Raw genomic sequence first — 111859 nt, forward strand, 5'->3', positions numbered from 1 at the left:
CGCCGGCGTGGCCTTGAAGCCGACCGCGCCGCTGCCGGCGCGCTGCACGGTCTGCGGGGCCTCCTGCACGGCGGCCTGGGCGCGCGCGAGCTCGCCGACCACGGTGCCGCTGTCGGCCTCGCTCGCCTCGAACTCGACCAGCGGGTCGTGGGTGTGGACGACGTCGCCGACCCCGCCGAACAGGTGGGTGATGCGCCCGGCGCGCGGCGAGGGCACCTCGACGATGGCCTTGGCGGTCTCCACCGAGACCAGCGGCTGGTCGGCCTTGACCGTCTCGCCGACGGCCACGTGCCACTGGACGATCTCGGCCTCCATCAGGCCCTCGCCGAGGTCGGGCAGGTGAAAGGTCGTGCTCATCAGGCGTACTCCAGCAGTTCGCGCACGGTCGCCGCGATGCGTGCGGCGTCGGGCAGGAAGGCGTGTTCGAGCCGGAACAGCGGCATCACGGTGTCGTAGCCGGCGACGCGGCGTACCGGCGCGAGCAGGTTCAGCAGGCCGTGCTCGGCGAGCTGCGCGGCGATCTCGGCGCCGACGCCGACGGCGAGCGGGGCTTCCTGCACGATCACGCAGCGCCCGGTCTTCGCCACCGAGTCGAGGATGCTCGCGATGTCGAGCGGCTTCAGCGTGGCGACGTCGATCACCTCGGCGCTGACGCCCTGCGCGGCCAGCGCCTCGGCCGCGGCGAGGCACTCGCGCACCATCGCGCCCCAGCCGACCAGGGTGACGTCGCGGCCCTCGCGCAGCACGTAGCAGACGTCGAGCGGGGCGGCCTCGCCGTCGTCGGCGACTTCCTCCTTGACCGCGCGGTAGAGCCGCGCCGGTTCGAGGAACACCACCGGGTCGGGGTCGCGGATCGCCGCGAGCAGCAGCCCGTAGGCGCGCGCCGGCGACGACGGCACCACCACGCGCAGCCCCGGGGTGTGCGCGAAGATCGCCTCGGGGCTCTCGGAGTGGTGCTCGGGGGCGTGGATGCCGCCGCCGTTCGGCGCACGGATCACCATCGGGCAGCTCAGGCGCCCGCGGGTGCGGTTGCGCAGGCGCCCGGCGTGGTTCACCAGCTGGTCGACGGTCGGGTAGATGAAGCCCGAGAACTGGATCTCGGCGACCGGGCGCAGGCCCTGCGCGGCGAGGCCGATGGCGATACCGGCGATCAGCGCCTCGTTGAGCGGGGTGTCGCGCACGCGCCGCTCGCCGAAGCGCGCTTGCAGGCCGAGGGTGGCGCGGAACACGCCGCCGTTGTGGCCGACGTCCTCGCCGAACACCAGCACGCGTTCGTCGTCGGCAAGCGCACGCGCCAGCGCCAGGTTGACCGCTTCCACCAGGGTGATTTCAGCCATGGCCGCCTCCCGCCGCCGCGGCGGCGCGCTGCGCGGCGAGCGCCGCCGGCAGCCGGGCATAGAGGTGATCGAACATCGCCGTCGGCGCCGGCGGCGGGGTGGCTTCGTAGCGGGCGACGGCGGCGTCGACCGTCGCCGCGCAGTCGGCCTTCAGCGCTTCCTCGACGCCGGCGTCCCACCAGCCCTGCGCGTGCAGGTAGCGGCGCAGCCGCACCACCGGCTCCTCCTGGCGGCGCGCCTCGACCTCGTCGGGGTCGCGGTAGCGGCTGGCGTCGTCGGCCGTGGTGTGGTCGCCGAGGCGGTAGCTGAGCGCCTCGACCAGCGTCGCGCCGCCGCCCTCGCGGGCGCGCGCGACCGCGGCTGCAAGGGTTTCGTGCAGCGCCAGCACGTCGTTGCCATCGCACTGCACGCCCGTGATGCCGGCGGCGAGCGCCTTCTGCGCCAGGGTCTCGGTGCCGCTCTGTGCGCTGCGCGGCACCGAGATCGCCCACTGGTTGTTGTTGACCACCACCACCAGCGGCAGCCGCCAGGCGCCGGCGAGGTTGAGCGCGGCGTAGAAGTCGCCCTGCGAGGTGGCGCCGTCGCCGCACACCGCGAGCGCCACGCGCGCCTCGCCGCGGTACTGGAAGGCCGCGGCGACGCCGGCGGCGTGGGTGAGCTGGGTGGCGATCGGCACGCAGATCGGGAAGTCCTCGCGCGGGCCGGCGAAATCCATGCCGCGCTCGTCGCCGCCCCAGTACAGCAGCAGCTCGTCCATGTGCACGCCGCGGCCGAGCATTGCCGCGGTCTCGCGGTAGGAGGGCAGCAGCACGTCCTCGGCGCGCAGCACGTCGGCGATGCACACGCCGATCGCCTCCTGGCCGAGCGCCGAGGCGTAGGTGCCGATGCGGCCGGTGCGCTGCAGCACCACCGCCTTGGCGTCGAAGCTGCGCGCCTGCACCATCGCCCGGTACAGCGCGACGAGGTGCTCGCGGTCGCGGCCGAGCGGCGGCAGCTCGGCGCAGGGGTGTCCGGCGGCATCGAGGTAGCGCACGCCGTGGATCTCGAAACGGGCGACGACGGTCATCGGATTCCTCCTCCACCGGGGCGGCGCCGTGCGCGCGACACGGGCCCCTCTCATGCTTGTCGTAGACCCGTGCGCGATTCCGTCAAGGGCGGCGATCCGCATCGGGTCAACCGTTTGAGAGCCGGGCGCGGGGCGTCGGTTCCACGCGGCGTGCCGTTCAGGTGCGCGCCAGGCGGGCCTGCCAGGCACCGAGCACCTCGCTGCCGAAGCACACGAACAGCACCCGTTCGGGGATGGCGCTCGCCGCGAGTTCGGCGGCGACGGTGCCGACGGCGACCTCGGCGGCCTGCTCGACCGGGTAGCCGTAGATGCCGCAGGCGATCGCCGGGAAGGCGATCGAGCGCGCGCCGAGCGCGGCGGCGAGGTGCAGGCTTTCGCGGTAGCAGCCGGCGAGCAGCGCGGCCTCGCCGTGGCCGCCGCCCTGCCACACCGGCCCGACGGCGTGGATCACCCAGCGCGCCGGCAGGTCGAAGCCGGGCGTGGCGCGCGCCTCGCCGGTGGGGCAGCCGCCGAGCGCCGCGCAGGCGGCGGCGAGGCGCGGCCCGGCGGCGCGGTGGATCGCGCCGCACACGCCGCCGCCGGGGGCGAGCGCGGAATTCGCGGCGTTGACGATGGCGTCGACGTCGAGCCGGGTGATGTCATCCTGCACGATGCGCATGCGCGCGTTCATCTGCCGCTCCTCCCGCTGCCGCACCGGGCGGCCGACCGCGCGGGGCCGCACCGCGGCAGGCCCGCGGCCGGCGTCACCGCCACCTTCAGCATGGTCGAGGATCGCGCGCCGCGCGAACCGGCGCCGCCGGGGGCGCCGCGGGGGTCACTCCCAGCGGAACAGCGCCGCGCCGAGGCCGAGCCCGACCAGCGAGAAGGCGGCGAGCACGCCGAGCTGCGGGGCGATCTGCGCGAGGCCGGCGCCGTCGATCATGATCGCGCGCGCGGCGTCGGTGACGTGGGTCAGCGGGAACAGCCTGGCGAGCGCGAGCACCCACGGGTGCATGCCTTCGAGCGAGAACCAGATCCCCGACAGGAACATCATCGGCCAGGAGATCAGGTTCAGCAGGCCGTCGGCCATCTCCTCGGTGGCGAGGCGCGAGGCGACGACCAGGCCGATGCCGATCAGGCTGGTCGCCCCCAGCGCGAACACCAGCAGCAGGTTCAGGTACGAGCCGAACATCGCGAAGCCGACCAGCGCGTCGGTGCCGGCGTACACCAGCGTGCTCACCGTCAGCACCAGCAGGAGCCGCGATGCCACCTGCGCGGCGAGGAACTCGACCGCGTTCAGCGGCGTCGCCCGCAGGCGCTTGAGCACGCCGTTCTTGCGGTAGCGCACCAGCACGTAGCCGACGCCGTAGAGCGCGCTCCACATCATGTTCATCGCCAGCAGGCCGGGGATCAGCCAGTCGACGTAGCGGATCACCCGCCCGCTGAGCGTCTCGCGCGTCCACGCCGCGCCGCCGTCGCTGCCGCGCAGCAGGCGCTCGGCGAGCGCGCCCCTGGGCGACTCGGTGTTGACCCAGTAGCGCCGCGCGGCGGGCTCGACCAGCAGGTCGATCTGGTGGCGCTCGACCTTGGTGCGCGCCGCCGCGGCATCGGTGAGCGGCACGAAGCCGATGTGCGGGGTGTCGAGGAAGACCGGGCGCGGCTCGGCGGGGCCGAGCACGCCGACCTTGTACTGCGGCGCCGGCTCGCCGGAGAGGCCGAAGCCGAAGCCGAGCACGATCAGCACCGGCATCACGAAGGCCCAGGAGAGCGCGCTGCGGTCGCGGACGAATTCGAGGTTGCGCGCGCGCAGCGCGGCGAGGAAGCGTTTCATGCGCGCAGCTCCCGGCCGGTGAGTTCGAGGAACAGGTCCTCGAGCGTGCGCGAGCGCACCGACAGCCGCGCCAGCGGCACGCCGGCGGCGAGCAACGCGGCGAGCGCGGCATCGACGTCGCGGGTGGAGATCTCCACCGACTCGCGCCGTTCGAACACCGCGAAGCCGGCGGGCAGCCCGCGGCCGGCGAGGTCCTCGCGCGGCAGTTGCAGGATGCGGTCGTCGAAGTGCGCGGCGAGCAGCGCGTCGGGCGTGCCGCGGGCGATGATGCGGCCGCGGTCCATGATCGCGATCGCGTCGCAGAGCTGGTAGGCCTCCTCCATGTAGTGGGTGGTCAGCACCACGGTCTTGCCGCGTGCCTTGATCGACTCGATCAGCGCCCAGAAATTGCGCCGCGCCTGCGGGTCGAGCCCGGTGGTGGGCTCGTCGAGGAAGACCAGCTCGGGGTCGTTGACCAGCGCGATGGCGAGCAGCAGGCGCTGGCGCTGGCCGCCGGAGAGCTTGCGGTTGTCGCGGTCGAGGAACTCGCCGAGCGCGCAGGTGTGCACCAGCTCGTCGAACGGCACCTGGCGCGGGTAGAGCGCGCCGAAGAAGCACAGGCATTCGCGCACGGTCAGGAAGTCCTGCAGCGCGGTGCTCTGGAACATGATCCCGGCCTCGCGGCGGAAGCGCGCGCCGAGCGGCTCGCCGCGGTAGAGGATGCGCCCGGCGCTCGGCGTCTTGATGCCTTCGAGCATCTCGATCGTCGTCGTCTTGCCGGCGCCGTTGGGGCCGAGCAGGCCGAAGCAGGTGCCCGGCGCGATGCTGAAGCTGACGCCGTCGACCGCGCGCAGGCCGGGGTACTCCTTGACCAGATCGTGCACTTCGAGGATGTCGCCCATGGCTCTCCACACCGTACGCGGCGGCTTACACGCGCCCGCCAGCGCCTTCGCGCCGCCGCGCGGGGCGCGCGCAGAATGCCGTCCCCCCGCCGCAGGACGACGATGATGACAGACCCGGCCGCCGTCGGCCGCGCCGACCGCCGCGCCCTCGCCGCGCTGCTGCTCGGCGCCTGCTGCATCGGCTTCTCGCCGATCTTCGTGCGCCTGAGCGAGATCGGCCCGGTGGCGACCGCCTTCCACCGCGTGCTGCTGGCGCTGCCGCTGTTCGGCCTGCTGCTCGCCGGCCAGCCGGCGCCGGCCGCGGCAGCGCTGCCGCGGCGCGTGTGGCTCGCGGTGGCGGCGTCGGGTGTGTGCCTCGCCGGCGACCTCGCACTCTGGCACCTCGCGCTCGCGCACATCAGCGTGGTCAACGCGACCCTGCTCGCCAACCTCGCGCCGGTGTTCGTCACCGTCGCGGCCTGGCTGTGGTTCGGCGAGCGCATCAGCACGCGCTTCCTCGGCGGGCTCGCGCTGGCGATCGCCGGCGTCGGCGCGCTGGTGCTCGGCGGCGCGGCGCGCCCGAGCGCGACCGACGGCCGCACCCTGCTCGGCGTGGTGCAGGCGCTCGCCGCCGCCGCGTTCTACGCCGGCTACATCCTGGCGATCAAGCGCGTGCGCCACAGTCTGCCGGTCGGCCGGGCGATGCTGGCGAGCGGCGCGGCGAGCGCGCTGGCGCTGCTGCCGCTGGTGTTCGCCTTCGGCGAGCCGCTGTTCGCCAGCAGCGTCTACGGCTGGTCGGTGCTGCTCGGGCTCGCCTGGGTGTCGCAGGGCGCCGGGCAGGGCTGCATCGCCTACGGCCTCGCCAGGCTGCCGGCGTCGTTCTCGTCGCTGACCCTGCTGGTGCAGCCGGTGGTGGCCGCACTGCTCGCCTGGTGGTTGTTCGCCGAGGCGCTCAGCGGCGTGCAGGCGCTCGGCGCGCTGGGCGTGCTCGCCGGCATCCGCCTCGCCGGCCGGCGCTGACGGCCTATGCCGTGCGCGGCGCGCCGGCTACAATGCCGGCCCTTTTGGGTTGCGCACCGGGCCGTTCCGCCATGCTCGAACTGAATCCCTACTACAACCGGATCAAAGACCTGCAGGAGCGCGGCGCCGCTCTCAGGGGGTATCTTTGACTTCGATGAAAAGTACGACCGGCTGACCGAGGTCAACCGCGAACTCGAACAGCCCAACATCTGGAACGACCCCGAACGCGCGCAGGCACTCGGGCGCGAACGCGCCGAGCTCGAACGCGTGGTGCTGACGCTGCAGGCGCTCGACGGCGGGCTCAGGGAGGCTGCGGAGCTGCTCGACCTCGCCGCCGAGGAGGAGGACGAGGCCACCGTGCTCGGCGTGGGCAAGGACCTCGAACGCCTGGAGAAGCAGATCGCCGACCTCGAATTCCGCCGCATGTTCTCGGGCGAGGCCGACCACTGCAACGCCTTCCTCGACATCCAGGCCGGCGCCGGCGGCACCGAGGCGCAGGACTGGGCCGAGATGCTGCTGCGCATGTACCTGCGCTGGGGCGAGCGGCGCGGCTTCAAGACCGAGCTGCTCGAAGCCTCCGAGGGCGAGGTCGCCGGCATCAAGTCGGCCACGGTCCGCTTCGAGGGCGAGTACGCCTACGGCTGGCTGCGCACCGAGACCGGCGTGCACCGGCTGGTGCGCAAGAGCCCGTTCGACTCCGACAACCGCCGCCACACCAGCTTCACCTCGGTGTTCGCCTCGCCGGAGATCGACGACAAGATCGAGATCGAGATCAACCCCGCCGACCTGCGCGTCGACACCTACCGCGCCTCGGGTGCCGGCGGCCAGCACGTCAACCGCACCGAGTCGGCGATCCGCATCACGCACATCCCCTCGGGCGTCGTCGTCGCCTGCCAGAGCGACCGCTCGCAGCACAAGAACCGCTCGACCGCGATGAAGCAGCTGCAGTCCAAGCTCTACGAGCTGGAGATGCAGAAGCGCCGCGCCGCCAGCCAGGCCCTCGAAGACACCAAGGCCGACATCGGCTGGGGCAGCCAGATCCGCAGCTACGTGCTCGACCAGTCGCGGATCAAGGACCTGCGCACCGGCTGGGAAACCGGCAACCCGCAGGCGGTGCTCGATGGCGACCTCGACCCGTTCATCGAAGCGAGCCTGAAGAGCGGGCTGTGACCCGGGTATTGCAGGGCATGGGTGATCCGCGGCGTCGCGGGGACACGCCGTGAATACATCCCTGTAGGCTCGACAGCGGCATCCGTGCCGCTGACGGTCCCCGCGACGCCGCGGACACCACCCCCGTTCTCCTGGCCGTCGCAGTGCGGGTGAGCGGCACGGGAGACGGCATGATCCGCCCGGCCACCGCTCGTTGCCGGCCGCCAACCCCCTGACTGGTTCTGAAACCGATGACCGAGCAATCCGACCTGCCCGCCGCCTCCACCGACGCTGCCGACGAGAACAAGCTCATCGCCGAGCGCCGCCGCAAGCTCGCCGAGATCCGCGCGGGCGGCAGCGCCTTTCCCAACGACTTCCGCCGTGACGGCCTCGCCGGCGAGCTGCAGGCGCGCTACCGTGACACCTCCGCCGAGGCGCTCGACGCCACGCCGGTGCGGGTGGCGGTGGCCGGGCGCATGATGGCCAAGCGCATCATGGGCAAGGCGAGCTTCACCGCGGCCCGGGATTCGAGCGGGCAGATCCAGCTCTTCGTGCAGCGCGACACGGTGGGCGAGGCGACCTACGCGGCCTTCAAGGGCTGGGACGTGGGCGACATCGTCGGCGCCGAAGGCGTGCTGATGCGCACCAAGACCGGCGAGCTGTCGGTCCGCGTCGAGACGCTGCGCCTGCTGACCAAGTCGCTGCGCCCGCTGCCGGAGAAGTTCCACGGCCTCACCGATCAGGAAGTGCGCCACCGCCAGCGCTACGTCGACCTGATCATGAACGACTCGACGCGGCAGACCTTCCGCACCCGCGTGCGCGCGATCCGCTACATCCGCGACTTCTTCGACGCGCGCGGCTTCCTCGAAGTGGAAACGCCGATGATGCACCCGATCCCGGGCGGCGCGGCGGCGCGGCCCTTCGTCACCCACCACAATGCGCTCGACATGGAACTGTTCCTGCGCATCGCCCCGGAGCTCTACCTCAAGCGCCTGGTGGTCGGCGGCTTCGAGCAGGTCTACGAGATCAACCGCAACTTCCGCAACGAAGGGGTGAGCACCCGCCACAACCCCGAGTTCACGATGCTGGAGTTCTACTGGGCCTACGCCGACTACCGCGACCTGATGGACCTGACCGAGGAGCTGCTGCGCGGCCTGGTGCAAGACATCCTCGGCACCACCGAGGTGCCCTACCAGGGCGAGGTCTACGACTTCGCGGCGCCGTTCGCGCGCATGACCGTGCCCGAGGCGATCGTGCGCCACGTGCCGGGCGTGACCGGCGCCGAACTCGCGACGCTCGACGGCGCGCGCGCGGTGGCCGCACGCCTCGGCATCGCCACCCGGGACGCCTGGGGGCTGGGGCGCGTGCAGATCGAGATCTTCGAGGAGAAGGTCGAGTCCGCGCTGCGCAACCCGACCTTCATCACCGCCTACCCGACCGAGGTCAGCCCGCTCGCGCGGCGCAACGACGCCGACCCCGAGGTCACCGACCGCTTTGAGTTCTTCATCGGCGGGCGCGAGATCGCCAACGGCTTCTCCGAGCTGAACGACGCCGAGGACCAGGCCGAGCGCTTCCGCGAACAGGTGCGGCAGAAGGACGCCGGCGACCACGAAGCCATGCACTACGACGCCGACTACGTGCGTGCGCTCGAGTACGGGCTGCCGCCCACCGCCGGCGAGGGCATCGGCATCGACCGCCTGGTGATGCTGCTCACCGACGCGCCGTCGATCCGCGAAGTGATCCTGTTCCCGCACATGCGCCCGGAGTGACGGTGGCGCGCGGACCGTCCGCGGTGCCGGCGGCGTGATGGACGCCGGGGCCTGGCGCGAGCACCTGCTCGCGCTGCTCGGCGACGCCGGGCTCGACGGCCCGGCGTGCGCCGCGCTCGCCACCCACCTCGCCGGCGGCCAGGCCGAGCCCGGGCCGGCCACGCTGTTCGCGACGCTCGCCGCAGCCGACATCCCCGCGGCCGGCCTGCTGCGGACCCTGGTCGCGGCGCAGGAGCTCGAACTCGAGCGGCGGTTGCCGGAACTCGAGGCGCTCGACCCGGCACGGCGCTGCGACGAACTGCGGCTGCTGGTCGCCCGCCACGGTGCGCTGCAGACGCAATGGGTCGTCGCCTGCGACCGCCACCATGCCGCGGTGCTCGCGGCGCAGCGGGCCGAACTCGATCACGTGCGCGACGAACTGCTGCGCGAGCAGACGCTCGGCGACTGGCAGCGCCGCGGCCAGCTCGACCTGCTCAACTACTTCCATGAACTGCAGGTGCCCGCCAGCGCGCGCGTGCTGGAACTCAGCCCCGGTTACGTGACCATCGCGCGCAGCCCGCGCGTGCTGACGACGCTCGCCGCCGGCGAGCGCGGGCGCACCGTCTACGCGCTGACGCGCGATCCGACCCGGGTCCTGCTGCTCGAGCGCCACGGTATCCGCGACGACATCGTGGTGCTGCGCATCGGCGGCGTGCACCCGCACCCGCAGGGGGCGCGGCGGCGGCTGCGGGTGAGCGCCGACGCCGAGGCGCATGTGACCCTGCAACTGCCGGACGGGGGCGCCTCCGGTGCACGGGTGACGGACTGCTCGGTGGGCGGGATGGGCATCGAGGTGCCGGGCCGGCTGGTGCTGCCCGCCGGCGCGCATCTGCGCGCCCAGGGCCGCATCGGCCGGCCACCGCGCCAGGTCGACCTGGACCTGCGGGTGCTGGTGCGCTGGGTGGCCGAGGAGGGCGGGCGTACGCGCCTCGGCCTGGAGCTGCTGCCCGGGCCGGGGCAGCAGGAGGCGCTCGACCGTCTCGTGCGCGACTACGAGCAGGAGGCGATCCGCGCGCTGAACCTGCTCGCCGACGACTAGGACGGCGCCGCGCCGCCTTCCGGCAGGGCGTAGGGGAGGGCGAGCGGCTGCAGCGGCGGACCGTCGGCGCTGCCGACGCGCAGCCCCCCGGCAGCGGCGAGCTCCACCGGCACCACCGCGCTCAGCACGTACCCGCCGGCCGGATGCGGCGCGGCCTCGACGACCGTGCCGGCCTCCTGGGCCTCGCCGGCCGCCGGCGACCACAGCCCGGTGCCCGCTGCCGGGACCTCGCCGGCGGTCACGCGCGCGATCAGCAGGCGGCGCTTGATGCGCCCGAGGTACTGCGCGCGCGCGATGATCTCCTGGCCGGTGTAGCAGCCCTTGGCGAAGCTCACGCCGTCGAGCGCATCGAGGTTCAGCATCTGCGGCACGAAGGCCTCGACGGTGGCCGGGTGGACCTGCGGCTCGCCGGCGAGGATCGCGGCGAGCCGCCAGGCGTCGGCGTCGAGCGTCGGCGCATGCGCCGCCAGCGCGGCGTGCAGCGCGTCGAGCGCCGGCGGCGCGCCGAGCACGCTGAAGCGTGGCCGCGGGCCGCGCTCGCGGATCACCGTGAGACCGGCGGCGCTGACGACGCCGTCGGCGGCGGCCGGCACCGCGCCGCAGTGCGCGGCGAGCGCCGCGGCGGCCCGTTCGCCGGCGACGCCGCTGCAGCGCAGTTCGTCGGGCGCCACCGCGGCGAGCGTCACGCGCGCGCGCAGCACGTACATCCGCAGGCGCTTCAGCGTGCCCTCGACCAGCGTCTCGGGCAGCAGCAGGAAGATCGCGCCGTCGCGCTCGAACAGCCGTGCCAGCGCCAGCACGCGGCCCTTCGGCGAGCACTGGGCGGCACGCAGCGCGCGGCCCGCGCCGAGCAGGCGCAGGTCGTGGGTGAGCTGGCCCTGCAGGAAGCCGCTGCGTTCGGGGCCGTCGACGCGGATCGCGGCGAGCGGCAGCACCGGGCAGTGGAAGTCGGCCGGCAGCGGATCGTCGGTCGGGGGGGACGAAAGCGGGTTTTCGGCGCAGTCCATGGGAGCGGTCGCAACTACAAAAAGGGTACAGGAAGGCCCGCGAAATCCGCGCCTGGCAGGTGGCGCGCGGGGTCCGGGTGTTTCCGTTGCGTTGCACCAGCCCCCGGCCCGCGAGCATAATGCCGCCGCTTCGCGGGCTCCGCGCCGTGCCGCAAGGCGTCGCGGCGCGGTCCCGAAGGCGATAATGAGAGCCTGTGCAGAGCACACCGATGGCCTGGGAGAGGACTATGACCGAAGCGAACGAGGCGCCGCAAGCGAGGCCGGGGGAGCCGGGGGACAGGCCTGCGGAGCATCGTGACGACGAACGGCCGGTTGAGATCGGCGGTCGTCAAGGCCTCGAACCCACGCGCTACGGCGACTGGGAGAAGGCTGGACGCTGCATCGATTTCTGAAGCGCACACGCCCGTTTACCCGCGGGGCTGCGCTGTCGTGCATCAGGGAAGCGCTTGCCGGACGCTTACCAAGCGCTCGACCGGCAAGGTATTCCGTTGCGCCGATCCGCGCGCGACGACACCGCTTCCCGGCCCAATCCCGCCTCCGGCCGCCACGGCCGGAAGGGCGGGGACGCCTCCCGCCTTTGCCTGAAGCGTGTTCACCGCATCACCGTCGCGCCCGCGGCGTGACAGAAATCTGCGTTCGGCCCCCTAACGATAACGAGGTGGAAGTTCATGGCAACGAACAAGCGGCCCTTGTCGCCGTTCATGATCGGCCCGTATTACAAGCCCCAGTTGACCTCCGTGATGTCGATCACGCACCGCCTCACCGGCGTCGCCCTGTCCATCGGCACCGTGCTCCTGGTGTACTGGCTGGCGGCGGCGGCCTCCGGCCCCGAAGCCTACGAGCACGCGCAGCACGTCCTCGGCTCGATGCTCGGCCAGTTGTTCCTGTTCTGCTGGACCTGGGCCCTGTTCTATCACCTGTGCAACGGCCTCCGGCACCTCTACTGGGATTCCGGTCGCGGCTTCGACATGGAATCCGTCTACAAGACCGGCAAGTGGGTACAGATCGCGTCCGTGGTGCTCACGGTGGTGGTCTGGATCATCGTGACCTGAGGGAGAGTCCGTCATGAGTCTGCGTTCCCCGCTCGGCCGCGTGCGCGGTCTTGGTTCCGCCAAAGAAGGTGTGTCGCACTGGTGGCACCAGCGCCTGACGGCGCTGTTCCTGATCCCCCTGGTGCTGTGGTTCGTGGTGTCGCTGCTGTCGGTGGTGCATGCCGACCACGAGGGCCTCAAGGCCTGGCTCGCGCGCCCGCTGAATGCCGGCCTGCTGGTCACCTTCCTCGGTACGACGTTCTTCCACGCCAAACTGGGCCTGCAGGTGGTGATCGAGGATTACGTCCACACCGAGCTGGTCAAGCTCGGCGCGCTGGTGGCCATGAACCTGGTGGTGCTGGTGCTCGCCGCCACGTCCGTCATCTCGGTCCTGCGCATCGCCTTCGGAGGCTAAGGGTTCATGTCTACCGCTGATTACAAGATCGTCGAACACACCTACGACGTGGTCGTCGTCGGCGCCGGCGGCGCGGGCCTGCGCGCCACGTTCGGCATGGCGCAGACCGGTCTGCGCACCGCCTGCATCACCAAGGTCTTCCCGACCCGCTCGCACACCGTGGCCGCGCAGGGCGGCATCTCGGCCGCCCTCGGCAACATGGGGCCCGACATGTGGCAGTGGCACATGTACGACACGGTCAAGGGCGCCGACTGGCTCGGCGACCAGGACGCGATCGAGTACATGTGCCGCGAGGCCATTCCCGCGATCATCGAGCTCGAACACCAGGGCGTGCCGTTCTCGCGCACCGAGGACGGCAAGATCTACCAGCGCCCGTTCGGCGGCATGACGATGAACTACGGCGAATCGCAGGCGCAGCGCACCTGCGCCGCCGCCGACCGCACCGGCCACGCGATCCTGCACACGCTCTACCAGCAGTCGCTGAAGCACGAGGCGGAGTTCTTCATCGAGTACTTCGCGCTCGACCTGATCATGGAGGACGGCGCCTGCCGCGGCGTGCTGGCCTGGAACCTCGCCGAAGGCACGCTGCACGTGTTCCGTGCGCAGATGGTGGTGCTGGCGACCGGTGGCTACGGGCGCGCCTACTTCTCGGCGACCTCGGCGCACACCTGCACCGGCGACGGCTACGGCATGGCGCTGCGCGCCGGCCTGCCGGTCCAGGACATGGAGTTCGTGCAGTTCCACCCGACCGGCATCTACGGCGCCGGCTGCCTGCTCACCGAGGGCTGTCGCGGCGAGGGCGGCTACCTGACCAACGCCAACGGTGAGCGCTTCATGGAGCGCTACGCGCCGAACGCCAAGGACCTCGCCTCGCGCGACGTCGTCTCGCGCTCGATGACCATCGAGATCCGCGAGGGCCGCGGCGTCGGCGAGCACCAGGACCACATCTACCTGCACCTCGAGCACCTCGGCCCCGAGGTGATCCACGAGCGCCTGCCGGGCATCGCCGAGACCGCGCGCATCTTCTCGGGCGTCGACGTCACCAAGGAGCCGATCCCGGTGCTGCCGACCGTGCACTACAACATGGGCGGTATCCCCACCAACTATCACGGCGAAGTCGTCGACCTGGTCGACGGCAACCCCGATGCGGTGGTGCCGGGGCTGATGGCGATCGGCGAGACGGCCTGCGTGTCGGTGCACGGCGCCAACCGCCTCGGTTCGAACTCGCTGCTCGACCTCGTCGTGTTCGGCCGCGCCGCGGCGCTGCGCTGCGGCGCGACGCTCACGCGCGGCGCCCCGCAGAAGCCGCTGCAGGCGGGCAGCGTCGACAAGCTGATCGAGCGCTTCGACCGCATCCGCAACGCCAGCGGCAGCAAGTCGACCGCGCAGATCCGCGCGGCGATGCAGCGCACCATGCAGAACGACGCGGCGGTGTTCCGCACCGATGCGACGCTCGCGCAGGGCCTCACGGCGATCACCGAGATCTACAACAGCTTCGCCGACGTCAAGGTCAGCGACCGCAGCCTGGTGTGGAACTCCGATCTGGTCGAAACGCTGGAGCTCGACAACCTGCTCGGCTGTGCGCTCACCACGATGGCCTCGGCCAACAACCGCAAGGAAAGCCGCGGTGCGCACGCGCACGAGGACTACCCCGAGCGCGATGACGTGACCTGGATGAAGCACACGCTGGCCTACGTGGAGGAGGGCGGCGCGGTGAAGATCGACTACCGCCCGGTGCACACCTACACGCTGACCAACGAGATCGAGTACATCGCGCCGAAGAAGCGCACTTACTGAGGGGGGGTGAGACGATGGCCGAATTCAAGCTTCCCGCGAACTCGATCGTCGGCAAGGGCAAGACCTACCATGCCCCCGCCGGCGCCAAGCGTGTCCGCAACTTCCAGATCTACCGCTGGAATCCGGACAACGGCGAGAACCCGCGCATCGACACCTACGAGATCGACCTCGACGCCTGCGGCCCGATGGTCCTGGACGCGCTGATCAAGATCAAGAACGAGGTCGACGCGACGCTGACCTTCCGCCGCTCGTGCCGCGAAGGCATCTGCGGCTCGTGCGCGATGAACATCGACGGCACCAACACGCTGGCCTGCACCAAGGCCATCGACGAGGTCGAGGGCGACGTCAAGATCAACCCGCTGCCGCACATGCCCGTCATCAAGGATCTGGTGCCGGACCTGACGCATTTCTACGCGCAGTACGCGTCGATCAAGCCCTGGCTGCAGACGGTGACCCCGGCCCCCGAGCGCGAGCGCCTGCAGTCCAAGGAGGACCGCGCCAAGCTCGACGGGCTCTACGAGTGCATCCTCTGCGCCAGTTGCTCGACCTCGTGCCCGAGCTACTGGTGGAACGGCGAGCGCTACCTCGGCCCGGCGATCCTGCTGCAGGCCTACCGCTGGATCATCGATTCGCGTGACGAGTTCACCGGCGAGCGCCTCGACGACCTCGAGGACCCGTTCCGCCTGTACCGCTGCCACACGATCATGAACTGCTCGCGCACCTGCCCGAAGGGGCTCAACCCCGCCAAGGCGATCGCCGAGATCAAGCGCCTGATGATCGAACGCCGCTGAGTGCGGCGGCCCTGCGGGCGGGCACCGGTGACGACCCCCGCGGTCGCCGCCGGTGCCCGCCCGCGTTTTCGGGCGAGCCTGCGAGGAGAGCGAGCCATGAGTGAACACGCGAAACTCTACTGGCGCTGCCGGCGCGGCATGAAGGAACTCGACTTCCTGATGCTGCGCTACCTGGAGCAGACCTACGGCGGCGCCAGCGCCGACGAGCAGCGCATCTTCCGCGAACTGCTGGAAATGCAGGATCCGGAGCTGTTCGCCTACCTGATCGGCCGCAGCGTCCCCGCGGATCCGGCGGTCGCCGATGTCGTCCGCAAGATCGCATCCGGAACTGCGGCTTGAACTGAAGCCGTCGCGCGCAATGCTGGCGCTGCTCGGGGCGATGCACCTGGCGGCGGCGCTGGTGGTCGCGTTCCTCACCGCTGCGCCCGGCCCGCTCAGGGGGGCGCTCGGTGCGGCCATCGCGGCATCGCTCGTGCGTGAGTGGCGGCGGTTCGTGCGTCCGGCGGTCCTGGCCCTGCGGATCGCGCCCGACGATGCCATCACGCTGACCCTGCGTGACGGGGCGGAATGGCCGGCGCGGCTGATCGCCCGCTACGTGCGCCAGCGTTTCGTGCTGCTGCGCCTGACCACCGCACGACGCTGGTGGCCCTACGCGGTGTGGGTGAGCGCCGATACCACCGATGCGCAGACCCTGCGGGCGCTGCGCGCGCGCCTGACGACGTGCTTCTGAGACGGCGCGCTCAGTGCTGATGCCAGGCGGGGCGTTCGGCCGCCTGCGCGAAGTTGGAGGGGACCAGCACGGTGTCGCGCGGCGGGCGCGCCTCGTCGGCGTGCGGGAAGTCGAGCGTGTAGTGCAGGCCGCGGCTTTCCTTGCGGGCCAGCGCGCAGCGGATGATCAGCTCGGCCACCTGGGCGAGGTTGCGCAGTTCGATCAGGTCGGCGCTGATGCGGAAGTTGCCGTAGTACTCGTCGATCTCGCGGAGCAGCAGCTCGACGCGGTTGCGGGCCCGCTGCAGGCGCTTGTCGGTGCGCACGATGCCGACGTAGTCCCACATGAAGCGCCGCAGCTCCTGCCAGTTGTGCGTCACCACGACCTCCTCGTCGGAGTCGGTCACGCGGCTTTCGTCCCACGACGGCAGGGCGGGCGGCGGCGGCACGTCGCGCAGGTGCCCGGCGATGTCCTTGCCGGCGGCGGTGGCGAACACCAGGCATTCGAGCAGCGAGTTGCTGGCCATGCGGTTGGCGCCGTGCAGGCCGGTGAAGGCGCATTCACCGATCGCATACAGCCCTTCCAGGTCGGTGCGGCCCATGAAGTCGGTCATCACGCCGCCGCAGGTGTAGTGGGCGGCGGGGACGATCGGCAGCGGCTCCTGCGTCATGTCGAAGCCGTACTCCAGGCACTTGGCGTGCACGTTGGGGAAGTGCGCGCGGACGAAGTCGGCGGGCTTGTGGCTGATGTCGAGGTACAGGCACTGCGCGCCGAGGCGCTTCATCTCGTGGTCGATGGCGCGGGCGACGATGTCGCGCGGCGCGAGTTCCAGCCGCGGGTCGAAGTTGTGCATGAAGCGCGTGCCGTCGGGCAGCAGCAGGTGGCCGCCCTCGCCGCGCACGGCCTCGGTGATCAGGAACGACTTGGCTTCCGGGTGGAACAGGCAGGTCGGGTGGAACTGCATGAACTCCATGTTGGCGATCCGGCACCCGGCGCGCCATGCCATCGCGATGCCGTCGCCGGTCGAGCCGTCGGGGTTGCTCGAGTACAGGTAGACGCGGCTCGCCCCGCCGCTCGCCAGGATCACGAAGCGGGCGCGGAACACCTGCACCCGGCCGGTCTGCCGGTTCAGCACGTAGGCGCCGAGGCAGCGGTTGCGCTGCAGGCCGAGCTTGCGCGCGGTGATCAGGTCCACCGCGACGGCATGCTCGTACACGTGGATGTTGGGGGCCGCGCGGGCATGCTCCTCGAGCGTGAGCTGGATCGCGCGCCCGGTGGCGTCGTCGGCGTGCACCACCCGGCGGTGGCTGTGGCCACCCTCGCGCGTCAGGTGGAACTCCTCGCTGCCGTCGGCCGCCGTCTGCTTGGTGAACGGCACTCCCTGCGCGCTCAGCCACTCGATCGATTCGCGGCCGTGCTCGACGGTGAAGCGCACGGCCTCGGGATCGCAGAGGCCGGCCCCGGCCACCAGCGTGTCGTGGATGTGCGATTCGATCGAATCGGCCTTGTCGAGCACCGCCGACACGCCGCCCTGGGCGTAGTAGGTGCTGCCCTCGGACACCGGGCCCTTGGCGAGGACCGCGACCGATGCGAACTCGCTCAGGCGCAGCGCCAGGCTCAGGCCGGCGGCGCCGCAGCCGATGATCAACACGTCGGTCGACACCTGGTCGTTCATCGCTTGTGACGGCCTCTGAATCTGGGGTACTTTCGTGCGTTGCCAGAACGCTCTCGATGGCACGCCTTGTGCTGATTTCGTGTTCCACGCGAACGATCTTGTCATCTAATCACATTCCCGGCGGTCATGCGAACCAAGACCCCAGGCCGTGGTCTACGGCTGGTGTTCGCATGGGCATGCCTTCGATCGGAGGTCTGCCCTGATGGGCGAATCGTTGGCTGACCACGAGTTGGTCCTGAGGGTACAGCAGGGCGACAAGCGGGCGTTCGATGTTCTGGTGCTGAAGTATCAGTTCAAGATCGTCAAGCTCATTTCGCGATACGTGCACGATCCCAGCGAGGCGATGGACGTGGCACAGGAAGCTTTCATCAAGGCCTACCGGGCGCTGCCCAGCTTCCGCGGCGAGAGCGCCTTCTACACGTGGCTGTACCGGATCGCGATCAACACGGCGAAGAACTACCTCGTGGCGCAGGGCCGCCGGCCGCCGGGTTCCGACATCGATGCGACGGAGGCCGAGCAGTTCGACGGCGCCACGCTGCTGAAGGAGCACGACACGCCCGAACGGCTGCTGCTGCGCGACGAGATCGAGGCGACGGTGTTCCGCGCCATCGAGAGTCTGCCCGACGATCTGCGGACCGCGATCACGCTGCGCGAGATCGAGGGGCTGAGCTACGAAGAGATCGCCCAGGCGATGGGCTGCCCCATCGGCACCGTGCGTTCGCGGATCTTCCGGGCGCGTGAATCGATCGACAACAAGTTACGTCCGTTGCTGGACTGAGCACAGGGTTAGCGCCATGGCTGAGAAACTCGATGAACAGGTATCCGCGCTGGTGGATGGCGAAGCCGGGCGCGAGGAACTCGACCTCCTGCTCAGACGGCTCGAACGCGACGGGGCGCTGCGCAGCACCTGGGAGCGTTACCACCTGATCGGCGACGCGATGCGCAGCGGCCTGCCCGAGCGCTTCGCGCTCGGCGTCGCCGAACGCGTATCGGCCGCGATCGCCGCCGAACCCGTCCCCGCCGCGCCGCTGCCGCAGGCGACGGTGCGGGTGCGGCGCAGCTGGACCCGGCCGGCGATCGGGCTCGCGCTCGCCGCGTCGGTGGCCGGCCTGGTGCTGGTGGGGGTACGCCCCGCCGCCATCGGCAACATGCCGCTGGCGGGCGGCGATACCCGCGCGGCGCTGTCGGCGCAGGGCACCGGCAAGGCCGTGACGACGGCCGCGGTGGCCCGCACGCTGCAGCGTGACCGCCTCAACGCCTATCTGGTGAGTCACAACGAGTCGGCGTCGCGCAACCAGATGAGTGGCGTGCTGCCCTACGTGCGCATGGTCGGTTACGAAAGCGGCAGGTGAGCATCCGCCATGTGGCGAGCGATCGGATGGTGTGTGGCGCTGTTGCCGTTCCTGCTGGCGCCGGCGGTGGCGGACGAGAACGAAGCCGGCGCGTGGCTGGCGGATACCGTCGGCCGCGAGAGCGGCATCAATTACGAGGGCACCTTCGTCTATTCGGAAGGCGGGCGCATCGAGGCCATGCATATCGTCCACGGCCAGGGTGAGCGCGGCGGCTGGCAGCGCCTGGTGTCGCTGTCCGGCCCGCACCGTGAGGTGCTGGTGGCGAACGACGACCTGACCTGCTCGATGCCGGGCGGCGACGTCGCGCTGCGCGGACGCAAGCTGTTCTCGGCGCTGCCGAGCGGGCTGGGGAAGGACCTGTCTCACCTCGACGCGCACTACCGCTTCACCTTCGCCGGCGAGGACCGGGTGGCGGGCTATTCGACCCGCGTCGTCTCCATCGAACCGCGTGACGAACTGCGCTTCGGTTACCGGTTGTGGATCGAACCGCGCAGCGGCATCGTCATGCGCAGCGTGCTGTTCGACAGCGCCGGCGTGCCGGTGGAGCAGCTGATGTTCACCGAGCTGCGCCTGCTCGACCAGGCACCGGCCGAGCCGGCGGCCGTCGCGACGACCAGCGACAGCCAGACTGCCGGGCAGCTGCGCGAACTGCCCGAGGCGCAGCGGCACTGGGTCGCCGGGCGCCTGCCGCCGGGCTTCGAGGAGGTCCGCAACAGCACCTTCACCCGCCGCGGCGAGAGCCACGGCACCGAGCACATGGTCTACACCGACGGGCTCGCCACGCTGTCGGTGTTCATCGAACCGCTCGAAGGCGAGCAGCCGCTGTTCGAGGGCCATTCGCGGTTCGGCGCGATGAACGCCTTCGGGCGTGCGCTCGACGGCCACCAGGTCGTGGCCGTCGGCGAAGTCCCGCGCTCGACCGTCGAGATGGTCGCGCAGTCGATCGCGCCGCTGCCCGGCAAGCCGTGATCGTCGAGCGCGGCACGGTGATCGGCCCCGCCGGCGCAGGGCGCGTGTGGGTCGAGACCCGCCGCCGCGGCGTGTGCGGCGCCTGCGAGGCGCGCAGCGGCTGCGGCATCCACCTGCTCGGCGAGGCGGGTGGCGGGCGGCGCAACCGCGTCGCCGTGCTCGCCGAGGCCGGGTGCGAGCCGGGCGAGGTCGTCGAACTCGGGCTGCGCGAACACGCCCTGCTGCTGGGGTCGGCGATGGTCTACCTGGTGCCGCTGTGCGGCCTGTTCGCCGGCGCCGTGCTGGCGCTCGCGGCGTTCGGCCCGGCGGCCGAGGGTGCCGCGCTGGTCGGCGGGCTGCTCGGCCTGGCGCTCGGCCTCGCACACACGCGGCGCTTCGCGCGGCGGATCGCACGCGATCCGCGTTTCCAGCCGGTGATCCTGCGGCACGCCGGCGTCGCCGCATCGCGTGATCGACGCGATTAGGCGGAACGCTATAATCCGCGCTCGATTTTCGTCACCCGGGGGTGAGGGCAACATGGCTTACAGAGGCGGCTGTGCCGCGTTCGCGCTGCTCGCCGCGTTCGCCTTCGATGCATTCGGCGCCCCACCGCCCGATTTCACCGACGTGGTGAAGCGCAGCACCTCCGTCGTCGTCAACATCAGTTCGACCGGTAAGGCGGGGCGGCTCGCGAGCGACGCGGCGTCGGGCGACGACGAGGAGGACGAGGAGCGCATCGACGAAGGCTCCGACTCGCTCGGCACCGGCATCATCATCGCCGCCGACGGCTACCTGCTGACCAACCAGCACGTGGTGGAGAACGCCGACGAGATCATCGTGCGGCTCGCCGACCGGCGCGAACTGCCGGCGCGGGTGGTCGGTTCCGATGCGCGCACCGACCTCGCCGTGCTCAAGGTCGAGGCCCAGGGCCTGCCGACCGCGGCCCTCGGCCAGTCCGACGCCCTCGACGTCGGCGAATGGGTGCTCGCGATCGGTTCGCCCTTCGGCTTCGAGCAGTCGGTGACCGCGGGCATCGTCAGCGCCAAGGGGCGCAGCCTGCCGACCGAACCCTACGTGGCCTACATCCAGACCGACGTGCCGATCAACCCGGGCAACTCGGGCGGCCCGCTGATCAACATGAAGGGCGAGGTGGTCGGCATCAACTCGCAGATCTTCAGCCAGACCGGCGGCTACATGGGGCTGTCGTTCGCCATCCCGATCGAGACGGCCGTGGACGTCGCGCAGCAGATCCGCGCGCACGGCAAGGTCAGCCGCGGCTGGGTGGGCGTGCTGGTGCAGCCGGTCAACCGCGATCTGGCCGAGTCCTTCGGCCTCGACGCCCCGCGCGGGGCGCTGGTCAGCAAGGTGTTCGACGGCGGTCCGGCCGCCGCGGCCGGGGTGCGCCCCGGCGACATCGTGACGAGCTTCGACGGGCGCCCGATCGTCGTGTCGAGCGCGCTGCCACCGCTGGTGGGGCAACTGTCGCCCGGGCGCCAGGTGCCGCTGGTGCTGCTGCGCGGCGGCCGGGAAGAACGCCTGAGCGTGCACATCGCCGAACTGCCCGAGGGCGACCCGCTCGCCGCCGCGACCCCGCATCCCGACGTCCCCGAGCGTGCGGCCAACCGGCTCGGCCTGCGCCTCGGCCCGGTGCCGCCCGACCTGGCACGGCTGCTCGGCCTCGGCAGCGGCGGTGCCCTGGTCGAAGCCGTCGACAACGACCGGGCCACCCGCGCCGGCCTGCGCCAGGGCGACGTGCTCAGCATGCTGAACGGCAATCCGCTCGAGGGGCCGGAGGCGTTCGATCGCGCCGTCGAAGGGCTGCCGACCGGGCGCGCGCTCGCGCTCCTGGTGCTGCGCCGCTCCGGTCCCGCCTATCTGGCCTTGCGCATCCCCTGAGCGTCGCGCGCGCCGTTACCGGCGCCGTCGCCAGCCTCGCAGATCCACCACCGATGCCCTCCATGGACCATATCCGTAACTTTTCGATCATCGCGCACATCGACCATGGCAAGTCCACGCTCGCCGACCGCTTCATCCAGATCTGCGGCGGCCTCTCCGAGCGCGAGATGGAGGCCCAGGTGCTCGACTCGATGGACCTCGAGCGCGAGCGCGGCATCACCATCAAGGCGCAGAGCGTGTCGCTCGATTACACGGCGCGCGACGGCGAGGTCTATCACCTCAACTTCATCGACACGCCGGGGCACGTCGACTTTTCCTACGAGGTCAGCCGCTCGCTCGCCGCCTGCGAGGGCGCCTTGCTGGTGGTCGATGCCGCGCAGGGCGTGGAGGCGCAGTCGGTCGCCAACTGCTACACCGCGATCGAGCAGGGGCTCGAAGTCCTGCCGGTGCTGAACAAGATCGACCTGCCCTCGGCCGATCCCGACCGCGTCGCCGACGAGATCGGCGACATCATCGGCATCGACGCCACCGACGCCGTGCACGTCAGCGCCAAGACCGGCTTCGGCGTCATCGACCTGCTCGAACAGCTCGTGCGCCGCATCCCGCCGCCGAAGGGCGATCCGAACGCGTCGCTGAAGGCGCTGATCATCGACTCCTGGTTCGACAGCTACGTCGGCGTGATCTCGCTGGTGCGCGTGGTCGACGGCGTCATCGCGCCGCGGCAGAAGATCACGATGATGTCGGTCGGGCGCGTGTGCCAGGTCGACAAGGTGGGGGTGTTCACCCCCAAGCGCAGCGAGCGCCCGCAGTTGTCGGCGGGCGAGGTCGGCTTCGTCATCGCCAGCATCAAGGAGATCGACGGCGCGCCGGTCGGCGATACCGTCACCGACGCCCTGAACCCGGCGAGCACGCCGCTGCCCGGCTTCCAGAAGGTGCAGCCGCGGGTGTTCGCGGGCCTGTTCCCGATCGAATCCGACGACTACGAGGACCTGCGCGAGGCCCTCGCCAAGCTGCGCCTGAACGACGCCTCGCTGCACTACGAGCCGGAGACCTCGCAGGCGCTCGGCTTCGGCTTCCGCTGCGGCTTCCTCGGCATGCTGCACATGGAGATCATCCAGGAGCGCCTGGAGCGCGAGTACGATCTGGAACTGATCACCACGGCGCCGACGGTGGTCTACGAGGTCCTGGCCACCTCGGGCGAGGTGCTCTACATCGACAACCCCGACAAGCTGCCGCCGCCGAACAAGATCGACGAGATCCGCGAGCCCATCATCCTCGCCAACATCCTGGTGCCGCAGGAGTACCTCGGCAACGTCATCACGCTGTGCATCGACAAGCGCGGCGTGCAGCGCAACATGCATTACGCCGGCGCCCAGGTGCAGCTGCAGTTCGAACTGCCGCTGTCCGAGGTCGTGCTCGACTTCTTCGACCGGCTGAAGTCGGTGAGCCGCGGCTTCGCCTCGTTCGATTACAGCTTCGAGCGCTTCCAGGCCGAACCGCTGGTCAAGCTCGACGTGCTGATCAACGGCGAGAAGGTCGACGCGCTGTCGGTGATCGTGCACCGCGAGGCCGCGCAGACGCGCGGCCGCGACCTCGTCGAGCGCATGAAGGACCTGATCCCGCGGCAGATGTTCGAGGTCGCGATCCAGGCGGCGATCGGCAGCCACGTCATCGCCCGTTCGACGGTGAAGGCGCTGCGCAAGAACGTGCTGGCGAAGTGCTACGGCGGCGACGTCTCGCGCAAGCGCAAGCTGCTCGAGAAGCAGAAGGAGGGCAAGAAGCGCATGAAGTCGGTGGGCAAGGTCGACATCCCGCAGGAGGCCTTCCTCGCCGTCCTGCAGGTCGAGAAGAAGTAAGGAGCCGCCATGCAGATCGATTTCGCGCTGGCGCTGGTGCTGGCGGCGCTGGTGACCGGGGTGGTGTATCTGCTCGACGTGGTCGTGCTCGGTCCGCGACGCTCCAGTGCCGCAACGGTGGGGCGGCCGGCGCCGATGCCCTGGTACGTCGACTGGTCGCGGTCGTTCTTCCCGGTGATCGTGATCGTGCTGCTGCTGCGCTCGTTCGTCGTCGAGCCCTTCCGCATCCCCTCCGGCTCGATGCTGCCGACGCTGCAGTCGGGCGACTTCATCCTCGTCAGCAAGTTCGCCTGGGGGCTGCGGCTGCCGGTGCTGAACAACAAGATCGTCGAGACCGGCAGCGTGCAGCGCGGCGACATCGCCGTGTTCCGCTATCCCGAGGACCCCTCGATCGCCTATATCAAGCGCATCGTCGGCCTGCCCGGCGATCACATCGTCTACCGCGACAAGACCCTCTACGTGAACGGCCAGGTCTACGCGCAGGGGCCGCTGGCGACGCCGGTCACCGGGATCGAGCCCGGCTTCGAGGCGCGCGCCGAGCACATCGGCGAACTCACGCACGCGATTCAGGTGTACCGCGGCCAGCCGGAAGCGTCGCGCGAGTTCGTCGTGCCGGCGGGGCATTACTGGGCGATGGGCGACAACCGCGACAACAGCCGCGACAGCCGCTTCTGGGGGCCGCTGCCCGAGGGCAACCTGATCGGCAAGGCGTTCCTGATCTGGATGAACTGGGACTGCGTGACCGGGAAGGGGCACTGCGGCCGCATCGGGACGCTGATCGAATGAGCGCGCCCGACGCCGGCAGGCAGCGGCAGCGCGGCATGACCGCCATCGGCACCCTGCTGATGGTGGGGTGCCTGGGGTTCGTGGTCTATCTGGCGATGCGCCTGGTGCCGATGTACCTGGACGGCTTCACGGTGCGCAGCGCGCTCGAAAGCCTGAAGCAGGAGCCGGCCGCGGCCCAGTGGGGCCCGAACGAGATCCGCGACCGGCTGCGGCGGCGCTTCGACGTCAACAACGTCGACAGCGTGAAGCCGAGTGACGTCAAGGTGGTCATGGACGACGGGCGCAAGACGGTGAGCGTGGCCTACGAGACCCGCGTGCACCTCATCGCCAACCTCGACGCCGTCGCCCGCTTCGATTTCAGCGTCGAGCTCGGCGCCGGCAGGACGCCGTGAGCGCCCCCCGCGCGCAGTTGCAGCGCACCCTCGGACACGGCTTCGCCGACCCGGCCCTGCTCGACGAGGCGCTGACCCACCGCAGCGCCAGCGGCCGCAACAACGAGCGGCTGGAGTTCCTCGGCGATGCGCTGCTGAACGCGGTGATCGGCGAGGCGCTGTACCGCCGCCTGCCGCGGGCGAACGAGGGCGACCTGTCGCGGCTGCGGGCGCTGCTGGTCAAGGAGGACACGCTCGCCGAGGTCGCCCGCGAGTTCGCGCTCGGCGAGCACCTGCGGCTCGGCGCCGGCGAGCTCAAGAGCGGCGGTCACCGCCGCGCGTCGATCCTCGCCGATGCGCTCGAGGCGCTGTTCGGCGCGATCTACCTCGACAGCGACTTTGCCACCTGCCGGGCGGTGATCCTCGCGCTGTTCGACGCGCGGCTGCGGTGCCTGCCCGAGCCCGCCGAACTCAAGGACCCCAAGACCCGGCTGCAGGAATTCCGCCAGGCGCGCGGCGAGAGCCTGCCCGTCTACCACGTGCTCGGCACCGCCGGCGAAGCCCATGCCCAGTCCTTCACCGTCGCCTGCGAGCTCGACGACCGGCGCAGCGTCGCCGTCGGCACGAGCCGCCGCAAGGCCGAGCAGGAGGCCGCACGCCGTCTCCTCGAGGAACTCGAATCGCCATGACCGACACCCCGAACACCCGCGCCGGCTACGTCGCCCTGCTGGGCCGCCCCAACGTCGGCAAGTCGACGCTGCTGAACCGCCTGCTCGAACAGAAGATCAGCATCACCTCGCCCAAGCCGCAGACCACGCGGCACACCATCCTCGGCATCAAGACGCTGCCCGGCGTGCAGCTGGTCTACGTCGACACCCCCGGCCTGCACCTCGGCGGCAAGACGGCGATGAACCGCTACATGAACCGCGCCGCCGGCCACGTGCTCGGCTACGTCGACGTCGTCGTGTTCGTGGTCGAGGCGCTGCGCTGGACCGAGGAGGACGAGGCGGTGCTCGGGCGCCTCGCCGACTACGCCGGGCCGGTGGTGCTCGCCGTGAACAAGGTCGATCGCGTCACCGACAAGCCGCGGCTGCTGCCGTTCATCCAGGATCTCGCCGGGCGGCGCCCCTTCACCGCCGTGGTGCCGCTGTCGGCGGCCAAGGGCGACAACACCGCCGCGCTCGAGGAGGAAGTCGCCCGGCTGCTGCCGTCCGGGCCGTTCTTCTTCTCGGAGGACCAGGTCACCACCGCGAGCAGCCGCTTCATCGCCGCGGAGCTGGTGCGCGAGAAGCTCACCCGCGTGCTCGATGCCGAACTGCCCTATGCGCTGACCGTCGAGATCGAGCAGTTCGAGACCGAGGGCCGGCTGCTGCGCATCGGCGCGGTGATCTGGGTCGAGCGCAAGGGGCAGAAGGCCATCGTCATCGGCGACAAGGGCACCGTCCTCAGGGAGGCCGGCCGCCTCGCCCGGCTCGACATGGAGCGGATCTTCGACGCCAAGGTGTTCCTGCAGACCTGGGTCAAGGTGCGCGAAGGCTGGTCCGACGACGAGCGCGCGCTGCGCAGCCTGGGCTTCCAGGACGAGACCTGAGCGCCGTGGCCGTCGCCGCGTGTCGTTCGCTGCCCGGCGCCGCGGCCGCGCCGCGGCCGCGCGCGGACGGCTGAGGCGCCGCGGTGCGCGTCGAGCTCGAAGCCGCCTACGTGCTGCATGCGCGGGCCTACCGTGAGACCAGCCTGCTGCTCGAGGCCTTCAGCCTGCAGCACGGGCGGGTGGGGCTGGTGGCGCGCGGCGTGCGCGGTGCGCGCTCGCGCACGCGCGCGCTGCTGCAGCCCTTCCAGCCCGTGCTGCTGTCGTGGCGCGGCGGCGGCGAACTCGCCACGCTGAGCGGCGTCGAGGCGGCCGGGCCGGCGCTGGCGCTGCAGGGCGAAAGGCTGCTCGGCGGGCTCTATGCCAACGAACTGCTGCTCACGCTGGTCGCCCGCGACGACGCGCAGCCGGCGCTGTTCGCACATTACCAGGCCCTGTGCGCGGCGCTCGCCGCCGGCACGCCGATCGAGGTCGCGCTGCGCGTGTTCGAGCGCGACCTGCTCGATGCCCTCGGCTACCGGCTGCTGCTCGCGCAGGCCGCCGACGGCAGCCCGCTGCAAGCGGCGCTGCGCTACCGTTACGTGGCCGACGAAGGCGCGCACCCGGCGAGCGGCGTCGATGACGGCGTGCCGGTCGCCGGCGCCAGCCTGCTCGCGCTCGGCCGCGGCGAACTCGCCGACGCCGCCGCGCGTGCCGACGCCAAGCGCCTGCTGCGGGCGCAGCTCGAGCGCCTGCTGAACGGCCGCCGCCTGCGCACCCGCGAACTCGCCCGCGCGCTGCTCGGTGGCGCCCGCGGCGAGCCTGCAACTTCCTCCATCCCCGAAGGAGCCCACCGCCGATGAACGAGCCGCTGCCGCGCGAGATCCTGCTCGGCGTGAACATCGACCACGTCGCGACGCTGCGCCAGGCGCGGGGCACGCGCTATCCCGACCCGGTGCAGGCGGCGATGGTCGCGGAGGAGGCCGGCGCCGACCTGATCACGCTGCACCTGCGCGAGGATCGCCGCCACGTCCAGGAGCGCGACGTGCGCCTGCTCGTCGACATCCTGCAGACGCGCATGAACCTCGAGACCGCGGTCACCGATGCGATGCTCGACTTCGCCGAGAGCGTGCGCCCGGCCGACGTCTGCCTGGTGCCCGAGCGGCGCGAGGAACTGACCACCGAGGGCGGGCTCGACGTCGTCGGGGGGTTCCGCCGGGTGAGCGCGGCCTGCGCGCGGCTCGCCGCCGCCGGCATCGAGGTGTCGCTGTTCATCGATCCCGAGCCGGCGCAGATCGAGGCGGCGGCGCGTGCCGGCGCACCGAAGATCGAGCTGCACACGGGCCGCTACGCCGATGCGCCGGATGCCGCCGTGCGCGCCGCCGAACTCGCGCGCCTGCGCATCGGCGCCGAGCACGGTGCCGCGCTCGGGCTGGTGGTCAACGCCGGGCACGGCCTGCACTACCACAACGTGCAGCCGGTGGCGGCGATCGCGGCGATCCGCGAACTCAACATCGGCCATGCGATCGTGGCGCGCGCGGTGTTCAGCGGCCTCGCCGAGGCGGTGCGCACGATGCGGGCGCTGATGCGCGAGGCGCGGGGGCTCGCCTGATGGGCGCCGGGGCGGTGGTCGGCATCGGCACCGACATCGTCAGCGTCGCGCGCATCGCCGAGGCCCTCGAACGCTTCGGCGAGCGCTTCGCGCAGCGCGTGCTCGCGCCCGAGGAGATCGACGTCTTCCGTGCCAGCCGCCGCCCGGCACGCCTGCTCGCCAAGCGCTTCGCCGCCAAGGAGGCGGCACTCAAGGCGCTCGGCACCGGCTTCAGCCAGGGCCTCGGTGCCAGCCAGATCGCCGTGGTGCACGATGCGCTCGGCAAGCCGGGGCTCGCGCTGAGCGGCGCCGCGCAGGCCCGCGCCCGCGCCCTCGGCGTCGGCGAGAGCCTGCTGACGCTGTCCGACGAGAAGGACTACGCGGTCGCCTTCGTCGTGCTGCTCGCCGCCGCCTGACCGCGCTTCAGGCCGCCGGCGCGGCCTGCTGGAAGCGCCCGATCTCCGCCAGCACCCGCTCGACGTCGGCATCGACCCCGGTACGGTCCGCGAGCAGGTGCGCTTCGAGGGTCTGACAGGCGTCGAACAGCGCGGGTGCGCCGCAGTAGCGCGCCGAGCCGGCGAGCCGGTGCACGCATTCGCGCAGTCCGCTCAGGTCGCCGGCCGCGTGCAGTGCGCGCAGGCGCGCGGCCTGCTGCGGCAGCTCGGCGTGGAACAGGCCGAGCAGTTGCCGGGCGATGGCCGCATTGCCCCCGGCGACCGCGAGCGCGGCGGCGGCGTCGTAGGCAGGCGGGGGCGTGCGCATGGGCAGAAAGCCTCGTCAGGGGCGGGCGCCGCTCAGGGCAGCGTTGCGGGGGGCGGGAGCTGCGGCGTGGTGGCGGGTGCGGCCTGCGGCCGCTGCTCGTCGGCCGCCGACGGCCGGCTCCAGCCGAGCACTTCGCGCAGCGCGTCGCCGGTGATCGGCTTGCGCAGGTGGCGATCGATGCCCGCCGCCCGCTGCGCGCGCGGGTCGACCGGTTCGGCGTCGCCGCTCAGCGCGACGATCGGCGTGTCGCGGTTGGGCCCGCCGTCGCGCAGCTGCCGCGCCGCGGCCAGGCCGTCGAGCACCGGCATGTGCAGGTCGAGCAGGATCAGATCGTAGCCCTGGCGCCCGCCGGCGGCGACCGCCTGCGCGCCGTCCGCGACCTCGTCGACGACGGCGCCGAGCTGCGTGAGGAAGATCCGCGCCAGCTGGCGGTTGATCAGGTTGTCGTCGGCGAGCAGCACGCGCATGCCGGTGCCGGGGGCGCCGGCCTCGTCGGCCTCGACCGGCACCGCGCTCGCGGCCGGCATGGCATCGACCAGGCTCAGCACCTCGCGTGACAGCGGCGGGCGCTCCAGACGCTCGACGCCGGGGGCGATGGCCGGGCGCAGCGTCGCGTCGGCATCGTCGTCGCCGATCAGGACCCAGCGGCGGGCGGCGGCGGGCGGCACGCTGCGGATGCGCTCGGCGAGGGCGCCGGCCGAGTCTTCGAGCCCGTGCAGGTCGACGAACACCAGCACCGGCAGCGTCGCCGGGAGGCGCTCGATCGTCGCGACCGCCTCGGCGAGGCGCTCGCAGGCGGACAGGACGATGCCGCGCAGGGCGAGGATGTGGCCCAGCGCGTTCAGCAGGGCGGCGTCGCCGCAGACCGCGAGCACCTGCAGCGCGCCCGGGGCGCGGAGCGTCTCGCGCGTGCTCGGCAGGCGCTCGAACAGCAGCGAGAACACGAAGGTGGTGCCGCAGCCGGGGCTGCTCTCGACCGCGATCTCGCCTTCCATCATCCGGATCAGGCGCTGGCAGATCGCCAGGCCGAGCCCGCTGCCGCCCTGGCGGCGGCTGGGGGCGGCGTGCAGCTGGTCGAAGGCGTCGAACAGGCGGCGCTGGTCCTGCGGGGCGATGCCGATGCCGGTGTCGCGCACCGTGAAGTCGAGCAGCAGCCGCGGCCCGGCCTCGGTGCCGCTGCGCACGCCGACGGCGACCTCGACCGACCCGCGGTCGGTGAACTTGACGGCGTTGCTGACCAGGTTGCTGACGATCTGCACCAGGCGGGCGCTGTCGCCGATCAGCTCGGCCGGCACCTCGGGGGCGACGTCGAGCACCAGGCTCAGGCCCTTGACGCGGGCCGCGGGCGCGAACAGCCGCACGGCGTTGTCCAGCACCTCGCGCAGATCGAAGGGGCGGCGCACCAGATCGAGCTTGCCGGCCTCGATGCGCGAGAAGTCGAGGATGTCGTTGAGCAGCACCGTCAGGTTCTGCGCCGAGGCACCGACGGTGTTCAGATAGCCCTGCTGGGTGGGATCGAGCGGGGTCTTGCCGAGCAGTTCGATGAAGCCCAGCACGCCGTTCAGCGGCGTGCGGATCTCGTGGCTCATGTTGGCCAGGAACTCCGACTTGAAGCGCGTCGTCTGTTCGGCCTGGCGGCGGGCGAGGTCGAGGCGCGCGTTGCGCAGCTCCAGGTCCTCCACGGTGGCGCGCAGTTCGGCGATGGCGGCTTCGTCATGCGTCGGCACGGCGTCGCGCTGGGTCTGGCGCGTGCGCACGAGTTCGTTGACGCCCCCCTCGAGCGCCTGCCAGGCGTCGCGACGGGCGAGCGGCAGCGACGTGGCCTGCGCCAGGCGCCGCAGGGTGCGGTGCAGCGGCCGGCCGACGGCGTGGAGCGTGCCGGCCACCCCCAGCAGCAGGGCGAGCAGGCTGAGCCCCGCGAGCAGCAGGCCCTCGTGCACGATCGCGTCGCGGGCGGCGTCGAGGCGCTGCGTCGACACCTCGACGCGCATCCGCATGCCCGCCGGCATCGCTCCTTCGGTCGGGCCGGCGCTGAGATCGCGCTCGATCACCAGCGGCGGGGAGCCGTCGCCGCTGCCGCGCGTCGCCCTCAGCGGACGCCGCTCGTGCAGCAGCGTGCCGCCGTTGGCGTTGTGCAGCGTGACGCGCTCGATGTCGCCGTCGGCGACCAGTTCGCGGGCGAGCGCGCGCAGGCTCGCCTGGTCGCCGGCGAGGAGGGCGCGTTCGGCCATGCGCGCGAACAGGTCGGCGAGCGCAGCGTTGTGCAGGTGGAAGGTCTGCTTGGCTTCGTGCAGCCGCTCGGTGGTGGCGGCGAACAGGGCGGCCGCCGTCGCGAGGCTGAGCGGCAGCAGCGCCAGCAGCGCGAGGCGGCCGATCGCGCGCGCGATCACGGCGACGGGTTCCCTGGCGCGCGGCGGGCGGCGACGGCGGTGCTGGGCATGGGCGTGGCTCGTGGACGGGGACGGGCGGGGGCTCGGGAGCGCGCATGTATACTACGGCTTCGCCCGTGCGCCGCCACCCGGGCCCGCCTGCCCCCTGCCCGAGATCCTGCCCCATGAGCCTTCCGGACTTCCCGACCATCGAGGCCTTCATCGGCCATACCCCCCTGGTGCGCCTGCAGCGCCTCGCCGCCGGGTTGCCGAGCGTGGTGCTCGGCAAGCTCGAGGGCAACAACCCGGCGGGATCGGTGAAGGACCGGCCCGCGCTGTCGATGATCCAGCAGGCCGAGGCCCGCGGCGACATCGCGCCCGGCGACACCCTGATCGAGGCGACCAGCGGCAACACCGGCATCGCGCTGGCCATGGCCGCGGCGATCAAGGGCTACCGCATGGTGCTGATCATGCCAGACAACCTCTCGGTCGAACGCCGCGCGGCGATGAAGGCCTACGGTGCCGAGCTGATCCTGGTGAGCAAGGCCGAGGGCATGGAGGGCGCGCGCGATCTCGCCGAGCACATGCAGGCTGCGGGCCGCGGCAAGGTGCTCGACCAGTTCGCCAACCCGGACAATCCGCTCGCGCACTACCACGGCACCGGCCCCGAGATCTGGGAGCAGACCCGCGGCACCGTCACGCATTTCGTCAGCTCGATGGGTACCACCGGCACGGTGATGGGGGTGTCGCGCTACCTCAAGGAGCGCAACGCGGGCATCGAGATCATCGGCGTGCAGCCGGCCGACGGGGCGCAGATCCCGGGCATCCGCCGCTGGCCGGCGGCGTACCTGCCGCGCATCTACAAGCCCGAGTGCGTCGACCGCGTGCTCGACGTCAGTCAGGCGGAGGCCGAGGAAACCACGCGCCGGCTCGCCCGCGAGGAGGGCATCTTCTGCGGCATCTCGTCGGGGGGCGCCACCGTGGCGGCGCTGCGGGTGGCGCGCGAGGTCGAGAACGCCGTGATCGTCACCGTGATCTGCGACCGGGGCGACCGCTACCTGTCGACCGGCGTCTTCCCCGACTGAGATGAACGCGCTCGTCTTCGACATCGAGACCGTACCCGACGTGGCCGGCGCGCGTCGCCTGCACGGCTTTGCCGGGCTCGACGACGCCGCGGTGGCCGAGGCGATGTTCCTCGAACGGCGCCAGACGACGGGCAACGAGTTCGTGCGTCACCACCTGCAGCGCGTGGTCGCGATCGCGGTGGTGATGCGGCGGGGCAACGCGCTCAAGTGCGCCGCGCTCGGGTCGCCGACGAGCAGCGAGGCGGAGCTGATCGCCGAGTTCTTCGACGTCATCGACAAGACCACGCCGACCCTGGTGAGCTGGAACGGCAGCGGCTTCGACCTGCCGGTGCTGCACTACCGTGCCCTGCTGCACGGCGTGCGCGCGCCGCGCTACTGGGACACCGGCGAGTCCGACGCCGGCATGCGCTACAACCACTACCTCGGCCGTTTCCATTGGCGTCACACCGACCTGATGGACGTGCTCGCCGGCTACCAGGCGCGCGCCGCCGCGCCGCTCGACGAGATCGCCACGCTGCTCGGCCTGCCCGGCAAGCTCGGCATGGACGGGGGGCAGGTCTGGGGCGCCTTCCGGCAGGGGCAGCTCGACGCGATCCGCGACTACTGCGAGACCGACGTCCTCAACACCTACCTGATCTGGCTGCGCTTCGAGCGCATGCGCGGGCGCCTGGACGATGCCGGGCACGCGGCGGAATGCGAGCGCCTGCGCGCGATGCTGCAGGCCGATGCGCGCGCCCCGTGCGCGGCCTTCCTCGCCGCCTGGTCATCCGCCGCGGCGGCCGCTGCGGCTCCCGCGAGCCCGTCGGTGCCGCCGCCGCGTGCCGCAGCGTCTCCGTCGGCGGCCGACGCTGCTGCTGCCGGGGCGTCCGCTCCGGGCCGTTCCCGGCGCGGACACCGCGCGGCCCCCGAGGACCGAGCGGCGATGGGTCGCAGCGCCTCCGTCGGGACGCAGGCGAGCCTGCTGCCGTTCGACGACGCCTGAGCCGGTGGCCCGGAGCGCCCCGTCCGTCGCGGGCTCCATCGACACGCGCGGCAGCCCCGATGACGGTCGTCTATGCTGAGCGGCACCCAGCACGACACGGGCGAGGCGGACTCGCCCCGCACCACGGGAGAGCACACCGATGACCGACACCGACATGCAAATGGTCGAGCGGCTCGTCTACGATTGGTGCACCAGCGAGGCCCGCGGCACGCATTCGGCGCGCGCGCTCGCTGCTGTCTACGCGAGCTGCTACATGGACGAGTCCAACCTGATCCGGCTGGCCGACCTGCGCGCACTCGACGAGACCCGCCTGAACTGGGCCCTGGCGCTGGTGCGCGGCTATGTCGAGTCGCGTCTGGCGGTGCCGTGGCCACGTGCCGTCGCCCTGGTCGCGCTCTACGATCTGATGCCCGCCGAGGCGGCCTGAACGTGGGCGCGCGCGCTGCGCCGTCAGGCGCGCGCGGGGAGCAGGTCGCGCAGCTGTTCCTCGACGTCGCGGATCGCATAGCGCGCCCGCACCGGTACGCGCAGCAGCGGGAGGCCGGCGCCCGCGAAGGCGTCGTCGAGCAGCGCGTCACGGCTCTGCCGGTCGGCACGACGGTGACTGGCATCGTCGAGCTCGATGGCACAGATCGGCGTGAAGCTCGCCGGGTCGCAGAGCAGGTAGTCGACGTGCTTGCAGGCGATCGCCCCGAACGCCTTCCAGAAGCGTTTGCCCGACAGGGTGTCGCGTACCGCGAGGACGTCGGCGATGCGCACCTTGGCGTAGACGCGCGCCCGTCCGGCCACGGCCTTCTCCAGCACGAGCAGGAACTTCTGTTCCGCCGGCGTGAACAGGGGGCCGGCGCGGCGATAGGTGCGACGCGCGCCGCGGCCGCGCAGCGCGAGGCCCAGGAGCAGCGCGACGACGGCGGCCAGCAACGCCGCCACGAGGACGTCGCGGTTCATGTCGCGGCGTATCCGGCAGGGACGGCGAGGTCGATCACCACCGGGTCGTGATCGCTCGCGGCCGGGCCCGCGGCGTCGCTGTGCACGTGCGGCACCCAGGCACGCACCAGCGGTGCCAGCGCGGGGCTGGCCAGCGCGTGGTCGAGGAGCACCGGCCGTCGACTGTGGCGGTAGGTGTAACGCTCGCCGCGAGGCAGCGCCTCCATCAGGTTGACGAGCAGTTCGCCCTTGAGGATGTCGAGCGTCTTCGAGCCGGTGGCGTCGTTCATGTCGCCCAGCACGAGCAGGCGCGCCGCGGGCGCGGCGCGCAGCAGGTGGGCGCAGAACTCGTGGATGGCCTCGGCCTGGGCGTGACGTTGCTTCTTCGCGTAGTCCTCGGCCCGCCGGCTCGCCGCACGCATCGACTTCAGGTGGCAGACGAGCACGAACAGGGGCGCGCCGAGAACCTCGAACTCGGCAATCAGCGCCTTGCGGCTCGGCAGCCAGTGACGCTCGGCGCAGCCGGAGAACGCCGGCAGGGCGGGCGCGATGCGTCCCGGGCTCAGTGTCAGGCCGATGCCGTCGGCCCGCCGGCGCAACCCGGTGGCATCGAGCGGGCCGGCGGTGCCGTGCTCGCGCAGCCGCACGCGGGCCGGGTCGAACAGCAGGCCGACGCGGATGTTGAAGCCCTGCTGGCCGCCGTCGGCATCGGCGAGCGGCGGGACTTCGCGCCACGCATAGGCGGGGCCGCCGGCGGCGGTGATCGCTTCGCTCAGCGCCGTGAAACTCGCGCCACCGCAGACGGCGCCGTTGCTGCCGGGCGGCGCCAGCGCCTTGAGTTCCTGCACCGCCAGAATCGCCGGGCTCGCGAGGGTGCCCGCGATCAGCGTGCCGAAGGCCGCCAGGCGGGCCGGATCGGCATCAGCGCCGAGGTTGCAGAGATTGAGACTGACGATGCGGATCAAGGGGATTTACCCGACAGGGAAGGCGCGCGCTACCTTGACCAGAGTTTACGTTGCATACGTCGTGCGCCGCAGCATGGCCCCGCATAATCGCGTCGCGCCACGCCCCTCTGCTAGGCTCAGGGCCTTCGAGGGGGCGCACGGTGGTCAGGTGGCTCCAACACGATGGGTGGACGACAGGCATGTGTGGAATCGCGGGAATCGTGGATCTGAAGGGCCGGCGCGATATCGATACCGCCCTGCTCGCGGCGATGAACCAGGTACAGTTTCACCGCGGTCCCGATGAGGGGGGCACGTTCGTCGAGCCCGGCGTGGGGCTCGCACATCGGCGTCTGTCGATCATCGACCTGTCGAGCGGGCAGCAACCGCTGTTCAACGAAGACCACTCGGTCGTCGTCGTGTTCAACGGCGAGATCTACAACTTCCCGGCGCTGACCGAGGAACTGAAAGCGGCCGGGCATGTGTTCCGGACACACTGCGACACCGAGGTCATCGTGCATGCCTGGGAGCAGTGGGGGGCGGACTGCGTAAAGCGTTTCCGCGGCATGTTCGCGTTCGCGCTGTGGGACAAGCGCCGTGAGACGCTCTTTCTCGGCCGCGACCGCCTCGGCAAGAAGCCGCTGTTCTACGCGCACCTTCCCGATGGTCAACTGCTGTTCGGATCGGAGCTGAAGATCCTGCTCCAGCATCCGGGTCTGCCGCGCGAGATCGATCCGCAGGCGGTCGAAGAGTACTTCGCCTTCGGCTACGTCCCCGATCCGAAGACGATTTTCCGCCATGTCCGCAAACTGCCTCCCGCCCATACGCTGGAACTGCGCCGTGGCGAGGCGCCCTCAGCGCCTCGGGCGTACTGGGACATCCCCTTTGCCGAACTGCCGCCGATGAGTGAAGCGCAGGCGGCCGAGGAGCTGCTGGCGAGGTTGCGCGAAGCGACGCGCATCCGTCTGGTATCGGAAGTCCCGCTCGGCGCCTTCCTGTCGGGAGGCGTCGATTCCAGCGCCGTGGTGGCAATGATGGCCGGGCTGTCCAGCGAGCCGGTCAAGACGTGCTCGATCGCCTTCAATGACCCGGCCTTCGACGAAGCGGCTTTCGCGCAGCAGGTGGCCGACCGGTTCCACACCGAGCATCGCGTGGAAACGGTCGACCCCGACGACTTCAGCCTGCTCGACACGCTCGCCGGCCTGTACGACGAGCCTTACGCCGACTCCTCGGCTTTACCTACCTACCGCGTCTGCCAGTTGGCGCGCCGGCAGGTGACGGTGGCGCTGTCGGGTGATGGCGGCGACGAGAACCTCGCCGGCTACCGCCGCTACAAATGGCACAGCTACGAAGAGAAATTGCGCGCGGCATTGCCTCTTGGATTGCGTCGTCCGCTGTTCGGCTTTCTCGGCAAGGTTTACCCGAAAGCCGATTGGGCGCCGCGCGTGTTCCGCGCGAAGACCACGTTCGAGGCGATGGCCCGTGACACCGTCGAGGGCTACTTCCATGGAGTTTCAGTGATGAGCGACCGCCTGCGGACGCCGCTGTACTCGGCGGCGTTCCGTCGCGAGTTGCAGGGATACCACGCGCTCGAGGTGATGCGGGAGCACGCCAGCCGCTCGCCCACCGATCACCCGCTGTCGCTGATCCAGTATCTCGACATGAAGACCTATCTGCCCGGTGACATCCTCACCAAGGTCGATCGTGCGAGCATGGCGCATTCCCTGGAGGTGCGGGTGCCGTTGCTGGATCACGAACTGGTCGAGTGGATCTCCGGCCTTTCCCCCGACCTCAAGCTTCGCGGCGGCGAAGGCAAGTATCTGTTCAAGAAGGCGCTGGAGCCCGTGCTGCCGCACGACATCCTGTACCGCCCGAAGATGGGGTTTGCCGTGCCGCTGGCCGCCTGGTTCCGTGGGCCGCTGCGTGAGCGCCTGCGCACGGCCGTGCTGGGGCCCACGATGGCCGACAGCGGCATTTTCGACATGAATTACGTCGCGAGCCTCGTCGAGCAGCATCAAAGCGGCCGGCGCGATCATTCCGCTGCATTGTGGTCCCTGCTCATGTTCGACGGCTTCCTGCGCAACACGATGGGCGATCGGGGCACCCGCTTGGCGAACGCTGCGGCCTGAGATCATGCGCATCCTGCACGTGCTGGACCACTCGATCCCGCTGCATAGCGGCTATACCTTCCGCACCCGTGCCATCCTCGCCGAGCAGCGCCGCCTGGGGTGGGAGACCGAACACGTCACGGGTCGCAAGCATATCGCGGCGTATACCGGCCCCGAGGAGGAGGTGGACGGCTTGCACTTCTTCCGCACGTCGCCGGCCAGCGGTCTGGTGTCGCGCCTGCCGCTGCTCAATCAGATCACCGTGGTCACCAGTCTTGCCCGGCGCCTGGATGCCGTCTGCACGCAGGTGCGCCCCGACGTACTGCACGCGCATTCACCGGTGCTGAACGCCCTGGCGGCATATCAGGTCGCGAAGAAGCGCAAGCTGCCGCTGCTCTACGAGGTGCGGGCGTTTTGGGAGGATGCTGCAGTCGATCACGGGAGCACGCACGAAGGCAGCCTCCGTTATCGCGCGACGCGCGCGCTTGAAACCTGGATGCTGCGCCGTGCCGATGCCGTCACCACGATCTGCGAGGGACTGCGCGCCGACATCGTTGCGCGCGGCATCGACGCCGACAAGGTGACCGTCATTCCCAATGCTGTCGATGTCAGCCATTTTTCGATCGGCGGAGCACCCGACGCCGAGTTGAAACGGTCTTTGGGACTGCATGGGTGTCGGGTGCTCGGATTCATCGGTTCCTTCTATGCCTATGAAGGTCTCGAACTCCTGCTCGATGCCCTGCCCGTGATCCTTGGCCGTGCACCCGACGTGCGGGTGCTGCTGGTTGGTGGTGGTCCACAGGAGGCCGCCCTGAAGGCGCGAGCCGAGCGTTTGGGCGTTGGTGCGCAAGTGGTCTTCACGGGACGTGTACCGCACGCCGAAGTCACCCGTTACTACGACCTCGTTGACGTCCTGTGCTATCCACGCCTGTCGATGCGACTGACAGAACTGGTAACACCACTGAAGCCGCTTGAGGCGATGGCGCAGGGGCGGTTACTGGTGGCCTCGGACGTCGGGGGTCACCGCGAACTGATTCGCGACGGCGAAACCGGCGTGCTTTTCCGTGCGGGCGACGCCACGGACCTGTCTCGTCGGGTGCTTGATCTGCTCGCGGCACCGGAGCGCTGGCCGGTTCTGCGTGTGGCTGGCCGGGCATTCGTCGAAACTGAACGCAACTGGGCAACAAGCGTTGCCCATTACCGCTCAATTTATGCGCGACTGATGGGGACTGACGAAATGCCGGCAGCGGCTTTAGGCATGAGCAGGCGATGAGCGAGGAATTGCGTGGCAAGGCCGTGCGTGCGATGGGCCTTTTAGGGGTCGGGGGAGGGTTGGGCAAACTGATCACGATGGGGGCGACGCTCATTCTCGCGCGCCTGCTCAGTCCGGCGGATTATGGATTGATGGCGATGGCTTCTGTCGTGCTTGGCTTGATCGGCTTTTTCAATGAAGTCGGCATCGGCGCGGCTATTGTCCAGGCGCAAAATTTGTCGCGTGAAGCCGTAAACGGCTGTTTCGTGATGGCATTGGTGTTTAGCTGCATGCTATTCCTCCTTGCTTGCGCCGCCGCTTGGCCGGTTGCGGCTTTCTATGATAGTCCGGAGTTGCGGTTAATATTGCCGGTCTTGGCATTGGGCTTCATTGTCGGCGGTTTCAATACTGTCCCCAGCGCTTTTCTACGCAAGGAGTTGCGTTTTAGCGTCATGGTGCGGTTCGGTTTGATATTGGCTGTGGTGCAGGCTGTGCTCACAGTGGCACTGGCGGTCGCGGGGTTTGGTGTATGGTCTCTGGTGCTCGGCGGTTTGTTCGGTCAAGTGATCTACGCGATGCAATTGTTTCGCGCTTCGCCATGGCGCCCTAGTTTCGCCATCAATATTCGCGAAGGCCTCAGTCTGGTGCGATATGGTCTGAGTGTGACCTATTCGCGTGTGCTCTGGTACATATACAGTAATGCTGATAAAGCGATTATTGGCAAATTATTGGGTGATCACTCGCTCGGGATCTACGATATGGCGAATTCACTCGCTACTTTGCCGACCAGCCAAGTGACGTCGATCGTCACCAATGTTTCGTCACCTGTATTTGCGAAGTTGCAAGATGACATGGCCCGATTGGGCTCGGTAATGCTCAAGCTGACGCGTGGCATTGCGTATTTTACGTTCCCCGCGCTCGGTGGCTTGTTCGTGGTCGCAGACGATCTCGTACTGACCCTGCTTGGCGATCAGTGGCTCGACATGCTGGTTCCATTTCGCGCGTTGTGCCTGCTGGGGCTGATTCGTTCTGTCGATCCATTAATGTCACAGGTGCTGATTTCCACAGGAAATGCCTCTCGAGTGGTCGCTTATACTGGTATGTGCGCATTGATTATTCCGGTGGCCGTAGGTTTTGGTGCATGGTTTGATGGAATGCGTGGCGCGTCTGTCGCTTGGCTGCTTGCATATCCTCTATGTTCAGTAAAGCTGCTCCGTGACACCTGTCGACTGATTGGTTTGCCGATATTTGCTTACTATCGCAACCTGCTTCCAGTATTTAGCGGCACCGCACTGATGGTGATCGCCGTGGAGTGCGTTCAGTGGGGGTGCGCCCAGTTCGGAATGCCGGTCGGGTTACGTTTAGTGGCTCAGATTGCGACTGGCATTGTCATCTATATTGGCTGGATGATCTATGCCTACCACGAAGGGCTCGCCGATCTGCGCCAGATTATGCTGGATTTCGGAATTGCCGAGGAGCAACTAGCACGCTGGCCTTTTACGCGCCTTGACGTGACTTGATGATGAGGGGGAGGGGATGAAGCGCAGAGTCTTGGTAACCCTCACTGGCGGCGGTTATCTTGCCGAAACCTTGGCATTATTACGCACGCTTGGTACGTCATATGATTATTGTTACGTTACATGCCACGGTGATTTGCTTCCCCGGGAAGGTGAGATTCCTCCGGGACCGTGTTACCGCATGCGAAGTGTGACGCAACTCAGACAGCCGTCGCCATTAGCACGTTTGCGTGGACTCGTATTCGGCCTATTGGATGCGTGGCACGTACTCCGAGTCGCAGACCCTGATGTCATCGTTTGCGTAGGTACGTCAATCGCGGTTCCGCTGTGCTTTTGGGGACGGGTGTTGCGGCGTCGTACGGTATTTGTGGAGAGCATTGCACGCGCAGAGAATTTATCAACGACAGGTCGTATTCTGGCGCGTTTGCGCTTGGTTGATCGTTTCTACGTACAGTGGCCTGATCTGTGTGGCTATGCATCTGGTGCTGTCTACCGCGGTACTGTGCTTTGATATTCGTGACGGTTGGGTCGACCCAATTTGAAGCACTTGTGCGCGAGGTTGATAGATTGGCTGGCATCGGTTTCTTTGACGAGCCAGTGACTTGTCAGATCGGTGTAGGAAGTTTCATACCTGTGCACTGTCATTATTTCCGTTTTCAGAAAGGGATCGACGAATGGATAAGTAATTCTTCTCTGATAATTACTCATGGTGGTACAACCGTCATCTCGCTCCTTGAGCGGCGCAAGCGTTTCGTAGCGATTGCCAATACACAGTTGTCGGCCGATCATCAGAGCCAAATGCTGAGAGCCCTCTCAAAGCAAGTGTTTTTGCATTGGTCCCGCTCGGTGGGCGATCTCGCCAAGTTGGTGGAACTTGCCCGCGCCAGCACACCGCCATCGTTCACAATGCCACGACTCGCGCAAGACCTGCGTGACTTCATTGATGCATCTTGATTAGCGGTACACGCACGTTGGCTACGATGAAATTCAACCATAAACAGCAGTCGCTGCCGACGGCAATCGTCGTCGGTAACGGTACTAATGCTCTCGGTGTTGTGCGCAGTCTTGGCCGCCACGGTGTGCCAGTATTAAGCATTGTTGATCATCCTGACGCGATTCCGTTGCGGTCGCGTTTTGGCGTTAAGCAGGTGTGGCCGGCGATCGCTGGAGAGCTTTTCGTGGAGCAGTTGGAGTCACTGGCCGCCACTTCGAGTGGTCCTACTCCAATTTTGTTTATGACCGAAGAAAAAACTGTCACAACCGTGTCGGAGGCTCGGACACGCGTCCAAGCAGTCACGCGTATTGTTCTGCCGGAGCATCAGCGCTTGATGAGTTTGATGCATAAGCAAAGGTTTCAATCTCTTGCAGAACAGACTGGTGCACTGATACCGCGGGTGGTTCATTTAAAGTGTGAGGCGGATCTATCAAAATTAATTGACTTGCGGTTTCCGTGTGTCTTGAAACCGGCCTATAAACATCATGACTACGGTATTCGTTTCAAGAAAGCCTATGTTATTAAATCAGCGCATGAGGCTGCACTGTTATATGAGGAGATCGCTCCAGTCTTGGCTGACATAGTAGTGCAGGAGTGGGTTGAAGGCGGCGATGACGATATCTATTTTAACCTTCAATACATCGGTGAAGATGGACGTCTAGTAGTGTCCTTCCCAGGACGCAAAATTCGTTCTTGGCCTCCTCGAATTGGTGGAACAGCGAGTTGTTTGCCGGCTTGGGAGCATGCAGAGGAGTTGGAAAAGCTAACTTATTCTTTTTTTAGAAAGGTCGACTTTGTTGGCATGGGCAGCATGGAGTTCAAACGTGATCGACATGACGGTCGATTCTATATGATTGAACCGACGGTTGCCCGTACCGACTTCCAGGAGGAGGTGGCCACGATCAACGGAGTCAATTTGCCACTTGCTGCGTATCGATACGAGGCCGGCTTGCTGCAGATTGAAAAACCATCGCCTTCATCGATGCGCATATGGCGTGACACCGTTATTGACCGTTGGTCGCAAGTTGCCCAAGGGGAGAATGCGGAGCTTGATAGATATCCGACTTGTGATTCGCTCTGGCGTTGGGATGATCCTGGCCCTTGGTTTCAGTCGATTCAACAGCGTATAAAATGGCGCTGGCGAGCCTTAACCGATCGCGCATCGCGCTTGTCGCAGAGTTAATCGTGGTGAGTGAGCGAATCGGTCTCTGCTTTGCAGAGTGGCATAGTGAAGAATGGCTAGCCGCTTTCAGGGCAATCGCAAGTGGTCACGTCGCGTCAGGCCCGGCAATCGAGAGATTATGCGATGCCCTCGTTGCCGTTCTTGGTGGAAAAGCACATGTTGAGTTGGTTGGTTCCGGGCGCGTGGCGCTTGGGCTCGCGCTGGCTGTTTTCCGACAGCGGCGTTCACAGTGTACGCGGGTTATCGTGCCCGCCTATATCTGCGACAGTGTCGTCGACACTGTGCGTGCAGCGGGGCTCGAGCCGGTTTTCGTTGATATTGGATCTGACCTCAATCTTACGGTAGATGGGGTCGCTAATGCTCTCGACGCTCGCGTGCTGGCGGTCATCGCCCCTCATATGTATGCGTGTCCGGCACCGATTTCGGCACTCGAATCTTTGTGCCAAGATGCGGGAGTATATCTTGTCGATGATGCAGCGCAAGTTTTAGGGGTGACACAGGAAGGGCGACCACTCGGCACGTTTGGAGATGTAGGTCTTTTAAGCTTCGCACAAAGTAAAACGGTGGTTACAGGCGTCCTTGGCTCTGGTGGCGCACTCGTTATCAATCGGGCGGACTGGTCCGTACCAATGCGAACTATCTGTGACTCATTGCCAGCACCGCAGAGAAGGTTAAGAGCGTGGATGCATTTCGTTTTGAGCTATCTTGCTGCGCCGTATCTGGGGCCTTTCGGGCAAATTGACTATTATTTGGCGGCGGCAAAGTTGCGGGTGGGAATGTCGCAGCGCGCGCAACAGTTGCATCATTATTATAATCGAACACGCATCAGTGGCCTTGAAGCTGCAATCGCACTGCCTCAAATCGCTCGTTTACCAGACTATCTGACTGCCCGCCGTGGTGTGCTGGAACTGTATGCTCGGGCACTAGCCGGTAGTGAGATCATATTTCCTCAATTTACACCTGGTCGCTATCTGTCAAAAGTTGTTCTACTACTGCCAAAAGAACAGGTGATGTCGGAAACTAGGCGTCGACTTGCTGTAGCAGGAGTGGCTTCGCGACGAGGTTATCCAGCACGCAGTGAGGGTGGCCGCGCTGCAGGGTGGGCGCCTCGTCTGCTTGAGGTCCCGAGTTTTAGTGGTATGCCGGCCCGACAGATCGAAAGGGTCTGCGAAGCTTTGCGGTCGAGACCTCTGAAAAATACTTGAAAGACACGGAGTGCTTAAAGTTTATGCGCCATTTGGTTAAGCTCGCGGAAGACAAATTGAATTTCGGTGTGCGCCCGCTGCACTCATTGGAAGAGCATCTTGATGGTGCTGCGGAGTGGTTGCTTCGTGCGCAGAGAGCGACGCCTGACGATGGCGTTGCTCATTCGTATGATGTCAAGGCTCAGCGCTGGTTGGCATCATATCCGGAAACGACGGGTTATATTATTCCAACATTATATGACTATGCACGGTATTTCGATAAACCCGGTTGCGCTAGCGCAGCGGCTCGTATGGCACATTGGGAATGTGACGTACAACTCGAAGATGGTGGCGTGCGTGCAGGGACTATGGATGCCGAGATCGTTGTCCCGACGATTTTTAATACTGGACAAGTTTTATTCGGGTGGGCGAGAGCATACCACGAGACAGGTGACGAGCGATTCAAAGGTTCGCTTCGCCGCGCCGCCGATTGGTTGGTTGCGGCGCAAGATGATGATGGTGCTTGGCGACGTTTCCCCTCGCCTTTTACGTCGACCAAAGTGTCCGCGTACAATACGCGTTCCGCCTTTGGACTCGTACGCGCATTCGAGGCGCTTGACGATGAGCGATACTTGGCGGCAGCCGTCGCTAATGTTGATTGGGTGATCAGAACCGCTCACTCGAATCGCTGGATTCCGGGTAACTGCTTAATCGAGCGAGCCAATGATGCTGCTCTTACGCATACTATAGCTTATTCGATCAGGGGTATTCTGGAAGTTGGGCAAGCCGCCAAGCGTGAGGGTTTTATTGAGCAGGCTCTGGTGATGGCACGAGCCGTTGCTGCTACTCAACGTCCGGATGGCGCTTTGCCAGGTCAATTATCACGAGACTGGCAAGGAATTAAGCCATGGACTTGTGTTACTGGCAATTCTCAGATGGCAATCAATTGGCAGCGCTTGGCTCGAATTACTGGTGAAACTCAGTTGCGAGAATGCGCTGTCCGAGCCAATAGATTCAATATGAGTATTCAGGATCTTGTAGCTAAGAATCAGGCGATTAGGGGGGCACTGAAGGGATCGCATCCGATCAATGGTGGTTACATGACTTGGCGTTATCCAAATTGGGCGGCGAAATTTTTCATGGACGCATTAATGTTGGAGTACCTCGGTGATCGTGTCGCTAACATCGGATAGCGGTCATATCGGAGATACTGATGCGTGATTTGCTGATTACCCTGATCGTTTTTGGTAGTGTACCGAACATGCTGCGATACCCGCATGTGGGGGTTTTAGTATGGTCATGGCTCGGTTACATGAATCCGCACAAACTTTCGTGGGGGTTCGCGGTGTCGTTTCCATTTGCCCAGGTGACAGCGATCGCGACACTTGTGGGAGTAATGTTTTCGCGCGAACGAAAAGATATACCCATGTCTCCTCTGGTAGTTATATGGATTGTTTTTATTGCATGGATGGGGATTACGACGCTACTGGCGCTCTATCCGGAGAGAGCGTTAGACCAGTTTGAAAAAGTGATCAAGATCCAATTGTTCACATTTATTACGATGATGTTCATTCGGGACAGAAGACGCCTGCTGATGCTGGCGGGGATTATCACAGCATCAATCGGTTTTTTTGGGGTCAAGGGAGGAATTTTTGCCATCAGCTCTGGTGGGGCTTACAAGGTTTGGGGGCCCCCTGATTCCTTTATTAAAGACAACAACGAACTCGCTCTTGCCTTGCTTATGACACTACCGCTGATGTGGTATTTTCGTCAGCAGACAACTAATATCTGGGCGCGTCGTGGTTTGCTGTTTTGCGTCGTAGTCACAGCGTTCTCTATCGCCAGTTCATATTCGCGGGGAGCCTTTATCGCCAGTGGTGCTGTTCTGGTGTTTTTATGGCTCAAAAGCCGCCAGAAGGTTATGCTTGGTGTGGCCTCAATTGTACTTGTCGCGGTATTGCTCGTATTCATGCCTGCTGAATGGCATGAGCGCATGGGAACGATCCAGAATTACGATGAGGATAGTTCGGCGATGGGAAGAATTGCCGCCTGGACCCTCGCATTGACGGTCGCTACTCAGCGACTGTTTGGAGGAGGGTTCGATTTCTGGTCGACTGAATCGTTTTCTCGTTATACCAATCTCGATAATGGCGTGCACGTCGCCCACAGCATTTACTTCTCGGTCTTGGGAGAGCATGGTTGGCCGGGCCTTTTTATGTTTTTGTTCATCGGCTTTATGGCGATACGGCATGGCACCTGGATTATTCGGGCATGTCGAGGCAGGGAAGATCTTGCCTGGATGGCTGATCTGGCTCGGATGGTTCAAGTAAGCTTAATAGCATATAGCACGGGTGGTGCGTTTTTAAGTTTGTCGTATTTTGACATGTACTGGCATTTGGTCGCAATTATGGTAATTTCGAAACGCTATGTTCAGGAGATGCTCATCGCGGGGCCGCCACTGAGCGCGGTATCGTCTAGACAAGGGGAGAAAGCGGCGGCATCAGCGACTTCTATGCTGAGTTCTCGCCTAGTTCGGTGTGCTATGTGGAAATCACGATGAATGAAAGTGCGCCAATTCGAGCCCTTGCTACCGCTGTTGGGACGCTATTTGCTCCCGGTGGCATGAGGGGATGTTTGTCTACGCTTATCTACCATCGTGTGTTGACAAAGCCTGATGAGTTGAACCCGAACGAAGTAGATGCGGACACTTTCGAGCAGCAGATGCGATTGCTCGCCGAGCATTGTCACGTACTGCCGTTAGACGAGGCTATAGAGCGTCTTTACACCCGTAGTTTACCAGCGCGCGCTGTATGCGTTACTTTTGACGATGGTTATGCTGATAATGCTACGATAGCTTCGCCGATTCTGCGCCGTTATGGGCTCAGTGCGACGTTTTTTGTCAGCACAGGATATTTGGATGGTGGACGCATGTGGAACGATACGGTGATCGAGGCGATACGCCGTGCTCCAGATGATGTGTTAGATCTGACCGCGGAAGGATTCGGCGTATTGCCGATTGGTAGTATCAATCAACGTATCCATGCTTTTCAGTGTTTGATTGATAACATCAAGTATCGCTCGGCCGAGGAGCGTATTGAGATTACTGAAGCTATTGCGGCGCGAGTGGGGGCAGTACTTCCTGATAATCTGATGATGAGTAGCGATCAGGTGCGTGATCTCCATGCAGCAGGCATGACGATCGGTGCGCACACGGTCAATCACCCAATTCTCGCAAGAAGTAGTAATCATGTTGCACGTGAAGAGATCGCTAACAGTCGTTCAAGATTACAGGAAATCATAGGCAAATCAGTCGAACTGTTTGCTTATCCCAACGGAAAGCCCGGTTGCGACTATCTGTCGGAACATGTTGATATTGTTCGAGAATTTGGATTTAAGGCGGCAGTGTCAACCGCGTGGGGAGTCGCCACGGCGACTACTGACCGATGGCAGTTACCACGGTTTACTCCGTGGGACCGTCACCCTTTGAGGTTTCTGGCACGTTTATATTGGAACTGTCATCGTCACGTATAGAGGAGGAGCACGTATAGAGGGTGGTTGGTACGCTTGTTGATAAGATCTGCATTGCTGGCTAATATAAGCCAATTTTTCTGAAGCAATCCATAATAATCCACTTTTTGCACCGCAGTCGTGCGGCGGCCCGCCGGGATTCTTCCGTCAATTCCATCAAAGGCTGACGGCAGAGGCTTCGCTATTCGATCCGCTTCAAATGACTCAAGGTGCCTTCGATCGAATCGAGTTCAGGCATTTCCAGGGTGCCCGCCGATGGATCATCTCGGCTTTGTACAAAGCATTGATCATCTCTGCCAGAGCGTTGTCATAGCTGTCACCCTTGCTGCCGACTGACGGTTCAATCCCGGCTTCGGCCAAGCGTTCGCTGTAGCGGATCGAGACATACCGCGAGCCTCGGTCCGAATGATGAATCAAGGCTTCTGCAGGGCTCGGCTGGCGGGCGTGCAGGGCTTGTTCCAGCGCATCGAGCACGAGAAGTCCGTCTGCAGGGAACGGCTGACGCGCCAGCCCACGATGCGTCGCGCAAAGACGTCGATGACAAAGGCTACGTATAGTCAGCCTTGCCAGGTCGAGACATAGGTAAAGTCCGAGACCCACAACTGATGGGGCCGCTCGGCCTTGAACTGCCGATTGACCCGATCCAGCGGGCAGGCGGCCTTGCTGTCACGGATCGTGGTGCGCACCACCTTGCCGCGCATGACACCCCGCAAACCTTGACGGCGCATGAGCCGCTCCACCGTACAACGGGCTACCGCGATGCCGTCCCGGTTCAACTGCCGCCAGACCTTGTCGGCGCCATAGACGTGGAGGTTCGCCTGCCAGACGCGCTCGATCTCGGGCATCAAGGCCTCGTCGCGCCGCACTCGCGGGCTGCGCCGTTCCGGCTGGCGTCGCAAGGCGGCATGACGCCGGTAGCCCGAGGGGGCGATCTGCAATGGCCGGCAGATCGGTTCGACCCCGAAAGCATCGCGGTGCGCGTCGACGAAGGCTCTCAGGACTTGAATCGGCGGTCGAGCTCCGCCTGGGCGAAAAATGCGCTGGCCAGTTTCAGAATCTCATTCGCCTTGCGCAGTTCACGGACCTCACGCTCCAGTTCCTTGACGCGCTGGTGCTCGGCCGTGGTGGGGCCTTCTCGCTGGCCGGTATCGCGCTCGTGCTGACGTACCCGGCTCAGCAGCGTCTGCGGTGTGCATCCGATTTTGGCGGCAATGGCTTCAACAGCGGCCCACTGCGAAGGATGATCGCCACGGCACTCGGCAACCATGCGCACGGCGCGCTCACGAACTTCGGGGGAGAGCTTCACTGACTTCTTCATGGCTCTATCTTCTCAAGCGGTAGAGCCTCCATCAAACCCGGGGCGGTTCATTCCGAAGCAGAAGTACACAACCGAGTTCAAGGAGCAGGCCGTCAAGCGAGCCGACGAGGTCGGCAGCATTGCCCGTGTTGCCGAAGAACTGGGGCTGGTTGAGCAGACGCTGCGCAACGGGGTCAAGGCGGCGAAGGCGGGCAAGCTGAGTCTGGCCGGCGCCAAACAGATCACCGCGGAGCAGATGGAGTTGTCCCGGTTGCGCGCCCAGGTGGCGCGACTGGAGATGGAGCTCGAGATCACAAAAAAAGCGGCGGCATATTTCGCGAAGGAGCTGCTGTGAAATATGCCTGGATCGACACGCAGCGCAGATCCTTTCCGTTGTCCGTCCTGTGTGACGCCCTGTCGGTGAGCCCGAGCGGCTTTCGAGCTTGATCCGCACGGTCCATCAGGAGGTTCGGCAGGCGTATGGCGCCAGGCGCATTGACGCCGAGTTGCGTGAGCGTGGCTACCGGATCGGTTTGCCGCGCATCGAACGTCTCTGATGCGTGAGCATGGCATCCGGGCGCGCCACAAGCGACGTTACAAAGCGACGACGGACTCCAGGCACAGCCTGCCGGTGGCAGCGAATGTGCTGGATCGGCACTTCGCACCTGATGCCCCAAATCGCGTGTGGGCGGGCGACATCACCTACATCGCCACCGCTGAGAGCTGGCTGTATCGGGCGGTGGTGATCGATCTGTTCAACCGCGAGGTGATCGGCTGGTCGATCAAACCGCGGATGACGACCGATCTGGTGCTCGATGCGCTGTCGATGGCGTGGTTCCGCCGTCGGCCGGGAGCGGACGTGCTGTTCCACTCTGATCGGGGAAGTCAGTACGCCAGCCAGGCTTACCAAGCCCGCCTGGCCGCATACGGCATGCGCGGATCGATGTCGCGCAAGGGCAACGGCTGGGACAACGCCCCGACCGAGAGCTTCTTCAGCAGCCTGAAGAACGAGCGGGTGCATGGCGTCAGCTACGCGACTCGTAGCCGAGCCACGAGCGATCTGTTCCAGTACATCGCCGTGTTCTACAATTGAAGCCGCCGCCACTCCACCTTGGGATATCTGTCGCCGACCATGTTCCTGCAGAACTGGATCGAACGACAGAATCAGCCAGAAATGGCAACATGAGGACGGCCGCTTGGAAGGCGGAAAATGTAGGGTACCTCACAAAAATCAGTAGTAAGTTTATCGGTGCAGATTGTGGGACATGAGCCAGAGTTCTAGCATCATGAGCAACCAGATCAATTCGCCGTAGTAAGATGCATGTTCACTCCGATGCAGGGCAATAGTCTGATCAATGAAGGCATTTCGGAATAAATGCCTTGATTTAAGCATCTCCAAGCTGTCATAAGCAAGGCTCTGCAATGGCTTATGAGTGTGCATCCAAATGCCAAAAGGTAATCCAAACCCGTGCTTTGATTTCTCGATTATGGCGTTAGGCAGGAAGCCGAGCATGGCTTCTTTGTAGAAATGACGTAACCGTTGCCTAGGTAGTTTCAGCGCAGAGGGTATCGAGCACGAGAAATCAATCAAAGTATCATCAAGCAGTGGGTAAGCGACCTGGACTCCAGCGAGGCGACACGCAATACCAACTTTACGAAGATCATTGTCGGCGAGCGTTTGCTGCCAGTCGAGGTACATCATGCGATTGAGCGCTGAGGCATTATCAGGTGCCGCATAGCGGTCGCGTTGTAGTCGCAATGGTTCGTTACGGTCGATTACAGAAAGTACGTCGTCTTCGAACATTTCGATAGGTTCGAGGCGATGCAGGAAATTGTATGTTTCGAGCCGGTCTGGTAATGCTATCTTGGCTTGGCGGACATAGCTTTGAATCTTGGCAATTGGTCCGATTGACGGAAATCGAAATAACATCGGCTCAAAAGTGGATCTAATTGGGTTTGGTGTTTGGCTATATAGCTCAAAAAGCTTTTGCTTTGCATAGCGTGCGTTGCCAGCGAAGAGTTCATCGCCACCGTCTCCGGCCAGTAGGCAGCCGATGCCGTCCGCTGCGGCCAGCCGTGCACAACAATAGGCGGGGATAGCCGAAGAGTTTCCGAATGGCTCATCACAAGCTGCTGCTATGCGAGGTATGACCTCTACGACATCGTCGGGTGTGACGTAATATTCGTGTTGGCGGGTTCGAAAATGCGATGCTGCAATACGTGCATAGGCAATTTCGTCATATCCTTCGACAGCAAAACCGATCGAATAAGTGTCAGCCGAGCCTATTGACTGTTTCGCAAGCATTCCGGAAACGGTTGAACTGTCTAATCCACCGCTCAAAAACGCACCGACCTTGCGATTTCGTGCCGCTTCGTCGACAGACTGCTCAATGATTTCAAGCATGCGAGCTCCAAGTTCGCGTAAGTTTGCGCTCTTGGTTTCAATGAACTTTGGCATCCAATAGGTGCCAATTTCAATGTGTCCGTTGCGGAAGTCGAGCCAGTTTGCCCCAGCTAGTTTTGCAATGCCTTCATAGATGCTGCCTGGGCTGGGGACCATGTGAAAATACATATAATTATAAATCGCCTGCAGCGATAATTTACGGTCGATGGCAGGGTGTTCAGCTACACTGCCTGCATCTGATCCAAAAACCAGCCCGGATGCAGAGGTGGCGTAATACAGAGGTACCTGACCAATGCGGTCTACAGCGGCAAATACACGCACCGCAGTCGGATCGAGAACGACACAGCTGAAAGATCCGCCAACGTACTTCAAGACCTGCCGGTCATGCGATTCGAAAAACTCGACGAGTGTCGCTGCGTCACCATCACGGCGTGCCTGTTCTGCTAGATCATCGCGACTCCAGCGTATTTTTCCTAAAACCATAGCAACGAGTCCGCACGGACCTTTTGCAATATTGGGAGCTGTCGCTGCCCAGTTTTGTCCTTGGAGCTCACATGGATGTGTCTTCCATTCGTTCTGCGAATTAGTGGTAGCAGAATATTGTTCTGTACACTCGGGCACCGCCATCCAGCCACGCAGAGCATTCATTGATTGGTTCATCACTCAAGTAAAAACAGCTACCCGCTGCAGAAGCTGAGATGCTATTCACTTCCATGCATTAGCTGCCTGCAACTTATTGCGCAGACCCGGCAGCGGATGTCCTAGTGCATAGGCCTTTTTTGCAGCGATTACGGCTTTCTCGTAATCTTGCCGAGTCACCAAGGCAAGTCCCAGATTGTAGTAAGCATCTGCATTCCGCGGATTTAACTGAATCGCAGTGTCGTACTCCTCAATCGCTTGGCTGAGGGTTGTGGCGTCGATCTGAAGAAACATTCCATGCAGAACACGAGTGTCAGCCTGCTTGGGGTCAATGTTTAAAGCGTTCTGAAAATACTTCTTCGCTCGATCAAATTTGAGGGTGTATTCCGGAGCGGTCGACGGTAGTTCCCGCATTACCTGGACGAGTAGTAGGAGGGACTCAGGATGATTGGGTACACGGCTCAGTACATAATTAAGTTCATTCCAGGTGTTCTCGTTGTTTGTGGATTTTCTAGCAAAGCTTTCATAAGCCCGAGTGTAGTGTACGGTAATGATCTGATCGACATAGACGCGTGCATTACCCTCCGGTACATGATAATAATCATAGACGCTATCAGCAGAAAATGCCGGTATAGATGCTGCGGCAAGCCATAGTGATAGAGCTATGAACGTAAAACGTTGATAATGACGAGGCGAGTGGAGGCGCAGGGCATCACGCTTGAACATCGGCTTCTGACTCTCGGTTGGTCAATGCAGCGGCATCCTTGCCCTGGCTCCCGCGTAACCACTGGAGGACGGCCGCTACGCGGGGCATAGCGAGATGTGTGACATGATACAAGCGGCGCGTGTCGTCTGTCAGGCGAGTATGCCACTCCATAACTCGACCATAAAACTCTATGCGACTAATATGGCCTTCTTTGAAAATCTTTTCAAAGTATGCACGGCGCATGAGCATGGCTGGCGAGGAGGTTTTTATAGTTTCGTCATAAGTGGTTTTGAGCACTACTAGGGCGCCACCCTGAGTCACACATAAATCACTGGCAACGACTTTTTCATCGTATAAATAACGGTATACGCGTCCAGCGTATCGACGGCAAAAAGCTTCAAGCATCGTTTTATAAAAGCGCCCTTGAGCGTTATCGGAGTGAATCGCTGTATTGCTGGCAGCTTTCCAGCCGACACTCTCGAGGTTGCCGTAATCATTCACCGCACGCGCCATATCGGCGGCTTCGGTGAGAACTTCCAAGCGAACTTGAATGCCTTCACGCTCAAGTCGATTGCTTTGCTTCTGCAGGTTCTGCCGAAGATTCTTCCCGCGTGATCCCCAATAGTCAGTAAAGCTACCGCTGACCGCAATACGCGCCGTATCGATATAATCAAGAGTTGAAAGCTTGTCGCTATCGACAGGTCTGGGTGTTATCTGCGGGTCAAGTTGTGTAAGGCCAAGGGCGAGAAGCGGCTTTGGCAAAGCTCGCGCGAGGCTTTCCAAAGCTTTCATGGGATCCACATGTGACGCACAAATCCAAGGGCCGATCGGTAGTTGCGATGGTTGGAACGTTTCCCAGACGGCAAAGCGCGGGTGGCCGAGAAGGGTCATGGCTACTGGCTCACTGTTTTCATGCGCCACGGCCAAGCGAAGATCGGAATCACCAAATTCGTGCAGCAATGGTGCGATAAAATCAGAATGTAATAAGGGGCTATCGGCACATGCCCGATTGAGTTGATTCCAGGTCTCTTGATGCGCCAAGAAGGCGCTTGCCGAATGGAAACTCCAGTGCATGGTTATAACGTCTCCGGGGCAGGCGAGTATGCGCGTCAGGTGGTTAAGGTCCGACGGATCTCGGCAATCATCCATTCCAGTTCATCATCCAGCAATTCCTGATGACATGGCAATTGCACCAAGGCATGCGCGTAAAGGGCGCTCTGTGGGCAGTGCGCCGCCGCTTCGGTCGATAGCGAGTCCCAGCGCAGCATCGGTACTCCACGCTGCTTGAGTACAGGAAAGCTCTGTTCGTGGTCGGCGAGTAGGAGTGGAAATACATACGGCACGACACCATCCGGGAGATCAGGTAGCAGCGGTCTGCAACCTGAGAGCCCGGTCAGTGCTTCGGCAAAACGCTGATAGTGTCGTCGCCGGCGCTTCACCAGTCGTGCCCACGATGTATGGAACATCACATAGCGACTGCCTCCACTCATGGCTGTGTCAAACCACATCGGGTCGAAGCCGAAGCCACCTTCGGATGAGCTCGGCGCAAATGATGATCCGCGTTCGGGACCTTCCGCGGTGCCGTGGCGCAGAGTCTTGAGCGTCCGCCAGAGCGAATCCTTGGCCTGCATGATCGGGCGCAGGATCGAACCGAATGTACCCAGACGTCCGTATTCGAGCGCTGTTTCAAGCGGGGTCAATAACGATTTGATTTGAAATGCACGCCCGCCCATTCGCAGCTGTACACCGTCCAGCGAGTGTCGTGCCGATACCAGACAACCTCCGTCCAGCGTCGGGAAGAACTTCATCGGACTCGCGATCGCGAAGTCGCCGAAACTGCCCAAGGGGCGGCCGGCATAAGTACCGAAGAATGCGTGAGCACAGTCTTCAAGCAAGGCGATGCCCTTACGGTCGCAGAAAGCGCGCAGGGCCTCACATTGCTGTGGAAATCCGAAATAGTGCGTCACCATGAGCAAGCGCACGGCGGGTTCGAGCTGACGTTCGAGATCGTCAAGATCAATGTCGAGTCGCTCCGACACCCGGTAATACACGGGTTCGGCGCCACACCACTGCACGGGAGCCACCATGGAACTGCAGTTGTACGAAGGGATCAGTACCTTGTGGCCGGGGCCTATGCCGAGCAGTCGTAAGGTCCATGCGATACCAACACGGCCGCTGGTCAGGAAGCGCGCCACGCCTGCATCCAGAACAGACGGAATGTCCGTGCGCTCGCGACGCAGACCGAGCGTGCCCGATGACAATATGGGAGAAGTGGGGACCAGCGGCTTCGGATAGCTTTCCATGCGGCTCAGGGTCGAGGACTGTAGTGGGGGCGGAAACCCGCCGGGCTCCCATGACGTGGACGCCAGCGAAGATACCATCTTGCTCGTCGGCATTTGTTAAGCCTTGTTCAAGACTGGTGGGCCGGCATCGTCAGGATCATGGCTGCACTCGCCACCCCAAGCAACGCGCGCGGCATGCTGGAGCACCACCTTGATCGTCGCCTGCCGGGGCTGCATTTTCGCCACCGTCGGCTATGTTCTCCCTGCAGTCTGCGGGCTGCTGCGGCAGGGAAGCCGTCAACAGCCTCCCCCTGCCGTACGGTAAGGACCACTGCATGTAAGGGGATAGCAAGTGAAAAATTCAATCCGTTCGACTCTGTGCGCCATCATGCTCGTCGCTGCGACGGGCCTCGCGACGGCGGCTCCGATCGACATCAACTCGGCCAGCGCCGCCGATTTCGCCAAGGCGATCAAGGGCGTGGGTGATGCCAAAGCGGCTGCGATCGTCGAGTACCGCAGCAAGAACGGGCCCTTCAAGTCGGTCGACGACTTGGCGAAGGTGCCCGGTATCGGTCCGAAGACCATCGAGACGAATCGCGAGAATCTCCGGATCGGCGGTGAGTCTTCTGCCGCGCCGGCTGCCGCCCCCGCGACCAACAAGGCGAACTGACCGACGTCCGTCCGCCGTCCTCATAGCCCCGGTGGCGGCGTGCCGCCGGGGCCGATGAGATCCAGACGGTCCGTGCACAGGCTGTCGACGCCCATCTGCAGCAGGCGATCGGCGTCTGCAGCCGTGTTCACGGTATAGGCGAACACCCGCAACCCGGCGTGATGTGCCGCTTCGACGCAGGTGGGCGTGAGGTCTTCGAACCAGGCGTGCAAGGCCTGGGCGCCGAGCGTGGCGAGCAGATGGGGCCAGTCGGGCGGGATCTCGCCCGGTTCGAACAGAATGCCGAGGGGCAGTTGTGGTGCCGCGGCCCGTGCCGCGTGCAGCGCTTCGACCGAAAAGGACGACAGCAGCGGCGGCTCGGGCGCTCCATGCCAGAGTGCTGCGCAGGCGCGTGCAACCGCTGCGCCGGTTTCGGCATCACGGCCTGGGCAGGGTTTGATCTCGACGTTCGCGGCGATCGCGCGGGCACGCAGCGCGCGCGCAATCGCTTCGAGACGCACCAGTGGTTCGCCGGCGAAACGGGGACTGTGCCAGCTGCCGGCGTCGAGGCGTGCCAGTTCGGCCCAGGTGCGGGAGACCGCCGGGCCGTTGCCGCTGGTCGTGCGCTCCAGGGTGTCGTCGTGCAGGAGGAAAGGCTCGCCGTCGGCGGACAGCTTCACGTCGAACTCGACGCCGCGAAAGCCCCGATCGGCGCCTTCGCGCATGGCTGCCAGGGTGTTCTCGGGGGCGAACGCGCCACCGCCACGGTGGGCGAAGACGCGGGGGTAGGGCCAGGGCTGGGTCATGGCTTCGCCTCGGGCGGTGGCGCCGGCGCTCTCGTGCGACGGGGGGAGAGCGGTTGCCGGCGAAGGTGCTTCAGGAACGCGTGCGGCGCATCAGCGGTATCAGTTGTGCCGCCAGCATGCCCGCGAGCATCAGCGTGCAGCCAGCGAGGGCGCGCACGGTCAGGGTCTCGCCCAGCACCAGCCAGCCGGCGAGTGCCGCGAACACTGCCTCCATGCTGAGAATGATGGCCGCATGGGAGGCGATCGCGTCCTTCTGGGCGACCACCTGCAGCGTATAGGCGAGCCCGACCGACAGCAGGCCGCCGTAGGCGATCGCGGGAGCCGCCACGCGGATGGCGGCGAGATCGATGGTCTCGAACAGCACCGCCGCGATCATCGACAGCAGCGCGCAGGTCGCGAACTGCAGGCAGGCGAGGCGTACCGCATGGGTGCGCCTCGCGACGGCATCGAGCAGCAGCACGTGCAGCGCCCAGAACACCGCACCTATCAGTTGCAGCGCATCGCCGGAGGCGATCGTGAAGCCGTCACCCACGCTCAGCAGGTACAGGCCGGTGATCGCGAGTCCCGCGCCGAGCCAGATGCCGGCATGCGGGCGCTGCCCGAGCAGGAGGCCGATCAGCGGTACCAGTACCACGTAGAGCCCGGTGATGAAGCCGGCATTGGCGACCGAGGTGTAGAGCAGGCCCACCTGCTGCAGCGAGGCCCCGAGGAACAGCAGGACGCCCGCCGTTGCGCCCGCCAGGTACAGGCCGCGGCGGCTCAACGGCCGCCGCGGCGGGCGCCCCTCCTTCAGCAGCAGCGCCAGTGGCAGGATGGCGAGGGCGCCGAGGGTGAAGCGCAGCCCGGTGTAGAGCATCGGGCCGACCGCATTCATGCCCAGGCGCTGCGCGACGAACGCGGAACCCCAGATCGCCGCGGTGATCAACAACAGCAGGTCGGCGCGGAAGGTTCGGGGGTGCATGAAGGGGTTCGGCAGGCAGGCGCAGGGCGTCGTAGAGTGCCTGAAGGCGAACGGCTAACCAAGCCGGCGGCGTGCGCTTGATTTGCCGGGGGCGGCTCGGCGATCCTCGCCGGGAGTCGGGGCGCAGCAGCTCTTGACTTATGCACATCGCTGACGTTCCTGCCTGCCGCGAGGTCGACTTCACGAAGGTGAAGCTCAGGAGATCAATGACTTATCGCATGTCATTGATTTTCCATGACTTAACAATTGGTCGAAATGTCACCAAAGCGTCATGAGGCCAGTAACGGCGCGGGTCGGCGCGAACCGCACCGCAGTTTTCCACGCGTTTATCCACAGCATTTGTGGATAAACGCCATAGCGCCGTGAGGGGGGCGCGATGAACTTCTGCAGCCATTGCGCGGGCCGCGTGAGCCTGCGCATCCCGCCCGGCGATCGACTGCCGCGCTTCGTCTGCGAGGCGTGCGGCACCGTGCACTACGAGAACCCCCGCATCGTCGCCGGCTGCATCCCCGAATGGGAGGGCCGCGTGCTGCTGTGCCGGCGCGCGATCGAGCCGCGTCGCGGCCTGTGGACCCTGCCCGCGGGGTTCATGGAAAAGGGGGAGTCCGCCGACGAGGCCGCCGCACGCGAGACCTTCGAGGAAGCGCAGGCACGGGTCGAGGTGCTCGGCCTCTACACGCTCTACAACCTGCCGCACATCTCGCAGGTGTACCTGATGTACCGCGCCCGCCTGCTCGACGGGGTGTTCGCGGCGGGCGAGGAAACCCTGGAGGCCGACCTGTTCGACGAAAGCATGGTGCCCTGGGACGACATCGCCTTTCCCACCGTGCGTGAGACCCTGATGCACTTCTTCGCCGATCGCCGGCGCGGCCGCTTCGACGTGCGCACCGGTACCATCGGCCCGGCGCCATGGCAGCGCCCGCCGGCGCCATGAGGCCGGGTCGCCCGAGGTGTCGATGAGCGCACGACCACGCGTGTACCTGGCGGGCCCCGGGGTGTTCCGGCCCGATGCGCTGGCCTACGCCGACGGCCTGCGCATGCTGTGTGCCAGGCACGGCCTGGCCGGCGTGTTCCCGCTCGACGGCGACGCCGCCGCCGATGCGCCGGCGATCTTCCGTCACAACCTCGCGCTGATCGACACCTGCGCCGGCGTGCTTGCGGAACTGACGCCGTTCCGGGGCCTGGCGGCCGACCCCGGTACCGCGTTCGAGATCGGCTACGCCTACGCCCGCGGCTTGCCGGTGGTGGCCTGGACGGCCGATCACCGGGTCTACCGCGAGCGCCTCGTCGCCGCCGGGCAGGCGTGGCCCGATGGCCGCGGTGGCTGGATCGACGCCGTCGGCCTGGCGGTCGAGGACTTCGGGCTCGTCGACAACCTGATGCCGGTGTGCGCCGCGCGCGCCGTCGAAGCCGATCCCGGACCGGCGCTCGCGCGCCTGGCGGCCGCCCTCGGCCTGCCGGCGGCCGCGACCTGAGCCTGTGTGCCCGTGCACGTCGATCCACCCGCGACGCCGCTGATCGCCGCCGCGCGCACGCTCGCCGCCGCCTGCGCGGACCTGCGCTTCGCGCCACCGGTGAGCCACGTCTACAACCCGCTCGACTATGCCCGCGCGGCGCACGAGGACTATCTCGCGCGCTACGGGCAGGGACGACGGCAGGTGCTGTTCCTCGGCATGAACCCGGGGCCGTTCGGCATGGTGCAGACCGGCGTGCCCTTCGGCGAGGTCGCCGTGGTGCGCGACTGGCTCGGCATCCGCGCGCCGATCGGGCGGCCCGCGCTCGAGTACCCCGGGCGGCCGATCGAGGGCTACGCCTGTCGCCGCTCGGAGGTTAGCGGGAAGCGCCTGTGGGGCCTGTTCGCCGGGCGCTTCGGCAGCCCCGAGCGCTTCTTCGCCGCGCACTTCGTCGTCAACTACTGCCCGCTCGCGTTCATCGCCGGCGGCCGCAACCTCACCCCCGACAAGCTGCCGGCCGCCGAGGCCGGGCCGCTGTTCGCCGCCTGCGACGCGCACCTGCGCGCGGTGGTGGACGCGCTCGCGCCCGACTGGGTGATCGGGGTCGGCCGCTTCGCCCGGCAGCGCGCGCAGACGGTGCTGGCGGGAGACGCGGTACGGGTGGGCGAGGTGCTGCACCCGAGCCCGGCGAGCCCGCTCGCCAACCGCGGCTGGGCCGAGGCCGCGGGCGCGCAGTTGCGCGCGCTCGGCGTGTGGGACTGACGCCGGCCGGCCTCAGTCGGGATCGGCCGGGCGTGCGAACCAGCGGAACAGCGGGGCGCCGACCAGCACCACGGTGAGCATGCGCAGCACCTGGAAGCTCGTCACCAGCGGCACGCCGAGGTGCAGGGTCTGCGCCGTGATGCACATCTCGGCGATGCCGCCGGGCGCCATGCCGAGGATCACCGCAGCCGCCGGCAGGCCGGCGAGCCACGCGAGCAGCGCGCCGGACACCGCGGTGACCGCGATCAGGCCGAAGGTCAGCGCGGTCACCGCGGCGAGGAAGCGCGGGGCGGCGCGGAAGAAGGTCGGCGAGAAGCGGCAGCCGAGCGACGCCGCGATGCCGATCTGGCCGGCCGCCCGCAGCGCCGGCGGCAGGCCCGAGAGCTCGATGTCGCTCGCCGTGAGCGCGGCGGCCACCAGCAGCGGGCCGATCACCCACGGGGTCGGCGGTCCCAGGCGCCGCCAGGCGAACACCCCGAGCAGCGTGAGCGGGGCCAGCGCGGCGAGCCCGACGAGGTCGATCGGGTGCGTCGCGAGTCCGCGCCCGTCGCTGCCGTGCACGTCGATCGCGGTGAACAGCGCCGGGATGCTCAGCACCACCAGCACCACGCGCAGCGTTTGCGCGGCGGCCACGCGGTCGATCCGCCCGCCGCAGCGTTCGGCGAGCAGGACCATTTCCGAGGCGCCACCGGGCAGGCTCGCGAAGTGCGCGGTCGCCGCGTCCACGCCGGTCAGGCGCGCGAGCAGGCGGCCCGAGGCCGCACCGAGCAGCAGCGTCACCACCGCACCGGTCATCACGGCGGGCGCGAGCCGCAGCAGTTCGTCGACCACCGGCGGCGTGAAGTACAGGCCGAGCGAGGTTCCGATCACCCACTGGCCGAAGTTGCGCGCGCCGTGCGGTACGGCGAGGGGCGCGCCGGCCATGCGCAGCGCGGCGATCGCGAGCAGCGGCCCGACCATCCACGGCACCGGCAGGCGCAGCCACACCGCGGCGAAGCCCGCCGCCGTGCCGAGCGCCAGCGTGATCAACCAGATGCGCCAGCGCGCCGTCGCCATCTCCGCTTTGCCCCGCGTTCATGACGGGCTTCCCGAGCGTGCCCGTTACGGGAGGTGAGCCTAGGAGCGCCGGCTTTCGTTTACCTGTCGCCGGCCCGTCGCCGGCGGGGCCGCGCGGGAGCGGATCGGCGGCGCGACTGCCCCGGAGCGGGCCGGCGCGCCTATCATCGCGTTCGGCCGCCGGTCCGGCGGCGGGCGGTACTCGAACACGGGGGGAGTGCGTGTGGCCACCGAAGTGACGCCGTCGGCGGAAACGGTGGGGGCGTTGCGCCGCGCGACGCTGGCGGCGCTGGAAGCCGGCCTGCTGCGCCGCGCGCCGCTGCTCCTGCTCACCGGCGTCGACGGCGTCGGCAGGTCCCATCTGTGCCGGCAGCTGCTGGAGCCTGCGCCGCGCTACCGCATCACCGCGCTGCGCCCGCCGTACGGCGACCTCGACGCGCTGCTGCGGCAGGCCGCCGCGCACGGCGGCGACGCCACCACCCCCAGCTTCGACGGCCTCGTCGCCGCGGCGCACCGCGAGGGGCGCGACGCGCTGCTGCTCGTCGACGACGCCGACGCGCTCGACGACGAGGTGCTCGAGCGGCTGCTCGCGCATTGCGCGACCCATGTCGCCAGCCCGCTGCTGCTCCTGGTCGGGCTGCCGGCGCTGCGCGCGCGCGTCGCCGGCTGTGCGCTGCGGCCGCAGCCGGCGGTCGACGTAGAACTGCCGCCGCTCGCCGCCGACGAGGTCGGCCCCTACGTCGAGCGCCGCTGCGCCGCCACCGCCGGGGAGGGGGCGATGCCACCCTTCACCGTCGAGGCGCTGGGGCGGCTGATCGTGCATGGTCAGGGGCTGCCGCTACGCCTCAACACCCTGGTCGACACCGCGCAGTTCCTGGCGGCGCTCGACGGTGCGCCGAACGTGAGCGCCGCGCTGGTCGACGCGGCGGCCGAGCAGAGCCTGATGGCGTCGCCACCGACCACCGCCGATGACGACGCGGCGCAGGCCGACGACGACGCGACCGGGATCGACGTCCTGGCGGCTGCGTCGACCGGCGATGCATTGCCCGCGGATCCGGCCGGCCCGGCGCCGACGACGCCCGTCGATGCTGCCGCCGCGGCGCCCGTGGTGTTCGCGCCACCACCGCCACCACCGCCGGACTACGGGGTGCGCCGACACGCGCGCCGGCATGGCCGGCGACCGCGGCCGGGCCTGCTGGCGGCCGGGGTCGCCGCGGCGCTGGTCGGCGCCTGGCTGTGGTGGCCGGCGTCCGCGCCGCCGCAGCAGCAGGCGGCTGGCGTTGCACCGGCCACGCCGGCCGCGTCATCGACCCCGGCGATCCCATCGACCGCAGCGTCCGCCATGCCGGCGGCGGAGCCCGCGCCGCCGCCGGCCGGCAGTGAGGCCGAGTCAGCGCAGGACGCCGAGCCGACCACGCCGGTGCCGCTGCCGGTGGCCGGCGACGAAACCGCCGCGACGCCGCCGGACGACGCCGCACCGGGGACCTCCACCGTGGTGCGCCTGCTGACGCAGGCCGAGCGCCAGCGCCAGGCCGGGCGGCTCAGCCAGCCGCCGGGCGACAACGCGCTCGAATCGATCCGCGCGGCGCAGGCGCTCGATCCCGGCAACGCCTATGCCCGGCTGCTGCTCGCGCAACTGGTGCGCGACTACCTGCAGCGCGCCTTCACCGCCGGCACCGACACCGCGCGGGCGCGGGCGGCGCTCGAACGCGCGCGGGCGATCGCGCCGGATTCCGTCGAGGTGCGCGAGGCGCTCGCGCGCCTGGACGCCCGTCGCGCGCCACCCCCGGCTGCACCGCCGCCGGCCCCGCCCAGCCACGCGGAACTGTTCGGCGCGATCCGCGAGGGGCGCGGCGATCGGCTGATCGCCGTGCTGCAGGGAGGCAGCCCGGCCGATGCCGCCGACCCGCGCGGGCGCACCGCGCTGGCGCTGGCCGCCGAACTGGGGCGGGACGAGGCGGTGCGGCTGCTGCTCGGCCGCGGGGCGCGCGTCGACCTGCGCAGCGCGAACGGCGATACCGCGCTGATCGCCGCCGGGCGCGGTGGCAGCCGGGCCGTGCTCGAGCGCCTGCTCGACGCCGGTGCCGACGTCGCGGCGCGCAACGCGGCGGGCGAATCGGCGCTGTACACCGCAAGCCGCAACGGTCACGCCGGCATGGTCGGCCGCCTGCTCGACGCCGGTGGCCAGGTCGACGAGCGTGACACCGCCGGGCGTACGCCGCTGATGGTCGCGGCGGGCAACGGCCACGCCGAGGTGGCCGCGCTGCTGCTCGCGCGCGGGGCGGCGGTCGACGCCCGCGCCGCCACCGGCTGGACCGCGCTGATGTTCGCCGCCGCCGCCGGACACGAGGACGTGGTGTGGACCCTGCGCGCGCACGGTGCCGCCACCGGGCTGCGCAACCGTGACGGCGACACCGCCGCCGCGCTGGCGCGTGCACGCGGGCACGCCGCGCTCGCCGGCAGCCTGTAGACCCCCTGGCGCAAAAAGGTCGCCGCCCGTCCCGCCGGGCGTGATGGCGCGCGGCGGGACGGGCGGAGGAGGGGCGCCGGGCGCGGCGTGCCCGCGTCAGCCCACGGCGAGTGCGGCGCGCCCGCGGCGCAGGCGGCGCAGCAGCGGCGGCCCCACCAGCATCGCCACCGCGCCGATCCACAGCGTCAGCGACACCGGGCTGTGCCAGAGGATGCCGACCTCGCCGTTCGACAGCGACAGCGCGCGACGCAGGTTCTGCTCGATCATGTCGCCGAGCGCGAAGCCGAGGATCAGCGACGACATCGGGAACTGCAGCTTGCGCAGCAGGTAGCCGAGCACGCCGAAGGCCACCGACAGCACCAGGTCGAAGGTGGTGGCGTGCACCGAGTACACGCCCACCGCGCTCGCCGCGGCGATGCCCGGCACCAGCGTCGCGTTGGGCACCGTCAGCATCTTGGCGAAGAAGCCGACCAGCGGGATGTTCAGCACCAGCAGCACCACGTTGCCGACGAACAGCGAGGCGATCAGGCCCCAGACGATCTCCGGCTGGTTCTGGAACAGCATCGGCCCGGGGGTGATGTTGTAGAGCGCGAGCGCGCCCATCATCACCGTGGTGGTGCCCGATCCGGGCACGCCCAGGCACAGCATCGGCACGAACGAACCGGTGGCCGAGGCGTTGTTGGCGGCCTCGGGTGCGGACACGCCGCGGATGTCGCCCTTGCCGAAGCTGCCGTCCTTGTCGTAGACGCGCTTGGTGACCATGTAGGCGATCGCGCTGGAGATCGTGGCGCCGGCCCCCGGCAGCACGCCGATGAAGAAACCGCCGATCGACGAGGCCAGCGTCGACGGGTTGGTCTCCTTCATCTCCTGGCGGTTGAACAGCTTGCGGCCGGTCGTCTTGATGATGCTCTGGCCGATGCTCGATTCCTCGAGCATCAGCAGGATCTCGCTGATCGAGAAGAAGCCGATCACCACGACGATGAACTGCACGCCGTCGGCGAGGTGCACGTCGTTGAAGGTGAAGCGGTACACGCCCGAGTTGGAGTCCACGCCGACGCAGGCCAGCGACAGGCCGATCAGCACCGCGAGCAGGGTCTTGACCGGGCGGTCGCTGACCATGCCGCCGAGGCAGGCGATCGCGAACACCATCAGCGCGAAGTACTCGGCCGGGCCGAAGGCCAGCGCCCAGTTGGCGAGCAGCGGCGCGAACAGCACCAGGCCGATGGTCGCCACCACGCCGCCGACGAACGAACTCCACGCCGAGATCGACAGCGCCACGCCGGCCAGGCCCTTGCGCGCCATCGGGTAGCCGTCGATCGCGGTCATGATCGCGCCGGCATCACCGGGCACGTTGATCAGGATCGACGAGATGCGCCCGCCGTACTCGCAGCCCATGTACACCGCGGCGAGCAGGATCAGCGCCGATTCCGGCGGCAGGCCCATGGCGAAGGCGATCGGCATCAGGATCGCCACGCCGTTGATCGGCCCGAGGCCGGGCAGCAGGCCGACGATGGTGCCGATGAACGCGCCGGCGAAGGCCAGCGCCAGGTTGAGCGGCGTGAAGGCGACGCCGAAGCCCTGCAGCAGGTAGTTCAGGGTATCCATGGTTCAGCCTCCGAAGAGCGGCTGGAGCAGGCCGAGCGGCAGCACCACGTCGAGCAGCCGGTCGAAGAACAGGTACAGCACGATGCCCATCGCGACGCCGCCGCTGGCGCAGGTGCGCCAGCTTCCGCCGAACACCCGTCCGAGCAGCAGTGCCAGCAGCGCGGTGGCGAGCGGGAAGCCGAGCCATTCGAAGGCGAAGGCGTAGCCGAGCAGCAGCCCGGCGCTGACGACGATGTGGTGCACGACCTTGCCGTGCGGCCAGTGGAAGGCCACGGCGTGCGGGCGCAGCACCAGGGTCAGCGCGCATGCCGCCATCAGCCCGGCGTAGAGCAGCGGCACGGCGCGCGGGCCGACCGGTTCGTAGGAAATCGGAGCCTTGAGGTCGAGGGCGACCCAGGCCATCGCGGCGCTGACGGCGAGCCAGACCAGGCCGAACACACGTTCTGCACGCATGGTGGGGGTTCTCCGGCGGAGGAGGGGGCTGCCCCGTGCGGCGCGGCGCACCGGCACGGGGAACGGCGGCGGGGTTCGCCGCCGCGGCTCACTTCACGAGATCGAACTCGCGGGCCAGGGCTGCATAGCGGGCGACCGCTTCCTTGACGTAGGCGTCGAGCGCGGCGCCACTCTTGGTGAAGGGCTGCAGTTCGCGTTGCTCGCGCAGCTTCGCGAACCCGGGGTCGGCCGTCAGCTTGTCGAAGGTCTGCACCCACCACTGGTAGTCGGCGTCGCTCACCTTGGGGCCGACGTAGAAGCCGCGCACGATCGGCCACGACAGCTCGAAGCCCTGCTCCTTCGCGGTCGGCAGCGTGCCGAGCCTGCCGGGCAGGCGCTCGTCGGCGAGCACCGCCAGCACGTGCACCTTGCCGGCCTCGATCTGCGGGGCGAGTTCGCCGACGTCGCCGGAATACACCTGCACGTGGCCGCCGAGCAGCGCGGTGAAGGCCTCGCCGCCGCCCTCGAAGGCGACGTAGCGCATGCCCTGGTGGTTGACGCCGGCGAGCCGCGCGACCAGCGCGGTCTTCATCCAGTCCTGGCTGCCGACCGTGCCGCCGGCGCCGAAGGCCACGCTCGCCGGGTCCTTCTGCAGCGCCGCCACCAGGTCCTTCAGCGTCTTCAGCGGCGAGTCGGCACGCACCGCGATCACCCCGTAGTCGGTGCCGACGCTCGCCACCCAGCGCACGTCGCTGGCCGTGTACTGGCCGAACTTGCCGATCGCGAGGTTGAGCAGCGAACCGCTGGAGAAGGCGACGAGCGCGTTCGGGTCGGCCGGGCGCTGGGCGACGATGGCGTTGTAGGCCACCGCGCCGATGCCGCCCGGCATGTAGGTGACGCGCATCGGCGCGCCGATGAGCTTGCTTTCCTGCAGGCCGCTCTGGGCGAGCTTGCAGGTGATGTCGAAGCCGCCGCCGGGCTTGGCCGGGGCGATGCATTCGGGCTTCTCGGGCGCGGCCACGGCGCCGGCGGCGCCGAGGGCGAGCAGCAGGCCGCCGATCACGGAGGCGCGCAGGGGGAGGGTCGGGGTCATCGTCTCGTTCCTCATCGGGTGGTGTCGTTGTATGGCGCCGCTCGCGGGGGGGCGTTGCCGGCACGGGAGGACGATAGGCGCGCGTGACTTTCGATTGTCTTTCGATCGCCCGCGTCTGGCGGGGGCCGTGCGGCTCGGCTACAGATGTCGCATGCGTATCCTGCTCGTCGAAGACAATGCCGAACTCGCGCTGTGGCTCGTGCGTGCGCTGCAGGCACGACACTTCGCGGTCGACCACCTCGCCGACGGCCTCGCCGCCGACCGCGCCCTGGCGAGCGTCCCCTACGCGCTGGTGATCCTCGACCTCACCCTGCCCGGCCTCGACGGCCTGGAGGTGCTGCAGCGCCTGCGCCGGCGCGGCGGCGACACGCGGGTGCTGATCCTCACCGCGCGCGGCGAGGTCGCCGACCGCGTCCGCGGCCTCAACCTCGGCGCCGACGACTACCTGGCGAAGCCTTTCGAGCTCGATGAGCTCGAAGCGCGCATCACTGCGCTGCTGCGTCGCAGTGCCGGCCACGCCGGCGCCATGCAGGTCGTCGGCGCGCTCGCCTTCGATCCGGTGCAGCGCAGCTTCACGCTCGACGGACGTCCGCTGGCGCTGACGCCGCGCGAACTCGCGGTGCTCGAGGTGCTGATCCGCCACGCCGGGCGCGTGGTGCGCCGCCAGCAGCTGTTCGAGCAGGTGTTCGCGCTCGACGACGACGTCAACCCCGAGGTCCTCGACCTCTACATCCACCGCGTGCGGCGCAAGCTCGAAACCGCCGACGTCGCCATCACCACGCTGCGCGGCCTCGGCTACCTGCTGGAACGACGGCGTGACGCCGGCTGAGGGCGGCAGCCGCGCGCTCGGCAGCCTGCGCGGGCAACTGCTGCGCCGGTTGCTGCTGCCGTTGCTGCTGCTGTGGGCGATCAGCACCATCAGCGCCTACCGCGAAGCCGCCGATGCCGCCACCCTGGCCTACGACCGCACGCTGCTGGCTTCGGCGCGGGTGATCGCCGAGCGTCTCTCCGGGCGGGAAGGGAAGGTGATCGTCGACCTGCCGTGGGTCGCGCTCGACACCTTCATGCTCGACACCAGCGACCGCGTGTACTACCGCGTCAGCGGCATCGGCGGCGAGTTCGTCTCGGGCTACGCCGACTTCCCGCCGCCGCCCGCCGGCCTGCGCCGCAGCGAGCTGTACCCGGCGCTGGCGGGGTTCTACGACGGCCGTTACCGCGGCGTGGAACTGCGCATCGCCGCGCTGCACCAGCCGGTGGCCGAAGGCGGCGTGCAGGGCATGGCGCTGGTGCAGGTCGGCGAGACCCTGCAGGCGCGCCAGGCGCTCGCCCGGCGCATCCTGCTCAGCACCGTGTGGCGCCAGGGGCTGCTGGTGCTGTGCGGGGCGGTGCTGATCGTGCTCGCGGTGCGCGGCGCGCTGAGCCCGCTCGAACGCATCCGCCGCGCGGTCGATACGCGCGAGCCCGGCGACGCCGGCCGCTTCGACGAGGCCGGCGTGCACCGCGAGGTGCGCCCGCTGGTGGTCGCGCTGAACGCCTATACCGAGCGCCTGCTCGCGCTGCTCGCCAGCCGCCGGCGCTTCATCGCCGACGCCTCGCACCAGTTGCGCACCCCGCTCGCGGTGCTGAAGACGCAGACCCAGCACGCGCTGCGCGAGGACAGCCCGGCGCTGTGGCGCGAAACCCTGTGCGCGGTGCAGCGCAGCGTCGACCAGATGACCCGCCTCAGCAACCAGTTGCTGTCGCTGGCCCGCGCCGAGTCCGGCGCGGTGGCGGCCGGGCTCGGCCCGCGCGCAGCGGTCGACGTGGTCGAACGGGCGCGCGAGCTGTGCCTGGAGCGTGCGCCCTTCGCGGTCGGCCGGCGCATCGACCTCGCGCTCGAAACCCCCGACACGGCGCTCGACGTGGACGGCGACGCGACCCTGCTGCACGAGATGCTCGCCAACCTGCTCGACAACGCGCTGCGCTACGTGCCCGCGGGCAGCCGTGTGACGCTGCGCGTGCACGCCGAGGCCGCGCGCGTGGTGATCGAGGTGCTGGATGACGGCCCCGGCATCGCCGCCGAGGAGCGCGAGCGCGTGTTCGGCCGCTTCTACCGCGTGCCCGGCACCCAGGCCGAGGGCAGCGGGCTCGGGCTCGCCATCGTGCGCGACATCGCCCGCTCGCACGGCGGCGAGGTCACGCTCGGCGCCGGCCTCGACGGTCGCGGCCTCGGCGCCCGCGTCGAACTGCCGCGCGCCGGTGCCGGGCGTGGCGGCGGGGTGTCGGGTCAATAATAAAGTGGCGGGGAAGTGTCTGGTTCACGCCAGGTCGAGCTGAGCGAGGCGGCAAAGGCACCCGGATCTCGCCCGAGGGTGCGGAGCCGGAAACGGAAACGCCCGACCGGATGCGGTCGGGCGTTGATTTTGGTGGCAGGTACAGCCCGCCCTCATCGGCCAGGCGTACGGGTTTGGCGGCGGGTTTGGCATTGCGGATCGCGGTATCGGTCAGGGGCATTGGGGGCAACACCTCGGGGGGCGGCATGGTTGCCCCCAATGTTGCAGCCAGTTGCCCCGGCTGTCAGCGGTTGTCACTGGAACACTGCGGACGTGAAAAAGGCCGTAAGCCTTGGGTTTACCAGTGCTTACGGCCTTCTTTGGACGGCTTCGGATCAGTAATTGGTGGCCAGGGACGGAATCGAACCGCCGACACGGTGATTTTCAGTCACCTGCTCTACCAACTGAGCTACCTGGCCGGGTAGTGCGTTGCGAGGCGCGCATTAAATGCGAAGGGTGCGGGCGGCGTCAACCCCTGCGCGGCGGCCTCAGCTCCCGGGCGGGCGGTAGCCCTCGGGCGCCTGCGAGCCGCTGCCGAAGAAGAACTTCTCCATTTCCTCCTCGAGGAACTTGCGCGCCTTCGGCTCCATCGGCGTCAGGCGGTACTCGTTGATGAGCATCGTCTGGTGGCGCAGCCACTGCTGCCAGGCCTCCTTCGAGACGCCCTCGAAGATGCGCTTGCCGAGCGCGCCGGGGTAGGTCGGCCGGTCCAGCCCTTCGGCTTCGCGACCCAGCTTCACGCAGTGCACCATGCGCGTCATCACTCACCTCATGATCGATCGGACAGACAGGCCAGCAGCCGCTGCACCGGCGCGGCGAGGCCGCGGGCGTCGGGGCGGCGCGAGTTATACCAGACCCAGCCGGCGTCCATCACCCGCTCCGGCAGCGCCTGCACGCGCACCAGCACGGGTTCGATGTCGAGGTGGAAGTGGCTGAAGGTGTGGCGCAGGGGGGCGAGCCGTTCGCTGCCTTCGGTCGCGAAGCCCCAGCGTTCGCGGCACCAGGTGTCGATGTCGGCGCCGGGCGGGCACTCGGGGAAGGACCACAGCCCGCCCCAGATGCCGGTGGGCGGGCGCTGTTCGAGCAACACCACGCCATCGGCCGCGTGCAGCAGCAGCATCGCGGTGGTGCGCACCGGCAGGGTCCTGCGCGGCTTCGGCGCCGGCCAGTCGCCCTGGCGGCCGTCGCGGCGGGCGATGCAGTCCGCGGCGACCGGGCAGGCGCCGCAGGCCGGGCGCGCACGCACGCACACCAGCGCGCCGAGGTCCATCATGCCCTGGTTGTACGCGCCGACACGCGCCGCCGGCGCCCGTGCCTCGGCCAGCCGCCAGAGGCGCGCGAGCACCTGCGCCGCGCCCGGCCAGCCATCCACGCCGGCGTGGCGGGCGAGCACGCGCTTGACGTTGCCGTCGAGGATCGGATGCGGCTGGCCGCCGGCGAGCGAGAGGATCGCCGCGGCGGTCGAGCGGCCGATGCCGGGGAGGGCGGCGACCGCCTCCAGCGTCGTCGGAAACGCCCCGCCGTGCTCGGCGACCACGAGTTGCGCGGCGCGGTGCAGGTTGCGCGCGCGGGCGTAGTAGCCGAGCCCCGACCACAGGTGCAGCACCTCGTCGAGCGAGGCTGCCGCCAGCGCGGCGAGGTCGGGGAAGCGCGCGGTGAAGCGCTCGAAGTAGCCGACCACGGTGGCGACCTGGGTCTGCTGCAGCATGATCTCGGATACCCAGACGCGGTAGGGCGTGGGGCTCTGCTGCCAGGGCAGGCTCTTGCGCCCGTGGGTGTCGTACCAGCGCAATACGCGCTCACTGAAGCCGTTGCCGGAGTCTGTCGTCATGTCGAACGTCACCGCCCTTGCCCCGCACACGCGGGTATTGATCGCCGGTTGTGGCGACGTGGGAACGCGCCTGGGCCTGCAGCTCGCGGCGGCCGGTGCGCAGGTGTGGGGCCTGCGGCGCGACCCGTCGCGCCTGCCCGCCGCGATCGCGCCGTTCGCCGCCGACCTCGCCGACGGCCGCGGGCTGGCGGCGCTGCCGGCCGGGCTCGATGCGGTGGTCTACTGCGCGGCGGCCGACGGCCCGGGCGAGGCCGCCTATCGCGCGGCCTACCTCGACGGGCCGCGGCGCCTGCTCGATGCCCTGGAGGCGCGCGGCGAGCGCGTGCGGCGCTTGCTGTTCACGTCGAGCACCGCGGTGTATGCGATCGACGACGGCCGCGAGGTCGACGAGGACACCCCCGCCGAACCGGTGCACCCGACCGCGCGCCTGCTGCGCGCTGGCGAGGAGGCGCTGCGCGAGGGGCCGTACCCGGCGACGGTGATCCGCTTCGGCGGGCTCTACGGGCCCGGCCGCGAGCGCCTGCTGCGCCTGTTGCGCAGCCCCGCCGGCGCGAGCTGCGTGCCCGGCGTGTACAGCAACCGCATCCACGTGCACGACGCGGCGCGGGCGCTGGCGCACCTGCTCGCGCTGCCGACGCCCGCGCCGCTGTACCTGGGCGTGGATGATACGCCGGCGCCGCTGTGCGAGGTGCTCGACTGGCTCGCCGCGCAACTCGGCACCGCGCCGCCGCGGCGACTTGCCGTCGACCCCGCCGAGGACTCGCGGCGCGGCAACAAACGCTGTCTGAACAAACGCTTGCGCGACGCCGGTTTCGCCTTCACGTTCCCGAGCTATCGCGAGGGCTATGCGGATATGCTTAAATCCGCGCCTCGCGTTTGACCCATCGCCCTTTGCATCAGCCTTTCGATGCGCTAAACGATTCAGAGCCGAGCACGCCCGCGAACGGGCGGCGAGGATCGGCTGTGTCGTCGGCGCCATCGTTGTGACCCGCGGGCATGGATGCCACCGGAAGACCGGTGCACTCGTGCGCGCAGATCCCTGCCCTCTTGCCAGTCAGGATGAACGCCGTGCTGAACTCGCTGCTGATCCGCTTGCGCGCCTTCTGCGACCCCCTGCCACGGCGCGCGCTGCTCGGTGTGCTGCTGGTGACCGCACCGCTCGCGCTCGCTGCCGAACCGCGGCTCACCGCCAAGGCGGCGATCCTGCTCGATGCCGATACCGGCGAGATCCTCTACGCCCGCGACCCGCACGCCCCCTTGCCGCCGGCGAGCACCACCAAGGTGCTGTCGACGCTGATCGCGATCGAACGCCTCGACCCCAACCAGATGGTGACCGTGTCGCCGTCCGCCGCGATGGCGCCGCCGAGCCGCGTCGGCCTGCGCTCCGGCGATCGCGTGGTCGCCTCCGACCTGCTCTACGGGATGATGCTGAAGTCCGGCAACGATGCCAGCGAGGTCGTCGCCGAGGCCGTCGGCGGCTCGATCCCCGATTTCGCGCGGCTGATGAACGCGCGCGCGCGCCAGCTCGGCGCGCTCGACAGCCACTTCGCCAACCCCCACGGCCTGCCCGACGACAGCCACGTCAGTTCGGCCTACGACCTCGCGGTGATCTTCCGCTATGCGATGCTGAACCCGACCTTCGCGCAGATCGCCGGCACCCGTAACGCCTGGGTGCGCGTCGACCGCGCCGGCGGCAGCAACGTCGCGGTGCCGGTGCCGGTGGTCACCCACAACCGCCTGCTCGGCACCTATGAAGGCGCGCTCGGCGGCAAGACCGGCTTCACCAACAAGGCCAAGCGCTGCTTCGTCGGCGAGACCGAGCGCGGCAACACCCGGCTGGTCGTCGCCGTGCTCGGCAGCAGCGCGCTGTGGGAGGACGTGCGCCGGCTGTTCGACTACGGCTTCGAGCAGCGCGGGCTGCTGGCCCCGGCGCCGCAGCCGGTGCTGGTCAAGGCGGTGCAGCGCGAGCCGAGCGTGGCCATGCCCGCCGTCGCACGCGTGAAACCCGCGGCGGTGGCACGCCCGGCGCAGGCCAAGGCCAAGGCCAAGGCCAAGGCGGTGCGCCCGGCACCGACGGCCCGCGTGGCGACGACGTCGAAGCGCGCCGCACCGGCGGCGGCCAAGCCCGCCGCCACGGTCGCCAAGGCGGCGACACCCAAGACCACGGCCAAGGCGACATCGGCCAAGGCCGCCACGCCGGCCAAGGTGCCCACCACCCGCAAGGTTGCCCGCGACGACCGCCGCGGCACCGGCGGGCGCGGCTGACGCCCCGCGCCGGGGCCGCGCCCCGGCCGCCCACGCTCCCGGCGCTACGTCGAGGGATTCGCGATGCGCCCGCTTCGGGTTTCGCCCTACCTGCTGCTGGTCCTGACCACGCTGTTCTGGTCGGGCAACTTCGTGCTCGGCCGTGCCATCCACGGCACCATCCCGCCGCTCGCGCTGTCGTTCTGGCGCTGGGCCGTCGCCGCCGTGCTGCTCGCGCCGTTCGTCTGGCGCGGGCTGATCGAGCACCGCGCGCTGCTCGTGCGCCACGCGCCGGTGCTGACGCTGCTCGGCGTGCTCGGCGTGGTCAACTTCAACACCTTCGTCTACCTGGGCCTGCGCGACACCACGGCCACCAACGCCGTGCTGCTGGTGTCGACCACGCCGATCATCATCGTCGTGCTGTCGTTCCTGCTGCTCGGCCAGCGCATCAGCGCGCGCCAGGGGCTCGGCGTGCTGGTGTCGCTCGCCGGCGTCGCGGTGATCGTCGCGCGCGGCGACCTCACCCGGATCGCCGCGCTGTCGCTGAACCGCGGCGACGCGTGGATCCTCGGCGCGGTGAGCACCTGGGCCGCCTACTCGGTGTGCCTGCGCTGGCGCCCCGCGGCGCTGCCGCCGCTGATCTTCCTGGCGGCGACCATGGTGGTGGGGGTGATCGTGCTGCTGCCGTTCCACCTGTGGGAGCTGGCCGAGCGCGGCTCCTTCGCGATCACCCCGGTGACGCTCGCGAGCATCGGCTACGTGGCGGTGTTCGCGTCGATCCTCGCCTACATCTTCTGGAACCGCGCCGTCGCCGAACTCGGCGCCAACCGCTGCGGCCCCTTCCTGCACCTGATGCCGGCCTTCGGCGCCCTGCTGTCGACGCTCCTGCTCGGCGAGCGCCTGTACGCCTTCCACTGGGCCGGCATCGCGCTGATCGCCACCGGCCTCGTGCTGGCGAGCGCGCCGCGCCGGCGCTGACGGCGGTCCCGGGCCTCAGCCGGCCGGCGCGAGGTGCAGCGCGAGCCACACGCTCGGTGCGGCGGCGGCCGTCCATTCGACGCGGTGGCGACGGTGGCGCGGGATGAACACGTAGTCCCCCGGCGCCAGCGTGCGCAGCGTTTCGTCCCCCTCGAAGCGCAGACCCGCCGCACCGCAGAGCAGCACCACCCACTCGTCGTCGGCCTGGTCGTACCAGTCGCCGGGCGGTGTCGCCTCGCCGTGCGATTCGATGCGTTCGAGCCGCAGTCCGGGGCGTTCGAGCAGGGTCTCGAACACCTCGCCGACGCCGCCCGGCGTGCGCATCGTGAACAGATTGCCGTCCATCATCCCCTCCGCATCCGCGGCGACGCCGCTGCGCCGGAAGGGTGCACCACCGCAAGTGCACCGGTAAACTCGCGCCGCCCGCCGCCCAGGCTCATTTCCCCTGCCGTCCGCCCAGAGGTCACCGCCCATGCTGATCGCTTTCGTCGTTCGCGATGGACGCCTCGAACAGACCGCCGTCAGCCTGCGCGAAGCCGAGTTGCCGCCGGAGATCAAGGAACCGATCCTCTGGGTCGACCTGCGCGACCCCACCGACGAGGAGCGCGACTGGGTCGAGCGGCACTTCGGGCTCGAACTGCCCGAAGAGCGCGAGATGAACGACATCGAGCCCAGCGCGCGGCTGTACGAGGACGAGGACGGCCTGCACCTGCACTCGTACTTCCTGAGCGACGTCGACGAACAGGTGCGCAACATCACCGTCGCCTTCGATCTGCTCGGCGGGCGCCTGTTCACGCTGCACGAGGAGGATCTCTCCACCTTCCGCCTGTTCCGCCTGCGCGCGCGGCGCCAGGTGGGGCTGGTCAAGGACGCGACGGACATCGTCATCGGCCTGTACGAGGCCAAGATCGAACAGCTCGCCGACACCCTCGAACAGATCTACTCCGAACTCGAGGAGATCAGCCACCAGGTGCTCACCGAGCCCGACAGCGACATGGCCTCGGTGCTGTCGCGCCTCGCCGTGCAGGAGGACATCAACGGCAAGAGCCGCCTGAACCTGCTCGACGCCCGTCGCACGCTGAGCTTCCTGGTGCGCTACGGCACCCAGAGCGACGGCCGCGCCGAGGACATCCGCGAGATCCTGCGCGACGTCGAATCGCTCACCAGCCACACCTCGTTCCTGTTCGACAAGGTGAACTTCCTGATGGACGCGGCGATGGGCTTCATCAACATCGAGCAGAACAAGATCATCAAGATCTTCTCGATCGCCGCCGTGGTGTTCCTGCCGCCGACCCTGGTCGCCAGCCTCTACGGCATGAATTTCCAGCACATGCCGGAACTCGAATGGCAGTACGGCTACCCGCTCGCGATCATGATGATGATCCTCGCCGGCGTGGCGCCGTACTGGTTCTTCAAGCGCAAAGGGTGGCTGTAAGTTATTGTTTTTGTTTGAATTTAACAGCTTGCGCATGCTGTGGCGACGCATTTGCCATCACATGTACCGCTACATGCACCACTAAGCCTTGCTATACCCCCCCTCCCAATTTCCCGCCCTTGCACGCGGATGGTGGCCACCGGTCCCAGGGTGCGCCCGGTGGGACTTTCTCCACCCCCGGCCCGAACGGCAGCATCCGACGTCGACTATCCCTTGTGACCGCTGCTGCGATCATCGATCAGCGGTGGACGCTCGGCCTTGTCCTGCTGCATGCCATTTCCCACCGCGGCGCGGCCGGTAACTCTCCATTTTATGTGTGTGCCCTGCGTGCCCTGTGTGCCATGAATTTTAATGGCTTTTGAAACAACAACTTACATTTTAAACACAGGGCACACGCTGGCATGCCGGTGCGTGTGCCCTGTGTGCCCTCGGCGGATCGTGATCAATTCCGAGCGCGGCGCCGTACCTGATCGACTCGCGACATGGCATAGGTAGATGCCCCACCCGCCCCCTACCGTTGCAACGGCCGCGCGCGCCTACATGCACAGGGCGACAGTGAGGGCAGGGCGGGGCAGGGGGCGCCCTTCGTGGCGCCAGTCTTGCGGCTAGCTCGCCAGAATCCGGCACACCTGCGACCGGCTATAGCCAGTGTGTTCGGCGATCTTCGTCAGGCTGAAGCCCGCCGCCTTGAGTTCCTGCACGCGCGCATGTCGTTCGGTATCGGCCGGGCGGCCCCGATACACACCGTCGGCTTTGGCCTTGGCAATACCCTCGGCCTGCCGCCGGCGACGATCGTCATAGTCCTTTCGAGCAACTGCGGCGAGCACGTCGAGCAGCATCCCGTTCATCGCGTCGAGCATGCGCCCCATGAAGTCGTCGGCGCTGCTCGACTGCATCGCAAGGAATGAAGTCGGTAGGTCGAGGGCAACGACGCGTACCCCTGCAGACTGAATAGCCCCCTTGAGCTTGTCCCAATCGGTTCGGGTAAGGCGGGTCAGTCGGTCAACCTGTTCGATCAGCAGCACGTCGCCCGGGCGGGCATCTTTCAGCAGCCGCAGCAGTTCGGGCCGGCTCGCCTTGGCGCCCGATTCATTTTCGACGTAGTAGGCAGCGATCAGCTTTCCATGTTCAGCAGCGAATGCTTCAAGCGCTGGGCGGGCACGCTCCGCGTTCTGGTCGTCTGTCGAAGCTCGAAGGTAGGCGCGTACGAACATGACAGCACTCCATGTCGCGTTTACATAGTTGCATTATATAGTTTTGCATTAGGGTTACCAAACCTATTTTGCGACTACCTATATACATGCCGCTTCATTGGTCGCATTGATGCGCACCCTTTTGCGACTATACAAGCGTTCGACAGAAGCGCCCGCGGGGACCGGCGCGTATCGGATGCAAGGGCGATGCGTGGGGGCCGCCCTGTCGGCAAACTGAGTGGTGGGCGTATGCCCTGAAGGTGGCCGTGTCGTGTCGTGCCGATCGAACGCATGCTGACGTGTTCGCAAAGGTTGTTCATTTTTTCGTGTGCCCTGTGTGCCCTGTGTGCCATGACACGTAAAAGCAGCATAAACATGGACTTACAACAGATACACAGGGCACACGTGTCGGTGTGCCCACGTGTGCCCTGTGTGCCCTCGGGGGTGTGGCCATTCCACCAGCAGCGCCGCAGGCGTTCGGGTGGCGACAGAGGGCTGCCGCGGACGCCGGCGGGTGTGGGTTCTCGGCTATTCCCCAGGCTTCGGCTTGCGCAGGCTGAGCCGGGGCCGTGCTGCCGCCGCAGCGGTGGGCGCTGTCACGGGCTGGGCAAACGCTGGTGGTACCGGCCCAGGTGCCGGTGGCTTGCGCTTCGTGGGGATGGTTAGTTGCGTGGGTGTCGGTGTGCGCGAACGTGTGGGTACTGGCGTGGGCGCCTTGCCGGCCGATGGTGCCGGCTTGCTGGATGTGCCCTTGCGCGGTCGCTGCGGGCGGCGGGTCTGCTCGGTCGCCTCGCGCTCGGCGAGGCGCGCGCGGGCAGCTTCCTGGTGCACAGGATCGACAGGGCCGGCTTCGTTGCCGTCGAGCGCGACACGCACCCCGCCGGCAGCGATGGACTGCAGGTAGGCCAGCCGCAGGCACCAGCGCCGCAGCGCCCACCCGGCCGCCGCCGCATCCGCAGCGGGGTCGGGTTCGAGCAATGTGGCGAGGGCTTCGCGGGTACCGATCGCCAGCGGCCGCACGGCCGCCGGTTCGATCGGGAAGGCGCGCGGGAATCGTACCTGCAGGTAGTCGAGGGCCGCAGCCGTGCGGCGGGTCTTGGAAGGCATCGCGGGCGGCCCCTTGTGTCGAGTGCGCGGCAGCGGCAGCGCCACCGGGTTCAGTTCAACGGTGACGATAGCGCGCCGGGCGAGCGCAGCGCGAAACCCGCGCAGCGCCGCTCAACGCAGGGCCACAGCGCGCGCGGCAGTTCGCGCAGGCCTTTACGCCAGGCGACATAGGTTTCGGCGTCGGCGCCGCTCGCGCATTGCCCGATCCCTTGCCCAGGGCTCGACGGATTCGGCAGAAAATGCGTGCAGTCGCCGCAGCAGACGACGGCACCGGGCACCAGCGGTGCATCGCCACGGCGGGCCGGCATCGTTTGCGCAGCAGCGAACCCGGCGCCCGCCGGCGGGCGGGTGGCTTCGTCCTCGAATGCCGCGGCGCGTTCATCGAAGCCGGCCGCGCGCACCGTGGTGTCAGTGTCGTGCTTGGCGACGGTTGCCGAGTTCGCGCGCCCGCCGGCCCCCCGTTCCGCCGGTTTGTCCGCCGCCGCAGTGGTGGCTTCGGTCGCGGGCGCCGGCACGGCGAACAGATCAGCGAGGGCGTCCAAGTTCATGCCACGGCCCGCGTGTCGCCCGTTTCGAGGCTGGTCTTGCCGTCCTCGTGATCGCCGCCGACGTCGACACCGGCCCACAGGGCCGGTGTCACGATGTAACAGCGCGCATTGCGCCCCCCCATGCCTGGCAGTTTGGCGTATCCCTGCGGTTTGCCCTTGCCATCCGGCTTCAACATGCCGAGTCGCAGCAGCAGAGCCGCGGACTTGCGGGCGTCAATGCCTTCGCAGACTTCCGAATGCCATGCCTGCGGAAGCACGTAGTACCACCAAGCCCCGTCCACCAACCGCCGGAATCCGGCCCGGTTGACCGTGACGCGCGCATGGCGGTTGCGGTTGGCCTCGGCGTCGCGCTGTGCGGCCTCGCGCGCGGCCGGGTCGGTGGCGGCGGGCCATGACACGGCATCCGGGCAGGTGGTGTCATCCCACACCGAAAAACGCGCCTCGCCGTGCAGTTCGAAGAAGTGGCGAACCTGCGCGAGTGTGGCGGCGTCTTCCTGCGGCCCCGGGCCGCCGCGAACGTCCAGCCAAGCGCGGAAGCACTCGATCACCCCGCGCTTGGCTTCGCCCTTCGGCCATCCTGTGATGCCAGCCAGGGCCGCCAGCTCGCCGGCCGCCGCGATCAGCGCGAAGCGCGCGGCGACGCGGTACGCCTGACCGCTCACTTCCTGCTTGTCGTCGGTCTTGGGCAGCACTTCGGCGATGAAGCCGCGCCGCAAATCGGCGAGCAGTGCGGGCAGCGCACCGAGCTTCGGCAGGATCGCGGCGAGGAAGGCGGGCGCCGCCGTGCCGTGGTACCGCGCGGCGACCTCGCACAGTTCACGCGATAACGCCTCGCCATCGTTGCGCCCGTGCAGGATATCGAACACACCGAACCCACGGCCTGCGTCGGCATCGAGCTCGGCGAACCGGATTTCCTGCCCGGCGCGGACCTTCTTGCCGGCTTCGGCCATGTGCTCGGCAAGCCCGATTTCCCCCGCCGACAGAAACAGCAACCGCCAGCGCGTCCGGTCCCGCGCGGCGCCGGTGCGCTGTGCGCGTGCCTTGCCTTCGCCGTTCGCGAGCATGTAGGCGATTTCGCCGGCCGCCTTCGGGTCCACCTGCGCGAGTTCATCGAGGATCAGCAACGAATCCGAGCGCATGGCGGCCGTCGCCTCGATGGCGTTATCCGTTGCACGCCAGCGCTGCAGGTACTCGGGTGGCCCGAACACGCTTGCCGCTACGCGTAGGGCCGTCGTCTTTCCCGAACTGGAACCGCCCTTGATGTGCAGCCCACCGGATTCCTCGCCCGCCGGTTGCAGCAGCAGTGCGGCGAAGGCGGTCGACACCGCGAGCAACAGCCGGGAGTTGCCGAGACACAGCGCCGCGACGTGCTCGCGCCACTCGGCGAGGGTGCCTGCCTCGCTGTAGTGGTAGCCGTCCAGCGTCGGCGCCTGGAAGATGACACGCTCGTCTGCCTCGCCGATCGTGCGCAGCGGGAACACATACACCCCACCGTGCCAGCCCGTGCGCTCAACGCAGCGGGCGTAGGCATCGGGCCGCGCCTGCAGCAGGTAATCGCCGAGCTTCGTCCGTGATCGCGGGTTGCCGGTGATCCACGGCAAGCCCTGCCGCAGTAACTCGCGGCGGAGGTCTTCGCCGGACCCGCCGAGCATTTCCGCCGGCATCGCCCACTCATGCCGGTGCCCTTCCAAGTCCTCGAACACCAGCAGTCGGCCCCAGTTCGACGGCAGCGCCGCGCCGGCCTTCTCGCGGGTGTAGGCGATCACTTCGAGCGGCGAGCAGATCATCTCGGGCGGCAGCGATTCGCCATCGCGATCGACCGGGAACCAATACACTCCGGGGCCCCGGGGCCGGCCGCGCGCATCCTTCACCCATTCGCGCAGCAGCTCGAAGGGGGCGGCACCTTCGCGCGCCCGGCGGCGCCCCGGTGCCGCACCGTTGCCAGGCGCAACCCCGAGCGCGAGGCCTTGCCGCGCGTGATCGTTGGCGGTGGTGCCCGCCCGGTCAGCGTCCGCCTGCGGCGCCGCCGGTGCTTCAAGCCAATCGGGCCGGGCGATGATCCGGGCCATGTGTGCGGCCGTCCAGCCATCGCGTAGCGCGTCGGCGGCATCCCAGCCCTCGGGCAGGTCGTGCACGGCAGTGGCGCGCGGCTCGGCACCGGCCCCATCATGCCCCGGATCGGTCGCCAGCAGCGCGAGGTTCAGCGCCCCGAGCCACGCGCCACCGGCCGCCCGCACCTGCTCGGCCACCGCCGCCAGGTAGGCCGCGCCGGGGGCATCGGCATCCGGCCAGCCCCACACCCTGCGACCCGCGAGGACTGACCAATCGGCCTTGCCCGGCGACTGTGCGCCGTTCGGGCTGGTGGTCGCCACGCAGTTCGGCAGTAGCTGCGCGGCCGCGTCCGCGGCCTTCTCGCCTTCGCAGACGACGACGCGTGCATCCGGATGCCGGGCGAGCCGGTCGAGCCCGTAGAGCGGCCGGACGGCCGGCAAACCCTTCCACTGCCAGCCCTTCGGCCCGTAGACCAGCGGCGCAAATTGCTTGCGCACGCCGGGTGGATCGAAGCGGCAGACGTAGAACAGCACCCGCCCGGCAGCGTCGCGATAGACCCACCGTTCCGACGGTGCGCCGCGCGTCGGGTGCGCCGCCGGTGGCTCGGGGGCGTCCGCAGGAACAGGTACAGCGGCACGCGCCGCGCGCGGGCTGTCCCATGTCGCACTCTCGGTCGTGCGCCCCCCCCGGGCATGCGGCGGATGGCTGGTGGAAGCATGTACAGGGCGGCTCGGGTCGAGCCCGAGGAAGTCGGCGAGCCGGCGCGCGGCTTCGCCCTGCTTTACATCGTCGAGGTAGGCCACCAGCGCGATGAAGTCGCCGCCCTTGTCGCGGGTGGCGAAGTCGGACCACGCGCCGGTCTCCATGTTGACGCTGAATGAGCCGGGATGCGCATCGCTGCGGCGCGGGTTACGGGCAATCCACTCGCGCCCCTGGCGCGTGCCATCGGGCAGCCAGTGCGCCAGTACGGCAGGGGCGGCGGCGAGCGCGGCCGCCTTGATGTGCCCGAAGTCGGGCGGTGGTTCACGTGGGGGCATGTGCACCCACCTGGCTATTGGTTGACTCGGGGGCCGGCATGCCGGCGGTGTGCACCGGGTCCAGACACGGCCGCCTCCGCGCACGGTGCATCATGGGCGACCTCCCCGGCGGCGGCCGTGGTAGAGCCGCGCGGCCTCGGCCTGCAGGCGTTCGAGCAGCACCAGAAGGGCCGGGTAGTGGTGCCCGTCGTCGCCGCGGGCAATCGCCGCGCCGTGGTACACCACGCCGGCGGCGTAGACCCGCAGCCGCTCCAGTGCCAGCGGCTCGGCTGCATTTCCGCGCGTTCCGCGGTATCGTGGCCAGGTCGTGCAAGGCGACGAACCCAGGGGCCTCGATCGGTGCCAGCCGCTCGGGGCCTTGTCATCTCTGCGGCTCATGCGTCGCCCTCCTTGGCCGAATCAGGAATGCCTGCTTCGGCTTCAAGCGCGGCGATCGCCGCTGCCAGGGCGGCGCGGCTCGCAGCGGCCTTGGCGCGCGCAGCAACCAACTGTGCCCGGCGGCGTTCTTTGCACGCGGCGTCGTAGTCTTCGAGCGCGCCGCGCGCCGCTTCCCGCCGCTGGCGCACCTGCTCGGCTTTTCGCTGCGCCCACTCGACCAGCCGCAGCCCACCGCGACCGTCGCGGCGGCGCTCGCACATGCAACTGTCCAGCACCTCACCGAACGTTTTCCCCAGCAAGCGCAGGGCCTGTTGCGCCGTCTGCAGCCGTTGGCTGTCGCCCGCCCTCGCGGCTTTCTCGATGTGCGCGCCGATGGCGATGAACGTCTCGGTCACCACCTGCAAGCCGCCGCCGGCGGCGAGGTAGCCGAGCAGCGCGGCGAGGCGGTCGGCGGTGGCCTGCTGCATCACCTCCCAGGGTTCGAGCGGCCACGCATCGAGGATTCGCAGCCATTCGCCCGGCAGCCGCCCGCCGCGGACCTTCATGAACGTCAGGTGCTCGCGGATCAGCGCGTTCGAGTCGGCGATCCACGCGCAGCGCTCGGCTTCGGTCTCCTCGATCCGGCCGAGGCCTCGCTGCAGCCGCTCGGCGACGCTGAAGCGTCGCAGGGTGGTCTCGCCGTCCGGGGTCGTCACGACAAAGGCGCTCATGCGTCACCTCCCCGGCGCAGCCCTTCCAGCAACTCGATTTCGCCCATCGCGAAGCCGCACAGTTCCTCGGCACACACCGCCAGCTCTTGCGCGGCGGTCAGCAGCCCCTCACCGCCGGTCGCGGGCGGCGCGGCCTTCAGCGCCTCCAGCACGGCGCGCAGGCCGATCAGCGTGCGGTCCTGCTGCTGCAGCAGACCGTAGGCATCCGCCAGATCGGAAGACAGCGCGGGAGCGCTCATGCCACACCTCCGGGCGCCGGCTCGGCGAGCACGTAGCCGTCGCCCGGCTCGATCAGCGTCACCAGTTGCAGCGCCGCGCCGGTCAGGCTGGCGCCGATGCTGCGGATGCCGCGGCCGTCGGCGAGGGCGAAGCGCAGCCCCTGCCGGTATGCCGCCACGTCGAGCCGGGCGACCACGTTGGCGGCGTTGAGGCAGGCGGCGTTGAGCACGGCCTTGCGCTGCGGGTTGTGCGCCGGCAGCACGCTGAGGATCACCAGCAGCTCGAACAACTCGCGGGTGAAGGCGAGCGCGGCTTCGAGCTCGGTGGCCCGCGCCACGGTCGGGATGTCGGTCACGTCAGCCATGGTGCACCCCCGCGACGGCGGCGCTGTCCAGTTGGCGTTCGGGCGCATCGAGCGCGGCGTAGTGCCGGGCGAAGTCGACCAGCGCGAAGCGGGCGAGCCAGTCGACCGAGCAGGTGGTGTCGGCGCTGGCCAGCGCCTGCAGGGTGGCATAGGTGTGGCGCGGAACGGCCACGGTGAGCAGCACGGTAGCGCCGTGCACGGGGTGGGGCGTGGGCATGGGGTGCCCTCCTACTTGGTCGTTGAACAGCTGCGCCTGTTGAAGGGCGCCAAGGGGTTCAACACCGGAAGTAGGCACCGGCCGCGCACTTTTTCCCTTGCGGGTGTTGTATGGGTGCGCGCCCCTCGGCATGGAAACCGTGGGACCGGAAACGAAAAACCCGCCAGCGACGGCGGGTTGCTGGCCTACTCCAAGGGTGTTGAAGCCCTGTGCGGCAGCGTCCGCGGCCGGTACGTGCCGGTCCATTGGATTATGGCTATGGGTTGCGGCTACCTGATAGGCAATGCCGCGGCGGCGTGTCTGCAGGTGGGCCACCAAGTGCACCGGGTGGCGGCGGCCGTGCGTCATGGTGCCGATTCCCACACGCCACTGAAGCTCAGCGCCAAGGAACCACCGGTCGGTGCCCATGATCCCCGCTCCGCGGGGCGATCCACCGCGCACGCGCTCGGCAGAACCAAACGAGCGAAGCCGCACCGCCCGGCATGGCACACCGATCGCCAGCATCACGACGGGCACCGGCACCGGTCGACCCGCCAACAGCAGCAGGAAGGCCACCGGCGTGGTGCGCTCGGCGGCGCCGTCGTGCCAGATCACGCGCCACCCAGGCGCAAGCCGCAGCCGCACGAAGGCATCACCCCCTCGCAGCTCGGTGCCCGGCGGCGGTAGCAGCCGGCGGAAACCGTCGGGGTAGCTGTGACCGCTCAGAGACATGGCGTCACCTCGCCCCGGCGCACGGTCGGCTGTTTCGCGGCTTCGGCCGCCAGGGCACACGCGGCGGTCGGCTCGGGGGTGCGCGATGCACACGGCGCGGTGGGGGGCGGCGCACTTAGCCAGCGCCTGCAGGTAGGCATCGGCGTGTCCATAGGCGGCTCGGCACGGGTGGCGGGTCATGCCGGGCACCCCGCGCGGCGTTTCCGCGGCTTCGCCGGCGCCTCGGTGGAATCGGCGGCGGCCGGCCGCTCAGCGAGCCAACGCTGTACGTCTTCCATGCGCCAGCCGACGCAGCGCGCAGACAGCCGGATGCGCCGCGGGAAGCGCCCGGCGCGTTCGAGGTCATAGGCTTGGGTTCGCGAGATACCGGCCACGGCCTGGATGTCGGCGGGCCGGATGATGATAGGTGTAGGGGGTGCCACGGTAGATGTCCTCGCATATCGCCGGGCAATGCCGGCTGCGAGGAATGATCACGAGCAAAAAAATAGGAAATAGTCCCGCCTACGTCGACGCCTCTATATTTTCTGGCTTTTTTTGTTGCGCGAACCCTTCTTGCGGCCGGGTGGTGGCTGAGGAAGGTCGAGTTCTTTCCGTAGGTCGGTGATCCAACCCTTTACGGTCCCATCCTTACACTGCAGGGGGCCCATTTCATTCTTAATGGCAGTGAGCACTTGAGACGCCGACAGCCCATCCCGTAGAAGGGGCTCTGCAAATTCTCGCACCCGCTGCTCTTCCTTTGACGAGCCGGCTTCCTTCCGCAGTGCGCGCGCGGCCGCCGTCGGGGTACTTGCTTCATTTGCTTCCCGCCGCGCCTTTTCCGCTTTGGCTTCCGCGGCTGCACGTTCCCTGGATTCGGCGTAGAAACCGGCCGAGAGGGCGGCGTTTATCATCCCCATCATATGCAGCGCCGCCCCTTCCGCATCGCCTTCTTCCAGCGCCGTGCGCAAGTCGGAACTGTAAAGCATCACCTCAAAGGCCGCGCACAAAGCGGTGCCATAAGGTATTGCGTCGGTGCCTATCGCTTTTCCCTGTTGGAAGACTTCGTTCATCCATTGAAGGCGCACATCTTCCTGAGATAAGCCGGCCAGGTCGCGCAGCGGTCTGTAGCCGTTGGCGTCGAGCACCTTGCATGCCTCGCTTTCGATAAAGCGCGCGACCAGATGCACCGGCCCCGCGTCTGGCACCGGTTCTCCACGCTGGCGCTGCTCTTTCCGCACGGCGTGCTCCTCGTAGAGTTCGAACATGTGCGCATCGACTTCATCGGGCGTCAGATCGCGCAGCGGTCTGTATTCGGCGGCAGCCGCAGCGCGACGGCCCGAGCCGGTTGCATCGTTGCTCACGCCGTCGTTCCTCGGCTGGCATCGTTCCGAGAAGGAAGCGGCGGGCGCCCGGCGGAACGTCCGGGCTTCGGGGCGTCCCCCTACCGCCGCGCATCCGATGTTAAGCCGAGCACAGCCCGGCAGCTACGGCGCGCGGTTGGATGCTCGGCAGGGTTGAAAGGTCAGCCGTACATCCGAGCGCGTCCCCTCACATCCGCGGCGAGTGACGCGGAAACCGTGCGCAGGTGCCACCGGTGCCCGCCGGCGGCCCCAGCCAGTACCTGGTCGAGCTCGATGCCGCGGGCCGCTTGGGGCGCCGGCGGCTCAGGCGCTGCGGGTACACCACCCAAGGCCGCGCGCCGATGGCGGCAGGGGCGGCGCGTGGCGGGCACCGGATCGCCGCGGCCGCTTGGCAGCAGCGGGCGGTTCACGGTCACCCCAGGGCACACAGGGCACACGCGGGCACACCGACACGTGTGCCCTGTGTATCTGTTGTAAGTCCATGTTTATGCTGCCTTTGCGTGTCATGGCACACAGGGCACACAGGGCACACGAAAAAACGAACAACCTTTGCGAACACGCCCCCTACTTACTGATTGGCCAGATAGGTTTTTGGCACTCCCAAGGTATTGCGTCGGTGCCTATCGCTTTTCCCTGTTGGAAGACTTCGTTCATCCATTGAAGGCGCACATCTTCCTGAGATAAGCCGGCCAGGTCGCGCAGCGGTCTGTAGCCGTTGGCGTCGAGCACCTTGCATGCCTCGCTTTCGATAAAGCGCGCGACCAGATGCACCGGCCCCGCGTCTGGCACCGGTTCTCCACGCTGGCGCTGCTCTTTCCGCACGGCGTGCTCCTCGTAGAGTTCGAACATGTGCGCATCGACTTCATCGGGCGTCAGATCGCGCAGCGGTCTGTATTCGGCGGCAGCCGCAGCGCGACGGCCCGAGCCGGTTGCATCGTTGCTCACGCCGTCGTTCCTCGGCTGGCATCGTTCCGAGAAGGAAGCGGCGGGCGCCCGGCGGAACGTCCGGGCTTCGGGGCGTCCCCCTACCGCCGCGCATCCGATGTTAAGCCGAGCACAGCCCGGCAGCTACGGCGCGCGGTTGGATGCTCGGCAGGGTTGAAAGGTCAGCCGTACATCCGAGCGCGTCCCCTCACATCCGCGGCGAGTGACGCGGAAACCGTGCGCAGGTGCCACCGGTGCCCGCCGGCGGCCCCAGCCAGTACCTGGTCGAGCTCGATGCCGCGGGCCGCTTGGGGCGCCGGCGGCTCAGGCGCTGCGGGTACACCACCCAAGGCCGCGCGCCGATGGCGGCAGGGGCGGCGCGTGGCGGGCACCGGATCGCCGCGGCCGCTTGGCAGCAGCGGGCGGTTCACGGTCACCCCAGGGCACACAGGGCACACGCGGGCACACCGACACGTGTGCCCTGTGTATCTGTTGTAAGTCCATGTTTATGCTGCCTTTGCGTGTCATGGCACACAGGGCACACAGGGCACACGAAAAAACGAACAACCTTTGCGAACACGCCCCCTACTTACTGATTGGCCAGATAGGTTTTTGGCACTCCCACCGCCTTCCAGAGATCGAAATCATGGCACTAAAATCCATAAAAAATAAATAAAATCAAATACTTACATATGTTTCTCCCGCGACCTACTCTACCCGGTTTTTCCGGGTGCCCTGTGCCGTAGGCACGCCGGCATCAGCGGCGTAGCGTGACCACCTTCGACGCTTGCGGCACACGCTCGCCGCTCAGTTCGAGCACGTGCACGGCCCAGGCTTCGAGCGCGCGGCGCTTCTCGGTTTCGTAGCGGTGCGCGTTGTAGACCGCGAGCACGCCGCCGGGGGCATGGTTCAGCACCCGTTCGCCCACTTCATCGGGAATGCCCAACCGGGCAAGCCCTGTGCGACAGGTCCGCCGCAAGTCGTGCGGCCGGAACGGTTCGAGCCCGCGCGGCCCGGCCTCGGCCAGCGCCCTCGCCAGCATGCTGTCGACGCTGTTGGTGATGATGTGCGCGAAGCCGCGCTTGCCTGGAAAGACGTGCTCCCCGCGCACCATGGCGCGCCGGGTTTCAAGGATGGCGAGCACCGCCGGGGCCAGCGGCACCGCGTGCGCGCGGCCGTTCTTGGTGCGCGCGGCAGGCAGGCGCCACAAGGCCGCCGTCTGGTCGATTTCCTGCCAGGTCAACCCGAGCACTTCGCCCGGTCGCTGGCCCGTCAACAGCACCAGCCGCAGCGCATCACGCATGCTTGTACTGACCAGCCCGCCGGCGCCGAGCCATTCCCACAGAATCGGTATTTCCGCATCGCTCAACGCCCGGTCGCGCGGTGTCGCCTTCGCCAAGGGCTTGAGCCCAACAAGGGGGTTAGCCTCGATCAACTCGCGATCGACGCACCAGCCGAAGAAGGTCGACAACTTGCTGCGGGTCTGCTCGGCGTAGTGCAGGGCGCCGCGCGCAAGCATCACGTCCAGCACCGCCACCAGATCGCGGCGGCGCAGGTCACGCAGCTTCGTTTCACCCAGCTCCGGCAGCACGTTGGCGCGGATCGGTTCTTCGATGTTGCGCGCCCGCTTCAACCTCGGCCCCTGTACGGCCATGTAATCGGCGAAGGCTTGCTTGAGCGTCGGCGCCCGGCGGCGTTCCTCGGCCGCTGTCATCTTCGCTTCGATCGTGGCCTTGCGCTGGTCGAGCGGATCGGCGCCCGCGTGCAGGGCCTCGCGGGCCACCACGGCCTTCGCGCGCGCTTCCTGCAGGCTGGTCTGCGGATACTGCCCCAGCGTCATGGGGCGCCGGCGCCCATCGGGGGCGGTGTAGCGCAGCACCCAGGACTTGGTGCCGTTCGGCCAGACCATCAGGCCGAAGCCTTCGCCCTCGGCCACCGTGTAGCGGCTGGCCTTCGGTTTCAAGGCGCGGATGTATGCGTCGGTGAATCGCTTACTGCCGGTCATGATGGTGTGCCCCTACAAGGCTGGATCAGTGCGCAGGGCTGGATTGGCACATGTACCGTTACATGTACCATTTTTTGACCGGTTATCGGTGAATGCTGCCGGATGTCGTCGGACGACTAAAGCGGAATTTTTGAATCTAACTACTGATTTTTATGAATTATTATGGACGTCACCGAACGGTATAGGACGATAAAGCGTATTTTAAGCGCAAGGGCTGGCTCTGAAGGCGCGCGGCCCGCTGCCGCACGCGCCGACGCTCTGCTAGACTGCAGCCCCTCCCAAGCCCGCCCCGGTAGCTCAGCTGGATAGAGCGTCCCCCTCCTAAGGGGAAGGTCGCACGTTCGAATCGTGTCCGGGGCACCAACAAAATCAGACTCTTATCCATCGGCTCCATGCTCGCTCAGGTGTTGGGGCACACCGGGGACACGGCAACGCGGCACTCGGGCCAAGCGCTTGCCGTCGTGATGGCGCCTCTCCGAGTCAGCCCGAAGGCGGCGATCATGATGCTGCCGCGCGGCCTTGGCGGCGCGCTCCTTCATCCATATCGATCGGCCTTTCCGGGCCGCGTGGTTTTTGATGACCTTGCGAGAACCGCTGCCGTGTACCCTGCGCGCCGGGTACGCGGTGTGGTACGGCGGTTCTGTGGCCGTGCGGTACCGGTTATGGGACTTCAGCCGACGAACGCACCCGGTACCGGTGGCTCGCCGAGTGCCTGGCGCAGCACCGCCCAGTGCATCGCTTCGTCACCGAGGATGCTGGCCGCCACCCGCGCCAGTTCGCGGTCGCCGAATTTCGGCACGGCCGCGGTGTAGGCGGTCACCGCGCCCTGTTCCAGGCCGGCGGCGAAGCGCAGCACGTCTTCCTGTGTCCTGAGGCTCGCTGCCGGAAAGTCGTACTTCGACTGCGCCGCCACGGCGTGGCCGCCCAGTTGGCCGACGGTCGCACCGAGCAGGTCGGCGTGCGTCCGGTGGTGTCCCTGGAAGGTCAGCGCGAGCGTGCGCACGGCCGGCACCAGCAGGCCGCTTTCGGCGCCGAGCTGGTAGGCGGCGATCGCCTGGTGTTCGGCGGCGAGCGCGGCGTTGAGGATTTCGATATCGGTGGCCGTCGCGGCGGTCGATTGCTTCTTTACCGCGGCGGAAACCAGCGTGCTGCGTCCGCTGAGCAGCGCCAGCGCGAGCGCCGAAAGCGTCGCTCCGCGGCCGAGGAAGCCGCGGCGGGATAGGGACGGTGCGGATGGTGACTGGATGGTCATGGAGGCGATCTCCGGTGGCGTGGCGAGCACCCGCGTCAGTCGCGCGCGGGCAGTTGTCCGAGCACGCGCGTCACGATGCGGTCGCAGCGCGCGCCCAGGAACGGGAAGACGTCGGCAAATGAAGCGGCGAGGCAGGAACCGATGTACTCGCGCAGCAGGCGCCGGGCGCGGAAGTCGCGGGTCTTGACCGTCGCCAGCGGGATGCCGAGCAGCGTGGCGGTCTCCTGCAGGCTCAGCCCCTCGATCTCGCGCATCAGGAACACGACGCGGAAGGCCTGCGGCAGGCGGTCGATGGCGGATTCGAGCCAGGCCGACACCTGCCGGCGCGCCGCCTCGGCCTCGGGCTGGTGGCCGAGACTCAGCGGCAGTTCTTCGGCGGGGAGCTCGAATTCGAGCTGTTCCAACGCCACCGTGGCGTGCCGGCGGCGCAGCCGGCCCAGGGCCTCGTTGGTGACGATGCGCCCGAGCCAGAGCGGCAGCGCCGCCTTGCCCGCGAGCGTGTCGAGCCGCTGGTAGGCGTGCAGGTACGCCTCCTGCAGCACGTCCTCGGCCTCGTCGTCGTCGCGGACGATGCCGCGCGCCAGCCGGTACAGCCGACGGTTGTGCCGGCGCATGATCTGCGCGAAGGCCTCGGGTTCGCCGGCCAGCGTCCGCAAGACGAGTTCCTCGTCCCCCTCCGGCGGTGGCGGCACGTCGGACAGGTTCGGGCTTCCTTCACGGGTCGTGTTCATGGCGGTTCCGGTCTCGGTGAATGGCACGAAGATGCAGCCATGACCGACAAGGTTCCCGCGGCTTTTCACCGCTCGCGTGCGCGGTGCCTTCAGCGTTGCGTGACGATGGTTCCCGACCGGTCCTGCGCTTGAGGCTGTTGCGAGCGTCAACCGGCGTGTCGTTCAACCGAACTGCCACGGGAATCCCGGAGACTCCAGTCCTTGGGAAGGGGGCGCCATGGGCGCGACGAGCAGACTCTCCCCGGAGGTTCGGGGCGGTCAGAGAAGACGGTGCTGGGGCATCGGCACGGGTGCGGGTCGCAATGGGTGGCGATCGTGCCGGCGGCAGCCAGGGGCTGTGGGGCGGTTGATGGCGTTCAGCGGCCCCGTGCTGCACTTTGGCTTCAGTTGGCGCCCCCTGCCTTCAGAACCTGTACGACGCGACCAGCGAGCCGCCATGGGTGGTGCGGGAATCGGAGAATTCGCCGTCGTATTGCAGGCGCAAGTCGAACGCGTCGCGGGTATAGAGCTGCATCCCGGCGCTGACCCGGCCGACGGTGCGGTCGTGCGGAATCGTCGTGGTGAGGCTGCCCGCCCCGGGCGGTGCTGCAGTGAGGCGCGCGCGCTGGGTCCACGCGTCGTTGGAGAGGAAGCTCACTCCGACGCTGACGTAGGGCCGCAGCACCAGGTGCTCATCGAGTGCCACGCGCCCGCCGATCTCGACCATCGGTGTGGCGATCCAGGTGGTCTGCGAGGCGGCGTCGACGTCGAGGGCGAGCGCGCCGGCGCCGCGCTCCTGGTAACCGCCGGAACGCACGTGGATCGTTCCCAGGTCGAGGCTTGGACGCACGTAAAACGCCTCGTGCCCGATCGTGTGGGCGCTGCGCAGGAGCAGGCCGACGCTCGACGTGTTCGGATCCCCGCTCGCCTGCGCCGCGTAGCCCGGCAGGCTGATGTTGCGCGTCGTGTCAAAGCTGCCGCCGCCGCCGAACACCGAGCCCGCGAAGAGCCACGGCCCGGTCTGGTGCTTCAACGTGAGCGCACCATAACCGCTGCTGCCGTCAGCGCGGCTCCGCCGGTCGGTGCTCTTCAGCCGGTCATCCGCATAGGCGGCCGAGCCGCCCAGGAACCAGCCAGGACGGAACTCCACCTGCCCGCCGATCTGGTAGACGGTGCTGTCGATGTCGAAGTCGGCGACGCCGTTATCGTTCGACTGCTCGCCGCTGAGCGCGGTCACGCGCAGCCACGTGCACTCACCCTCGACGAGCATCGCCGTCGTGCCCTCGAACTTCGGGCAACTCAGCGCGCGGGTGGCAAAGCCTTGCGCCGAAGCCAGTCCTTGCGCCCCGGGGGCGAAGGTTGCCTGCGGCGAGAGCTGACGCAGGTCCGCCGCATAGGCGGCCGGGCTCGCATCGGCGTCGTTGCCAAGCAGGCCGAAGAGTGCCCCGAGTTCCACCGCACCGCCGTGGTCCCAGGCCGATTGCAGGTGCCCGGCCACCGCAGCCTGATTCGGATCGAGGCCGAAGCCGGCCGGCGCGAAGTTGGCCGATTCGGCCGCGAGCAGGAACGTGTTCCCGGAACGGCTGAGGCCGAAGCCGTAGAGCGCGCCGCGGCGGCCTGCAGGGCCTGCACAGGCTGACGGCGGACGATCACGCCGTGCATCAGCACTTGCAGGTGGTCGTGGGCGTCGGGGTCGCGGCTGGCTAGGGTGGCGAGCAGGTCATCGAAGCCGGGCACGGCCATTTCCTGCACGCGGCGTTCACGTTTGGCGCGGTGGCGCTCGGCGAGCGTGACGGTGCACAACGTCGCCACCCGCGCGGAGCGGATCAGGGGCTGCCGGTGGTCGGCGCCGTAGTCGGTGGCGAGGCTCATGCGCCACCCCCAGCTCAACGACAGTGCGCAGGCGCTCCATGCGGCAGCGCATGACCTCGGCGTCCGCCCAAGTCGCATCGGCGACGTCGACACCGAACAGGCGGTTGCGCTGCTCGTTGAGCGTGGCGAGCGCCTTGTCGAGCTCGCCGAGGTACGCCGCGACGGCGCGGGCGGGGTCGGGCGGTGGGGGTAGGCGCTGCATGATGTGGGGCAAGGGCAACAGCAGTTCGCGAGCAAAAGGGAGCAGGCGCGAAGGGGGGTGGGGCGGGCGGTGTTATACTGTTGAACAATAGTTCAACATACGGAGGATGTGGCCATGCTGGGGCTACGTCTCGACGCCGAGACGGAACGGCGTCTCACCGAACTCGCTCAGCGGCGCGGTTGCAGCAAGAGCGCAATCACACGCGAGGCGCTTCTGGAGTATCTGGAGCGCCAGGCCACGCCCGAGGAGGCGCGGCGGCAGTCGGCGTTGGTGGCGCTGGCCGACCGCGATGAAGATTGGCTGCTCGATCAGGACGAGAGCGGATGGAGGTAAGGCGCGGCGACGTGGTGACGGTGGCGACGCAGGGGGATTTCGGCAAGCCCCGGCCGGCGGTGGTGGTGCAGGCCAACCTATTCGCCGAGCACTCCACGCTGACGGTGTGCCCGATCAGTTCGACGCTGACCGGCGCTCACCTGTTTCGCGTGCCGCTGGCGCCGGATGCCGCGAACGGCTTGCGCCTGCCCTCGGAAGCGATGGTGGACAAACTGCAGACGGTGAAGCGCGAGAAGGTAGGGGCGCGCGTCGGCGTTCTCGCGGATGAGCCCCTGCAGGCGGTGGATCGGGCGTTGCGGCTGTGGTTGGGGCTGTAGGCTGGCTACGATCTGGAACAGACAGAGCCGTGCGTATCCCGCCGACGCGCTGGAGCGGGTGTAGCACGTTGCAGCGTGAATGTGGTCTCGGTGAATGGCACGAAGATGCAGCCATGACCGACAAGGTTCCCGCGGCTTTTCACCGCTCGCGTGCGCGGTGCCTGACGACGGCGCCCGAGCGGTCCTGCGCTGCGGCTGAACCGCCGGGGGAATCCCGCAGGCTCCGGTCCTCGGGAAGGGGCGTCATGGGCCCGGCGAGGGCGTTCCCCCCGAAGGTGCGGGAGCGGCCAGCGCAGACGGTGCCGGGCCACCCGCGCGGGGGCGGGTCGATCGCGAAGGCTGCGCGGCGGCGCGGCGGGTGGAGCGGCCCGGCCTCAGGGCGTGCGGCCGTCGATGGTAATCGCCTGCATCGCCACTACTTTATAGAGGGGCCGCGGCACGCGTCGGATCGGGCAAGAGATCGGCAGGATCGTGCAATCCGTTCGGGGGTGGCGGCCGGGAGAATGCCCCGCGTCACTTCCTCTGCCTCGGAGAGCCCTGAATGATCACGCTCGACGTCAACGGCACATCGACCAGCGTCGATGCCGACCCCGATACGCCGCTGCTGTGGGTGTTGCGCGACACGCTGCAGCTCACCGGCACGAAGTTCGGCTGCGGCATGTCCCTGTGCGGCGCCTGCACGGTCCACCTGGATGGCCAGCCGGTGCGCTCCTGCATCACCCCGGTGTCCGCCGTCGCGGGCAGGAAGATCGTCACCATCGAGGGCGTGGGCCAGGGGCGCGTCGCCGGCGCGGTGCAGGAGGCCTGGCGCCGCCTCGACGTCGTGCAGTGCGGCTACTGCCAGTCGGGGCAGATCATGAGTGCCGTCGCGCTGCTGGAGCACAACCGCGCGCCCTCCGACGCCGACATCGACAACGCCATGGCCGGGAACATCTGCCGCTGCGCCACCTACGTGCGGATCCGGGCTGCCATCCACGAGGCGGCGAAGTCGCTGGCTTGAAGGAGACCGCGCCATGAGCAACACGATTCGCATCGAGAACGAAAGCCGCCGCCGCTTCCTCAAGGGCATGGCGGGGCTGATGCTCGCGGTCTACCTGCCCGACGTGCTCGGCGCGACGACCGCGGCGGGCCCCGGCGTGGCCGGGGGGCAGGCGACCGAGGTCCCGCCCTTCGAGCCGAACGCCTTCCTGCGCATCGGCACCGACGACACGGTGACCGTGATCGCCAAGCACATCGAGATGGGGCAGGGCACCTACACCGGGCTCGCCACCCTCGTCGCCGAGGAGCTCGACGCCGCCTGGTCGCAGGTGCGCGTCGAAGGCGCACCGGCCGATGCCAGACGCTACAACAACCTGTTCTGGGGGCCGACGCAGGGCACCGGCGGCAGCACCGCGATCGCCAATTCATGGGAGCAGCTGCGCACGGCCGGGGCCTCGGCGCGCGCCATGCTGGTCGCGGCGGCGGCGCAGCGCTGGCAGGTGCCGGCCGCGGAGATCGACGTCAGCGAGGGCGTCGTCACGCATGCACCCTCGCAGCGCAAGGCGAGCTTCGGTGAACTCGCGCAGGCCGCGGCCGAGCAGCCGGTCCCCGCCGAGGTCAGGCTCAAGGAGCCGAAGGACTTCAAGCTCATCGGCAAGCGCGCGCCGCGCAAGGACACGGCCGACAAGACCACCGGCAAGGCCCGCTTCACGCAGGACGTGCACCTGCCCGGTATGCTCACCGCCGTGGTCGCCCATCCGCCGCGCTTCGGCGGCAAGGTGAAGGCCTTCGATGCCACGCGGGCGAAGGAGGTCAGGGGCGTGGTCGAGGTGGTGCAGATCCCGACCGGCGTGGCCGTGCTGGCCAGGGACACCTGGAGTGCGAAGAAGGGGCGCGATGCGCTGCAGGTCGAGTGGGACGAGTCGAACGCCTTCAGGCTCGGCAGCGACGCGATCTTCGCGCGCTACCGTGAACTCGCGAAAACGCCCGGTGCGGTCGCCCGCAGGGAGGGGGACCCCGACGCCGCGTTCGCGGCGCCTGCCCGGGTGCTGAGCGCGGCGTACGACTTCCCCTACCTCGCGCACGCGGCGATGGAGCCGATGAACTGCGTCGTGCAACTGTCCGCGGACGGCTGCGAGATCTGGAACGGCGAACAGTTCCAGACCGTCGACCAGATGAACGTCGCCACGCTGCTCGGCCTCAAGCCGGAACAGGTCGCGATCCACATGCTCTATGCCGGCGGCAGCTTCGGCCGGCGCGCCTGCAAGGATTCGGACTACGTCCTCGAGGCCGCGAACATCGCCAAGGCGATCGATGGCCGTGCGCCGGTCAAGCTCGTGTGGCTGCGCGAGGACGACACCCGCGCCGGCTACTACCGGCCCGCGTTCCACCACGTCCTCGAAGCCGCGCTCGACGCGCAGGGGCGGCTCGTCGGCTGGCGCCACCGGCTCGTCGGGCAGTCGATCCTGGCGGGGTCGCCGTTCGCCGCGATGCTCAAGGACGGCATCGACCCGGTGTCGGTGGAAGGCGCGGCCAACCTGCCCTACGCGGTTCCCAACCTGCTGGTCGACCTGCATTCGCCCGCGGACATCGGCGTACCGGTGCTGTGGTGGCGCTCGGTGGGTTCGACGCACACCGCCTATTCGACCGAGACCTTCCTCGACGAGATCGCGGTGGCGGCGGGCGAGGACCCGGTCGCCTTCCGCCTGGCGCTGCTCGAACACCACCCGCGCCATGCCGGCGTGCTGCAGCTCGCCGCCGACAAGGCGGGCTGGGGCACGCCGCTCGCCCCCGGCGCGAACGGCGAGCGGCGCGGGCGCGGCGTGGCGGTGCACGAGTCCTTCAACTCGTATGTCGCGCAGGTGGCCGAGGTGACGGTCAGGCCGGACGGCAGCTTCAGGGTCGACCGCATCGTCTGCGCGGTCGACTGCGGGATCGCCGTCAACCCCGACAACGTGCGCTCGCAGGTCGAGGGCGGGGTCGGCTTCGGGCTGTCGGCGGCGCTGCACGGCGCGATCACGCTGAAGGACGGCGTCGTCGAGCAGTCCAACTTCCACGACTACGCGCCGATCCGCATCAACGAGATGCCGCAGGTCGAGGTGCACATCGTGGCCTCGGCCGAGAAGCCGACGGGCATCGGCGAGCCCGGCGTGCCGCCGGTTGCGCCGGCGGTCGCCAACGCGCTCGCCGCGGCGACCGGGAAGCGGGTGCGGCGGCTGCCGATCGCCACCGATGAGCTGAAGGCCTGATGGACGGTGTCGACCTGCAGGTGCTCGCGGCCGCACGCCGCTGGGCCGGCGAGGGTCGGCGCTTCGCGCTGGTGACGGTGGCGCGGACCTGGGGGTCCGCGCCGCGCCCGCCGGGGGCGTGGCTCGCGCTGCGCGACGACGGCCTGGTGGAAGGCTCGGTCTCCGGCGGCTGCATCGAGGACGACCTGATCGCCCGCATGCGCGAAGGCCGCCTCGGCGCCCGCGCGCCCTTCACGCTGGTGTACGGCATCACCCGGGACGAGGCGCGGCGCTTCGGCCTGCCCTGCGGCGGCACGCTGGAACTGGTGGTCGAGCCGGCGCCGGACCCGGCGGCGCTGGAGGCGCTGGCCGCGCGCCTCGCCCGGCGCGAGTTGGCGCTGCGGCGGATCGACCTCGCCAGCGGCGTCGTCACCGTCACCGCTGCCGCGCGCGGCGACGCCCTGCACTGGGATGGCGAGCGGCTCACCACCGTGCACGGCCCGCAGTGGCGCCTGCTGATCGTCGGCGCCGGGCAGATCGCCCGCTACCTCGCGCAGATGGCGCAGGCACTGGACTACGCGGTCACCGTCTGCGAGCCGCGCGAGGAGTACGCCGCCGGCTGGGACGTGCCGGGCACGCGGCTGCTCACCACGATGCCCGACGACACGCTGCTGGCGATGGGCGCGGATGCCCGCTGCGCCGTGGTGGCGCTCACCCACGACCCCAGGCTCGACGACATGGTGCTGCTGGAGGCGCTCAAGTCGCCGGCGTTCTACGTCGGCGCCATCGGCTCGCGCCTCAACAACGCGCGCCGCCGCGAGCGGCTCGCGCAGCACTTCGATTTCTCGGCCGAGGAACTCGCGCGCCTGCACGGCCCGGTGGGGCTGCCGATCGGCAGCCACACGCCGCCCGAGATCGCCGTGGCGATCGTCGCCGAGCTGACGGCGGTGAAGAACGGCGTCGCGGTCCCGGGCTGGGAGGTGGCCGCGGCGCCGGCATCGGGCCCGGCGGCCTGCACGGCCGGCTGAGCGCGGGGCAGGCGGCGTGGCGCCGATCGTCGGCCTGCTACTGGCGGCGGGGCGCAGCCGCCGCTTCGGAGCCGACAAGCTGCTGCACCCGCTGCCCGGCGGCGAACCCATCGTCGTGGCGAGCGCGCGCAGCCTGCGGGCGGCGACCGATCGCGCGCTCGTGCTGATCCGCCCGCAGCAGCCGGCCCTGCGCACCGTGCTGCAGGGCCTCGACATCGACCTCGCCGAGGTCGCGGACGCCGACGCCGGCATGGGCGTCACGCTGGCGAGCGGCGTGCGCGCGGCGGAAGCGGCGGCCGGCTGGGTGGTGGCGCTCGCGGACATGCCGCGGGTGCACCCCGACACCCTGCGCCACGTCGCCACCGCGCTGCGCGAGGGCGCCTCCCTCGCCGCGCCGTTCCACGGCGGCCGGCGCGGCCACCCGGTGGGCTTCGCGCGGCGCTGGTACGCCGCGCTCAGCGCCCTCGACGGCGACGAGGGCGCCCGCAGGCTGCTCCAGGCCCACGGCGACGCCATCACCCGCATCGACGTCAACGACCCCGGCTGCCTGTTTGACGTGGACACGCCGGACGACCTGCGCGGGCTCATGCCCGCATTCCGGGACGACGGCCGCTAGGCCGTAGCCAGCAGCCATTCGCTGCGCCTCCCGAGCGCCGGTTCACGGCGCGGAACCGGCGCTCGCCGCGGCCCCTCGATGTCGGTTCGCAGGCTGCCGTGGCGCTTGCTGGCACGAGTCTTGATGCCCAACCGCATACATTGATCGACCGGGTGGGCATATCATCGCCGGCCCGGCCGCGCGCGCCAGGACATCCTCGCCCCACCCTCTCTACCCAGGGGGCGAGGGGACAAGGTCGCGGCGCACCGTTTTTCACCCTTCTCCCCTGGGGAGAGCGAAGCGAGGGGGGTGTAGCCGGCCGGGGATGAGGATTCTTTGCCCACGGCCCGTCGCCACTGCCGGCCCGTAGGTTGTGGGGTGAGCGAACGCGAACCCCAACGTCCGTCGGCGTCATCGGGCACCGCCGTTGGGGTTCGCTGCACTCACCGCCAACCTACTGATACGGTGCGGGCCAAGGTCGCGGTGCACCGTTTTTCACCCTTCTCCCCTTGGGGAGAGCGAAGCGAGGGGGGCATAGCCGGCCGGGGATGAGGGTTCTTTGCCCACGGCCCGTCGTCACTGCCGGCCCGTAGGTTGGGGTGAGCGAACGCGAACCCCAACGTCCGTCGGCGTCATCGGGCGCCACCGTTGGGGTTCGCTGCGCTCACCGCCAATCTACTGATACGGTGCGGGCCAAGGTCGCGGCGCACCGTTTTTCACCCTTCTCCCCTTGGGGGAGAGCGAAGCGAGGGGGGCGTAGCCGGCCGGGGATGAGGGTTCTTTGCCCACGGCCCGTCGCCACTGCCGGCCCGTAGGTTGGGGTGAGCGAACGCGAACCCCAACGCCCATCGATGTCATCGGGCACCGCCGTTGGGGTTCGCTGCGCTCACCGCCAAGCTACTGATACGGTGCGGGCCAAGGTCGCGGCGCACCGTTTTTCACCCTTCTTCCCTGGGGAGAAGGGCCGGGGATGAGGGTTCTTTCTTTCGGCCGCCGGTGGTGACCGCGCTCGGTGGACGCGCCGCGCAGGGATGGCGCAGGAGCGGGCAGGGTGGCCCGGGGTTTTCAGAAACGTGGAGATACGAACGTGGTGATGATGGAACTGGGTGCACAGGCGTGGATCACGCTCGGCGTGGTCATTGCCGTGCTGGTATTGCTCGCCTCCAATCGGGTCGGTCCCGACATGGTGCTTGCCGCGGGCATGACGGTGCTGCTGGTCAGCGGCGTGCTCAAGCCCGCCGAGGCGCTCGGCGGCTTCGCCAACAGCGGCGTGATGACGGTCGCGGTGCTGTTCGTGGTGGTCGCGGGGCTGCGCGAGACCGGGGCGATCCAGTGGATCGCGGCCCTGGTGCTCGGCAAGCCGCGCGGGTTGTTCCTCGCGCAGTTGCGGCTGATCGTCGCGAGTTCCAGCCTCAGCGCCTTCGTCAACAACACCCCGGTGGTGGCGATGCTGACCTCGGCCACGCAGGCGTGGAGCAAGGAGGCCGGCCTCGCCCCGTCCAAGCTGCTGCTGCCGATGAACTACGCCACCATCCTCGGCGGCCTGTGCACGCTGATCGGCACCAGCACCAACCTCGTCGTCGACGGCCTGCTGCGCAGGCAGGGCATGGAGCTCGACATGTTCACCCCGGTGTGGGTCGGCGTGCCGGTGGTGGTGGTCGGCGCGGTGTACATGCTCACCCTCGGCCGCTGGCTGCTGCCCGAGCGCAAGTCCGCGGTCGAGCAGGTGCAGGACGCCCGCCAGTACACCGTCGAGATGGTCGTCGACGAGAACGGCCCGCTGGTCGGGCGCAGCATCGAGGAAGCCGGGCTGCGCCGCCTGCAGCAGCTCTACCTCGTCGAACTGGTGCGCGAGGGCCGCGTGCTCGGCGCCATCCCGCCGCAGTACGCGCTGCGCGGCGGCGACCAACTGGTCTTCGTCGGCGTCATCGACTCGCTGGTCGACCTGCGCCGCATCAAGGGCCTGAGCCCGGCCACCAATCAGGTGTTCAAGCTCGGCATCCGCGACAGCCAGCGCTGCCTGATCGAGGCCGTGATCTCGCGCGTGTCGCCGGTCACCGGGCGCACCATCCGCGAGGCTCGCTTCCGCAACCGCTACAACGCCGCGGTGATCGCCGTGTCGCGCAACGGCCAGCGCATCCCGCAGAAGCTCGGCGACATCGTGCTGCGCGCCGGCGACACCCTGCTGCTCGAAGGCGGCCGCGAGTTCGCCCGCCAGCACCGCTATTCGCGCGACTTCCTGCTGGTCAGCGAACTCGACGACTCCACCCCGCCGCAGCACGCCCGCGCCCCTTACGCGCTCGCCATCCTCGCCGGGCTGGTGGTGTCGACCACGCTGTTCGACGTCGAGACCCTCAACGCCGCGCTGATCGCCGCCGCCGCGATGGTGCTGCTGCGCTGCTGCAACCAGGGCCAGGCACGGCGCGCGGTCGACTACCAGCTCATCGTCATCATCGCCTGCTCGTTCGCGCTCGGCACCGCGATGGAGAAGACCGGCCTCGCCACCTACGTCGCCGGCACGATGATGGGCTACGCCGGCGGCAACCCGCTGTGGACGCTCGTCGTGGTCTACGTCACCACCGTGATCTTCACCGAACTGCTCACCAACAACGCCGCCGCGGTGCTGATGTTCCCGATCGGCATGGCCGCCGCCGCGCAGCTCGGCGTCAACCCGATGCCCTTCGTGATGTGCGTGATGGTCGGCGCCTCGGCCGGCTTCATGACCCCGATCGGCTACCAGACCAACCTGATGGTCTACGGCCCCGGCGGCTACCGCTTCATGGACTACGTGATCGTCGGCGGTCCGCTGTCGCTGCTGGTCGGCATCACCACGCTCACGGTCGTGCCGCTGGTGTGGCCGTTCCACTGATCGCGCATCGCGGTGGTGCCGCACCTCATTGGTGCGGACGCGGCACACCCGATGCCCCGATCCAGGGCGCCGTCATGCCGGGGAGAGCAGCGCCCTGCCTTCACCCTTCTCCCCTTGGGGAGAAGGGCCGAGGATGAGGGTTCCTCGTGTCCATCCACCCGCCAGCCCGTAGGTTGGGGTGAGCGAACGCGAACCCCAACGTCCATCGGCGTCATCGGGCACCGCCGCGTTGGGGTTCGCTGCGCTCACCTCCAAGCTACTGATGGTGTGGGAAGCACCCTCACCCCCACCCCAACCTACTGATGGTGTGGGAAGCACCCTCACCCCCACCCTAGCCCGTAGGTTGGGGTGAGCGAACGCGAACCCCAACGCCCATCGGCGTCATCGGGCACCGCCGCGTTGGGGTTCGCTGCGCTCACCCCAACCTACTGATGGTGTGGGAAGCACCCTCACCCCCACCCCAGCCCGTAGGTTGGGGTGAGCGAACGCGAACCCCAACGTCCATCGGCGTCATCGGGCACCCCCGTTGGGGTTCGCTGCGCTCACCGCCAACCTACTGATGGTGTGGAAAGCACCCTCACCCCAACCCCTCTCCCAGAGGGAGAGGGGCCAAGGCGCGCCGCGCCGTTTTTACCCTTCTCCCTCTGGGAGAAGGGCCGGGGATGAGGGTTCTTTGCCGACGACACCACGCATCGGCACCGCCGTCGTCGAGCGACGTGCTGCACGGGTGCTATCGTCGTCCCTCGACATGCCATCAAGTGAGGTGGAGTGATGCAACTCAATCTGCATGAGGCCAGGACGCGGCTCTCGGAGCTGGTCGAGGCGGCGCGCCGTGGTGAAGACATCGTGATCGCCAGATCGGGCACACCGATGGCCAGGCTCGTACCTGTTGGCGAGGCGCCGCGGCGTGGTATCCGGCTGGGTTTGATGAAAGGCGAGATCACGATTGCCGACGATTTCGACGCCCCTCTCCCTGCAGATGTACTGGCGGCCTTCGAAGGCATCGATGCGCCGTGAAGGTGTTGCTCGACACTCACCTGGTGTTGTGGGCGATGCAGGACGCGCCGGCCTTGTCGACCCAGGCAAGGACATGGGTCTTCACCCTTCTCCCCTTGGGAGAAGGGCCGGGGATGAGGGTTCCTCGTGTCCATCCACCCGCCAGCCCGTAGGTTGGGGTGAGCGAACGCGAACCCCAACGTCCATCTGGTGTGGGAAGCACCCTCACCCCAACCCCAGCCCGTAGGTTGGGGTGAGCGAACGCGAACCCCAACGTCCATCGGCGTCATCGGGCACCGCCGTTGGGGTTCGCTGCGCTCACCGCCAACCTACTGATGGTGTGGGAAGCACCCTCACTCCCACCCCAGCCCGTAGGTTGGTGGTGAGCGAATGCGAACCCCAACGTCCATCGGCGTCATCGGGCACCCCCGTTGGGGTTCGCTGCGCTCACCCCAACCTACGCGGAGCGGCCTGTCGTCATCGTGAGCCCCAACCCCCACGGGCGAGGGGTCAAGGCGCGGCGCACCGTTTTCACCCTTCGCCCCCTGGGGAGAGCGAAGCGAGGGGGGCGTAGCCGGCCGGGGATGAGGGTTTCTTGCGCAGATCGGTCTTCTCGGGGCAAGGGTGGAAGTGAGATCGGCTGCCGGCGGGGGGTGTAATCCCATAAAACTCTTGTATCCTTGCGCCCACCCGCCTTTACCTTGCACTGCAACATAAGGGAAAGTAGCGCCGCTACAGCGGCCGACAGGGACTCCCGTGATGACTCGATCCGCACCCGACGCCGGCACTAGGGCTCGCCATGTCCGTCGCTCCCAGGTTTCGACATGCGATGGCACCGGTTCGCGCCTTGCCGGATGGTGCGCAGGGAAGGGTGTGAACGGGCGCCTGCAGGGCCGGTACAGAACATTCGCCGCCGACATGCCCGCTTCGGGCATGCGGTTTGCTTAGCCTCGGTTACCGTAGCGAAAGGACGTTCTCGATGACGACGCGCAAAGGCCTGATCCTCGCCGGCGGCTCCGGCACCCGCCTGCATCCGCTGACGCTGAGCGTGAGCAAGCAGCTGATGCCGGTGTACGACAAGCCGATGATCTACTACCCGCTGACCACGCTGATGCTGGCCGGCATCCGCGACGTGCTGGTGATCACCACCCCGCGCGACCGCGAGGCCTTCGTCGCGCTGCTCGGCGACGGCAGCCAGTGGGGGCTCAACCTGAGCTATGCCGTGCAGCCGAGCCCCGATGGTCTCGCGCAGGCCTTCCTGATCGGCGAGTCGTTCATCGGCAACGCCCCGGCCACGCTGGTGCTGGGCGACAACATCTATTACGGCCACGGCCTGCCCCAGATGCTGCGGCGCGCGGCGGCGCGCGAGAGCGGCGCCACGGTGTTCGGCTACTACGTGCGCGACCCGGAGCGCTACGGCGTGGTGGCCTTCGATGCCGCCGGACGCGCCGTCGACCTCGAAGAGAAGCCGAAGGCGCCGAAGTCGAACTACGCGGTCACCGGGCTGTACTTCTACGACCCCGACGTCGTCGCGCTGGCCAAGGAAGTGCGGCCCTCGGCGCGCGGCGAGCTGGAGATCACCGATCTCAACAAGGCCTACCTGGAGCGCGGGGATCTCAGCGTCGAGCTGATGGGGCGCGGCTACGCGTGGCTCGACACCGGCACGCACGACAGCCTGCTCGACGCGGCGAACTTCATCGCCGTGATGCAGGCGCGCCAGGGGCTGCAGATCGCCTGCCCCGAGGAGATCGCCTACCGGCTCGGGTGGATCGACGCCGAACACCTCGAACGCCTCGCCACCCCGCTCGCCAAGAACGGCTACGGCCAGTACCTGCTCGATCTGCTGAAGCGGGGCGCCGGTGCATGAACCGCCGGCTGCGCGCGACGTTTTGAAAGAGGCACCGGCCATGTTGGCGGAACGCGTACAGATCTGGGTGAAGCCCTGGATAGAGCAGGGCCTGCTGCAGGGCCGACGCGAAGGAGCCTCCCTGCTGCTGTGCACGCTGCTGCGCCGCCGCTTCGGTGATCTGCCCGAATGGGCCGACGCACGGCTGAACGCCGCCGACGAGGCGCAGCTCGGTCACTGGGCCGATCGCGTCCTCGACGCCCCCACGCTCGACGCCGTTTTCGCCGCGCCGCCGCAGGGAGAGGCCGGCGCATGACGCGCGTACCGGCCGCACCGCGCACCGATTTCGCTTCATCGCCTTTGCACGATCTGCTGAAAAGGGAACGCCACGCATGAGTTATCAGCCCCGCAACGTCCTCGTCACCGGTGGCGCCGGCTTCATCGGCGCCAACTACGTGCGCCACCTGCTCGGCGCCGACCCGACGGTGAAGGTCGTCAACCTCGACGCGCTGACCTATGCCGGCAGCCTCGACAACCTCGTCGACCTGCCCGACCCCGAGCGCCACGTGTTCGTGCACGGCGACATCTGCGACCGCGCCCTGGTCGAGCGCCTGCTGCGCGAGCACGTCATCGACACCGTCGTGCACTTCGCCGCCGAGAGCCACGTCGACCGCTCCATCAGCGGCCCCGGCGCGTTCGTGCGCACCAACATCGAAGGCACCTACACGCTGCTCGAAGCCGCCCGCCAGTACTGGCTGGGCGAGCAGGGGCTGACGCGCGAGGCCGCCGCCTCCATACGCCGCTTCCACCACATCAGCACCGACGAGGTCTACGGCACCCTCGGCGCCACCGACCCCGCGTTCACCGAGACCACGCCCTACGCCCCCAACTCGCCGTACTCCGCGAGCAAGGCCGCGAGCGACCACCTGGTGCGCGCCTACTTCCACACCTACGGGCTGCCGGTGACCACCACCAACTGCTCGAACAACTACGGTCCCTGGCAGCACGGCGAGAAGTTCATCCCCACGGTGATCCGCAGTTGCCTGCAGGGCCGACCGATCCCGGTGTACGGCGACGGCAGCAACATCCGCGACTGGCTGTACGTGGAGGACCACTGCCGCGGCATCGAGCGCGTGATCCGCGACGGCCGGCTCGGCGAGACGTACAACATCGGCGGCTGCAACGAGTGGAAGAACCTCGACATCGTGCGGCTGATCTGCGAACTGCTCGACGCGCGCCGCCCGGCGCAGGCGCCGCACGCGCAGTTGATCAGCTTCGTCACCGACCGCCCCGGCCATGACTGGCGTTACGCGATCGACGCCACCCGGATGCGCGCCGAACTCGGCTGGAGCCCGGCCGAAACCTTCGATACCGGCATCGTGAAGACGGTCGACTGGTACTTTGAACGGATGACAAGCATTTAATTGATGTAACAGGGCCGGGTCGCTCTTATGGGGTTGCCCGGTTGTCATCCGCTGATCTGAACGCCATAAGAAACATGGGCTCGAAAATCAGGGCGGACGGTTATCGATACGTAACATTGGATTCCTTCCTGTTATGCAGAGAGTAATGTCAAGAATGTCTCTAGACATACATATGAAGGAAATTCTCCGAGCGGCGACTACTGCTCTTTCCCTGAAGGTATTCGCGGCGGGGTTGGCGTTTGCCTTCAATGTCGTACTGGCGAGGATGCTGGGAGCTGATCAAACAGGTTTTTACTTTATCTGCTTGGCGCTGGCGACCATATGCAGCGTGATCGGGCGTTTAGGTCTTGATGACGTATTAGTGAAGGTAACGTCGGCAAACAAGGCCGTTCAGTCATGGCAGTACGTCTATGGACATTTTGTCGCCGCCATTGTAATTGGAGGCGTCGGGTCAGCGCTTGTTGGAGTTGTGTTGTTTTTCTCGTCTGACTACCTGGCGGTAACTGTATTCGATCAGCCGCAATTGGTAGGCGCGATTAAATTGATGGCGCTCGCTGTTCTTCCTGTCAGCATTTATACCCTTGCCTCGCAGGGACTGAAAGGACTGCGGTGCATAAAAGAATCTCTTTCAGTTCTCAATGTCTTTGCACCATTGGTTTCCTTGGCTGCATTGCCGGTATTCGTGGCATGGTTGGGGCTCGACGGCTCGATCGTGGCGTATGTGGTTGGCGCTTATTTTGCCGCAGCTATCGGTATATTTCTTTGGTACAGGCGCGCGACTGAAAACGCACCATTTTCGTCGGCATTCAATATGCCTGAATTGCTTGGTCCTGCACCACCTTTGTTTATTGTTTCAGTGATGCAGCTGATCATCAACTGGTCTTCCGTCGTGTTCTTGGGCATTTGGGCCGATAGTGCTGATGCCGGTATTTTCCGGGTGGCGAACCGAACCGCCATGCTGACAAGTTTTATATTTATTGCAATTGATAGCATATCGGCACCAAAATTTGCCGAGTTTATTAAAACAGGTAATTTAATGATGCTGAGAAAGACTGCGCGGCAATCGTGTGCGCTAATGGCATCGATTGCAGGCCCTGTCTTGGCGCTTTTTCTATTTTTCCCCGAGTTCGTTATGTCGGTCTTCGGGCATGACTTCGTTTCCGGGGCTACGGTTCTAGCCATTATCGCGGTCGGGCAGTTTGTGAATGTGGCCACTGGTTCGGTAGCAAGCCTTCTGGTAATGAGTGGTAATGAGAGATTGCTCAGGAACGATCTGATCGTATCCGCCATTCTTAATCTACTGCTCGGTATGATTCTGATTCCTAAATTCGGCTCTTTGGGGGCGGCAATTGGGTTGGCACTGACGATTGCTTTTCAGAATCTTTATGCGACTTATTTGGTTTATCGTAAGTTAGGTTTTTGGACTATTCCGTTTTTTGGGAGAAAATGCTTATGAGTCGTTTACCAAATCTGATTATTGCGGGTGTCAATAAGGCTGGCACGACTTCTTTGTTTTCTTATTTGGCCAAGCATCCGGATGTCGGTGTTTCTAGTGTAAAAGAAACGTGTTATTACTTGCCGCTGCGTTATGGCAGAAACACTGATCCGATCAGCGTGTATAAAAAGTATTTTAATAATGTACAAGATAGAATGGTGGTCCTCGAATCCACTCCAGGCTATTTTTATGGTGGTCCTTCCCTGATTAATAGGATCAACGAAGATATTCCTGGTGTAAAAATATTGTTGGTTCTGAGAGATCCCGTTGATAGATTTTTCTCGTTTTATAAGTTTAAGAAAAATATGCTTGAATTGGATGAAGGCATTACTGCTAAAAGTTATTATGAGAAATGTATGGCAATGAATGCGTCCGAACTTTCGAATGACGCGTTCAATGCTTATTTCGGTTTGGAAGGGGGGTTGTATTATAAGTATATTGATCAGTGGGTTGATGTTTTTGATAAGCGACTAAAGATCATGTTTTTTGATGATTTGAAGTCGAATCCCAATATGGCTGTAAAAAATGTGTGCGATTGGATGAGCATTGATTACGAGCGATATCCTCAGTTTTCTTTTGATATAGAAAATAAGACAGTCGCTTATAAAAATAGAACACTACAGAAGTTGGCTCTTGGCGTTAATCAGTCAATGGAGGGCTTTTTTAGGGCAAATCCATCAGTTAAGCGTGTGTTGCGTGATTTGTATTACTCTGTTAATTCCTCTTCTGACAGTGATTCTCTTCCAAGGGATAGTCTGAGTGAAGTAAAAACGCTTCTGCGTCAATATTATAGCGAGCCGAATTCGCTATTGAAGACATGCCTCATGAAGCAAGACGCTGATATTGTATTGCCTTCGTGGATACAGTAAGCATGAAATCACTAATAAAGTACTGTTTTTGAGCGACTTGTGATGAATGTTGTCCTCAATAAGAAAGCGTTTTTTGTTGCCTTGATCGCTATTCCTATAGTGTTTCAAGAGGCGATGACGTCGTTAAATCTGACGCCAATAAGGTATGTTGACGAATTATTGGCAAGTTTTTCCTTTGTGCTTATTGGTTGGCATATCCTGACAAGAAGAAAAAATCCCAAAATTTATTTCTTGATCTTGTTCGGGTGGCTTTTTTTTGCGGCGTATTCATTTTTCTTTGGCATGGGGTCGTCATATATCTCAGAAGTCTTGCAGATGCTTATTCATTTTAAGTTTTTTCTTTTTTATGTTTTGTTTCGATGGGTTTTTTTAAACAAGCGCTGTGACAGTCAGTTTGAGACGGTTTTTTACTGGTGTTTTATTGTTTCTGTTTTGGGGATTGTTTTGAATGTTCTTCTTGGCGATCGATTTTGGGGGATTTTTGCTGCTCTTCCAAATACAAGAGATGGTTCTTATAGATATGAAGGTTTTCAGTTAAAACCAAATGACGTGGCATTTCTCGTTTCTCTATGGTTCCTTTATGTTGCCTTTAAGGCGTCTTTGGAGAAGTCTACAATAAAAATTGCTGTTGCTTTTGGCGTATCTTTGGTTTTGCTGTATTTGAACGGTTCGCGAACAGCTTTGTTGATCTATCCAATGGTTATGTTGGCGTTCTCATTTTTGTCACTAAAATATCGGCTAGCTTCAATTTTGATTTGCTTGGTTGCTATTCCAGGCATAATGGCGACCGATTATTTTCAGTTGCTGCTCCAAAAAACAGAAGGAAACATAGGGGAGTTTTCGTCAATTGAGAGTTCGAGCTATATTCGTGCAATTATGATTTATAATGGCTTTAAGCTCTTAGTTGATTATTTTCCAATGGGTACGGGTGCCGGAACATTTGGGAGTGTAATGTCGGAAGGCAGTGTAGTTTATGACCAATTGGGAATTGGAAGCATGTCTTTTTTTGAGGACATGTGGGGCGTTTATGATAGTAATCTGGCCACGATATGTGGGGAGTTTGGGTTTGTTGGGTTGATGTATTTTTATGTATTGCTTCCTTTTTCTGTATATAAAGATGTGATGAGCCTTGTTGGTGAGCAGTCTTATAAAGTGAGGTATGTTAGGTTTTATGTTATGTCGATTTTGTTTTTTGGTCTTTTTGTGTCGGTGACTAATCCATTTTTTATGTATCAGTATAATTCTACAATTTTTATAATGGCGATGTTTCTTGCGCGGAATCTTGCATTGAAGGCTAATAATCGGTTTGGACATGGCGTCAGTTGATTAAAAGCGCAATGCTTCCGACAAGGATAGAAATCTGGTAAGGATTGGCGAATATGAAAATTTTGCTTGCCCACAAGTTTTTCAAGATCACAGGCGGCGCCGAGGTTTTTTTCTTTGAGGTGGGGCGTGTCCTCGAACAGAGGGGGCACGAAGTTGTTTGGTTCTCAACGAAATCTTCAGATAATCTGCCAAGTGCTCAAGAAGACTACTTCGTTGTTCCGCCCGAGTATCAATCAGGCAGCGTAGCGAAGCGCGCGCTCGGCATCGGCCGCATGATCTATTCGCGTGATGCCAAGGCGCAGTTCGCGCGGCTGATCGCCGACACCAAGCCCGACCTGATCCATGTGTTTGCCATCCACGTTCACCTGACGCCCTCGATCCTCGCGGCGGCGCACGAGGCGGGCGTGCCGGTGGTGATGAGCTGTAACGACTACAAGCACATCTGCCCGAATTACAAGCTCTATCACCACGGGCACATCTGCACCGATTGCAGGGGCGGGCGCTTCTACAAGGCGATCGCCAACCGCTGCTGCAAGGATTCGCTGGTGTTCAGCGTCGCCAGCAGCGTGGAGGCGTACGTGCACAATGCCATGGACGTGTACCGCAAGTACGTGCACACGTACCTGTTCGCGAGCGAGTTCATGGCGCGCGAAACCGAACGCTTCTGGGGCGAGGGCAGCTTCCGCTGGGACAAGCTCAGCAATCCGTTCGACAGCCGCAAGTACCCGCTGTCGGAGGCATACGACGACTATGCGCTGTACTTCGGCCGCCTGGTGGACGAGAAGGGGGTCGACGTCCTCGTGCGCGCCGCCGCGCAGGCGCCGGACGTGAAGATCAAGATCGTCGGCAACGGCCCGGACGAGGACAACCTGCACCGGCTGGCGCAGGACCTGAAGCTTTCGAACGTCGAGTTCCTGGGGCCGATGTGGGGAGAGGCGCTGGATGCCGTTCTCGCGCGCGCGCGTTTCGTGATCGTGCCGTCGGTATGGCATGAAAACTTCCCCTACGTCATCAACCAGTCCTTTGCCTTCGGCAAGCCGGTGATCGGCTCCGATCGCGGCGGCATTCCCGAAATGGTCCACGACGGGGAACGGGGCCTGACCTATCCGGCACAGGATCACGCCGCGCTGGCAGCGGCCATGACGAAGTTGTGGAACGACCCGCAATGCAGCGTCGACATGGGGCGCAGGGCAAAGGCCTTCGTCGACGACGAGTTCAACGATGAGCGCTTCTACGAGCGGCTCATGACCATCTACAACGGTGTACTGAATGCGCGCACTGGTATTGGGCGGTAACGGCTTCATCGGCTCGCATCTGGTCGACCTGCTGCTGCAGCGCGGGCATCGCGTGCGCGTGTTCGACCGTTCTCCCAACCGCTACCAGGCGCCTTACCCGGAAGTGGACTATCGCCTCGGCCAGTTCGGCGATTCGGCCGAGATCGCCGAGGCACTGCAGGACATCGATGTGGTGTTCCACCTCATCAGCACCTCGGTGCCGAGTACCTCCAACCTCGATCCGGTCGCCGACATCAACGGCAACCTGGTGGGGACCGTGCAACTGCTCCAGCAGATGGTGAAGCTCGGCCTCAAACGCATCGTCTACCTGTCGTCGGGCGGCACGGTCTATGGCAACCCGACGCTCGAACCGGTGCCGGAAACCCACCCGCTGCACCCGATCTGCTCGTATGGCGTGGTCAAGGTCGCCATCGAGAATTACCTGTTCATGTTCCAGCAACTGCACGGCCTGCTGCCGACGGTGCTGCGCGCGTCGAATCCCTTCGGGCCGCGACAGGGGCACATCGGCGTGCAGGGTGTCATCCCCACCTTCCTCGCGCGCCTCGTCCAGGGTGATCGGCTGCAGATATGGGGCGATGGCTCGGTCGTGCGTGATTACATCTACATCGCCGACCTGGTGGATCTGGCGATGCTGGCGGGAGAGTCGAGCGCGACCGGGGTATTCAACGCCGGCAGCGGCTCGGGCTGTTCGCTGAACGAGATCGTGCGGGTGATCGAGCGGATTTCCGGCAGGACGGTACCCGTGGACTACCTGCCGGGGCGCGCGTTCGACGTGCGCGAGATCACGCTGGACGTGCGCAGTGCGAAGGCCGCGTTCGGCTGGCAGCCCCGCACGTCGATCGACGAAGGCATACGGCGGCACTGGGACTGGCTGCAAACGATATCGGCTCATCAATAAATCAAGGGTGTCTGAGATGGTCGCGCAGATCGATGGAGATTACGTTCGCGCTCGACCGGGCAAGCTTTACAGCCGCCTGGTGAGTTACGGCCTGTTCGAGGGCAGGCCCCTGACGACCAGGGGACGCTGGATCAATCCCCTGGTGTTCGGCCTGTTCGAACTGGAAAAACGCCTGCCGGTGATGCGTCCGGTGAAGGAGCCGGTGTTCATCCTCGGTACGGGGCGCAGCGGAACGACGATTCTCGGCATCGTGCTGTCGATGCACCGGGATGTCGGCTTCCTCAACGAGCCGAAGGCGCTCTGGCATTCGGCGCACGGCGCCGAGGACCTGATCGGGAGCTATTCGCGGGGGCCGGCACGCTACCGCCTCGATGAAACCGATGCGACGCCCGCGGTGGTCCAGGCCATGCACCGCCTGTTTTCCGCGTACCTGCTGGGTTCGGGCAGCCGGCGCGTGGTCGACAAGTACCCGGAACTGATCTTCCGCGTGCCCTTCGTGCGGGCGATCTTCCCGGACGCCAAGTTCCTCTTCCTGGCGCGTAACGGCTGGGATACCTGCCACTCCATCGAGCACTGGTCGGAACGCCTCGGCGAACAGCGCAACGGCGAGGTGCACGACTGGTGGGGCGTCGACAACCGCAAGTGGAACCTGCTGACCGAGCAACTGGTTCCCGAGGATGAAGACCTCGCGCCCCACGTGGACGCCATCCGGGGCTTCAAGCGGCACACCGACATGGCGGCGGTGGAGTGGATTCTGACCATGCGTGAGGGGCTGCACCTGCGCGCCCGGCATCCCGACTGCGTGCACACGGTCCTGTACGAGGACCTGGTCAACCACCCGGCCGAGGCACTCACGGCGCTGCGGGCCTTCTGCAACCTGGGCGAAGACGCGACCTTCGACGAGTACGCGCGGCGGGTCCTGCGACCGGCGCCGCGCAAGGCGCCCTGCGAACTCCATCCCTGCATCCGCGACGCCTTCGACAGCACGATGCGGATGCTCGACTACACGGCCTGAGGCTTGAACCCGATCATGGACAAACGCGTCGCCATCATGGGCATCCGGGGCGTCCCGGCGCAGCACGGAGGCTTCGAGACCTTCGCCGAACATCTCGCGCTGTATCTGGTCGAGCGCGACTGGGAGGTCACGGTCTATTGCCAGGACGAAGGGGTGGAAGGGCCGGTGCGCACCGACGACTGGTGCGGCGTGCGCCGGATCACGATCCCGGTCAGGCGCGAGGGCGCCGCGGGCACGGTGATCTTCGACTGGCGCTCGGTGCAGCACGTGATGGGCACCGACCAGCGCCTGCTGCTGACGCTCGGCTACAACACGGCGCTGTTCTGCACGCCGTATCGCTTCCGGGGCATCCGCAACCTCATCAACATGGATGGCATCGAATGGAAGCGCGACAAATGGAAGTGGTACGAACGCGCGTGGTTGTGGCTCAACGAGCGCGCCGGCTGCCTGGTCGGCACCCACCTGGTGGCCGATCACCCGTCCATCGCCGATCACCTGGCGACGCGGGTCAGTCGCCGCAAGATCACGATGATCCCGTACGGCGCCAATGAGGTGGTGAGCGCGGATGTCGCACACCTCGCTCCGCTCGGGCTGGAACCGGGCCGCTTCATCACCGTGATCGCGCGCGCCGAGCCGGAAAACTCGATTCTCGACATCGTGCGGGCGTTCTCGCACAAGCGGCGCGGCATCAAGCTGGTGCTGCTCGGCAAGTACCAGCCCGACAGCAACCCCTTCCACCGGGAAGTGATGGCCGCCGCCGGCGACGAAGTGCTCTTCCCGGGGGCCATCTACGACAAGGCGATCGTCGAGGCGCTGCGCTTCTACGGCCGCTTCTACGTCCACGGCCACCGGGTCGGCGGCACCAATCCCTCGCTGGTCGAAGCCCTCGGTGCCGGGTCGGCGGTGCTGGCCCACGACAACCGCTTCAATCGCTGGGTGGCGGGTGAGGGCGCCCGTTACTTCACCGATATGGTGTCGTGCGTGGATGCACTGGATCGCCTGCTCGTCGACGATGGCGAGATCGAGCACATGCGCACCGCCAGCCGTGCGCGCTTCCACCAGATGTTCACGTGGGACACCGTGCTGGCGCAGTACGAGCAATTATTACTGAAGCATCTTCCCGAGTCGGCAGTTAAGCCTGGAGAGAATTTGTATAGTTGATCATGGGTTAATATTGCGATGAAAGGCATCTCGCAATATCTGCAGCTTGGGAGTATTTGTCGATCGTTTTCGATCATTGTTGCCCGTTTCTGCTATTTCCGCATCCCACGCTGGAGCTTGGCGCCATGAATGATATGTCCAGCTCCAGCCAAACTCTTCGAATAGATCAATGAGGTCGCTGACATATCGATCGCCTGATGCGCCGCTCATGCGTGT

The 111859-nt window shown here is 67.0% G+C and carries 109 protein-coding genes, 2 tRNA genes, 3 pseudogenes and 1 other annotated feature (2 of these 115 only partly in view); of the genes and pseudogenes, 70 read left to right on the forward strand and 44 right to left on the reverse strand.

Annotation, left to right across the window (positions count from 1 at the left end; all coding sequences use genetic code 11):
- The 6 genes from EV699_RS13255 to EV699_RS13280 all read right to left on the reverse strand — a co-directional run.
- On the reverse strand, positions 1-357 hold the beginning of the coding sequence (locus EV699_RS13255) for a dihydrolipoamide acetyltransferase family protein (RefSeq protein WP_132543492.1). Its footprint begins 753 nt before the window's first position; only the first 357 of its 1110 coding nucleotides appear in the window; the start codon lies at positions 355-357; the stop codon falls past the left edge of the window.
- Positions 357-1337: an alpha-ketoacid dehydrogenase subunit beta gene (locus EV699_RS13260; protein ID WP_132543494.1), complete on the reverse strand. Its 981-nt coding sequence runs from the start codon at positions 1335-1337 to the stop codon at positions 357-359. The genes EV699_RS13255 and EV699_RS13260 overlap by 1 nt, the downstream gene beginning before the upstream one ends.
- Positions 1330-2403, reverse strand: coding sequence for a pyruvate dehydrogenase (acetyl-transferring) E1 component subunit alpha (gene pdhA, locus EV699_RS13265; protein WP_132543496.1), 1074 nt, complete (start codon positions 2401-2403; stop codon positions 1330-1332). The genes EV699_RS13260 and pdhA overlap by 8 nt, the downstream gene beginning before the upstream one ends.
- A gap of 157 nt (positions 2404-2560) precedes the next feature.
- A complete protein-coding gene (locus EV699_RS13270) occupies positions 2561-3073 on the reverse strand; it encodes an O-acetyl-ADP-ribose deacetylase (protein ID WP_243662673.1) in 513 nt (170 codons plus the stop codon).
- 144 nt (positions 3074-3217) lie between these two features.
- Positions 3218-4213, reverse strand: a complete 996-nt coding sequence (locus EV699_RS13275; RefSeq protein WP_132543498.1) for an ABC transporter permease — start codon at positions 4211-4213, stop codon at positions 3218-3220.
- Positions 4210-5094 carry an ABC transporter ATP-binding protein gene (locus tag EV699_RS13280; RefSeq protein WP_132543500.1) on the reverse strand — a complete coding sequence of 295 codons (885 nt, stop codon included), beginning with the start codon at positions 5092-5094 and terminating at the stop codon, positions 4210-4212. Before EV699_RS13280 ends, EV699_RS13275 begins: the two co-directional genes overlap by 4 nt.
- 102 nt (positions 5095-5196) lie before the next feature.
- Between EV699_RS13280 and EV699_RS13285 the strand changes: the two genes are divergently transcribed.
- The 4 genes from EV699_RS13285 (at position 5197) to EV699_RS13300 (ending at position 10089) form a co-directional block, all read left to right on the forward strand.
- Positions 5197-6093, forward strand: a complete 897-nt coding sequence (locus EV699_RS13285) for a DMT family transporter (protein ID WP_132543502.1) — start codon at positions 5197-5199, stop codon at positions 6091-6093.
- A 71-nt stretch (positions 6094-6164) separates the two neighbouring features.
- Positions 6165-7263, forward strand: a protein-coding gene (prfB, locus tag EV699_RS13290) for a peptide chain release factor 2 (protein ID WP_132543504.1) whose coding sequence is annotated in 2 segments (ribosomal slippage) — positions 6165-6239 and positions 6241-7263 — 1098 coding nt in all. Because the reading frame shifts where the segments join, the coding sequence is not laid out codon by codon here.
- A 230-nt stretch (positions 7264-7493) separates the two neighbouring features.
- A complete protein-coding gene (lysS, locus tag EV699_RS13295; RefSeq protein WP_132543506.1) occupies positions 7494-9011 on the forward strand; it encodes a lysine--tRNA ligase in 1518 nt (505 codons plus the stop codon).
- Between the two features lie 37 nt (positions 9012-9048).
- Positions 9049-10089 carry a PilZ domain-containing protein gene (locus EV699_RS13300; protein WP_132543508.1) on the forward strand — a complete coding sequence of 347 codons (1041 nt, stop codon included), beginning with the start codon at positions 9049-9051 and terminating at the stop codon, positions 10087-10089.
- On the opposite strand, the gene ygfZ is transcribed toward EV699_RS13300, so the two are convergent.
- Positions 10086-11096, reverse strand: coding sequence for a CAF17-like 4Fe-4S cluster assembly/insertion protein YgfZ (gene ygfZ, locus EV699_RS13305; protein WP_132543510.1), 1011 nt, complete (start codon positions 11094-11096; stop codon positions 10086-10088). The genes EV699_RS13300 and ygfZ overlap by 4 nt on opposite strands.
- A 209-nt stretch (positions 11097-11305) precedes the next feature.
- Here ygfZ and EV699_RS13310 point away from each other — a divergent pair, with 209 nt between their 5' ends.
- The 7 genes from EV699_RS13310 to EV699_RS13340 all read left to right on the forward strand — a co-directional run bounded on the left by EV699_RS13310 (position 11306) and on the right by EV699_RS13340 (position 15860).
- Positions 11306-11488 (forward strand): DUF1674 domain-containing protein, encoded by a 183-nt coding sequence (locus tag EV699_RS13310; RefSeq protein WP_424450035.1) that lies wholly within the window; start codon positions 11306-11308, stop codon positions 11486-11488.
- A gap of 276 nt (positions 11489-11764) precedes the next feature.
- Entirely contained in the window at positions 11765-12148 is a 384-nt protein-coding gene (gene sdhC / locus EV699_RS13315) for a succinate dehydrogenase, cytochrome b556 subunit (RefSeq protein WP_132543514.1), read from the forward strand.
- Between the two features lie 13 nt (positions 12149-12161).
- Complete coding sequence (gene sdhD, locus EV699_RS13320) at positions 12162-12542, forward strand: succinate dehydrogenase, hydrophobic membrane anchor protein (RefSeq protein ID WP_132543516.1); 381 nt, start codon at positions 12162-12164, stop codon at positions 12540-12542.
- Between the two features lie 6 nt (positions 12543-12548).
- Complete coding sequence (gene sdhA / locus EV699_RS13325) at positions 12549-14339, forward strand: succinate dehydrogenase flavoprotein subunit (RefSeq protein ID WP_132543518.1); 1791 nt, start codon at positions 12549-12551, stop codon at positions 14337-14339.
- A 14-nt stretch (positions 14340-14353) separates the two neighbouring features.
- Positions 14354-15130: a succinate dehydrogenase iron-sulfur subunit gene (locus EV699_RS13330; protein WP_132543520.1), complete on the forward strand. Its 777-nt coding sequence runs from the start codon at positions 14354-14356 to the stop codon at positions 15128-15130.
- Positions 15131-15226: 96 nt separating this feature from the next.
- Positions 15227-15469: an FAD assembly factor SdhE gene (locus EV699_RS13335; RefSeq protein ID WP_132543522.1), complete on the forward strand. Its 243-nt coding sequence runs from the start codon at positions 15227-15229 to the stop codon at positions 15467-15469.
- Between the two features lie 19 nt (positions 15470-15488).
- Positions 15489-15860 carry a hypothetical protein gene (locus tag EV699_RS13340; protein WP_132543524.1) on the forward strand — a complete coding sequence of 124 codons (372 nt, stop codon included), beginning with the start codon at positions 15489-15491 and terminating at the stop codon, positions 15858-15860.
- A gap of 10 nt (positions 15861-15870) precedes the next feature.
- Here EV699_RS13340 and nadB read toward each other — a convergent pair whose 3' ends face one another.
- On the reverse strand, positions 15871-17514 hold the full coding sequence (nadB, locus tag EV699_RS13345) for an L-aspartate oxidase (RefSeq protein WP_132543526.1): 1644 nt from the start codon (positions 17512-17514) through the stop codon (positions 15871-15873).
- A gap of 202 nt (positions 17515-17716) precedes the next feature.
- Here nadB and rpoE point away from each other — a divergent pair, with 202 nt between their 5' ends.
- The 13 genes from rpoE (at position 17717) to acpS (ending at position 28297) form a co-directional block, all read left to right on the forward strand.
- The gene (gene rpoE / locus EV699_RS13350) at positions 17717-18292 is read left to right on the forward strand and encodes an RNA polymerase sigma factor RpoE (protein WP_132543528.1); all 576 of its coding nucleotides are present in this window, start codon (positions 17717-17719) and stop codon (positions 18290-18292) included.
- Positions 18293-18308: 16 nt separating this feature from the next.
- A complete protein-coding gene (locus EV699_RS13355; RefSeq protein ID WP_132543530.1) occupies positions 18309-18866 on the forward strand; it encodes a sigma-E factor negative regulatory protein in 558 nt (185 codons plus the stop codon).
- 9 nt (positions 18867-18875) lie between these two features.
- The gene (locus tag EV699_RS13360) at positions 18876-19835 is read left to right on the forward strand and encodes a MucB/RseB C-terminal domain-containing protein (RefSeq protein WP_132543532.1); all 960 of its coding nucleotides are present in this window, start codon (positions 18876-18878) and stop codon (positions 19833-19835) included.
- A complete protein-coding gene (locus tag EV699_RS13365; protein WP_132543534.1) occupies positions 19832-20299 on the forward strand; it encodes a SoxR reducing system RseC family protein in 468 nt (155 codons plus the stop codon). The genes EV699_RS13360 and EV699_RS13365 overlap by 4 nt, the downstream gene beginning before the upstream one ends.
- Before the next feature lie 52 nt (positions 20300-20351).
- Positions 20352-21710 carry a trypsin-like peptidase domain-containing protein gene (locus tag EV699_RS13370; protein ID WP_132543536.1) on the forward strand — a complete coding sequence of 453 codons (1359 nt, stop codon included), beginning with the start codon at positions 20352-20354 and terminating at the stop codon, positions 21708-21710.
- A gap of 53 nt (positions 21711-21763) precedes the next feature.
- The gene (lepA, locus tag EV699_RS13375; protein WP_243662674.1) at positions 21764-23566 is read left to right on the forward strand and encodes a translation elongation factor 4; all 1803 of its coding nucleotides are present in this window, start codon (positions 21764-21766) and stop codon (positions 23564-23566) included.
- A gap of 9 nt (positions 23567-23575) precedes the next feature.
- Positions 23576-24352 carry a signal peptidase I gene (gene lepB, locus EV699_RS13380; RefSeq protein ID WP_132543540.1) on the forward strand — a complete coding sequence of 259 codons (777 nt, stop codon included), beginning with the start codon at positions 23576-23578 and terminating at the stop codon, positions 24350-24352.
- Complete coding sequence (locus EV699_RS13385; protein ID WP_132543542.1) at positions 24349-24744, forward strand: DUF4845 domain-containing protein; 396 nt, start codon at positions 24349-24351, stop codon at positions 24742-24744. Before lepB ends, EV699_RS13385 begins: the two co-directional genes overlap by 4 nt.
- On the forward strand, positions 24741-25412 hold the full coding sequence (gene rnc / locus EV699_RS13390) for a ribonuclease III (protein WP_132543544.1): 672 nt from the start codon (positions 24741-24743) through the stop codon (positions 25410-25412). Before EV699_RS13385 ends, rnc begins: the two co-directional genes overlap by 4 nt.
- Complete coding sequence (gene era / locus EV699_RS13395; RefSeq protein ID WP_132543546.1) at positions 25409-26314, forward strand: GTPase Era; 906 nt, start codon at positions 25409-25411, stop codon at positions 26312-26314. Before rnc ends, era begins: the two co-directional genes overlap by 4 nt.
- 83 nt (positions 26315-26397) lie before the next feature.
- Positions 26398-27153 carry a DNA repair protein RecO gene (gene recO, locus EV699_RS13400; protein ID WP_132543548.1) on the forward strand — a complete coding sequence of 252 codons (756 nt, stop codon included), beginning with the start codon at positions 26398-26400 and terminating at the stop codon, positions 27151-27153.
- Positions 27150-27902, forward strand: coding sequence for a pyridoxine 5'-phosphate synthase (gene pdxJ / locus EV699_RS13405; RefSeq protein WP_132543550.1), 753 nt, complete (start codon positions 27150-27152; stop codon positions 27900-27902). The genes recO and pdxJ overlap by 4 nt, the downstream gene beginning before the upstream one ends.
- Positions 27902-28297, forward strand: a complete 396-nt coding sequence (acpS, locus tag EV699_RS13410; RefSeq protein ID WP_132543552.1) for a holo-ACP synthase — start codon at positions 27902-27904, stop codon at positions 28295-28297. The genes pdxJ and acpS overlap by 1 nt, the downstream gene beginning before the upstream one ends.
- Before the next feature lie 7 nt (positions 28298-28304).
- Here the strand turns inward: acpS and EV699_RS13415 are convergent, their stop codons facing one another.
- Positions 28305-28643, reverse strand: a complete 339-nt coding sequence (locus tag EV699_RS13415; RefSeq protein ID WP_132543554.1) for an Hpt domain-containing protein — start codon at positions 28641-28643, stop codon at positions 28305-28307.
- 32 nt (positions 28644-28675) lie between these two features.
- Positions 28676-31033 carry an ATP-binding protein gene (locus tag EV699_RS13420; RefSeq protein WP_132543556.1) on the reverse strand — a complete coding sequence of 786 codons (2358 nt, stop codon included), beginning with the start codon at positions 31031-31033 and terminating at the stop codon, positions 28676-28678.
- 164 nt (positions 31034-31197) lie between these two features.
- Here EV699_RS13420 and cysM point away from each other — a divergent pair, with 164 nt between their 5' ends.
- From cysM to EV699_RS13435, 3 genes and pseudogenes are all read left to right on the forward strand, one after another.
- On the forward strand, positions 31198-32097 hold the full coding sequence (cysM, locus tag EV699_RS13425; RefSeq protein ID WP_132543558.1) for a cysteine synthase CysM: 900 nt from the start codon (positions 31198-31200) through the stop codon (positions 32095-32097).
- 1 nt (position 32098) lies between these two features.
- A pseudogene (locus EV699_RS13430) lies at positions 32099-32878 on the forward strand (3'-5' exonuclease); the annotation flags it as partial.
- 340 nt (positions 32879-33218) lie between these two features.
- Positions 33219-33506, forward strand: coding sequence for a hypothetical protein (locus tag EV699_RS13435; RefSeq protein ID WP_132543562.1), 288 nt, complete (start codon positions 33219-33221; stop codon positions 33504-33506).
- Positions 33507-33529: 23 nt separating this feature from the next.
- Here EV699_RS13435 and EV699_RS13440 read toward each other — a convergent pair whose 3' ends face one another.
- Positions 33530-34027 (reverse strand): DUF2726 domain-containing protein, encoded by a 498-nt coding sequence (locus tag EV699_RS13440; protein ID WP_132543564.1) that lies wholly within the window; start codon positions 34025-34027, stop codon positions 33530-33532.
- Positions 34024-34971: an endonuclease/exonuclease/phosphatase family protein gene (locus EV699_RS13445; RefSeq protein WP_132543566.1), complete on the reverse strand. Its 948-nt coding sequence runs from the start codon at positions 34969-34971 to the stop codon at positions 34024-34026. Before EV699_RS13445 ends, EV699_RS13440 begins: the two co-directional genes overlap by 4 nt.
- A 179-nt stretch (positions 34972-35150) precedes the next feature.
- Here EV699_RS13445 and EV699_RS13450 point away from each other — a divergent pair, with 179 nt between their 5' ends.
- From EV699_RS13450 to EV699_RS13495, 10 genes are all read left to right on the forward strand, one after another.
- Positions 35151-37076, forward strand: a complete 1926-nt coding sequence (locus EV699_RS13450) for an XrtA/PEP-CTERM system amidotransferase (RefSeq protein WP_132543568.1) — start codon at positions 35151-35153, stop codon at positions 37074-37076.
- Positions 37077-37080: 4 nt separating this feature from the next.
- Positions 37081-38328 carry a TIGR04063 family PEP-CTERM/XrtA system glycosyltransferase gene (locus EV699_RS13455; protein WP_132543570.1) on the forward strand — a complete coding sequence of 416 codons (1248 nt, stop codon included), beginning with the start codon at positions 37081-37083 and terminating at the stop codon, positions 38326-38328.
- Entirely contained in the window at positions 38325-39827 is a 1503-nt protein-coding gene (locus tag EV699_RS13460) for a lipopolysaccharide biosynthesis protein (protein ID WP_132543572.1), read from the forward strand. The genes EV699_RS13455 and EV699_RS13460 overlap by 4 nt, the downstream gene beginning before the upstream one ends.
- 178 nt (positions 39828-40005) lie before the next feature.
- Positions 40006-40335, forward strand: a complete 330-nt coding sequence (locus tag EV699_RS20530; RefSeq protein ID WP_424450037.1) for a hypothetical protein — start codon at positions 40006-40008, stop codon at positions 40333-40335.
- Positions 40336-40340: 5 nt separating this feature from the next.
- Positions 40341-40778, forward strand: coding sequence for a glycosyltransferase (locus tag EV699_RS13470; RefSeq protein ID WP_243662678.1), 438 nt, complete (start codon positions 40341-40343; stop codon positions 40776-40778).
- A gap of 26 nt (positions 40779-40804) precedes the next feature.
- On the forward strand, positions 40805-42001 hold the full coding sequence (locus EV699_RS13475; protein WP_132543578.1) for a carboxylate--amine ligase: 1197 nt from the start codon (positions 40805-40807) through the stop codon (positions 41999-42001).
- Entirely contained in the window at positions 41950-43206 is a 1257-nt protein-coding gene (locus EV699_RS13480) for a DegT/DnrJ/EryC1/StrS family aminotransferase (protein ID WP_132543580.1), read from the forward strand. Before EV699_RS13475 ends, EV699_RS13480 begins: the two co-directional genes overlap by 52 nt.
- The gene (locus tag EV699_RS13485) at positions 43203-44378 is read left to right on the forward strand and encodes a pectate lyase (protein WP_243662675.1); all 1176 of its coding nucleotides are present in this window, start codon (positions 43203-43205) and stop codon (positions 44376-44378) included. The genes EV699_RS13480 and EV699_RS13485 overlap by 4 nt, the downstream gene beginning before the upstream one ends.
- A gap of 20 nt (positions 44379-44398) precedes the next feature.
- Positions 44399-45745 (forward strand): putative O-glycosylation ligase, exosortase A system-associated, encoded by a 1347-nt coding sequence (locus EV699_RS13490; protein ID WP_132543582.1) that lies wholly within the window; start codon positions 44399-44401, stop codon positions 45743-45745.
- Positions 45742-46716 (forward strand): polysaccharide deacetylase family protein, encoded by a 975-nt coding sequence (locus EV699_RS13495; protein ID WP_132543584.1) that lies wholly within the window; start codon positions 45742-45744, stop codon positions 46714-46716. Before EV699_RS13490 ends, EV699_RS13495 begins: the two co-directional genes overlap by 4 nt.
- Positions 46717-46935: 219 nt before the next feature.
- On the opposite strand, the pseudogene EV699_RS13500 reads toward EV699_RS13495, so the two are convergent.
- A pseudogene (locus EV699_RS13500) lies at positions 46936-48031 on the reverse strand (IS3 family transposase); the annotation flags it as partial.
- Positions 47637-47753: a sequence feature (AL1L pseudoknot), on the reverse strand. It overlaps the preceding pseudogene by 117 nt.
- Here EV699_RS13500 and EV699_RS13505 point away from each other — a divergent pair.
- Positions 48030-49196: pseudogene (locus EV699_RS13505) on the forward strand (IS3 family transposase). The pseudogenes EV699_RS13500 and EV699_RS13505 sit on opposite strands and share 2 nt — an antisense overlap.
- Before the next feature lie 57 nt (positions 49197-49253).
- Here the strand turns inward: EV699_RS13505 and EV699_RS13510 are convergent.
- From EV699_RS13510 to EV699_RS13525, 4 genes are read right to left on the reverse strand one after another with little or no spacing between them, the layout of a single operon-like run.
- Positions 49254-51062, reverse strand: coding sequence for an asparagine synthetase B family protein (locus EV699_RS13510; RefSeq protein WP_165904136.1), 1809 nt, complete (start codon positions 51060-51062; stop codon positions 49254-49256).
- A gap of 57 nt (positions 51063-51119) precedes the next feature.
- A complete protein-coding gene (locus EV699_RS13515; RefSeq protein WP_132543588.1) occupies positions 51120-51779 on the reverse strand; it encodes a tetratricopeptide repeat protein in 660 nt (219 codons plus the stop codon).
- Positions 51766-52833: a GNAT family N-acetyltransferase gene (locus EV699_RS13520; RefSeq protein ID WP_165904137.1), complete on the reverse strand. Its 1068-nt coding sequence runs from the start codon at positions 52831-52833 to the stop codon at positions 51766-51768. Before EV699_RS13520 ends, EV699_RS13515 begins: the two co-directional genes overlap by 14 nt.
- A gap of 35 nt (positions 52834-52868) precedes the next feature.
- The gene (locus tag EV699_RS13525; protein WP_132543592.1) at positions 52869-54062 is read right to left on the reverse strand and encodes an aminotransferase class I/II-fold pyridoxal phosphate-dependent enzyme; all 1194 of its coding nucleotides are present in this window, start codon (positions 54060-54062) and stop codon (positions 52869-52871) included.
- A 367-nt stretch (positions 54063-54429) separates the two neighbouring features.
- Between EV699_RS13525 and EV699_RS13530 the strand changes: the two genes are divergently transcribed.
- Positions 54430-54711: a ComEA family DNA-binding protein gene (locus EV699_RS13530; protein ID WP_132543594.1), complete on the forward strand. Its 282-nt coding sequence runs from the start codon at positions 54430-54432 to the stop codon at positions 54709-54711.
- Between the two features lie 20 nt (positions 54712-54731).
- Here the strand turns inward: EV699_RS13530 and ugpQ are convergent, their stop codons facing one another.
- Both ugpQ and EV699_RS13540 read right to left on the reverse strand, forming a co-directional pair.
- Positions 54732-55496, reverse strand: coding sequence for a glycerophosphodiester phosphodiesterase (ugpQ, locus tag EV699_RS13535; RefSeq protein WP_132543596.1), 765 nt, complete (start codon positions 55494-55496; stop codon positions 54732-54734).
- 70 nt (positions 55497-55566) lie between these two features.
- Positions 55567-56457, reverse strand: a complete 891-nt coding sequence (locus EV699_RS13540) for a DMT family transporter (protein ID WP_132543598.1) — start codon at positions 56455-56457, stop codon at positions 55567-55569.
- Positions 56458-56833: 376 nt separating this feature from the next.
- Here EV699_RS13540 and EV699_RS13545 point away from each other — a divergent pair, with 376 nt between their 5' ends.
- From EV699_RS13545 to EV699_RS13555, 3 genes are read left to right on the forward strand one after another with little or no spacing between them, the layout of a single operon-like run.
- Positions 56834-57391, forward strand: coding sequence for an NUDIX hydrolase (locus EV699_RS13545; protein ID WP_132543600.1), 558 nt, complete (start codon positions 56834-56836; stop codon positions 57389-57391).
- A gap of 22 nt (positions 57392-57413) precedes the next feature.
- Positions 57414-57932, forward strand: coding sequence for a nucleoside 2-deoxyribosyltransferase (locus EV699_RS13550; RefSeq protein ID WP_132543602.1), 519 nt, complete (start codon positions 57414-57416; stop codon positions 57930-57932).
- Positions 57933-57944: 12 nt separating this feature from the next.
- Positions 57945-58673: a uracil-DNA glycosylase family protein gene (locus EV699_RS13555; protein ID WP_132543604.1), complete on the forward strand. Its 729-nt coding sequence runs from the start codon at positions 57945-57947 to the stop codon at positions 58671-58673.
- Between the two features lie 12 nt (positions 58674-58685).
- Here the strand turns inward: EV699_RS13555 and EV699_RS13560 are convergent, their stop codons facing one another.
- A complete protein-coding gene (locus tag EV699_RS13560; protein ID WP_132543606.1) occupies positions 58686-59729 on the reverse strand; it encodes an AbrB family transcriptional regulator in 1044 nt (347 codons plus the stop codon).
- A gap of 223 nt (positions 59730-59952) precedes the next feature.
- Between EV699_RS13560 and EV699_RS13565 the strand changes: the two genes are divergently transcribed.
- Positions 59953-62199: an ankyrin repeat domain-containing protein gene (locus tag EV699_RS13565; RefSeq protein ID WP_132543608.1), complete on the forward strand. Its 2247-nt coding sequence runs from the start codon at positions 59953-59955 to the stop codon at positions 62197-62199.
- Between the two features lie 96 nt (positions 62200-62295).
- On the opposite strand, the gene EV699_RS13570 is transcribed toward EV699_RS13565, so the two are convergent.
- From EV699_RS13570 to EV699_RS13580, 3 genes are all read right to left on the reverse strand, one after another.
- Positions 62296-63804 carry a tripartite tricarboxylate transporter permease gene (locus EV699_RS13570; protein ID WP_132543610.1) on the reverse strand — a complete coding sequence of 503 codons (1509 nt, stop codon included), beginning with the start codon at positions 63802-63804 and terminating at the stop codon, positions 62296-62298.
- A gap of 3 nt (positions 63805-63807) precedes the next feature.
- Complete coding sequence (locus EV699_RS13575) at positions 63808-64257, reverse strand: tripartite tricarboxylate transporter TctB family protein (protein WP_132543612.1); 450 nt, start codon at positions 64255-64257, stop codon at positions 63808-63810.
- Positions 64258-64345: 88 nt separating this feature from the next.
- Entirely contained in the window at positions 64346-65329 is a 984-nt protein-coding gene (locus EV699_RS13580) for a Bug family tripartite tricarboxylate transporter substrate binding protein (protein ID WP_132543614.1), read from the reverse strand.
- A gap of 151 nt (positions 65330-65480) precedes the next feature.
- Between EV699_RS13580 and EV699_RS13585 the strand changes: the two genes are divergently transcribed.
- Both EV699_RS13585 and EV699_RS13590 read left to right on the forward strand, forming a co-directional pair.
- A complete protein-coding gene (locus EV699_RS13585) occupies positions 65481-66158 on the forward strand; it encodes a response regulator (RefSeq protein WP_132543616.1) in 678 nt (225 codons plus the stop codon).
- Complete coding sequence (locus tag EV699_RS13590; RefSeq protein ID WP_132543618.1) at positions 66145-67602, forward strand: sensor histidine kinase; 1458 nt, start codon at positions 66145-66147, stop codon at positions 67600-67602. Before EV699_RS13585 ends, EV699_RS13590 begins: the two co-directional genes overlap by 14 nt.
- Before the next feature lie 382 nt (positions 67603-67984).
- On the opposite strand, the gene EV699_RS13600 is transcribed toward EV699_RS13590, so the two are convergent.
- The 3 genes from EV699_RS13600 to mutY form a co-directional block, all read right to left on the reverse strand.
- Positions 67985-68060 (reverse strand) — tRNA-Phe (locus tag EV699_RS13600).
- Positions 68061-68129: 69 nt separating this feature from the next.
- Positions 68130-68402: an oxidative damage protection protein gene (locus tag EV699_RS13605; protein ID WP_132543620.1), complete on the reverse strand. Its 273-nt coding sequence runs from the start codon at positions 68400-68402 to the stop codon at positions 68130-68132.
- A gap of 8 nt (positions 68403-68410) precedes the next feature.
- Positions 68411-69472 carry an A/G-specific adenine glycosylase gene (gene mutY / locus EV699_RS13610; RefSeq protein ID WP_132543622.1) on the reverse strand — a complete coding sequence of 354 codons (1062 nt, stop codon included), beginning with the start codon at positions 69470-69472 and terminating at the stop codon, positions 68411-68413.
- Between mutY and EV699_RS13615 the strand changes: the two genes are divergently transcribed.
- From EV699_RS13615 to EV699_RS13625, 3 genes are all read left to right on the forward strand, one after another.
- On the forward strand, positions 69471-70352 hold the full coding sequence (locus EV699_RS13615) for an NAD-dependent epimerase/dehydratase family protein (protein WP_132543624.1): 882 nt from the start codon (positions 69471-69473) through the stop codon (positions 70350-70352). The two genes, mutY and EV699_RS13615, sit on opposite strands and share 2 nt — an antisense overlap.
- A gap of 188 nt (positions 70353-70540) precedes the next feature.
- Positions 70541-71737: a D-alanyl-D-alanine carboxypeptidase family protein gene (locus tag EV699_RS13620; RefSeq protein WP_165904138.1), complete on the forward strand. Its 1197-nt coding sequence runs from the start codon at positions 70541-70543 to the stop codon at positions 71735-71737.
- A gap of 63 nt (positions 71738-71800) precedes the next feature.
- Positions 71801-72694, forward strand: a complete 894-nt coding sequence (locus EV699_RS13625) for a DMT family transporter (RefSeq protein ID WP_132543628.1) — start codon at positions 71801-71803, stop codon at positions 72692-72694.
- Positions 72695-72709: 15 nt separating this feature from the next.
- Here the strand turns inward: EV699_RS13625 and EV699_RS13630 are convergent, their stop codons facing one another.
- Positions 72710-73039 carry a cupin domain-containing protein gene (locus tag EV699_RS13630; protein WP_132543630.1) on the reverse strand — a complete coding sequence of 110 codons (330 nt, stop codon included), beginning with the start codon at positions 73037-73039 and terminating at the stop codon, positions 72710-72712.
- Between the two features lie 127 nt (positions 73040-73166).
- Between EV699_RS13630 and corA the strand changes: the two genes are divergently transcribed.
- The gene (gene corA / locus EV699_RS13635) at positions 73167-74129 is read left to right on the forward strand and encodes a magnesium/cobalt transporter CorA (protein ID WP_132543632.1); all 963 of its coding nucleotides are present in this window, start codon (positions 73167-73169) and stop codon (positions 74127-74129) included.
- Positions 74130-74734: 605 nt separating this feature from the next.
- Here corA and EV699_RS13640 read toward each other — a convergent pair.
- The 9 genes from EV699_RS13640 to EV699_RS13680 all read right to left on the reverse strand — a co-directional run bounded on the left by EV699_RS13640 (position 74735) and on the right by EV699_RS13680 (position 81954).
- Complete coding sequence (locus EV699_RS13640; RefSeq protein ID WP_132543634.1) at positions 74735-75343, reverse strand: recombinase family protein; 609 nt, start codon at positions 75341-75343, stop codon at positions 74735-74737.
- A gap of 507 nt (positions 75344-75850) precedes the next feature.
- Positions 75851-76429, reverse strand: coding sequence for a ProQ/FINO family protein (locus tag EV699_RS13645; RefSeq protein ID WP_132543636.1), 579 nt, complete (start codon positions 76427-76429; stop codon positions 75851-75853).
- 50 nt (positions 76430-76479) lie between these two features.
- Complete coding sequence (locus tag EV699_RS13650) at positions 76480-76977, reverse strand: hypothetical protein (RefSeq protein WP_132543638.1); 498 nt, start codon at positions 76975-76977, stop codon at positions 76480-76482.
- Entirely contained in the window at positions 76974-80066 is a 3093-nt protein-coding gene (locus EV699_RS13655) for a DUF927 domain-containing protein (RefSeq protein ID WP_132543640.1), read from the reverse strand. Before EV699_RS13655 ends, EV699_RS13650 begins: the two co-directional genes overlap by 4 nt.
- A gap of 90 nt (positions 80067-80156) precedes the next feature.
- Positions 80157-80444, reverse strand: coding sequence for a hypothetical protein (locus tag EV699_RS13660; protein WP_132543642.1), 288 nt, complete (start codon positions 80442-80444; stop codon positions 80157-80159).
- Positions 80441-81154 (reverse strand): hypothetical protein, encoded by a 714-nt coding sequence (locus EV699_RS13665; protein ID WP_132543644.1) that lies wholly within the window; start codon positions 81152-81154, stop codon positions 80441-80443. Before EV699_RS13665 ends, EV699_RS13660 begins: the two co-directional genes overlap by 4 nt.
- Entirely contained in the window at positions 81151-81393 is a 243-nt protein-coding gene (locus tag EV699_RS13670; RefSeq protein WP_132543646.1) for a hypothetical protein, read from the reverse strand. Before EV699_RS13670 ends, EV699_RS13665 begins: the two co-directional genes overlap by 4 nt.
- On the reverse strand, positions 81390-81737 hold the full coding sequence (locus tag EV699_RS13675; protein WP_132543648.1) for a hypothetical protein: 348 nt from the start codon (positions 81735-81737) through the stop codon (positions 81390-81392). The genes EV699_RS13670 and EV699_RS13675 overlap by 4 nt, the downstream gene beginning before the upstream one ends.
- On the reverse strand, positions 81730-81954 hold the full coding sequence (locus tag EV699_RS13680) for a hypothetical protein (protein WP_132543650.1): 225 nt from the start codon (positions 81952-81954) through the stop codon (positions 81730-81732). Before EV699_RS13680 ends, EV699_RS13675 begins: the two co-directional genes overlap by 8 nt.
- A gap of 15 nt (positions 81955-81969) precedes the next feature.
- On the opposite strand from EV699_RS13680, the gene EV699_RS13685 reads away from it, so the two are divergent.
- Complete coding sequence (locus EV699_RS13685) at positions 81970-82620, forward strand: hypothetical protein (protein ID WP_132543652.1); 651 nt, start codon at positions 81970-81972, stop codon at positions 82618-82620.
- A gap of 221 nt (positions 82621-82841) precedes the next feature.
- Here the strand turns inward: EV699_RS13685 and EV699_RS13690 are convergent, their stop codons facing one another.
- From EV699_RS13690 to EV699_RS13705, 4 genes are all read right to left on the reverse strand, one after another.
- Positions 82842-83087 carry a helix-turn-helix transcriptional regulator gene (locus EV699_RS13690; protein WP_132543654.1) on the reverse strand — a complete coding sequence of 82 codons (246 nt, stop codon included), beginning with the start codon at positions 83085-83087 and terminating at the stop codon, positions 82842-82844.
- 93 nt (positions 83088-83180) lie between these two features.
- The gene (locus EV699_RS13695) at positions 83181-84005 is read right to left on the reverse strand and encodes a hypothetical protein (RefSeq protein ID WP_132543656.1); all 825 of its coding nucleotides are present in this window, start codon (positions 84003-84005) and stop codon (positions 83181-83183) included.
- A 564-nt stretch (positions 84006-84569) separates the two neighbouring features.
- Positions 84570-84950 carry a hypothetical protein gene (locus EV699_RS13700; RefSeq protein ID WP_132543658.1) on the reverse strand — a complete coding sequence of 127 codons (381 nt, stop codon included), beginning with the start codon at positions 84948-84950 and terminating at the stop codon, positions 84570-84572.
- Positions 84951-85686: 736 nt separating this feature from the next.
- Positions 85687-86934: a tyrosine-type recombinase/integrase gene (locus EV699_RS13705; RefSeq protein ID WP_132543660.1), complete on the reverse strand. Its 1248-nt coding sequence runs from the start codon at positions 86932-86934 to the stop codon at positions 85687-85689.
- Between the two features lie 286 nt (positions 86935-87220).
- Between EV699_RS13705 and EV699_RS13710 the strand changes: the two genes are divergently transcribed.
- A tRNA-Arg gene (locus tag EV699_RS13710) sits at positions 87221-87297 on the forward strand.
- A gap of 307 nt (positions 87298-87604) precedes the next feature.
- On the opposite strand, the gene EV699_RS13715 is transcribed toward EV699_RS13710, so the two are convergent.
- The 3 genes from EV699_RS13715 to EV699_RS13725 all read right to left on the reverse strand — a co-directional run bounded on the left by EV699_RS13715 (position 87605) and on the right by EV699_RS13725 (position 90394).
- On the reverse strand, positions 87605-88186 hold the full coding sequence (locus tag EV699_RS13715; RefSeq protein WP_132543662.1) for a ferritin-like domain-containing protein: 582 nt from the start codon (positions 88184-88186) through the stop codon (positions 87605-87607).
- Between the two features lie 35 nt (positions 88187-88221).
- On the reverse strand, positions 88222-88917 hold the full coding sequence (locus tag EV699_RS13720) for an RNA polymerase sigma factor (protein WP_132543664.1): 696 nt from the start codon (positions 88915-88917) through the stop codon (positions 88222-88224).
- Between the two features lie 403 nt (positions 88918-89320).
- The gene (locus tag EV699_RS13725) at positions 89321-90394 is read right to left on the reverse strand and encodes an autotransporter outer membrane beta-barrel domain-containing protein (RefSeq protein ID WP_132543666.1); all 1074 of its coding nucleotides are present in this window, start codon (positions 90392-90394) and stop codon (positions 89321-89323) included.
- Positions 90395-90766: 372 nt separating this feature from the next.
- On the opposite strand from EV699_RS13725, the gene EV699_RS13730 reads away from it, so the two are divergent.
- The 19 genes from EV699_RS13730 (at position 90767) to EV699_RS13820 (ending at position 111643) form a co-directional block, all read left to right on the forward strand.
- Positions 90767-90961, forward strand: a complete 195-nt coding sequence (locus tag EV699_RS13730) for a hypothetical protein (protein ID WP_132543668.1) — start codon at positions 90767-90769, stop codon at positions 90959-90961.
- A gap of 123 nt (positions 90962-91084) precedes the next feature.
- The gene (locus EV699_RS13735) at positions 91085-91303 is read left to right on the forward strand and encodes a ribbon-helix-helix domain-containing protein (RefSeq protein WP_132543670.1); all 219 of its coding nucleotides are present in this window, start codon (positions 91085-91087) and stop codon (positions 91301-91303) included.
- Entirely contained in the window at positions 91294-91620 is a 327-nt protein-coding gene (locus EV699_RS13740) for a type II toxin-antitoxin system PemK/MazF family toxin (RefSeq protein ID WP_132543672.1), read from the forward strand. The genes EV699_RS13735 and EV699_RS13740 overlap by 10 nt, the downstream gene beginning before the upstream one ends.
- 541 nt (positions 91621-92161) lie before the next feature.
- Positions 92162-92620: a (2Fe-2S)-binding protein gene (locus EV699_RS13745; protein ID WP_132543674.1), complete on the forward strand. Its 459-nt coding sequence runs from the start codon at positions 92162-92164 to the stop codon at positions 92618-92620.
- A 13-nt stretch (positions 92621-92633) separates the two neighbouring features.
- Complete coding sequence (locus EV699_RS13750; protein ID WP_132543676.1) at positions 92634-94847, forward strand: xanthine dehydrogenase family protein molybdopterin-binding subunit; 2214 nt, start codon at positions 92634-92636, stop codon at positions 94845-94847.
- Complete coding sequence (locus EV699_RS13755) at positions 94847-95854, forward strand: XdhC family protein (protein WP_132543678.1); 1008 nt, start codon at positions 94847-94849, stop codon at positions 95852-95854. The genes EV699_RS13750 and EV699_RS13755 overlap by 1 nt, the downstream gene beginning before the upstream one ends.
- A gap of 16 nt (positions 95855-95870) precedes the next feature.
- A complete protein-coding gene (locus tag EV699_RS13760; protein ID WP_132543680.1) occupies positions 95871-96470 on the forward strand; it encodes a nucleotidyltransferase family protein in 600 nt (199 codons plus the stop codon).
- 1072 nt (positions 96471-97542) lie between these two features.
- Entirely contained in the window at positions 97543-99318 is a 1776-nt protein-coding gene (locus EV699_RS13765; RefSeq protein WP_243662676.1) for an SLC13 family permease, read from the forward strand.
- 771 nt (positions 99319-100089) lie between these two features.
- Positions 100090-100335 carry a type II toxin-antitoxin system Phd/YefM family antitoxin gene (locus EV699_RS13770; protein ID WP_424450036.1) on the forward strand — a complete coding sequence of 82 codons (246 nt, stop codon included), beginning with the start codon at positions 100090-100092 and terminating at the stop codon, positions 100333-100335.
- Positions 100336-101293: 958 nt separating this feature from the next.
- Positions 101294-102181 (forward strand): glucose-1-phosphate thymidylyltransferase RfbA, encoded by an 888-nt coding sequence (rfbA, locus tag EV699_RS13775; RefSeq protein ID WP_132543684.1) that lies wholly within the window; start codon positions 101294-101296, stop codon positions 102179-102181.
- Between the two features lie 40 nt (positions 102182-102221).
- Entirely contained in the window at positions 102222-102476 is a 255-nt protein-coding gene (locus tag EV699_RS13780; RefSeq protein ID WP_132543686.1) for a DUF4351 domain-containing protein, read from the forward strand.
- Between the two features lie 76 nt (positions 102477-102552).
- Positions 102553-103584: a dTDP-glucose 4,6-dehydratase gene (gene rfbB / locus EV699_RS13785; protein ID WP_132543688.1), complete on the forward strand. Its 1032-nt coding sequence runs from the start codon at positions 102553-102555 to the stop codon at positions 103582-103584.
- Positions 103585-103756: 172 nt separating this feature from the next.
- Positions 103757-105040: an oligosaccharide flippase family protein gene (locus EV699_RS13790; RefSeq protein ID WP_165904139.1), complete on the forward strand. Its 1284-nt coding sequence runs from the start codon at positions 103757-103759 to the stop codon at positions 105038-105040.
- Positions 105037-105948, forward strand: a complete 912-nt coding sequence (locus EV699_RS13795) for a sulfotransferase family protein (protein ID WP_165904140.1) — start codon at positions 105037-105039, stop codon at positions 105946-105948. Before EV699_RS13790 ends, EV699_RS13795 begins: the two co-directional genes overlap by 4 nt.
- Before the next feature lie 42 nt (positions 105949-105990).
- Positions 105991-107274 carry a hypothetical protein gene (locus EV699_RS13800; protein ID WP_132543694.1) on the forward strand — a complete coding sequence of 428 codons (1284 nt, stop codon included), beginning with the start codon at positions 105991-105993 and terminating at the stop codon, positions 107272-107274.
- 53 nt (positions 107275-107327) lie between these two features.
- Entirely contained in the window at positions 107328-108569 is a 1242-nt protein-coding gene (locus EV699_RS13805; protein ID WP_132543696.1) for a glycosyltransferase family 4 protein, read from the forward strand.
- The gene (locus tag EV699_RS13810) at positions 108544-109467 is read left to right on the forward strand and encodes an NAD-dependent epimerase/dehydratase family protein (RefSeq protein WP_132543698.1); all 924 of its coding nucleotides are present in this window, start codon (positions 108544-108546) and stop codon (positions 109465-109467) included. The genes EV699_RS13805 and EV699_RS13810 overlap by 26 nt, the downstream gene beginning before the upstream one ends.
- 16 nt (positions 109468-109483) lie before the next feature.
- Positions 109484-110482 (forward strand): sulfotransferase family protein, encoded by a 999-nt coding sequence (locus EV699_RS13815; RefSeq protein ID WP_132543700.1) that lies wholly within the window; start codon positions 109484-109486, stop codon positions 110480-110482.
- Between the two features lie 15 nt (positions 110483-110497).
- Positions 110498-111643 (forward strand): DUF1972 domain-containing protein, encoded by a 1146-nt coding sequence (locus tag EV699_RS13820; RefSeq protein WP_132543702.1) that lies wholly within the window; start codon positions 110498-110500, stop codon positions 111641-111643.
- On the opposite strand, the gene EV699_RS13825 is transcribed toward EV699_RS13820, so the two are convergent.
- A protein-coding gene (locus EV699_RS13825; RefSeq protein ID WP_132543704.1) for a glycoside hydrolase family 5 protein crosses the window boundary here: on the reverse strand, positions 111644-111859 show its final stretch. 918 nt of this gene lie beyond the right edge of the window; only the last 216 of its 1134 coding nucleotides appear in the window; the start codon falls outside the window, past its right edge; the stop codon is at positions 111644-111646.

Source organism: Plasticicumulans lactativorans (genome assembly GCF_004341245.1).
In the GTDB taxonomy this organism is placed as follows: Bacteria; Pseudomonadota; Gammaproteobacteria; order Competibacterales; family Competibacteraceae; genus Plasticicumulans_A; species Plasticicumulans_A lactativorans.

Excerpts from the sequence above, each read along its gene's own strand:
- EV699_RS13260 (WP_132543494.1), bottom strand. The coding sequence starts at position 1,337 with ATGGCTGAAATCACCCTGGTGGAAGCGGTCAACCTGGCGCTGGCGCGT.
- pdhA (WP_132543496.1), bottom strand. The coding sequence starts at position 2,403 with ATGACCGTCGTCGCCCGTTTCGAGATCCACGGCGTGCGCTACCTCGAT.
- EV699_RS13270 (WP_243662673.1), bottom strand. The coding sequence starts at position 3,073 with ATGAACGCGCGCATGCGCATCGTGCAGGATGACATCACCCGGCTCGAC.
- EV699_RS13275 (WP_132543498.1), bottom strand. The coding sequence starts at position 4,213 with ATGAAACGCTTCCTCGCCGCGCTGCGCGCGCGCAACCTCGAATTCGTC.
- EV699_RS13280 (WP_132543500.1), bottom strand. The coding sequence starts at position 5,094 with ATGGGCGACATCCTCGAAGTGCACGATCTGGTCAAGGAGTACCCCGGC.
- EV699_RS13285 (WP_132543502.1), top strand. The coding sequence starts at position 5,197 with ATGATGACAGACCCGGCCGCCGTCGGCCGCGCCGACCGCCGCGCCCTC.
- lysS (WP_132543506.1), top strand. The coding sequence starts at position 7,494 with ATGACCGAGCAATCCGACCTGCCCGCCGCCTCCACCGACGCTGCCGAC.
- EV699_RS13300 (WP_132543508.1), top strand. The coding sequence starts at position 9,049 with ATGGACGCCGGGGCCTGGCGCGAGCACCTGCTCGCGCTGCTCGGCGAC.
- ygfZ (WP_132543510.1), bottom strand. The coding sequence starts at position 11,096 with ATGGACTGCGCCGAAAACCCGCTTTCGTCCCCCCCGACCGACGATCCG.
- EV699_RS13310 (WP_424450035.1), top strand. The coding sequence starts at position 11,306 with ATGGCCTGGGAGAGGACTATGACCGAAGCGAACGAGGCGCCGCAAGCG.
- sdhC (WP_132543514.1), top strand. The coding sequence starts at position 11,765 with ATGGCAACGAACAAGCGGCCCTTGTCGCCGTTCATGATCGGCCCGTAT.
- sdhD (WP_132543516.1), top strand. The coding sequence starts at position 12,162 with ATGAGTCTGCGTTCCCCGCTCGGCCGCGTGCGCGGTCTTGGTTCCGCC.
- sdhA (WP_132543518.1), top strand. The coding sequence starts at position 12,549 with ATGTCTACCGCTGATTACAAGATCGTCGAACACACCTACGACGTGGTC.
- EV699_RS13330 (WP_132543520.1), top strand. The coding sequence starts at position 14,354 with ATGGCCGAATTCAAGCTTCCCGCGAACTCGATCGTCGGCAAGGGCAAG.
- EV699_RS13335 (WP_132543522.1), top strand. The coding sequence starts at position 15,227 with ATGAGTGAACACGCGAAACTCTACTGGCGCTGCCGGCGCGGCATGAAG.
- EV699_RS13340 (WP_132543524.1), top strand. The coding sequence starts at position 15,489 with ATGCTGGCGCTGCTCGGGGCGATGCACCTGGCGGCGGCGCTGGTGGTC.
- nadB (WP_132543526.1), bottom strand. The coding sequence starts at position 17,514 with ATGAACGACCAGGTGTCGACCGACGTGTTGATCATCGGCTGCGGCGCC.
- rpoE (WP_132543528.1), top strand. The coding sequence starts at position 17,717 with ATGGGCGAATCGTTGGCTGACCACGAGTTGGTCCTGAGGGTACAGCAG.
- EV699_RS13355 (WP_132543530.1), top strand. The coding sequence starts at position 18,309 with ATGGCTGAGAAACTCGATGAACAGGTATCCGCGCTGGTGGATGGCGAA.
- EV699_RS13360 (WP_132543532.1), top strand. The coding sequence starts at position 18,876 with ATGTGGCGAGCGATCGGATGGTGTGTGGCGCTGTTGCCGTTCCTGCTG.
- EV699_RS13370 (WP_132543536.1), top strand. The coding sequence starts at position 20,352 with ATGGCTTACAGAGGCGGCTGTGCCGCGTTCGCGCTGCTCGCCGCGTTC.
- lepA (WP_243662674.1), top strand. The coding sequence starts at position 21,764 with ATGCCCTCCATGGACCATATCCGTAACTTTTCGATCATCGCGCACATC.
- lepB (WP_132543540.1), top strand. The coding sequence starts at position 23,576 with ATGCAGATCGATTTCGCGCTGGCGCTGGTGCTGGCGGCGCTGGTGACC.
- EV699_RS13385 (WP_132543542.1), top strand. The coding sequence starts at position 24,349 with ATGAGCGCGCCCGACGCCGGCAGGCAGCGGCAGCGCGGCATGACCGCC.
- era (WP_132543546.1), top strand. The coding sequence starts at position 25,409 with ATGACCGACACCCCGAACACCCGCGCCGGCTACGTCGCCCTGCTGGGC.
- pdxJ (WP_132543550.1), top strand. The coding sequence starts at position 27,150 with ATGAACGAGCCGCTGCCGCGCGAGATCCTGCTCGGCGTGAACATCGAC.
- acpS (WP_132543552.1), top strand. The coding sequence starts at position 27,902 with ATGGGCGCCGGGGCGGTGGTCGGCATCGGCACCGACATCGTCAGCGTC.
- EV699_RS13415 (WP_132543554.1), bottom strand. The coding sequence starts at position 28,643 with ATGCGCACGCCCCCGCCTGCCTACGACGCCGCCGCCGCGCTCGCGGTC.
- cysM (WP_132543558.1), top strand. The coding sequence starts at position 31,198 with ATGAGCCTTCCGGACTTCCCGACCATCGAGGCCTTCATCGGCCATACC.
- EV699_RS13435 (WP_132543562.1), top strand. The coding sequence starts at position 33,219 with ATGACCGACACCGACATGCAAATGGTCGAGCGGCTCGTCTACGATTGG.
- EV699_RS13440 (WP_132543564.1), bottom strand. The coding sequence starts at position 34,027 with ATGAACCGCGACGTCCTCGTGGCGGCGTTGCTGGCCGCCGTCGTCGCG.
- EV699_RS13450 (WP_132543568.1), top strand. The coding sequence starts at position 35,151 with ATGTGTGGAATCGCGGGAATCGTGGATCTGAAGGGCCGGCGCGATATC.
- EV699_RS13455 (WP_132543570.1), top strand. The coding sequence starts at position 37,081 with ATGCGCATCCTGCACGTGCTGGACCACTCGATCCCGCTGCATAGCGGC.
- EV699_RS13460 (WP_132543572.1), top strand. The coding sequence starts at position 38,325 with ATGAGCGAGGAATTGCGTGGCAAGGCCGTGCGTGCGATGGGCCTTTTA.
- EV699_RS20530 (WP_424450037.1), top strand. The coding sequence starts at position 40,006 with ATGCGAAGTGTGACGCAACTCAGACAGCCGTCGCCATTAGCACGTTTG.
- EV699_RS13475 (WP_132543578.1), top strand. The coding sequence starts at position 40,805 with ATGAAATTCAACCATAAACAGCAGTCGCTGCCGACGGCAATCGTCGTC.
- EV699_RS13480 (WP_132543580.1), top strand. The coding sequence starts at position 41,950 with ATGGCGCTGGCGAGCCTTAACCGATCGCGCATCGCGCTTGTCGCAGAG.
- EV699_RS13490 (WP_132543582.1), top strand. The coding sequence starts at position 44,399 with ATGCGTGATTTGCTGATTACCCTGATCGTTTTTGGTAGTGTACCGAAC.
- EV699_RS13495 (WP_132543584.1), top strand. The coding sequence starts at position 45,742 with ATGAATGAAAGTGCGCCAATTCGAGCCCTTGCTACCGCTGTTGGGACG.
- EV699_RS13510 (WP_165904136.1), bottom strand. The coding sequence starts at position 51,062 with ATGAATGCTCTGCGTGGCTGGATGGCGGTGCCCGAGTGTACAGAACAA.
- EV699_RS13515 (WP_132543588.1), bottom strand. The coding sequence starts at position 51,779 with ATGTTCAAGCGTGATGCCCTGCGCCTCCACTCGCCTCGTCATTATCAA.
- EV699_RS13520 (WP_165904137.1), bottom strand. The coding sequence starts at position 52,833 with ATGCACTGGAGTTTCCATTCGGCAAGCGCCTTCTTGGCGCATCAAGAG.
- EV699_RS13525 (WP_132543592.1), bottom strand. The coding sequence starts at position 54,062 with ATGGAAAGCTATCCGAAGCCGCTGGTCCCCACTTCTCCCATATTGTCA.
- EV699_RS13530 (WP_132543594.1), top strand. The coding sequence starts at position 54,430 with ATGCTCGTCGCTGCGACGGGCCTCGCGACGGCGGCTCCGATCGACATC.
- ugpQ (WP_132543596.1), bottom strand. The coding sequence starts at position 55,496 with ATGACCCAGCCCTGGCCCTACCCCCGCGTCTTCGCCCACCGTGGCGGT.
- EV699_RS13540 (WP_132543598.1), bottom strand. The coding sequence starts at position 56,457 with ATGCACCCCCGAACCTTCCGCGCCGACCTGCTGTTGTTGATCACCGCG.
- EV699_RS13545 (WP_132543600.1), top strand. The coding sequence starts at position 56,834 with ATGAACTTCTGCAGCCATTGCGCGGGCCGCGTGAGCCTGCGCATCCCG.
- EV699_RS13550 (WP_132543602.1), top strand. The coding sequence starts at position 57,414 with ATGAGCGCACGACCACGCGTGTACCTGGCGGGCCCCGGGGTGTTCCGG.
- EV699_RS13560 (WP_132543606.1), bottom strand. The coding sequence starts at position 59,729 with ATGGCGACGGCGCGCTGGCGCATCTGGTTGATCACGCTGGCGCTCGGC.
- EV699_RS13570 (WP_132543610.1), bottom strand. The coding sequence starts at position 63,804 with ATGGATACCCTGAACTACCTGCTGCAGGGCTTCGGCGTCGCCTTCACG.
- EV699_RS13575 (WP_132543612.1), bottom strand. The coding sequence starts at position 64,257 with ATGCGTGCAGAACGTGTGTTCGGCCTGGTCTGGCTCGCCGTCAGCGCC.
- EV699_RS13580 (WP_132543614.1), bottom strand. The coding sequence starts at position 65,329 with ATGACCCCGACCCTCCCCCTGCGCGCCTCCGTGATCGGCGGCCTGCTG.
- EV699_RS13585 (WP_132543616.1), top strand. The coding sequence starts at position 65,481 with ATGCGTATCCTGCTCGTCGAAGACAATGCCGAACTCGCGCTGTGGCTC.
- EV699_RS13605 (WP_132543620.1), bottom strand. The coding sequence starts at position 68,402 with ATGACGCGCATGGTGCACTGCGTGAAGCTGGGTCGCGAAGCCGAAGGG.
- EV699_RS13615 (WP_132543624.1), top strand. The coding sequence starts at position 69,471 with ATGTCGAACGTCACCGCCCTTGCCCCGCACACGCGGGTATTGATCGCC.
- mutY (WP_132543622.1), bottom strand. The coding sequence starts at position 69,472 with ATGACGACAGACTCCGGCAACGGCTTCAGTGAGCGCGTATTGCGCTGG.
- EV699_RS13625 (WP_132543628.1), top strand. The coding sequence starts at position 71,801 with ATGCGCCCGCTTCGGGTTTCGCCCTACCTGCTGCTGGTCCTGACCACG.
- EV699_RS13630 (WP_132543630.1), bottom strand. The coding sequence starts at position 73,039 with ATGGACGGCAATCTGTTCACGATGCGCACGCCGGGCGGCGTCGGCGAG.
- corA (WP_132543632.1), top strand. The coding sequence starts at position 73,167 with ATGCTGATCGCTTTCGTCGTTCGCGATGGACGCCTCGAACAGACCGCC.
- EV699_RS13640 (WP_132543634.1), bottom strand. The coding sequence starts at position 75,343 with ATGTTCGTACGCGCCTACCTTCGAGCTTCGACAGACGACCAGAACGCG.
- EV699_RS13645 (WP_132543636.1), bottom strand. The coding sequence starts at position 76,429 with ATGCCTTCCAAGACCCGCCGCACGGCTGCGGCCCTCGACTACCTGCAG.
- EV699_RS13650 (WP_132543638.1), bottom strand. The coding sequence starts at position 76,977 with ATGAACTTGGACGCCCTCGCTGATCTGTTCGCCGTGCCGGCGCCCGCG.
- EV699_RS13655 (WP_132543640.1), bottom strand. The coding sequence starts at position 80,066 with ATGCCCCCACGTGAACCACCGCCCGACTTCGGGCACATCAAGGCGGCC.
- EV699_RS13660 (WP_132543642.1), bottom strand. The coding sequence starts at position 80,444 with ATGAGCCGCAGAGATGACAAGGCCCCGAGCGGCTGGCACCGATCGAGG.
- EV699_RS13665 (WP_132543644.1), bottom strand. The coding sequence starts at position 81,154 with ATGAGCGCCTTTGTCGTGACGACCCCGGACGGCGAGACCACCCTGCGA.
- EV699_RS13670 (WP_132543646.1), bottom strand. The coding sequence starts at position 81,393 with ATGAGCGCTCCCGCGCTGTCTTCCGATCTGGCGGATGCCTACGGTCTG.
- EV699_RS13675 (WP_132543648.1), bottom strand. The coding sequence starts at position 81,737 with ATGGCTGACGTGACCGACATCCCGACCGTGGCGCGGGCCACCGAGCTC.
- EV699_RS13680 (WP_132543650.1), bottom strand. The coding sequence starts at position 81,954 with ATGCCCACGCCCCACCCCGTGCACGGCGCTACCGTGCTGCTCACCGTG.
- EV699_RS13705 (WP_132543660.1), bottom strand. The coding sequence starts at position 86,934 with ATGACCGGCAGTAAGCGATTCACCGACGCATACATCCGCGCCTTGAAA.
- EV699_RS13715 (WP_132543662.1), bottom strand. The coding sequence starts at position 88,186 with ATGACCATCCAGTCACCATCCGCACCGTCCCTATCCCGCCGCGGCTTC.
- EV699_RS13720 (WP_132543664.1), bottom strand. The coding sequence starts at position 88,917 with ATGAACACGACCCGTGAAGGAAGCCCGAACCTGTCCGACGTGCCGCCA.
- EV699_RS13730 (WP_132543668.1), top strand. The coding sequence starts at position 90,767 with ATGCGCCACCCCCAGCTCAACGACAGTGCGCAGGCGCTCCATGCGGCA.
- EV699_RS13735 (WP_132543670.1), top strand. The coding sequence starts at position 91,085 with ATGCTGGGGCTACGTCTCGACGCCGAGACGGAACGGCGTCTCACCGAA.
- EV699_RS13740 (WP_132543672.1), top strand. The coding sequence starts at position 91,294 with ATGGAGGTAAGGCGCGGCGACGTGGTGACGGTGGCGACGCAGGGGGAT.
- EV699_RS13745 (WP_132543674.1), top strand. The coding sequence starts at position 92,162 with ATGATCACGCTCGACGTCAACGGCACATCGACCAGCGTCGATGCCGAC.
- EV699_RS13750 (WP_132543676.1), top strand. The coding sequence starts at position 92,634 with ATGAGCAACACGATTCGCATCGAGAACGAAAGCCGCCGCCGCTTCCTC.
- EV699_RS13755 (WP_132543678.1), top strand. The coding sequence starts at position 94,847 with ATGGACGGTGTCGACCTGCAGGTGCTCGCGGCCGCACGCCGCTGGGCC.
- EV699_RS13765 (WP_243662676.1), top strand. The coding sequence starts at position 97,543 with ATGATGGAACTGGGTGCACAGGCGTGGATCACGCTCGGCGTGGTCATT.
- EV699_RS13770 (WP_424450036.1), top strand. The coding sequence starts at position 100,090 with ATGCAACTCAATCTGCATGAGGCCAGGACGCGGCTCTCGGAGCTGGTC.
- rfbA (WP_132543684.1), top strand. The coding sequence starts at position 101,294 with ATGACGACGCGCAAAGGCCTGATCCTCGCCGGCGGCTCCGGCACCCGC.
- EV699_RS13780 (WP_132543686.1), top strand. The coding sequence starts at position 102,222 with ATGTTGGCGGAACGCGTACAGATCTGGGTGAAGCCCTGGATAGAGCAG.
- rfbB (WP_132543688.1), top strand. The coding sequence starts at position 102,553 with ATGAGTTATCAGCCCCGCAACGTCCTCGTCACCGGTGGCGCCGGCTTC.
- EV699_RS13790 (WP_165904139.1), top strand. The coding sequence starts at position 103,757 with ATGAAGGAAATTCTCCGAGCGGCGACTACTGCTCTTTCCCTGAAGGTA.
- EV699_RS13795 (WP_165904140.1), top strand. The coding sequence starts at position 105,037 with ATGAGTCGTTTACCAAATCTGATTATTGCGGGTGTCAATAAGGCTGGC.
- EV699_RS13800 (WP_132543694.1), top strand. The coding sequence starts at position 105,991 with ATGAATGTTGTCCTCAATAAGAAAGCGTTTTTTGTTGCCTTGATCGCT.
- EV699_RS13805 (WP_132543696.1), top strand. The coding sequence starts at position 107,328 with ATGAAAATTTTGCTTGCCCACAAGTTTTTCAAGATCACAGGCGGCGCC.
- EV699_RS13810 (WP_132543698.1), top strand. The coding sequence starts at position 108,544 with ATGCGCGCACTGGTATTGGGCGGTAACGGCTTCATCGGCTCGCATCTG.
- EV699_RS13815 (WP_132543700.1), top strand. The coding sequence starts at position 109,484 with ATGGTCGCGCAGATCGATGGAGATTACGTTCGCGCTCGACCGGGCAAG.
- EV699_RS13820 (WP_132543702.1), top strand. The coding sequence starts at position 110,498 with ATGGACAAACGCGTCGCCATCATGGGCATCCGGGGCGTCCCGGCGCAG.